Genomic DNA, 113,159 nt, shown 5'->3' on the forward strand with positions numbered 1-113,159 from the left:
TGCGCTACTTCTACGCGCACGACGAGGTCGTACGGGAACTCGGCACCAAGCCGTCCCGGGCGGCCGAGGTCGCCGCGATGGAGAAGGAACTCCTCGCCATGTACGGCGACCCGGCGCTGGACGAGAAGCCCGCGCTGCTCGCCAAGCGCGGCGGCGCCTTCTACTCCGAGGCGGCCGTGGACCTGGCGTCCTCACTGCTCGGCTCCGGCGGCACCCCGGTACAGGTGGTCAACACGTACAACAGGGGGACGCTGCCGTTCCTGCCCGACGACGCGGTGATCGAGGTGCAGGCCCGGGTCGACGCGGCGGGGGCGACACCGCTCGCCGTACCGGAGCTCGACCCGCTGTACGCCGGGCTGATCTCCCACGTCACCGCGTACGAGGACCTCGCCCTGGAGGCGGCGCTTCGTGGGGGAAGGGACCGGGTGTTCAAGGCACTCCTCGCCCACCCACTGATCGGCCAGTTCGAGTACGCCGAGGCGCTCACCGACAAGCTGATCGCGCACAACCGGGAGCACCTGGCGTGGGCGTGAACGCTTCGGTCCTCGCGATCGATGCGGGGAACAGCAAGACCGACGTCGCCATCGTCGCCGCCGACGGCACCGTCCTCGGTGCAGCCCGGGGCGGCGGCTTCCAGCCGCCCCGGGCGGGCGTCGAGGCAGCTGTCGATGTCCTCGCGGAGGCGGCCGAGCGGGCACTGACGGCAGCGGGCGCCACGGCCACCACGCATGTCTCCGCGTGCCTGGCCAACGCCGATCTTCCGGTGGAGGAGAAGCAGTTGGCGGAGGCGATCATGCGCCGCGGCTGGGCTCGCAGTGTCGACGTACGCAACGACACCTTCGCCGTACTGCGCGCCGGCCTACTGGAGGACGCCGAACCACAGGGAGTCGCCGTGGTGTGCGGAGCAGGCATCAACTGCGCGGGCATGCTCCCCGACGGCCGCACCGCCCGCTTCCCCGCGATCGGCCGCATCTCCGGCGACTGGGGCGGCGGCGGAGGCCTGGCCGAGGAGGCCCTGTGGCACGCAGCGCGCGCCGAGGACGGCCGCGGAGAGCCCACCGCCCTGATGCACGCCCTGCCCGAGCACTTCGGACTGTCGTCCATGTACGCACTGATCGAAGCACTGCACCTGAAGCACATCGCGGCGCAGCGAAAGCACGAGCTGACACCGGTACTGTTCGCGACGGCCGCCCAGGGCGATGCGGTCGCCCGCTCCCTGGTGGACCGGATGGCCGACGAAGTCGTGACCATGTCCACCGTCGCCCTGTCCCGTCTCGGCCTCCTGCTCGCAGAAGAGGTGCCCGTGCTGCTGGGCGGCAGCGTGCTGGCTGCCCAGCACCCGCAGCTGGACAGCCGCATTCGCACCCTGTTGGCGCAGAAGGTCCCCAAGGCCGCAGTCCGCGTGGTGGCCGAGCCGCCCGTGCTGGGCTCCGTACTCCTGGGGCTCGACGCGCTGGGAGCAGAACCGCAGGCCCATGCCCGCGCGCGGGCACACTACGAGACCACCATCCGACGCTCTGATCCCTCGCCAGGCTCCAAGAAGCCGCGCAGTCTGCACGGCCGCGGCTGCTCTGCCGAGACGCCGGCGTAGCGGCCCCTTCCCCCCAGCCGCACACAAGCGGCAGCCGCCTCGCGCGCAGGAAAGATCGACGATCATTCGCCTTCCAGCTCGCCAAGACTCTTGGGCCCGTGTCACCGGCATGTGCAGTACGCCGAAAGTGGCTGCAGGGCTTCGATCGCCGGCTACGGTCGCAGCTGCTGTCGCCGTTCGTCAGCGGGAGGTTGGTGCCGCTGTTGTCGCTGGGGAGCGCGGAGAACCTTGACGCCCGGTCTGCTGTGTGAGCGGCCCGACCGGCGTAAATGCTGGGCCCTGGGCCACTGGATGTTATTGCGGCGCACGCATCGTAGTGCCCTCGTACCGGATCGCCGCCTCCATCCGGTACGGACGGATGTGTGGTCGGCCGATCCAGGGGACCATGGAAGCTGAAGCATCCACTGATGGGACAGGCCGCAGGTAAGTGGACAGGCCACGGAACGGGGCGTGGGGGCGCACGCGGCCAGGCAGGTGGAAGGAGTGCCCTGGTGAGCCCGGGCGAAGGGGACATGGCTGACGCAGGTCAGCCGGAGGCACGGTCGTCGCAGCCGAGCGGGCTGATGGACCTCCTCGGTGTCGCCGCGCTGCTGCTGGACGGCGATGGGCGGATCGTCCTGTGGAGCCCGCAGGCCGAGAAACTGTTCGGCTATGCCGCTGATGAGGCGCTCGGGCAGTACGCCGCGCCAATGCTCGTCCATGAACAGCACCAGGAACTGATGATCAAGCTGTTCGCCCACGTCATGGGGACCGGTGAGAGCTGGGCCGGAGCGTTCCCCATCCGGCACAAGAACGGCAGCACCCATCTGGCGGAGTTCCGTAACACGCGGCTGCTGGACGACCGCGGGGACTTCTACGCTCTGGGGCTCGCTACCGACGAGTCGACGTTGCGTGAGGTGGAACGGGACGTCGCATTGTCCACCCGGCTGATCTCCCAGTCCCCCATGGGACTGGCGATCCTCGACACCGAGCTGCGGTACGTGTCCGTCAACCCCGCCTTGGAGCGGATGCACGGCATACCCGCGGAGGACCACCTCGGCCGGCATTACCGCGAGATCATGACCTCCACGAAGTTCGAGGTGGTCGAGGCCGCGATACGGCAGGTCCTGAAGACCGGGATTCCCAGGATCGACCAGTCCACCATCGTCGGCCGCGCCCCCGCCGACCCGGAGCACGAGCATGCCTGGTCGATCTCGTTGTACCGGCTGGAGGACCCCCAGGGGCATGTCCTCGGGGTGGCCGAACTGGTGGTGGATGTCACCGACCGGCATCAGTCAGCCATGGAGGCTGCCAAGGCCCGGCAGCGCCTGGCCCTGATCGCCGCCAGCTCCCTTTCCATCGGCACCACCTTGGAGGTGGAAAAGACCGCCCAGGAGCTGGCCGAGGTCACCGTTCCCGAGCTCGCCGACGTGGTCGCGGTCGACGTCCTCGACTCCGCCCTGGAAGACTGCCACCCCGCAGCCCGCGACGGCCCCGCGCTATTTCGCGCCCTCGCAGTCAAGGCCGCATACCCGACCGAAGCCGCTGAGGCTGCCGACCCACCCGGCCACCTCGCCGAATACGGCACCGACCGGCTGGCCACCCAATGCGTACGCACAGGGCGCCCGATCCTGATCACTCAAGCGGACGACAACGACCTGGCGAGCATCGCCCGCGACGACCACGCCTCTGCCCTGCTGGCCCGCGCCGGCGTGCACTCCTACATCGCGGTGCCGCTCACCGCCCGCGGCCAGATCCTCGGCTTCCTCGGTCTCACCCGTGCGCGCAACCCGCTGCCCTTCGACGAAGACGACCTCGCCCTCGCCGGTGAGCTGGCCTCCCGCACCGCCATGTGCATCGACAACGCCTGCTCGCACCAGAGGATGCGCAACGCCGCCGAGACCTTGCAGCGCAGCCTCCTTCCGGAACATCCGCCCCGCCTTCCCGGCCTGGAGGTTGCCTCCCGGTACCAGCCCGCACAGGCCGCATACGAGGTCGGCGGCGACTGGTACGACGTCCTGCCGCTCGACGGCGACAAGACCGCACTCATCGTGGGCGACGTCATGGGCAGCGGCATTGACGCCGCCGCCACCATGGGCCGCCTGCGTGCCGCCACCAGCGCCTTCGCCGACCTCGACCTCGACCCCGCCGAGGTCCTCCAGCACCTGGACAAGATCACCTCGGGACTGGAGCACCCCATCGCCACCTGCGTGTATGCCGTCTACGACCCACACCGCGCCGAGTGTCGCATCGCCACCGCCGGCCACCTGCCCCCCGTCCTCGTACGCAGCGGCAAGCATCCGGAACTGCTCGCCCTGCCCACCGGTATCCCGTTGGCAGTGGGCGGCGTCGCCTTCGAGACCACCACCTTCGGCCTCGGCCCCGGCGACCAGTTGGTCCTGTATACCGACGGACTGGTCGAAACCCGCCACGACCCCATCGATGAACGCCTCGAGACTCTCCTCCGCGTGCTGGACGCGCCCGACCGCTCCCTGGAGAAAACCTGCGACCGGCTCCTTCAGGAGTTGCGGCGTCCCGGCGACCCCGATGACGTCGCCCTGCTCATCGCGCGGACGCATCCCTTCACGCCCACAGCGTGAAACTCCCGCCCACTGGTCATCGGAACTGCTGGAATCCTCGAAGCGTCGGAGCAGTTCCTGAGTGCGGACATCTCGTCCGCACTCGCTCCTTGGTCTCCATGTTGGTCAGCACGCCGCGACGCTACTCGTCGGGGCCGCTGCCGACGGCGGGACGAAAGTCTCCGTGCACCTGTCGGATCAGGACGGGCAGGCGTGCTCCGAGCAGCCGTCACCAACCACCCTGACCAGGACGGTACGCGATCGAGAACAGCAGCGGCCGCAGCTGTTCGAACTCTTCGGCCCGGGTCACTCCAGCCCCGCCTTGAAGCCCTGCCGCCACGACGGATGGCGCAGCTCCCAGCCGAGCTCCCGCTTGGCCTTGGCGTTGGAGAAGCCGCGCCCCTCGGTCATCATCGTCACCACCACATCCCCGGCCAACCGCCGGGCCAGCCACTTGGGGACCCGCACCGGTGGCTTCGCCCCCGCGCACGCCGCCAAATGGGGCAGCCACTCGCTCTCCGGGGCCGGTTCGTCGTCGACGATGTCGAACACGCCCCTCGCCTTCTGCTCCACGGCCAGGACGGTGGCGCTCGCGGCGTCGTCGAGATGCACCCACGAGGCGTAGCCGGCGCCGTCCCCGACAAGCGGGAACTGCCGCCTGCGTACGAGCACGAGCTGGTCGTCGGTGGCGCCCGGCCCGTAGAACGCGCCGTACCGCATCACCGCGCCGCCGGCCTTGAGGACCACGTCCTCGACGTGGCGGAGCGCCGCCGTCGCCGTGTGCGCAGCCGTCCCCTCGTGCAGGTCCAGCGGGTCCTCCTCGGTCTTCACCCATCCACCCTCGCGGATTCCGTTCCAGTTGGCGCAGCCCTGCGCGACGAAGTGCGATACGCCGGTCGCCCCGGCCGCAGCCAACAGGTGATCCGTCCCCTCAGTGCGCAGCCGGATGGTGGGGACGGACCACCGGTCGAAGTGCTTCAGGTCAGGCTTGCCGACGTGAGCGATACTGATCCCGGTCATCTGGTGCACGATCACGTCCGGCCGGGCCGAGGCCACCGCCTCACCGACGGACGCCGCGTCCAGTCCGTCCATCACGACGCCGTCCGCGCCCAGTTGTTCCACCAGGCCGAGCTTGGCCGTGCTCGTCGTCGTGGCCGTCACCCGGTAGCCCTTGGCCACCAGTTGCGGCACCAGCCGCCGCCCCAACACCCCGGTCCCGCCCGCCACGAACACCCGCATGACCATCACCTTCCTGATCCCGAAGTCCGTCTCCGAGACCTGAGACGAGACAGCCCCGCCGTCTGTGACATCAGGCCTGTGCCCACACCAGGCAGTGGCCGGGGGCGATGACCGGAGCCAGGCGCTGAAGGAGCCGGCGGGCGCGATCTTTGCCCTCCTGACCGTCCTCGCCCTCGCTCGCCGCCGCGTCGACGTGCTCGCCGGCCACCGAGCGGCTGCCCGCCGCGCTGATCCAGGGCCGGCGCGACTTCTTCGGCGCCCATACCTACCGGCGCGTCGACAAGAACGGCACCTTCCACACCCGGTGGCCGGGCGACCCCACCGAGATCGAGGCCGAGGGCTCCGGCCACTGGCGTCGTCTTCCCGATTCCCGAGATCTCGCCCCTGGCGGCGCGGAATGCGGGTGAGCGCCGTTTCGAACCGGCCGGAGCGGCGCCCATGACGATCCGTCGACGCCCTGAGGAGGCCCGGCTTGTGAACATGTCTCCCCCGCCCGGCGCCCGGGGGCGAATGCCGTTGCGTCAGCGGTCACTGCCATCCGTGGTTCAGGGTGATGGTGACTGCCGGTCGGCGGTGGCCGGCGGGTTCGTCTGGGGCCTTGCTGCCGAATGGAGTGATCGACGATTTCAGTTTCCGTGGGCACGGGCGTGACGACGCACGCAGCGGCGCAGAACGGAGCTGTCACAGACAGCTCCGGGCGGAGAAGCTCTTCGGCGCTGCCACCCCGAGCTGCGGCGCGCGGCCACAACGCAGGCCGGCAGGCTCGTCCCGCTTCCCTGGCCCGTAGCTCCAGCGGCCCGGCCGTCTTGCCGCCTGCCGGAAGTGGCTTCTTCGGCATCGCGACCGCCAGCGCCTCCCCCGCATTGTCCGGGCCTTCGCGTCAGCCACCCGGATGCGGTACGAAGTCCGGTGTGAACGAACAGACTCAGCCCGCGACCGTTCGCGTGTTCATCGCCCTCGCCCCGCCCGACCACGCGAAAGAAGAACTAGCCCAGGAGCTGCGCCCCGCCTATGACACACACCCTCACATGCGGTGGAACCGCATCGAGGACTGGCACATCACCCTGGCGTTCCTCGGGGAGCTGCCGGCCGAGACAGTTCCGCTCCTGCGACCGCCTCTCGCCGGCCTCGCAGCGGACCACCAACCATTCTGTTTGGCACTGCGCGGCAGCGGAAACTTCGACGACCGGGTGCTGTGGAGCGGAATCGACGGAGACCTCGATGAGCTGCACATGCTCGCCGCCGATGTGCGTACCGCGGTCAAGAGCTGCGGTGTCGCCTTCGAGGATCGGCCCCTGCGCCCACATCTGACGTTGGCCCGTGCCCGCCGAGGAGATCGATCCTCGGCAGCAGAAATCGCCGAAGGGTTCGCCGGATTCAGCGGCCGCCGGTGGCCTGCCGAACGTCTGCACCTGGTCGGCAGCAACGTCGGCCGTAGCCGTGGACCGATCCACTACCGCGACATCGAGGCCTGGGCCCTCGGCAACGGGAACTCCACTGGATCCTGAACGCACCAACCAGGGCCGGCCGACAGGCAGTACCCGACCCGGCGGGCGATGAAATGGTCGAGTGCGGCGTCGTCTGCGGCTGCGGCCTGGGGCAGAGGTCCACCGTTCCATCACCGCGTCCCAGGGGGCTTATGAGCACCACCGTGTCGGTCGACGACGACGTCCGCACCGAGCTCCCTCACCAGGTCGACCTCGGCCGTACTCGCGGTAGTGGTCACGTGCGCGCTCAACTGCTCGGCCGGCTGGACGGCGATGGTGCCGACGCCGCCGGAGCCCGCGTGGATCAGGACCTTCTGCCCCGGCTGCACCTGTGCCCGCTCGACCAGCGCCTGCCACGACGTCAGGGCGACCAGGGGAAGGGACGCGGCCTCCTCCATGGCGAGCGTGGCCGGTTTGATCGCCACGTCGTCCTGGTGGACGGCGATGAGTTCGGCGAACGTGCCGATGCGGTCCTTGTCGGGCCGCGCGAAGACCTCAACGCCCACCGCGAACCGCGTGACGGCCGATCCCGCCTGGACCACCACCCCGGCGAGGTCGTTGCCCAGGATGAGCGGACACTCTGTGGCGTTTGCTTCGGTCTCCTGGCGCCCGTCGCCGATGCGGAGGGCGGCCATCACCGACGTGGCATCTGCCGCGGGCCTCAAGCGCAGCGCCGCTACCGGGAACCAGCCGCACTGCTTTCGGGTGTCAGTCCACCGGTGCGGCCGGGGCGATGACGCGGCTGGAGTCGCCTCCCCGGATGCTGTCCAGGGATCCGGCGATCGCCTCGTGGGGAACTCCGAGCGGCACCTCGCTGACTTCGGACAGGCGGGCGAACTGCTGCGGCGTCAGGTGGACGTCGAGAGCGCCCAGATAGCTGTCGAGCTGGGTGAGGTTGCGCGGCCCGATGATCGGGATGAGGGAGGTCGCGGACCGGGCGGCACGCTCTCGCACCCAGGCCACCGACACCTGGGCAGGTGTCACGCCGATCTCCTCGGCGATGGCCAGGACGGCGTCGACGACGGCGGTCTTCTGGACGGTGCTCTCCGTGTGGATGACCGCTCCCAGGTCACTCAGTCGACCCTCGGTACTGCGCCGGTACTTTCCGGTGAGCAGTCCGCCGCCGAGCGGGGACCACAGGGCGGCGCCGAGCCCGAGACTCTCGGCCATCGGCAGCAGCTCGCGGTCGGCGGTCCGCTCGACGAGGCTGTACTCGTTCTGGATGCCCACGACGGGCGCCCAGTTCTTGAGGTCCGCGAGCGTCACCGCCCGGGAGACGCGCCAGGCGGGGAAGTTGGACAGGGCGGCGTGGTGGATCTTGCCGGACCTCACGAGGTCGTCGAACCCGCGCAGGATCTCTTCCATGGGGGTGAGCCCGTCGGGGAAGTGCACCCAGAGCAGGTCGATGTAGTCCGTGCCCAGGCGCTTCAGGCTGGCCTCCACCGACGCGACCATGTTCTTGCGGCTGTTGCCCGTCCTGGAGACGCCCGGCTGCGGCGTGGCCCCGAGGGCGAACTTGGTGGCCAGGACGAAGTGGTCCCGGTCGGCGGAGACGAACTTCCCCGTCAGCTCTTCCGACTCGCCGAACTGGTAGGTGTCCGCGGTGTCGAGGAAGGTGCCGCCTGCTTCGGCGAATCGGTCGAAGATTCGGCGCGCCTCATCCGGCTCGGCGCCGGCACCCCAGCCGGTGCCGAAGTTCGCCGTGCCGAGCGCGTACTCGGACACGCGCAGTCCGGTCCGGTGTCCGAAGGTCGTGTATCGCATCAGGTGTCCTTGCTCCAGGAAATCGATAAGAGGGAGGCGGTGCGGCGGGGCGTGCCTCACGCCGCAGGCGGCGAGGCAGCCAAACTCCGCCTGACGTACCGAGTGGTCTCGTCGGCGAGGATCTCGGGCAGTCCCGTCTCGATGCCGTACAGGGCCTGTGCGGCGACATCGGCCGGGGCGGTCTTCTGATCGGCGGGAACAGCCGCGGCCATGTCGGTGTCCATGTATCCGACGTGCAGCGCGGAGACGGTGATGCCACGGGGCGCCAGTTCCTCCCGGGCCGCGTCGGTCAGCGCCCATGCCGCGGCCTTGGCCGCGGCGTAGGACCCGAGGCCGGCCGGGTGCAGCCAGGACAGGACGGACAGGACGTTGAGCACGGCGCCGCCGCCATTGCCCTCGATGACGGGGGTGAAAGCCCGCGTCACGGCGAGCGGACCGAAGAAGTTCGTCTCCATCTCCAGACGCACCGCGTCCAGGCCGCCCGCGATCAGCGGCGTGGCGGTGGAGATGCCCGCATTGTTCACCAGCAGCGTCGCGTCGGACGCGGTGCGGGCCGCGGCCCGGATCGACTCCTCGTCCGTCACGTCCAACCGCAGCGGGGTGACGCCCGGCAGGTCCACCGCCTCGGGGCGGCGGGCCGCCGCGTACACCGTCGCTCCGCGCTCCACGAGCTGGGCGGCCAGATGCCGCCCGAGCCCCCGGTTGGCGCCGGTGACCACCGCGACCGCGTCCTTCAGTTCCATGCCTGCTCCCAGCGTTGCGGGCGCCAAGCAGCCCGCACGAATTAGATTATGATTGCAATCTAAAGCGTGATCTAGGATAGATGTCAATCGACTTCCAATCGGGAGGTGGCTGATGGGCCGCGTATCGCAGGCGCAAGCGGAGGAGAACCGCCGTCGGGTTGTGGAAACCGCGTCCCGGCTGTTCCGGGAGCAGGGCACCCATGTCAGCGTCGCCGACCTCATGAAGGCGTCCGGACTGACCCACGGCGGCTTCTACAAGCAGTTCGCCTCCAAAGAGGCGCTCATCGACGAAGCCACCGCGCACGCGTTCGACGAACTCACCCGGCTCCACAAGGGCGGACTCGAGCAGTACGCCGGACAGCGCGACGCCGCCCAGCAGGCTCTGATCGACACCTACCTCTCGATCGAGCACCGCGACAGCGCGGCAGACGGGTGCCCTGTCGCCGCACTCGCCACCGACATGGCGCGCGAACCCGGAGACCGCCAGGCACGCCGCGTCTACACCGAGGGCGTGGGTGACTTCGCCGAGTGGCTCACGACCGAGGAGCAGGACGGCATCACCCGGCTGTGCACCATGCTCGGCGCACTCGTCCTGGCCCGAGCCACCAAGGGCTCCCCGCTTTCCGAGGAGATCCTCACCGCCGCGCGCGCGGCATTGACGGCAACCAGCTGATCAGGGACACGGTGCTCGGGCAGCACTCCGCAGGAATTCACCGGCCCGTCAGGAGCAATTGCGCACGCGGCCGACGCGTGGCGCCCCCGACCATCGGCATCGTGGGCAGCAAGGGGCTGCGACGCGCAGGTGCTGGTTCGGTCGGCCGGTGAGGGGCCCGGCGAAAACCCAGGATGGCGAAGGAAACACCCCGGCTCGGCCCACCCGGCCCTCGCCCCACAGGTAAAGATCAAGTCAGACCGCCGGTCCGGCCGGCAGCACGGCACGGGCGATTCCGGTGAGGTTGCCCTGCAGGACGAGGATCTCCCTCCGGTTCGATCCGTCGAGATCGGCCGCGTACACGTTCCCGGCCAGGTCGGTCACGTACATGCGGCCGTCGTCCGGATCGAGGGCGAGGCCGATGCCTTCCATGAGGTGCGTCAACAGGATCTCGGGCATCCGCCGCCCGTCCGGCGGGTCCATCGGCGAGCGGTTCACGCTGTTGCCCCGCGGCGGGTCCCCGCGATCCGTCCAGTACAGCATGCGCTCCGCGAGGTCGAGCTCCAGGTCGATCGGCTCCGGCAGCCCCTCGAACAGCACCTCGATGTCGCCGCGTTCGGCCGCTCTCTCCCCGGCGGGCAGGTCGACTCCGGCACGAAGGATCTTCCCGAGCCCCGCGTCGCTCGGGCCCTTCTGCGTCCAGTAGAGGTGTCCGCCGACAGGGTCGACGGCGACTCCCACGCACCATCTGGTCTCGTCGCGACGGTCGTCCTCTCCCTGGCCCGTCTGCACGAGGGTTTCGACGTTCGAGCCGTCGAGGTCGCAGCGCATCACGCGCATGCCCTCGCGGTCACCCCAGTACAGCTTCCGGCCGGCGGCCTCCAGGTGGAGTTGCTTGGGCGTGTGCGTGACGCCGCTGGGGACGATCGTCGTCCGGTTGCCTCCGTCCAGGTCCACGCGTTCGATCGAGCCGTCGTTCTCCGGTGGAAGGCCCATGTTCGTCCAGTAGATGTGCCCGGCCACGACATCGACGGCGACCCCGTCGGGGATCCTGCACCCGGTGACGACGACCTTCTTGTCGGAACCGTCAGAGTTCACGGAGAACAGCCGACCGCCACTGCTGGCCTCTAGCACGAACAGTCTCTCCCGGCTCCCCGTCACGGTCCCTCCTTCGCCGGGTGACCGGCTGCGGCGCCCGGCGGGCCGGACGGGTCGTACTGGTCGCGCACGGCCAGCAGGGCCGAGAGCATCGCGTCGCGCCGAGCGGCCAGTTCATCGACCGAGTGGCCGTCCGCCTCCTCCAGGACGCCGCCCACGATCTTCTCCCTGAGCTCGGGCGTGAACTCGGGCGTGCCCAGTTCCTGCCAGGAAGCCACCATCCGAGGCATGAGGGTGTCCATGAAGTGCTCGATGCCGCCCTCTCCTCCGCCGAGATGCCACAGCAGATGGGGGCCCATGACGCCCCATCTGAGCCCCGGTCCCCAGGACACCGCGTCGTCGGAGTCCGCCACGTCGAGCACCCCCTCCTGGACCAGGTGGACGACCTCGCGGTACAGCGCGGCCTGGATACGGTTGGCGACGTGCCCAGGGAGCTCCTTCTTGAGGTGGATCGGCTTCTTGCCGATCGCGGCGTAGAACGACATGGCGTCCCGGATCGTCTCTGGGGCGGTCTTCGTGCCGCCGACGACCTCGACCAGCGGGACGATGTGCGGGGGGTTGAAGGGATGACCGATGACGGTTCGCTCCGGACGCCGGCACTCGGCCTGGATGACGCTCATCGTGATGCCCGACGAACTCGACGCGATGATCGCGCCCGGCGGCGTGGCGTCGTCGATGTCGGCGAACAGCCGGACCTTGAGCTCCGGGCGCTCCGGCGCGTTCTCCTGGACGAAGTCGGCGTCCGCGACGGCCTGACGCATGTCCGCGGTGAAGCTCAGGCGATCGGGCGAGGCTTCGGGCGCGAGCCCGATCGAGGCCGCCGCGTCCCATGCCGCCTCCACGTACGACCGCAGGGCAGTCTCCGCCGTAGGGGCGGGGTCGGTCGCCGTCACGTCGAAGCCTCGGGCGAGATAGTGCGTCGCCCAGCTCGCTCCGATGGTGCCGGTACCGACGATTGCCACGCGGTGGACGGGTCTGTGCGCATTCATGTTGGTCACTGCTCCTGGGAGTCGTACGCGGGCTGCGGGGGAGGTGGGCGGCCGACCTGGCCGGCTTCATCGGCCGTGCCAGACAGGGGCGCGTTTCTCGGCGAACGCCCGTGCGCCCTCCTGCGCGTCCTCGCTGGAGAACAGCCCGCTCGTGAGCTCGTCCTGGCGTGTGAAGGCGTCGCTCTCGTTCAGGCCCTGCGTTTCACGCAGAACCTCCTTGACGGCCGCCAGCGCCAGCGGTGCGTTCCGCGCGACGCGGCCGGCCAGCTCGCGGGCCGCGTCCAGAGCGGCGCCGGGTGGGGTCAGCTCATTGACGAGGCCGTAGTCCTTGCCTTCGGCTGCGGTCAGCGGCTCGCCCGTGAGCAGTACGCGCGCGGCCACGTGGTGCGGAAGGCGGCGCGGTAGCCTGACCAGTCCGCCCTCAGCCGCCACGAGACCACGCGTGACCTCGGGAAACCCGAAACGGGCGTCCTCCGCGGCGACGATCAGGTCGCAGGCGAGCACCAGCTCGAAGCCGCCGCCGAGCGCCCAGCCCTCGACCGCGGCGATCAACGGCTTGCGCACCACCGCGCGGGTGAGCCCGCCCAGTCCCCGGCCCGGCAGCAGGGGCAACTCGCCCTTGGCGAACGCCTTCAGGTCCATGCCCGCGCTGAACACCCCGCCCGCGCCTGTGAGTACGCCGACCGACAGCTCCGGGTCCGCGTCGAGTAGATCCACGGCCGCGGCGAGCTGTACCGCGACCTCGTGGTCGACGGCGTTCTTCTGCGCCGGGCGATTGATGGTGATGGTCAGAACGCCGCCGTGGCGCTCGTGGAGCACCATGTCGGCCGCTGCGGGCGCCGTGCTCATGGCGACGGCTCCGTTTCCGTCGTGCCGGGGATCGCTCCCTGGGCGCGCAGCTCGGCGATCTCGGCGGGGCCGAATCCCAGCTCTGCGAGGATCTCGTCGTTGTGCTCGCCCAGGTCCGGTGCCCGCTTGGCCGGGACCTTCGCGACGCCTCGCAGGTTGACCGGGCTGTTGATGGTGTACTCCAGCCCGCTGACTCCTTCCAGCGGTACGACGATGTCGTTCGCACGCAGCTGCGGGTCCTGTGCGGTCTCCTCCGGCGTCTGAATGAGGCTGTAGGTGACGCGTTCCCGGTCCAGGGCGTCCTTCCAGTGGGCGAAGGGCCGCGAACGGAACTCGACGTCGAGCAGCTCGGCCAGCGCGGCGGAGTTCTTGACGAAGCCCTCGATGTCCGCGAAACGGGGATCCTCGAGCAGTTCGGGGTGCCCGATGACTCGCGTCAGTCCCGGCCAGTGCGGGGGTGAGGCGACCAGCATGAACCACTCGCCGTCCGCGGTCCGGTAGGGGTTGATCAGCGGGTTCGCCGGCGCCTTCCGGTCGTGCAGCTCGAACGGCGTGCCTCCGGCGAGCGCGCCGGCCACGAGCGTTCCTGTGGCCCAGACGCCTGCGGCGAGCAGCGACGTCCCGACACTGGCCCCTTGTCCCGTCTGTTCGCGGCGGTACAGGGCGGTCACGATCGCCGCGTAGATCGCGATCGCAGACATGTAGTCGCCGCTGCCCCAGACCGGCACCGTCGGCGGGGCTCCCGCGTCCCGGGTGGAGGCCAGCAGTCCGCTGCGCGACCAGGCGGCGGTCAGGTCGAAGCCCGGCTGCCCGGCGTCGGGACCGGCATCCCCGAAGCCCGTGATGTCGGCGTAGACGACCTGCGGGTTCCAGCCCGCGACCTCGTCGTAGCCGAGGTGCAGCTTCTCGCGCGTGCCGTGCGGAAAGTTGGTGATCACCACGTCGGCCCACTCGACGAGGCGCTTGAGGATCCTGGTGCCCGCCGGAGACTTCAGGTCGATCACCATGCCGCGCTTGTTGCGGTTGGCGAGGTGCCAGCTGTAGTTGGCCTGTGCCCGGGGACTGGGCGGCAAGGAGCTCAGCCGCCGCTGGGGGTCGCCCTGTCCCGGCGGCTCGATCTTGATGACGTCCGCTCCGAAGTCGGAGAGCACGGTGGCCGCGGCCGGTCCCGCGATGAAGCTCGACGCGTCGAGGACCTTCAGGCCGGTGAAGACGGATTCGGTGGTCATCGCAGTCACCTCACGAAGGCGCTCAGGCCGCCGGTCACGGCACGTCCGACGATGAGGGTCTGGATCTCCCGCGTGCCCTCGTACGAGTAGATGGCCTCCGCGTCGGCGACGAAGCGGCCGATCTTGTAGTCGAGGACGATGCCGTTGCCGGCCAGCAGTTCCCGCGCCCACCCCACGGTCTCGCGCATCCGCACGGTGCAGTAGGCCTTCGCCAGGGCGGACTGTTCGTCCCGGTAGACCCCTGCGTCCTGCAGCTGGGCCAGGCGCGTCACCATCCCGCACGAGGCCGTGGCGTTGCCGAGCATCTTCACCAGCAGGTCCTGGACGAGCTGAAATCCCCCGATCGGGCGCCCGAACTGCTCGCGCTCCTTCGCGTACTGCAGGGCGATCTCGTAGGCGCCGAACATCACTCCCACCGCCTCCCACGCCACGCCGCTGCGCGTCTGGCGCAGGATCTTGGCCGTGTCCTTGAACGAGTTCGCGTTCTGCAGCCGGTTGGCCTCCGGAACGCGGCAGCCGTCGAGCACGATGTCGGCGTTCTGCACGATCCGCAGCGCCATCTTGTTCTCGATCTTCGTCGCGGTGAACCCGGGGGTGTCCTTCTCCACGACGAAGCCCAGCACGTGCTGCGTCTCGACATCGCGGGCCCAGACGACCACCAGGTCGGCAAACGTCGCGTTACCGATCCACCGCTTCGCGCCGTCGAGGATCCATTCGTCGCCGTCGCGGCGCGCGGTCGTCCGCAGGCCGCCGGCCACGTCGGAGCCGCCGTGCGGCTCGGTCAACGCGAAGGCGCCGATCTTCTCGAAGCGGCTCATCGCCGGCAGCCACCGCCGCTTCTGTTCGTCGGAGCCGCAGGTGAGGATGGTGCCCATGGCCAGACCCGTGTGCACGCCGAAGAACGTCGCCAAGGACGCGTCGGCATGCGCGAACTCCAGCGCGATGAAGCCCGCCAGGAGGTTGCTCGGCCTGGATTCCGGGGAGTCCGGGTCGGCCCAGTCCACAAGACCGAGCCTCCCGAAGCCCTCGACCAGCTGGAAGGGGAACTCGGCCCGGGCCCAGTAGTCGTCGACGATCGGGGCGGCCTGCGTGCGGAGGAACTCACGGACGGACTCGATCTTCTCCCGCTCCCTGTCCGACAGCAGTTCCTCGTATGCGTAGAAGTCGGCGGGCAGCAGCCCTTTGTCCAGGTAGGGACCGGAAGGTGTCGGCAAGGTCGTTGTGCCGCTCATTACAATCTCCCTCAAGCGCCGTGGGGCATGGCCCGGAGATCCGCGCCCGTCAGCGCTCTCCGCGCCCGGCGTTTCGAATCTCGGGCGCGATTAAACGCGGATCCGGGGCCGGTCCCCCGGATCCGCGCCGCCCAGGGGTGCCGTGTCGCCGCGGACCACCCCACTGGCCCGTAGCCGCCTGTGCGGAAGAGGTGAGGCAGGGCCGCGAGGACTGACGGAACGTCATGTACGTGGTGGTGCTGCTGCCGATGGGCCGTTTCTGCTGCGTATGTGAGCCGGACATTCAGGCCGTGCCCACATCCGGCGGCATCTCGCAGGCGATCGCCGGCGCGGGCCGGGCGCGCGCGACGCGGTGACCGACCCGACGGCAGTAACCACCGCCGAGGAGCTGTTGGCCCAAGCCCGGGTCACCCATTTGCCCAGGAACCTCTGGATCGTCCTCGGATCCCGGTCCGTGAAGATCGGCGTTGACCGCTTGCACGCAGAGGATCGCACGGCCGCCGCCTACCGCCGATCCTCTGCTGTCAGTTGATGAAGCGTCCATCCCCGCCCGTTGGGGTCGAGCGGTCTGGTGGCGGTGGTGAAGACCTCTGCGGCACGGCGGTACGAGAGTCGGCCGCGGCTTGTCGTGAACAGCGGTCCGTGGACGCGGCCGAGGGTGAGCAGCGGGAGCAGTCTCGCTGCACCGTCGCCCCAGCACAGCGGAGCGTCTGCTGTTGCCCAGAACAGCTCTGCCGACCGTGCACGCATCGTCGTTCGCGGCGGAACTCCGGAAGGGCTGGGTCGAGTTCCGATCCCGCACCTGGCTGTGGGTGGCCTCGGTGCACTTCTGCCTTTTCAACATTCTGGTGTGGGCACCGTCTCTGGTCCTCGGCCCCGTGATCGCCCAACAGCGACTCGGCGGCGCGACCTCGTGGGGACTGGTCATGGCTCTTTACGGGCTGGGCGCAGTGGACGGCGGCGTCGCGATGCTCGGCCGCAGTCCACACCGGCCATTGATCGTGGCAACCGCCGCCACGCTGGGCTTCTCGCTGCCCTCCGCCGCCCTCGCCACCGGCCGGCCGCTGCCGTGGATCTGCGCCGCCGCATTCGTCGCCGGCATCGGCTCCGCGGTCTGCGGTCTGCGGTCTGCGGTCTGCGGCACTCTCTACACGACCACCAAGCAACGCCAGGTGCCGCAGGAGACGGCCAAGCGGCCAACCCCGAACCCTCAGCACGACACGCCCTCCAGCCCTGCGGCCCGGGTCACTACCGCACCACGCATCTGTGCCCACTCGTTAACGGACCCGTGACCCTGAGGGGCTCACACGCCTGCAGGAGACACTCAACCGGCCAACCCCTGATCCTTGCCCCGCGCGACTTCCGTCGTCTGTTCAACACCGACGCCGTCCGCTCCGGCCTGCCACCTCATATCGCGCAAGTCATCACCGGCCGCGCCAACATCAACACGACGATGGACTGCAACGCCATCTACCCCGCCGAGACCATCGAGGCCCATCGCGCATCTATCGCCCCGCCGCCGTGCCCTGCGGCCCGCCGAGGAGTACCGAACCCCCGGCGAGACCGAATGGGAGGACTTCCTCGGCCACTTCGAGCGCCGCAAGCTCTCCGTCGGAACCTGCGCTCGCGCACACGGCACGGCACGCATCCGCGAGCACGCTCGCTTCCCTGAACTAACGGGATGCCACCGTGGTGTGTGCTGACTCCGTGGAGACTCGCATCAGCCAGTCGGCGATGTCAGTGACGACTGCCGGATCCACGTGTTGCGCCGGTGCGTATTCCGCAGGCGTCGACGGGCCGGTGCCGGGGAAGAACAGGTGGTTGTCGGGGTCGTAGACGCGGATCGCCACGTCCTGGTGACCGGCGAGGCCGGCCTCCCACCGTGCCAGGTCGTCAGCGACGGTGACTTGGTAGTCACGGCCGCCCTGGAGAATGAGCATTGGTTTGTCCAGGGCCGCCGCGCTGGCGACCGGGTCGTAGTCGCGCAGGTCCAGCCAGTACGGGGCAGCTATGCCGAGCGGCAGCTCGCTGGTCGGCGTCGACGAGGAGAGGTCGGGACTGTCCACCATCCTCGCCTGCCTGGTGAGCGCCTCGATGGCGGGCTCGGCCAGGGCGGCCGTCTCGGGATGCGACGCGAGGTAGCGGACCACCCGGACGGCGGCCCAGTGCATCGGCTGTGCTTCGCCGGCCAGAAGGACCAGCCCCGCAACGGACGACTCGGCGGCCGCCACGCGCGGGGCCACGGTGGCGCCCATGCTATGGCCCAGGACGAAGACCATGGCGGGGTCCACAGCCGGGTGCTGCCGGAGCAAGTGGACGGCTGCGATCGCGTGCGGCAGGTACTCATCGGCCATGGTGAAGTCGCGAAGCTCTGCAATCTCGCTCCGATGGGCGTGCGTAACTTTGTCGAACCGCAGTACCGTCACGCCGCGGCTCGCCAGCCCCCAAGCGAGATCCTTGCCCGGCTTGTTCCGCCCCATCGTCATATCGCGGTCGAACGGTCCCCCACCGCCCAGCAGCACGACAGCGGGCCGAGGCCCCGACCGACGCGGCAGGCTCAATGTGCCAGGCACCGCGAGTGGACCCGAGCCGACCGTCACGTCGTGCTCATCGAACTTCTCGGGGTCCGCGTAGTCGGGCGGCTCCCATGGTTCGACGGCAGGCACGACCTGGAGGTTGACGAGCCGGCCCGCGTCGTCGACCGACACCACCACCGTCAGCTCCTGGCGCTCGCATGTCACGGGAATCTTCACTGCGACCACCCCCGCCCCAGCCGGCTCGCTCACGGGTACACCGGTGGAGGAGATCGGGCCGTACTGACCGAACATGGCTGCCCAGCCGACCCGGAGCGCATCCGCCGTGACTTTTGCACGCAGTGGCGGCGCGAACAGGTCGCAGATATCCGCGAAGCGACCCTTCTGCGCCATGTCGAGGACAGCTATGCCTGTCGGCACCGGCTCGGACCGCATCGTCAATTCCCCCCACACCTACTGTTCTTAAGTTTGAGAACGGTATCACATGTGAGATAGTATGGCGGTGGACACGCTGGAACTGCTCGCACATCCCGTACGGCTGCGGATCGTGCACGCCATGCGCGGCGGGCGGACGCTGACGACCTCACAGCTGTGCGCCCGGATGCCCGACGCCTCGAAGGCCACCGTGTACCGGCACGTCGGCCTGCTCGCCGACGGGGGTGTCCTGGAGGTCGAGGGCGAGCAGCGGGTGCGTGGCGCTGTGGAACGCCGGTACCGGCTGTGTCAGGAACGGGCGGTGATCGACGCCGACAAGGTCGCGTCGGTGCCACTGGAGGACCACCGCCGTGTGTTCGCCGTGGCGATGGCCGCCCTGCTTGCCGAGTTCAATGCCTACCTCGACCGGGATCACGCCGACCCGATGGCCGACTCCGTGGGCTATCGGCAGCATGCGCTTTGGCTCAGCCAGGACGAGCTCGCCGAGATGATCAGCGAGTTGCGCAGCGTGATCGTGCCCCGGATGGAAAATGAGCCCGCACCGGACCGTGCGCAGTACCTGCTCAGCCCGATTCTGTTCCCGATCGAGGAAGGCACCGTCTGACGGGACGGCTCACGGGTCGGGCTCCTGGGTGTCGTTGGCGCGGGCAGCCATACGGAGGAAGGCGGGCGGACCGAAGTGGACCACCGTGGACCCGCGTTCCTGCTGGGCGCCGAGTTGGGCGAGCTTTCCCTCTGCGCCGGCGAAGCTGACTTGGAGTCCTTCGGCCCCGCCGAGCCAGCCCTCGCGCGGCTTCTCGGCCTGTGCTTCGCGTCGCCCTGCACGTACCAGGCCCGTGACGACGACTGCGGCGACCAACGCCACCAGCAGCACAGTCCCCATGCTTTCCCCTCCCCTGCCTTCGGCGGTATGCCCGCCTTCTGCCTCCCCGGATCGGAACTGGTCCATCCGGGAGGTTGGTCAGTTGGGAGCGCCGGTGTTCCACGAGGTGAGTTCGACGCTGAACCCGGTGTAGTGGAGGGGGTGGACGAGCCTCCGGCGACGTGCAGGATCTCGCCGGCGCGGAACGCTCCGACGGAGACGCCGGGGCAGGAGCGCAGATGCGTAAGGCGGAGGCCGAGCCGGACAGGCCGTCCACCGGCCCCCGCCCGTCCCTCGCCCGGTCCCCTGGCCGACGGCAACCGGTGCCGGCTCGTACCAGCTCGTCGGGGGGCCGAGCAGTTGCCGTGCGGGCTTCCGGGTTTCCCCCCATGCTGGAAATGAGGGGGTAACGCGACGGAGGAAGTGGTGAGGATGCGGACCGTTGTGGACCTCACGCGCTGCCAGGGCTATGCGCAGTGCGTGTTCCTCGCGCCGGAGGTGTTCCAGCTGCACGGTGAGGAGGGATTGCTGTACGCCCCGGCCGTCCCCGACGACCAGGTCGAGCGCGTGCGCCAGGCCGCGGCGGCCTGCCCGGTCCAGGCGATCCTCCTCGGTGAAGAGGTGAGCGCCGGTGCCCGGTGACCTCAAAGACGGCCGTATCGTCATCGTCGGCGCGTCGCTGGCCGGGTTGAGGGCCGCAGAGACGCTGCGCGACGAGGGCTTCACCGGCTCGCTGACCGTGGTGGGGGATGAGCCCTACCCGCCCTACGACCGGCCACCACTGTCCAAGCAGGTGCTGCTCGGCAATGTGCCGGCGGACACCACGGGGCTGCCGATGCGCCGGGACCCGGACGCCGACTGGCGGCTGGGAGTAGCCGCCACCGGCCTGGACTCTCTCGGGAAACGGGTCATGCTGGCCGACGGCGAGTCGCTGCCGTTCGACCGGCTGCTGATCGCCACCGGGACCCGGGCGCGGCCCTGGCCCAACCCGCAGGAGGCATCCCTGGACGGAGTGTTCACCCTGCGCACCCGCGACGAGGGCGGGAAGCTGGCCGAGCGGCTGGCCGCCGGGCCGGGGCGGGTGCTCGTGATCGGCGCCGGCTTCACCGGCTCGGAGATCGCCTCGGCCTGCCGGGAGCGAGGATTGGACGTCACGGTCGCCGAACGCGGCCCCGCACCCCTGGTGGGTGCGCTCGGCGGGACGCTGTCGAAGCTTGCGGCCGTCATGCAGCGCAACCACGGCGTGGATCTGCGCTGTGGGGTGACGGTCACCGCCCTGTGCGGGGACGGGAACGGCCGGTTCACCGGTGCGGACCTGTCCGACGGCAGCCATGTCGACGCGGATGTGTGCGTCGTGGCGTTGGGGGCCGTTCGCAACGTCGAGTGGCTGGAGGAGTCCGGGCTGGCAGCGGGCCCGCGCGGGGTCGCCTGCGACGCCGGGTGCCGGGCCTTCAACATGTACGGGATAGTCACCGACGACGTCTTCGTGGCCGGTGACGTCTCCCGGTTCCCGCACCCGCTGTTCGGGTACCAGATGCTCTCCCTGGAGCACTGGGGCAACGCCGTCACGCAGGCCGAGGTGGCGGCCCACAACATGGTCAGTCCGGGACCCCTGCGGCGCCCGCACCTCGCCCTCCCGACCTTCTGGTCGACCCAGTTCGGGCTCAACATCAAGTCGGTGGGCGTGCCCACCTTCTCCGACCAGGTGGTCATCGCCCAAGGCTCTCTGGAGGCGCGCCGTCTGGCGATGGTCTACGGCTACCAGGGGCGGGTCACCGCTGCGGTCACCGTCGACATGGCCAAGTCGCTCGACTACTACAAGCACCTGATCGAGACGGCTGCTCCGTTCCCGCCCCCGCCCGGCGCGGCGGACCGTGCGCTCGCGGCCGACATCCCTATTCCGTCCGACGTGCCGGACCCGAAGGGCCTGTCCCACGGCCCTACCGTGGCACTCACCGGTTACCTGCCCGATCGCCGACTGACGGTGGTGCGGCCCACCGGCTGACCCACGTCCCGCCCAACCACGAGGAGCCACCATGGACTCCGACACCTTGCTGGCACGGATCACCGACTACGAGAACCGCCCCAACCCCTACCCGCTGTACGCGGAGCTCCGCGAGGCCGGTCCCGTGGTGCGCCAGGCAGACGGCAGCTATCTGATCGGCACCTACCATGACATCGCCGCTCTGCTCCACGACCCTCGCATGAGTGCCGATCCGCGCTCCCGCACCGCCCCGGCTGCGTCCGAGGAGACGACGAAGCCGCCGTTCCTACGGCTCGACGACCCCGAGCACCACAGGCTGCGCACCCTGGCCATGCGTCCGTTCGGCCCGCCGCACAGCCCGGGCCGGATCGATGCCATGCGCGGCGAGATCGCCCACATCACCGAGGAACTGATCGAGGCGCTCCGGGATCGCAAGCAGATCGACATCGTCGATGACTTCGCCTACCCCCTGCCCATCACAGTCATCTGCCGACTGCTCGGCGTCCCGCGCGAGGACGAGACGCTGTTCCAGACATGGACCGACGTAATCGTCGCGTCCGCCGACATCGGGCCCGAAGAGGACACCACCGAACGGGACCAGGCGGGCATCCGGGCCCGGCAGGAGATGGGCCGGTACCTGGTCAACCTCGCCGAACAGCGCCGCGACCGGCCCACCGCCGACATGCTCTCCGCCTTCATCAACGAGCCGGACCCCGCCCTGCGGCTCACCGACGAGGAACTCGCGGAAACCACCATCCTGTTGTTCATCGCCGGACACGAGACCACGGTCAATCTGATCGCCAACGGCGTCCTCACCCTGCTGCGCCAGCCCGACCAGCTGGACCGGCTGCGCCGCGAGCCCGGCCTGCTGCCGCAAGCGGTGGAGGAACTGCTGCGCTACGAACCGCCGGTCCACATGCGCGAGAGGGTCCCTCTCGCCGACATCGACGTCGCCGGCACCACGATCCCCGAGGGCGCGTCAGTCGTACTGGCGCTGGCCTCAGCCAGCCGCGACCCCAAGCGGTTCCACGAGCCCGACCGGTTCGACCCCACCCGCCGGGACAACGAGCACTTCGGCTTCGGCAGCGGCATCCACCTGTGCTATGGCGCACCCCTCGCCCGCATCGAAGCCGAGACCGCGCTCGGCGCCCTGATCCCCCACCTCGGCACGGCCGGCCTGGTCCAGGACCCGCCCCCCTACCGGCAGAACGCCATGCTCCGCGGACCCCGCCACCTGCCCATCCAACTATGAGGCCGCGTGGCGGCACACAGCACATCAGGCGATCCATCTTGCAGCCGACGGCAGCTGTCGCCCTCTGGCCTTCGTACTGACCGCAGGACAAGCCGGTGACGCGCCCGCCCAATGGATGCGGATGTGGGGACGGTGCGGGAGCGGGCCGACGACCTCGGCCCGCTCCCACGAGGTCAGTCGTCGGCCCGAGTGCCCTTCACCTTCAGGTGGCGGACGCGGCCCGCGTTGTCGAAGGATCCGAAGCCCACCCGGCCCGAGGCGAAGACCGGGTCGGTGGCCGTGATCAGCGGGTTGCGGCTGCCGTCCAGGTAGACGGCGGTCTCACCGGTGTCGGCGCAGTGGGTGAGGCGTACCTTGTGCCATCCGTCGTCCTTGATCGCCGGAGGTGCGCCGTAGGTTCCGTTCCACTGGTCGTCGATGCGCAGCCGGTCGGCGTCGTTGACTGTGAACAGACCGTTGTGCGGGTAGATGGTGTTGTCGCTCGACAAGTGTGCGTACTGGAACCGGGTGTCCGACTGATAGTCCCAGATCAGGATGACGTCACGGTTGGTGATCTCGACGGGGGTGTCGATCCGCACCTCCGCCTCGATGGTGACGGAGGAGTAGCGCGGGCCCGCGGTCAGGACGGCGTACTCGAAGGGGCGGCGCGGTCCCGGGCGGGCGACGCCCGGCTCGGTCATGATCGTCTCCCTTGCGGTGTACGCCCACTTGGCCGGGGTGACCGGCGCCCAGTTGTCGGGCCCGGTGGTGTGGGTGGTGGGGGTGTTGCCGATCCGGCAGTCGGCGAAGGTGCGGGTCCCGGTCACCTTCCAGACCTTGCCGTTGGCCTTCGAGACGATGTACAGGCCGCCGCTGCGGTCGGTGCCGAAGCGCAGGTCGACACGCTGGTCACCGGCGAGGTCGCGCATGGTGACCGTCTTCCCGGTGGACTTGTCGAAGAGCATCAGCTGTTCGAGCGGAGCGAGTTCGCCGCCGCGGTGCATGTCGCGAGTGTCCGCGGCCAGGATCCGACCGTCCACGAGGTCGCCGAAGATGTACTTTCCGCGCAGCGCCGGCGCGTCCTTGCCGCGGTAGACGGAGCCTCCGGCGATGGCGCGGCCCACATCGGACCGGCAGTTCCAGCCGGATCCCGGGTCGTGGTCGTAGGCGGCGACCGGGTAGGTGTAGCCGTACTGGGCGTCGTCGGCGGGCAGGGGAAGGATGCGGGCGCACGGGTCGGTGGCCTTCTTGTCGAATACGAAGGGGCCCTCGCGCTCGCTCCAGCCGAAGTTGTCACCGGCCTTGACCTCGTACACCGACTCGATGGCGTGCTCGCCTATGTGGCCGAGATACATACGGTGGCTGCCGCCCGCGTCCCAGCTGAAGCGGTGCGGGTCCCGCATGCCTATGGCGTAGATCTCGCCGAGCGCACCGGGCTCACCGACGAACGGGTTGGACTTGGGGATGCCGTACCGGCCGTTGGCGCTGTCACGGCCCACGGGGTCGATCCGCAGAAGTTTGCCGTGCGGGAGCGTCAGGTTCTGCGGTTCGCTGTTGCCGACGCCCTGTCCCCCGTCACCCACTGCGAGGTAGAGGAGGCCGTAGTCCTCGTCGTGAGGCTTTGCCGTCGGGTTGAAGTCGATCTGCTGAATGCCGTGGACCTGGCCGGTGAAAGCGATACGCAGCACCTCGCGGTGGGTGCCGTGGAAGACGGCCGCGGAGGGGTCGTCGGCGGTCCACTCAGTGATGATGCCGTGATAGGTGAGCGTGCCGGCCTGCCGGTAGTCGGGAGTCTCGGTGGCCTGTGAGGCGAGCTCGGTATGGATGGTGTAGAAGCGCCCGTTCGTTCCGAACTCCGGGTGGAATGCGGCGTACCCGAGGCCCTGACCGAGGCCCCGGCCTGAGAAGAAGTGCGGGAATGCCGCCTTGACGTCCAGGTAGGGGTGCGGGGTGCCCCCGGAGGTGCGCGTCGCACTGCCGGGATCGGTGAGGTACAGGGTGCCGTTGAGGTCGGGGGTCGCCATCCGGCCGGAGCCGTCGGGGAGTTCGTTGATGGTGTTGATCCGGGCGTGGCGCATCAGGCGCGGGTCCGTCGGCGCCGGGACGGGTTCCGACTTGGGGAACTGTGCGAACTCCTGCAGGACGAGAGCCGTCCTGGACTGGACGGGCTTCTGCGGAATGGGGTCGGTCAGGGCGGCGGTCGCCGCGGCGGGCTCGTCGGCATGGGAGGGCGCGGCGAGACCGCCCAGGGCGAGGGCTGCGCTGACGGCCACGGCCGCCCAGTGCCTTCGATACGTACGTCGTGACGCCATGCGGGTCCCTTCGAGCTGGCGTGACAGGTGAGGAAAGGACGATCCGGGGGCGAGAAGGGTCAGCGGCCCCGCGTCATGCGCCGGTACTCCGCCGCCACCGCTCCGGCCGGCACCGGGCGGTTCAGGAACAGGAGGTCGTCCATGCGGCAGTCGCAGGCGTTGTTCTCCCGGGTGTTCTGGGGGAAGCTGCCACCGATCTTGATGCCGCGCGGATCGGTGGGCGAGGCGCGGTGGGGCGCCGGCGTGGTGGTGAGTTCCCAGGGGTCGCCCGGCGTGACGTAGAAGCCGTCCAGGGGCTTGCCGTCGCGGTAGAGGGCGAGGGTGCCGTCGCGGAAGTCGAACGTCGCGGCCAGGTGGACCCATTCACCACGGGGCAGCAGTTCTTCCCAGGGGGCGCCGGCAGCGAAAGTCTGGGAGGCGCCGCTGTCCAGACGTCTCCCCAGCGCGACCAGCTTCAACTCACCGTTGACCTGGATGAGTTCGAGCAGCGCACGCACCGCGTGACCGTCGGAGGCTCCGGACAGTACGCCGGCCAGCCCAATGGCGTTGTAGCGGTCGCTCGGGTCGGCCGTGTTGGAGTTGAGGGCGGGATTGTCGCCCGTCATCTTGAACCAGCCCATGACGGTGGCGCCCCGGGCACTGCGGAAGGCGTCGAGGGACGACATGCCCTCGGCGTCCCAGGTCCCGGCCTTCCAGTCGTCGTTGCCCGCGGTGGCCGGGTTCTGCTGGCGCACCTGCAGGGCGGGCGAAGCGCCCGGGTACGCCTCGTCGGCGACGCGCATCGCGGAACCGCCGTTGATCAGGCTGAGCGCGGTGCCGGAGCGTCCGATGTCGCGCTCACGAGCGGGGTCGGCGGGGTCCGGGTGCCCGAAGTCGTACGCCGCCACGGCCTGGGCCCGCAGCGGAGTGTGGGCGGTCGAGGGGCGGGCCGCCTGGGCCGGAAGCGTGGCGGCGGCAAGCGAGGCGGTCGCGGCGAGCGCGGCGACGGCGAGTGAGTAGCGTCTGGTGCGTGGCGGAGCCATACAGCCTCCCAGCGGCAGCGAAGGGGCAGCCGACCATGGTCTCCCGGTCGACAGAAAGCGCTTTCGTACGCGGGCAGAGACCATGTAACTCCCTCGCGACGACCCTGACAATGGGCGTGTACTCGCCAATTTTGTGGGCGCCCTTCGACGGCGGCGCGGACTCCTTGCTGACAAGGAGGCAGCCCGCGAGCGGCCCATCAAGGCACAGATGCCAAGCAGCTCACGGCGGTTTACGGGCGGCTCGCCGCGAGTCCGAGGGGTACGGCGGGCGGGTGAAGCGGTCTGGTGCGCAACCTCGCAGGCGCCGGTCCACCCGCTGGACGGCATCGCCCCGCTCGGCGACGGCCCGCGAGTTACTGCCGGGCGCGCACACGACCGGGATGCCGCAGGCGCGTGCCGCGGCCAGGTCGATGGTGTCGGTGCCGACGCCGTGCTTGGCGATGACCTTGAGGCGACCGGCGGCCTCGATGACATCGGCGGCGATGATGTCCATGCCGGAGATCACGGCGTCGGCGTCGCGGACGTGGTCCAGCAACTCGGCGTGCCTCAGAACTTGTTCACCACCGATACGAGGGAGCCCTGCGTCCGCGTGTTCCAGGACAGTCCAGGGGTCTCGGGAGTGGCGGGCGAAGGTGGGGCCGGCAAATGAGGGTGGTGGTACCGAGCGTCATGCCGTGACTTCCCGGGAGGTCCAGTCGGGCGTCAGGCGGATGTGCCGGATGGTCTGACGGTGGTGGGTATAGGCGATGTGCAGGGCGCCGTCGAGTGTCTGGATGATCGACGGGTAGGAAAGTTCACGGTTGAGGCGGTCGCGGGAGTTGTTCGTCAGGCAGTAGCCGTCGCCGGTGACGAGGTCGTGACGGTGCGGCCAGGTGCGGCCGCCGTCCGTGGAGAGCGACAGGGTGAGGGGCGCTCGGGGAGAACCCCAGTGGGCGGCGCCCTCGTCGTGGACCGCACCGCCCGCCTCTCCCCCGGTCCCGTCTCCGGCCCCGGCCGCGTCGTCGATCTCGTCGTAGAGGGACTCCCGGCGCTCCGTGGAATCGGCGGCGCTGGAGTGGTTGTGCACGAGGGCGAGGCGGCCGTCGGCCAGCACCTCGTACTGGATGGAGGAGTTGTTGTTCGGCACCGCGAGGGGTTCCGGGACCGTCCACGTTTCGCCGTCGTCGTACGACACCGACCGGTGCACCGCGTCGGCGGCCCGGCTGCGGAACAGCGCGAGCAGTGAACGGTCCGGCAGGGAACGGATGTTCATGTGAACGCGGCCGGTGGAACCGGGGACGGCGCGCTCGCGCCAGGTGAGGCCGGCGTCATCGCTGATCAGGACGGCACTGGTGTCGGTGCCCCCGTCCCATCGGCGGCCGGGCGCCATCACGCAGCGGAAGACCGGCAACAGCCAGCGGCCGGAGGGCAGCACGGTGGGCGGTTGGCGTACGTAGACACCGCCGCGTTCGTCGGCCGGGAACAAGGTCCGTGGCGCGCCCCAGCTCGTACCGGCGTCCCTGCTCACCCGCAGCCGGACCTCCGCCGTGTCCTGGTGGCCCGAGCGCTGGGCGGTGTGCAGCAGCCACAACTCTCCCTGAGGGGTGGAAAAGAGGAGTGGGTTCTGCTCGGAGCGGTCCGGGTCGTGGGAAAGGCGGACCGGGTCGGTCCAGCGGTCCGCCCCGGGGGCGAGGCGGGAGAAGTACACGGAGATGTCCCCGACGCCTTCCTGCGTTCCGGAGAACCACACGCAGCCGAGGTCCCCGCCGGGCAGCACCGCGAGGTTCGCGGCGTGGCTCTGCACGGCGGGGGCGGGCAGGACGGCCTCGGTGCGGCCGTCCTGGGTGGGGTGGGCGCGCAGAATGCCGTCGGTCATCGGGTGGCCTCGTCGGAGCGGGCGGCGGCGAGGTGACCTCGGGCGGACTGTTCGAGGTGGATGACGTCGCTGGCCACGGTGGCGAAGGTGAATCCTTCGGCGAGGCGCTTGGCGGCGCCGGCGCCGTCGGAGTTGTGGATGCCCGCCGCGATACCCGCGGCTTCGGCGGCCTCTCGGACGGTGACCAGGGCCGCCTCGAACTCGGCGGACACGGACGGGTCGGTGGAGGTGGCGCCGCCGATGGCGATGCGCAGGTCGGATGGGCCGATATAGATGCCATCGAGGCCCGGGGTGGCGCAGATCGCCTCCACATCGGCGAGGCCGTCCGCCGTCTCGATCATGGCGAGGACGACGGTCTCCGCGTGCGCGTCGGCGGGGTTGGGACCGATGTACAGCTGGGAGCGCATGGGCCCGTAGGAGCGGCGGCCCAGCGGCGGGTAACGGACGGCGGCGACCGCGTCGGCGGCGTCCTGAGCGTTGTCGATCAGAGGGACGATGACGCCGGTGGCGCCCGCGTCCAGGGCGCGGCCGATGGACGCGGGGTCGTTGGCCTCGACGCGGACCATGCTGACAGCGGTGGAGCCCTTGGTGTCCACGGCCATGAGGTTGTTCAGCATGCCCTGGTAGCCGAAGAGGCCGTGCTGGGCGTCGAAGGCAAGGTAGTCGTAGCCGAGGCGGGCGAGGCGCTCGGCGGCGACGGGCGAGTCGAGCAGTGACCAGTAGCCGATGAGCCGCTGACGGGAGCGGAGGGCGGCGGCGAAGTCGGCGGGAATCATACGATAACTCCTCATTATGTTTAGGCAGTTGGGCAAATGCGGGTCGGTCAGCGGTTGTAGGCGGGCATCGGTCCACGCAGTTCGGCCCCGACCTCGTCGCAGGCGGCGGTGACGTCGGCGGGCAGCGGGCCCGCCTGGGCGGCGGCGACGTTGGCGCGCAGGTGCTCGGTCTTCGAGCCGCCCAGGAGCAGCGCGCCGGTCGAGGGACGGCCGAGCAGCCAGCGCAGGGCGAGTTCGGTGAGCGGGATGCCCGCGCTCCCGGCGATTCGGGTGAGGTCGGCGACGGCGGAGAAGAGGTGCTCGTTCCAGTACCGCTTCTTGTACATGGCGGCGAGCTTGGAGTCGCCGAAGCGGCCTGAGGACGGGTCCTGCTCGAAGCGGTGGCGGCCGGTGAGCAGGCCGCCGCCGAGCGGGTTGTAGACCATGGTGTGCAGGCCGGTGACGGCCGCGTACTCGACGTACTCCTCCTCGATGCGGCGGGCCAGGAGGTTGTGCAGCTGCTGGGCCACGACGGGGCGCGGGGCGCCCGACTCGTCGGCGGCGCGCACGAATTCGGCGATCTGCCAGGCCGCGAAGTTGGAGACTCCGAGCGCGCGGATCTTACCTTCGGCGACGAACTCCGCGACGGTCTGGAGGGTTTCGGCGATCGGCGTGGCCCGGTCGGGCTGGTGCAGGTAGAAGAGGTCGACGTGGTCGGTGCCGAGCCGCTTGAGGCTGCCTTCGAGCGCGGCACGCAGCCCGGCCGCGGACAGCGGGGCGTGCTCACCCTGGTCGGGGTGCGGGATGCCGGCCTTGGTGGCGAGGACGATGCGGTCGCGGCGGCCGGGCAGCAGCTCGGCGAGGATGCGTTCGCTCTCGCCGCCCGCATAGCCGTTGGCGGTGTCGACGCCGGTGATGCCCGCGTCCAGCGCCGTGTCGAGCATGGCGGCGGCGCCGGAGCGGTCGACGGTGTCGCCGAATGTCATGGTGCCAAGGACGAGGCGCGACAGCGGCAGCGGGACGGCGGGCAGGGCGAGGTCGCCAGGGGTGTCGGCGGCGGTCATGAACGGGTTCCTTCCGGGGTGGTGCTGAGCAGGGCGCGCGGTTTGACGCCCTTGATCGCGGTGGGATCGAGAGCTGCGCGGCGCAGGGCACGCGTGTAGGGCTCGGCGGGCGAGGCAAGGACGGCGGCGGTGCGGCCACTCTCCACTGCGCGGCCCGCACGCATCACGATGACGTCGGTGCTGATCTCCCGCACGACGCCGAGGTTGTGCGCGATGACGAGGTAGGCGATGCCGGTTTCGGCCTGCAACTCATGCAGCAGGTCGAGTACTTGGGCCTGCACGGACACGTCGAGCGCCGAGGTCGCCTCGTCGCACACCAGGAGGTCGGGGCTGGAGGCGAGCGCGCGGGCGATGCCGATGCGCTGGCGCTGGCCGCCGGAGAACTCGGGCGGGCGGCGCTCCAGGGCGCTGGTGGGCAGGCCGACACGGTCGATGAGTTCGGCGACGCGGCGCGCCCGCTCGGCCTTGTCGCGCAGCCCGGTGAGCCGCAGCGGTTCGGCAACGATCTGCCCGACGCTCAGGTGCGGGTCGAGGGAGCCGTAGGGGTCCTGGAACACCATCTGGATGCGGCGGCGCAGCGGGCGCAGGCGGCGTTCGGGCAGGATCGCGATGTCGGTGCCGTCGAGCAGGATGCGCCCCGATACGGGCTTGAGAAGGCGTACGAGCGCGCGGGCCACGGTCGACTTGCCGGAGCCGGACTCCCCCACCACGGCGAGCGAGCCGCCGCGCGGCACCTGGAAGGAGATCTGGTCGACAGCGCGGAACGGGCCGTCGGGGGTGGGGTATTCGACGACGAGATCCTCGACAGCGAGGAGGGGGCGCTCGGGTGAAGCGGTCACGTGGCTGCTCCCTGCACGGCGGACTCGGTATGTGGCGCGCAGTCCTCGTCCCAGGGGCCGAGGCTGGGTACGGCGGCGAGGAGGTTGCGGGTGTAGGGATGTGCGGGCCGGTCGACTATCTGCTGGGCGGGGCCCGACTCGACGAAGCGGCCGCCCTTCATGACGTGGATGCGGTCGGAGGCGATCCGGGCCACCCCCAGATCGTGCGTGATCATCAACATGCCGATGCCGGTGCGTTCCTGAAGCTCCATCAGGAGGTGGAGGATGCCGGCCTGCACGGTCGCGTCGAGGGCCGAGGTCGGCTCGTCCGCGACGAGCAGTTCCGGTTCGGCGGCGAGGGCGGCGGCGATCAGGATGCGTTGCAGCATGCCGCCGGAGAATTGGTGCGGGTAGGACTTCCAGCGGGTCTCCGGCTTCGGTATGCGAACCTGGGCAAGAAGCTCAACCCCCTTGTCACGGGTTTGGGCTCGGTTCAGTTCGGGGTGGCGCAGGCGCAGTGCGTCGCCGAGCTGACGGCCGATGGTGTGGACCGGGCTGAGCGCGGTCATCGGGTCCTGCGGGATGAGCGAGACTGTTCGGCCACGCACCTCGCGGGCGGCGTCCGGCTCGGCGACCAGGTCGCGGCCGGCTATGCGGGCGCTGCCGGAGAGGACTGCGAGTCCCTCGGGCAGCAGCCGCAGCACGCCCATCGCGGTGGTCGACTTGCCCGAGCCCGACTCGCCGATGAGGGTGACGGTCTCGCCACGGCGGACGGTGAAGCTCACACCGTCGACGGCGCGGACGACGCCGCGCGCCGTGATCAACTCGACCTGAAGGTCCTCGACGTCGAGCAGGGGCACATCCGTACCGGGTGCTTCCATGGCTCAGGCTCCCTTCGGTGCGGCGGACTTGCGGGGCGTGCGGGTGCGGTCGCGCAGCCCGTCGCCGAGCAGGTTGACGCCGACGACGAGGAACGCGATGACGAGTCCGGGCAGCGTCACTAGCCACCAGGAGGTGGTGATGTAGTCCTGTCCGTCGGAGATGATCCGACCCCAGGTCGCGAACGGCCGCTGAGGTCCCGCGCCGAGGAAGCTCAGAGCGCTCTCCAGGAGCACGGCCTGGGCGAGCAGGAGAAGAACGACGAGGCTGGCGGGCCGGACGATGTTGGGGATGACGTGCCGTACGAGGACGCTCCAGCCGCGTAGTCCGAGGACCCGGGCGGCGGCGACGTAGGGCTTCTCGCGTTCGACCAGCACGAGGGAGCGGGTGAGGCGGGCCACCTCGGGCCACTGGGCGACGGCGATCACGCAGGTGATGACGGTGATGGACGAGCCGAACAGGGCCACGACCAGGAGCAGCATCATCAGTAGCGGAAGGGCCAGTTGGGCCTCCAGGAGACGCGAGACGACCGTGTCGAGCCGGCCGCCGAAGTAGCCGGCCGCCGAGCCGGCGACGATGCCGATGAGCCCCGATACGACGACGGCGAGGACGCCGACGCCGAGCGAGACCTGGCCGCCGTGCAGGATCCGCGAGAGCAGGTCGCGGCCGAGCTGGTCGGTGCCGAGCAGATGCCCCTCGGTCAGGGGCGGTAGGCGGCGCCGGGAGAGATCCTGGGTGTTGGCGCCGGGCAGCGGGAGCAGGCCGGCGAGGACGACCGGCAGGGCGACGAGCACGGTGCACACGGCGCCCGCCCAGAGTTTGATCCGGGCCGAGCGCTGCTGCCGGGCGGCGTGGGCGCGGGTGAGGTCGCGTGCGGTGACGGCGCTGGGCCGCTTCGCGGCAGGCGTGATGGTGGTGGCGGTGGTCATGGCTCAGGCCGCCTTTCCGAGACGCACCCGCGGGTCGAGCAGCGGGTAGGCGAGGTCGACGAGGAGTTGGACGAGGATCGCGAGGGTCGCGGTGACCAGGACGGTGGCCTGGATCAGTGGGTAGTCGCGGGTCTCCAGGGCGCGTACGACGAGGGAGCCGACGCCCGGCCAGGCGAAGACGACCTCGACCACCACGACACCGTTGAGCAGCGCGGCGAACCGCGTGCCGAGGGCAGTGACGAGCGGAACGGAGGAATTGCCGAGGGCATAGCGCCAGGTGAGGGCGCGCTCGGAGACACCGCGTGAGCGGGCCACTGTGACGTACGGGGAGGCGAGGGCGGTGGACATCTCACGGCGTACGAGCCTTGAGATCAGGGCCAGTTGGAGGATGGCGACGGTTACCGTCGGCAGGACGAGGCCGCTCCACGAGGTGAACCCGGAGGCGGGCAGCACCGGCAGCAGCACGGCGAAGCACGTCAGGAGCATCACACCGGTCCAGAAGTCGGGCATGGACTGCCCGGCGACGGTGAGGATGTTCGCGCCCAGCTCCCGCTTGGTGTCGGCGCGGCGCGCCATCCATACGCCGAGCGGCACGGCGACGACGACGGTGAGGGCGATCGCGGCGACGGCGAGGGTGATCGTGTAGGGGACGCGGTCCATGACGACGCTGAATGCGGACGCGTGGAAGGAGTAGCTGGTGCCGAGGTCGCCGGTGCACAGGTCTCGCAGAAAGACCCCGTACTGGGAGATCAGCGGCTGGTCCAGGCCGAACAGGCCGCGGATGCGGGCGAGGTCGGCGCTGGTCGCGTTGGGGCCCGCGTAGGCGGCGGCCGGGTCACCGGGGGCGAGCCGGACCAGCAGGAAGACGGTGGACACGGTCAGGAAGACCGTGAGGAGGCTCTGCCCGATCCTGCGCACGAGATACGTCGTCACGGCTCATCCCTCCAGCCGCAGCGCGGTCAGGTCGTAGGAGTTGATCGGCTGCAGCCGCAGATCGTGCACGCGGGTACGGCGGGCGAGCAGCGTCTTGGGGGCGAACGCCCACAGGCTGGGCCAGGTGTCCCACACGGCGTGCTGGACGGCGGCCAGTTGACGGGCGCGGCCGGCGGCGTCGACCTCGGTCGCGGCCGCCGTCAGCCTCCGCTCGATGCGCGGGACGACGTATCCCATGAAGGCGTCGCCTGTTCGGTCCTTCTCGGCCGTCCCGCCGTACATGCCCTGGAGCGTGGTGAGGGCCTGCCCGGTGGGGCTTCCGTAGCCGTTGCCGATGACGTCCCAGTCGCCCCCGCGTCCCTGACGCCACTTCAGGATGTCGCCGCCGGGTTCGAACTCCTGGAGCGTGGCGCGCACACCGACGTCCTGGAGCATGCCGAGGACGGCCTCCATGACGGAGGTGTCGGCGGCGAACTCGCCGCTCTCCCAGATGATTCCGAGGCGGAGGCCGTCGGCACCCAGGGACTTCAGCAGGGCGCGCGCCTTGGCCGGGTGGTAGGTGTACGAGCCGGTGCGCACGGCCCCGTCGAGGGCGAGCGGCACGACGCCCTCGGCGGCGTCCGCCGACCCGGTCAGCACGTCGCGTACGAGGGACGTCCCGTCGATGGCGTACGTCAGCGCGTGCCGGACGCGGGCGTCCGCGAGGGGATGCCCCTTGGGTTTACGGAAGTTGAAGAACAGCTGGCACATGCGGACCCCGGAGGTCTCCTGGACCGTGACGCCGGGGAGTTCGGTGAGCTGTTCGGCGGAGTCGGGGGCGAGGGTGTCGATGACATCGAGCTCGCCGCTGCGCAGCGAGACGATGCGGCTGGACTCCTCGGGCACGAACCGCACACGCACCTTGTCGATGCGCGGCCGACGGCCCCAGTAGTGGGGGTTGCGGGCCAGGGTGTACTCGCCCGCACCGCTGTTGGCGCCGATGACGCGGTAGGGGCCCGCGCCGACCCCGGACTGGAGTTCCTCGGGGCGATTGGCCTTGGCGGGCGTGATGTGGATGTTGGCCATGAGACGGTCGAGTACGGGCAACGGCCGCTCGGTGTGCAGCAGGAAGGTGCGCTCGCCGGTGGCCTCGACCGTGGGCAGTTCGGGGAAGAGGCCGAGCAGGAAGGAGCCGTTGACCTTGCCGTACATGGTCAGAGCGGTACCGACGTCCTGGACGGTGACGGGAGTGCCGTCGGAGTAGCGCACGCCCTCGCGCAGCCGCACGCTCCACACCGTCGGCCCGGTCATCTCGAAGCGGTCGGCGAGCACCGGCTGCACCTTCATGCCGGGGCCGATTCGGGTGAGCGCCGGGCGCACAGCACGCTGCACGGTGACGGCCGCGTCGAACTGGTTCAGCTTGTTGTCGAGGCTGACCAGGGAACGGTTCAGGCCGAGACTGAGGGTGCCTGGGCCGGGGGATCCGGTAGGGCCCGCGCACCCGGTCAGCGGGCCGAGGGCCAGGCCGGCGCCGCCTGCCGCGCCCCAGCGCAGCATGGCGCGACGACCGGGCATCGTCACACGCGGGTGAGCGCCTGCTGAGGCGCTCCAGGGGTTACTGGTCATCGTCGACCTTCCCGGGTTTCAGAGGGGCGACAGGCTCGGACCTGACACACTCCACGCGGACCACGCGGGGCTGCGGATGTTGTGGCGGAGAGTGACAGGTGTCGCGGCGAGAAACGTGCCATGGTTGCGCGTTTCGCGCAAGATGTCTCGCGCATTTCGCGCAAGCTGTGTCATCATCAGCCGACGAGGCCGCCCGACCGGGCTGCCCGAGGAGGTACCCGTGTCCCTCACATCCCGCGGTGAGCGGGCCCTGTCCCCCGCCGACACATCGGCGCTGCTGCGTGTACTCGCCCTCGCCGACGACCTGTCGGGCGCGGCCGAGACCGCGGCGGAGCTGCGCGTGCCGTCGCGGATCGTGCTCGATGCCGCCGCCCCGCTGCCGCGGGCCCGGGCCGTGGTCGTCGACCTGCACTCACGCCGGCTGCCCGCGGAGGCGGCGGCCCGCGCGGTCCGGGCCGCGCTCGCCGCGCCGCGGGCTCCCGGCACCGTCCTGTTCAAGAAGGTCGACTCGCTGCTGCGCGGTAACTTCGCCGCGGAAGCCCTCGCCTACGCGGCCGGAGCCCGGGCCGTGGTCATCGCCCCCGCCCTGCCCGTCGCGGGCCGGACCGTCCGCGACCAAGTGGTGCACCTGAACGGCGTCCCACTGCACGTCACCGCGGCCTGGCGCGCCGAGCCCAGGCCCGCACCGCGCTCGGTGACCGAGGCCCTGGCCATCGGGGCACAGGCGACCGGGCACACTCCCGGCGCCCCTGGCGACGGGGACGGACCGGCCGGGACGGAGCGGCAGTGCACCCCGTCCGGGCTGCGGACGCCGCCCGCCGCGAGCAACGACCAGTACGCGAACGACGGGGCGCAAGCGGAGCGGCACAGCGCCGCGGCCGGGTTGCGCACCCTGCCCGTCCCCCTGGCCACGGTGCGCGCCGGCATCGGCATGCTTTCTCAACGCCTGGGTGCCATAGCCGAGTTGGGACGGCATCCGCTGTGCGACGCCGAAACCGATGCCGACCTTGACGCGATCGCTGCGGCGACGCTCCGGCTGGGCAGCGGGTTCCGGCTCCTGGGGACGGGAGGCCTGGCGGGGGCACTCGGCAGGCTGCTGGGCGACGCGAAGGCAAGATCTGCGCACACCCCTGAAACACCATCACTTCCAGCACCCACAGGCACCGCGGCCTCCGGCGCCCGCCCCCTGCTGGTCGTCGTCGGCACCGCGGAACCCACCGCCGCTGCGCAGATCGCGCAACTCGTCGCATTGGGCGCGTGGCACGTGCCGCTCGATCCCGCGGCACTTGAGGACATGACACTGCCGCCGGCCCCGATCCCCCTCTCCCCCGGCGCTGTCACCGTCATCAGCATCGACAACTCCCGCAGTTTCAGATCGAGTTCGGCCCACCACGTCGCCTCAGGACTCGCCCGCACCGTCGCCGCGCAGACCCCCGCCTGCGACCTCGTCCTGACCGGCGGCGAAACCGCCAGGAATGTGCTGGACGCCGTCGGTGTCGCGGAGCTCACGCCTGTCGGCCAGGTCCACCACGGCGCCGTCCGGCTGCGTACCCCCGACGGCAGGTCGGTCGTCACCCGCCCCGGTAGTTACGGGGGCGAGGACTCGCTGCTCAGGATCGCCCGCGCCCTGCGCCCGGACGCCGGATTCTGACCCGGCGCTCGGCATCCGACGCGCGCAGCACAAGCGCGCTCGACCGGGCACAGCCCCACCACCGCACACAGCCCGGCACCACCACTGCCTCCCGCACTCCCGCTCCACTCCCACTCGCTCTGCTCGCAACGCCAGGAGACATCCGTGAACGCCAGCACGATCGCCACCGCCACCCCCTCCGGCCCGGCCGGTGCGGACCGTCGGCTCCCGCTCATCGCTCTCACCATGGGCGACGCCGCCGGTATCGGCCCCGAGGTCATCGTCCCCGCCCTGCTGGACGCCGACACCGCGGCCCGCTGCCGCCCCGTGGTCGTCGGCGACGCCGGACGGCTTCGCGAGGCGGCCAGGATTCTCGGCATCGACTGCACGATCGCCGCCGTACGAACCCCCGCGGAAGCGGAGTTCACGCCCGGCCGCATCAACGTCATCGATCTGGGCCTGATCCCCACCGGCCTCCCCTGGGGCGAACTGTCCCCGGTGGCCGGCCACGCCGCGTACGAGTACATCCGTGTCGCCGCCGAACTGGCCCAGCGCGGCGACGTCCACGGCATCTGCACCGCCCCCCTGAACAAGGAGGCCCTGCATGCCGCGGGCCATGTCTTCCCCGGTCACACCGAGCTCCTCGCCCACCTCACCGGCGTCGACGAGGTGTCGATGATGCTGAGCACTCCGACGGTGAAGGTCATTCACGTCACCACGCACATCGGTCTGATCGACGCCGTGAACCGCATCGAGCCGGGCCTGGTCGAGCGGACCGTGCGCCGCGGCCACGAGGCAATGGTGCGCGCCGGGATCGCCGAGCCCGTCATCGGCGTGTGCGGCATCAACCCGCACGCGGGCGAGAACGGCCTGTTCGGCTACGGCGAGGAGACCGAGAAGATCGTCCCCGCACTCGAGGTGCTGTGCGCCGACGGCATCGACGCGCGCGGCCCGCTCCCCGCCGACACGGCCTTCTTCCTCGCCGCGCGCGGCGACTACGACCTCATCGTCGCCATGTACCACGATCAGGGCCACGGTCCCGTGAAGGTCCTCGGCATCGAGGCCGGAGTGAACCTGACGGTGGGTCTGCCCGTCATCCGTACCTCGGTGGACCACGGGACGGCCTTCGACATCGCCGGCACGGGGCGTGCCGAAGCCGGTAGCATGATCGAGGCCCTCCGCCAGGCCGCCGAGATGTCGGCCATGCCGACCGGCTGATCCCGGCCGGTCCCCGCCGGCCCCGGCCAGGCCCGCCCATCCACCTCACAGCCGTTTCCGTATGCCGCCCGGAGGACTCCCACCTGATGTCTGCTCTCGGTTCCCAGGCCAGACGCGACCGGATCGCGCGCCTCGCCACGACGACGGGCCTGACCAGCGTCGAGGAGCTGTCCCAGCTCTTCGACGTGACCGCGTCCACCATCCGCCGCGATCTCGCGAAACTCACCGCCGACGGGCGTCTGGCCCGCACCTACGGCGGCGCGATGGCGCTCACCGCACACCCGGAGGCTTCGCTGCGCCAGCGCACAGGCGAGGCGTTCGAAGCCAAGCGGGCCATCGCGCGCTGGGCGGCGGCCCAGGTGCGGTCCGGCGAGTCGCTGCTGCTCGACGCGGGCTCGACGGTCGGCGCGCTCGCCCATGAGCTGCGTACGGGGAAGAACGTGACGGTGGCGACGACCGGCCTGACGGCGCTTCAGGAACTGAGCGATGTGGAGACGGTACACGTCGAGTGCCTCGGCGGGACGCTGCGACCGCTCAGCCAGGGCTTCGTCGGGCCGCTCACGGAAGCGGCCCTGGAGCGGCTCACGTTCGACCGGGTCTTCCTCGGCACGGACGGCGTCTCCCCCGAACACGGCATCTGCGAGGCCGACCTGAGGCAGACCAGGCTCAAGGAACTGATGGCCCGCCGCGCCGACCACGTCTATGTCCTGGCGCACGCAGCCAAGTTGGGCCGCAGGCCCTTCCACACGTGGGCAAGGCTGCAACGGGGCTGGACACTGGTGACGGACTCGGCGGCGGACCCGGAGATCGTGGCGGCACTGCGTGCGCAGGACGTCTCCGTGGTCCTCGTTGATGTGACAGAACAAGAGGATTGACGACCGCGGTTGCAGACACAAGGCCCCCGCTCGCGAGCCAAGGCCCGGGCGGCGGGCGACCCGCACCCGCCCGCACGGGGTCCGGCACCTGTTCGCCGCCTTGGACGTGGCCGAGACCCAGCTCCACGGTCACGTCAAGAAGACCAGGAAACCTGTCGAGGTTCCTGGAGTTCTGCCGCTGTCTGCCCACCGACAGCCCACCTGGCGATCGTGTGCGACACCCGCTCCCCCGCACCTGACCACCAAACGATGCCGTCACGTCGCCGACTGGGCCGCAGCGGACAATGTCCGAACTACTGCTCACCTCAGCCAGAGGCGTCGCGACCTCGCTCTCCACGGCATCCGGCAGGGCGTCCAGACATACGTCATTGTCGGCGAAGACGAGATCAACGACCTGAGCCGCTGCACGACGGAGCATCTCCTCAGAGGTCATGAACGGAAGTATCCGCAGGTCCAGGTGTGACGCGCGACCGGTGCCACTCGACCGTGGTCCGGAAAAGTCGGACTAGCCGACCGGTCTAGTAAACATCGGTCGACCAGTCGTACACTCGCGGCATGGGACGGACCAGTGACGCCAAAGAGAAGATCATCAGCGCCGCGCAATCGCTCATCGAGTTGCGCGGTTACTCCTCTTTGGGCGTGGCCGAGATCTGCAAGACGGCCGGTGTGCCCAAGGGCAGCTTCTACTACTTCTTCGAGTCCAAGGAAGTTCTCGCTCTGGCCGTCATCGACGAACACTGGGCCGGCCAGAAGCGGGAATGGACAAGCATCCTGAACAGCGACGCAGAACCACTGCACCGACTGCGGCAGTTGTTCGAGGTGACGGAGTCCGGCCAGCGCGCCGGCCAGCAGAGCTGCGGCACCGTCTCGGGGTGCCTGTTCGGGAACCTCACCCTGGAGATGAGCAACCAGACCGAGACCGTCCGCATCCGACTTCAGGAGATCTTCGACGCACAGGTCGAGATGGTCGACTCGGTCATCACCGAGGCTCTTGAACGCCGAGAGGTCACCGTGACGGATACCCGGGAAGCAGCTCGGTCCGTCGTCGCCCAGCTTGAGGGCCAGGTCCTGTTCGCCAAGCTCTACAACAACACCCACCGCCTCAGCCCTCTGTGGGCGAACTGCCTGGCCCTGCTCGGTGCTCGCGCACCGCAGGCGGCTCCGGCCGGCATCTGATGCCCGCCCGGCGCGGCGGGCAGTAGAAGGGCTGGACGGCGGGCGCCAACGGGGCGTCAGGTCATAGGCGGGCCAGGGCGATCGGTCCGAACCGCAGCGGTTTCTGCCAGTGCGGACTGCCGTCCAGGGACGATACTCCGCATGACGGACATGGGGCGCGGGAAGCCGATCCGCAGGAAGGCGGCGGCAACGGCGGCGGCCAGGATCAGGTCCTGGTGGTAGCCGTGGCGGAGCAGTGGGGCGACGCCCAGGGGGCCGAGGATCTGACCGACGGAGTATCCGGTGGTCAGCAGGGCGACCGAGCGGGGGAACCGCAGGTGGGCTCCGGCAGCCAGGGCGATGGTGCTGACGCCGAGGAACGTCGCACCGAACAGGAACGCGGAGATCAGGGCGGCTGCGACTCCGTCGATCAGGGCGGGCAGGGCGATGCCGACAGCCTGGATGACGAGTGCTGCGCAGAGCAGGCCGGGGCGGGACCGTCGTCGGCCCAGCCAGGCCCACAGCGCCGACGACGGTACGGCAAGCCCGACCAGCACCCAGGCGCCGCTGCCTGCCCAGCCCGGGGAACTCTGCTCGATCGCGGCGACCAGGAACGTGCCGGCGACGATGTAGCCGATGCCCTCGAGGGTGTAGCCGGCGAACAAGGCGGTGAACCAGCGGTTCATGCGCGGACACTGCCGAGTGGGGCCCCCGGTCGCGGAGCCAGTGGTGGATGCGGGCGTGACGTCGGGGCGCAGATTCCACGAGCCGGCGGCGAGGACCGTGGCGAGTCCTGCGGAGGCCCACCAGGCGGCCCGCCAGTCCGCGACGGAACGCAGGATGAGGACGAGCAGACCGGACAGCGCAATGCCGGCGCCGACTCCACCGAACGCCCAGCCGGGCAGGTGGGCGGGGTGTTCACGCAGGTGACCGAGGAGTGAGCTGGCGGCGACGACGAAGATCAGGGCGCTGGTCAGGACGGCCAGCAGCCGCAGCCGCCGCGGTCGGACGGTGGCGGACTCGCCGGCCGCCGGCGGAATCAACCGGTCTGCCGGACCGCGACCGGTGAACGCCTCGCGCAGTCCGTCGGGACCATCGGTGGAGTACTCCCGGTCCGGGGCATGTACCGGGATGACGATGCGGGCCGCGAGGAACCCGGTTCACGGACAGCCTGGTCGCTGGTCAGGCCGGACAGCCGTCCAGCAGCGGAGTACGGTCGCCGCCGCGCACGCCATCGACAGGTGGACGTGAGCGAACCGCTCGTCGACTTGCTCCACGATGTCCGGGGAGGCGTTGTCGCCGCTGACGTAGACCGTCGGGGCGTCTGGACCGCTCCGGGCGAACCCGGTGACCGCGCCGGTGATGTACTCGGTGCCATCCGGGCCCGTGCACGCCGACCAGCCACACCGTGACCGCCCGCCGGAGGCCGGCGGGGACTGCTGCGTCGACGTGCCGTCGGGCTGCCATGCCCTCATCGTCTGCCTGCCACCAGGGCCGACGCCACGACCCGCTTCCTCCCTGCTGGTAGGAGCGGCCTCCCACCGACGCAGCATGGCGGGCGTGGAGCTGCGCCAACTGCGGTACTTCGTCACGGTCGCCGAGGAACTGAACTTCGGCCGGGCCGCCGAGCGGCTCCTGATCGCCGGACCCTCGCTGTCCCAGCAGATCCAGGCACTCGAACGCGACCTCGGCGTCCGCCTTCTCGACCGCGACCGCCGCTCGGTGTCCCTCACTCCAGCCGGTGCGGCACTGCTCCCACACGCTCGCGCCCTGCTGGAGCGGGCCGACGATCTCAAGCGCCGCGCCGGCCGACTGTCCGGATCGGAACCGGTCAGGCTCGGCTACGTAAACTGGCTTCCGGCAGGCCTGGTCGCCCGCACCTCCGCGGTGGCGCGACTGCACATCGACGCGTGGATCGCGCCCTCCCACACACAGGCCGCCCGGGTCGCCGACGGAAGCCTCGACCTCGCAGTGTGCTGGGTGCGTACCGAGGACCTGGAACAGCGCGGCCTCCGGGCCGGGCTGATCGGCGCCGACCGGCTCTACGCCGTCGCCGCCGGCGACGACACCAGCGACGTGCCCGCCCAGGACACCGTCGTCCTCCTTGACGACGACACGACCTCCTGGTCGTCCTGGAACGTGTACGCGGAACAAGTGGCCCGCGACACCGGGGCCCGTGTGGTACGCGTCTCCGACGGCGGCATCACCGGTCCGGCCTTCTTCGACCACGTCCGTCGCAGCAGTCGCCCGGTCATCAACTCGCCCAAGGGCCAATCCACTCCGCTGCCGCCCGACCTGATCCAGCGCCCGGTCGTGGCACCGCAGGTCTACTGGACCTGGTCACTGGTCTGGCGCACCGGCGAAGACCGCGCCACGGTCCTGGCCGTCATCGACGCCCTCTGCGAGGGCGTCGATGACCTCGGCATCCATGCCGCGGGCGCCTGGTTGCCCGACGGCGACCCGCACCAGCGCTAGACAATCCCCGCTCCCCCACCGGACGCGGCCGAGGAATTCACTGCGCCGACGCCTGCTGACGTGGGCTGGGAGGTTACGCCTACCAGCTATGAGTAAACCGGTCCTGGAATCGGCTCTGTCGATCTTTGACTTCATCCCGTCCGGCACGTAGCTTCCAAATAGGCGACCGGTCGGTTAGTGACTCGGTCGAAGAAGCCTCAACCTCATTTCGGAGAAGGTCATCATGAGCTCTCAGGCCAGAAGGTCGCAGTCATCACCGGCGCGTCTCAGGGCATCGGCGCCAGTCTGGTCGATGCCTACCGGCAGCTCGGATACGCCGTCGTCGCCACCTCCCGCACGATCGCCCCCACCGACGACGCCGACATCGTGACCGTGCAGGGCGACATCGCCGACCCCGCCACCGCCGAACACGTGATCGCGGCGGGCGTCGAGCGGTTCGGCCGTATCGACACCCTGGTCAACAACGCGGGGCTCTTCGTCGCCAAGCCCTTCACCGACTACACCCAGGACGAGTTCGCCTCCGTGACCGGCGTGAACCTGACCGGGTTCTTCCGCATCACCCAGCTGGCCATCCGGCACATGCTCGCCCAGGGCGGGGGCCACATCGTCAACATCACCACCAGCCTGGTCGACAACGCCGACTCCAACGTCCCCTCCGTGCTGGCCTCGCTGACCAAGGGCGGCCTGCAGTCCGCCACCAAGTCCCTCGCCATCGAGTACGCCACCCGTGGCATCCGCACCAACGCCGTCTCCCCGGGGACCATCAAGACCCCCATGCACCCCGACGAGACCCACCAGGCCCTCGCCGCTCTGCACCCGGTCGGCCGAATGGGCGAGGTGAGCGACATCGTCGACGCGGTGATCTACCTGGAGAACGCCCCGTTCGTGACCGGCGAGATCCTCCACGTCGACGGTGGTATGAGCGCCGGCCACTGATACCGCAAGCAGCAGAGGGCGGCTGCGCATGGGCCGACGGACTCGTGAGCATCCCCGGCGGCCTGACTGTCATCGAAGCCGCGCCTCTGCAGTGCGCGGGCCTGATGGCTTTCACGCCCTGCATCAGGTGGACACACGAGACGGCTCCCTGGTGGCCATGCGGGGGCATCTGCGGGCTGGGTCACCCGGCCCTGCGATACGCCCACAGACTCGGCCACGCGGTCTCGCCGCCATCGCCCGCGGTCCCGAGAAGGAGCGGCTCGCCGAGGAGACAGGTGCCCCCGAATGCATCGACAGCGCCGGCCAGGACCCGGCCGCGACACTGGGCGGCCTGGTGGCGCATCGGTCATCGTCGACACCGGCTCCTCGATGAGCCCGACCCCACATCCGATGCCGGAGAAGGACCGACCGGCCGGCACACAATGCCGGCACGGGACGGCCGCATCGGCGGCCGCCATCGTGACCCGCCCGGCCCAGCAGTTGTGCACCTCGATCCCACTCGACAGGAGAACCCCTGATGAACAGCACGACAGACAGCGAAGCGATCCTGCACGGCGTGCTCGACCGGTGGAAAGCAGCCGTTGACGGCCACGAGCCGCAGCGGGTCGCCTCCTGCTTCACCGAGGATGCGATTTTCCAGGGACTGCGCCCATACAGCGTCGGGAGGCAGGGCATCGCCGACTACTACGATTCCCAGCCCCTCGGGATGACAGCCGAGTATCGGATTCTCGAAACCAGGCAGCCCGCCGACGACCTCGTGCTCGGTTACCTGAGCGTCGACTTCTCGTTCACCGACCGGCCCACACTGGGTGTCAAGCTCGTTGTACTCGTACAGCGCGCGGAGGACGGCTGGTACATCAGCCACTACCAGGTCTCCCGCCTCGATTAGCCACGTCCGATCTCTCAGGCAAAGGCTCCGCAGATCCTCACGACGAACCGGTAGTGCGCAAGCACATCGTCGGGTGACCCACGCGCCTCGTCGAAATCCTCGGATGACATCGAGCCTGTCCGTCCTACGGCCTCCGCGGACCGGTGGGCGCTTGGGGCGGCAGACCTCGACGACCTGCTCGCCGGCGGTCTCCAGTAAGAGGTCGCGCAGGCAGGCGCGGTGGGGAGCCCAGCGCGAGGCGGACACAGGTCCTGGGCGATCACGTGGTTGTCACGCTCTGTGATTTCCCGGGGTCCACCGCGAAACGGAGTGGCTGTACGCCTGGCAGACAAGCGGTAAAGGTTCCGGGGCCTTCTCAGATCGCCGGAGCGTTCATCGAGGCGCGAGTTGCGGCGGAGATGAGAATTTCACGGGGCACCCGCGCTGCAGCGGCAAGGGCGCGACCCACCGGGTAGGCGTGGGCGCCTGCCGGAAGATTTCCGCGGCGCCCGCTGAGTACCACGTCGATGGAGCCCGTGGTGCTGTGCGATTCTGTGGTTTGGTCCAATCGCCGAAGTGCTTGGCGGGCGACTGCTTCCGCGCTGTCGTACAGGGTGGTTCCGGTGGGCAGGCTCTGCAGAATCTCTGGTGCCACCAGGGGATAGTGCGTGCATCCCAGCACCACGGAGTCGCAATTCCGGGGGGTCCGCTCGGCCGCGTCGGCGATCGCTTCTGCTGCTGCGGCCATGTCTCCGTGGTCGATAGCCTCGGCCAGACCGGGGCATGCGACACGTGCGACAGGCCGACCGCTCGCGAAGTCCGCGATCAGGCGATCCTGGTAGTCACTCGCCGTGGTCCGGACGGTTGCCCACACGGCGATGCGTTGGCCGGCCGCTGCGGCCGACTTCACGGCGGGCACGGTTCCGATCACAGGCACACTGGGTTCAAAGCTCTCACGCAGAGCGTCGATCGCGGTGACGGTGGCGGTGTTGCAGGGGACCACGATGGCCTCCGCACCTCGCTGGACGGCCAATTGGGCGGCACTGAACAGACGGTCCGTGACGAAGGAGGCAGTTCTCGATCCCCAGGGGGCGCCGTCGGGGTCCAGAAGCAGAAGCAGATCGAGTTCCGGGGCGAGGTGCCGAAGCCATCCTGTGGTGGAAAGGAGGCCGAGCCCTGAGTCGATCAATGCCACCATCATGGAGGCCAAGCTACCAGCCGGCCACTGGCGCAGATGACGGCCCGTCACCGGCGGCGGTGGGGGCGGTCCTCCCAGCGGTGAGTGGTCCACGCTCGGCGGATCATGCTGCGCACGGTGATGATGGTGTCGGCGAGGTCGAGGAAGTCGTCGAAGACGGTGGCCCGGCGCTCGTAGCAGCGGGCGAGGCGATGGAAGGCGTTCTGCCAGGCGTGGGTGCGTTCGACGTGCCACCTCTGACTTGCCTGAAGGGGTGCCTTCTCTCCCTTGTGCGCGATGCGGTCGTGCAGGCCGCGTTCGTGGAGCAGGGTGCGGGTCCTGTCCGAGTCGTAGCCGATGTCCGGGTGCACGCTGACGTCTTTGGGCAGCGGTCCCAGGTCCTGCAGGCGGTCCAGGGTCTGGGCGAGTAGCGGGGGTTCCAGCCGGCGCACGGCCGAGGGGATTCCATAACCGTCCGTCATGCCTGAGCCACCATGACGCCGCCCGGGCTACGCACCCCCGCCCCGATACGGCGCCCGGTCGGGTGTCGCGACAGACACCCCGAGGGGGCGGGCCAGACCGATCAACCCTTCGTCCAGGCGCTGCAGATGCCGCAGGACACGGTCCGTGACACGGTCGTGCCGGGGGGAGCCGGGCTTGTCCGTCTCCAGCATGGAGGCCAGGCTCGCACCCGTCTCCACCACGCCGCCGCTGTCGTCGTCCTCGACACGCGCGACGAGGACGTCGATGTTGTGCGCGATGCGCCGGCCTGCTCCCTTCAGGAGCGGGTCCGCGGCGACACTCTTGCTGTTCGGGAGGAGTTCGGCCGTCGCCGCCAGTGAACGTGCGTGGTAGGCGCACGTCTCCAGCAGCGCCACGACGTAGCGAGCGGTCTGGCGGCGGGTCCTCAGCGGGGTGATCGGGTGGGTCAACGGCTGCGTGGAGGACCGCAGATCGTCCAGTGCCGTATCGAGCTCCCTGGCCATGTCCAGCAGATCGAGGGCGGGCCCGCCGCTCAGCTGCTCCACCGCGGCATCGGTGACGTCACCGAGCCGGGTCAGCACCGTGCCGAGGAGTTCGTCGGTACGGCGATCGGTGTGCACCGGCAGGATCACGGCCGCCGCGATCACGCCGCAGGCGGCGCCGAGCGCGGTCTCCTCGATGCGCAGGACGAGCACCGCGGAGCTGTAGGTGTTGAGCAGGGTGTACAGCAGCCCCAGTGCCGCCGTGACGAAGAAGGACATCAGGGCGTACGACAGCGGCGCGGTGAAGAACATGGCGAAGATGAAAAGCAGTACGAGTGCGAACGCCGTCCAGGTGTGGTGGCCCACCAGGCCCGCCAGGCCGACACCGGCGACGACGCCGAGAACCGTGCCCAGCAGCCGACGGTAGCCCTTGACCAGGATCTCCCCGGTGGACGCCGTGTTCAGGAAGACGACCCAGCAGGTCAGCACCGCCCAGTACCAGCGCTGGCTGGAGAGGAACTCCCCGCCTACGATGGCCAGCGCCGAACCCACCGACACCTGGAGCGCGGCACGGGTCGTGGGACGCTCCAGTCCCTTGCGGACATCCTCGACAGGCTCGGTCTCCTCGGCCCGCGCGATGGCTACGTCCTCGGCGTCCAGTTCCTCGCGGGAACGCGTCGTCGCGGGTGTGTCGTCGGACTCGTCCTGGGGCCCGTCGAGGGCCAGCCGCAGGCCCATGACAGCGCGCGCCGCCTCCCCGATGCCGCGGAAGACGTCCTGGACGGGGGCCGAGGCGCGCGGCAGATTTTCCTCGTCCCGATAGCCGAGCAGCCGGTTGCGGAGGTGGGCCACCGCGGCGCCGCGATTGTTCGAGGCTGGGCGGGCGACGAGCAGGCGCAACGCGTTGAGATCACGGCGGAGCGTTGCGGTGATGTCATCCTGTGTCCGCAGTTGGTTGCCGGGCGCGGGCACGGGCGCGTGCGGCAGATGAAGCGTGAGCGTATCGGCGCGTTCGGAGCTGCGCGCGGTGAGGATGAGTACGCCGAGCCGCTCGGCGGCGATCTCGGCGTCGGCAATACGGCGCTGGACGAGCAAGGCGGTGGCGCTGTCGCTGGTGCCCTCCTCCAGCCGTCCCTGGATCATCATCGCGCTCTGGTGGAGGCGCGCGGTGTGCCGGCGTACGTCCTCCAGCGCCTTCTCGACGTGGTCCGGCCCGGCGTCAAGCAACTCGATCTGAGCGGAGACCAATTGGGCGAGGCGGGCGCGGAAGGCCTCGCGCAGTCGCAGCAGAATGCGTTCGGGCGTCTCAACAACCAGGCCGAACCGCACGACCGCGCTGCAGACGAACGCGACGACCAGCGTGCCGCACAACCCCGGCAGCGCGGATACTGAGGCCCTGACGAACAGGGACACAAAGTAGATCTGAAACCCGATGAGTCCCAGGGCCGTACCGCGATCACCGAACCGGCGGCTGTACACCGCGGCGAAGATCAACGCGAGGAAGAAGAGGTCGCCCGCGACGACCTCGGTGCTCAACACCGCTCCCAGTGACATCGCCACGAGCGCCACGGGCAGGCCGAACGCGAGCGTGATGGCCTGTTCGCGCCGCTGCTTCTCCTTGATGGCGAAGGTCGCGACCATGGCCGCGATGGCACCTGCCACCATGTGGCTCACATCGGCCTTGAGCAGCGCCAGGACCGCGAGCGTGAGCGCGATGGCGCCGACTGTCCGCAGGCCGGCCATCAGCCGCAACAGTCCGGGGTCGGAGGCCGAGAACCGGTCCCAGATCCTCGTCCGGCTCGCCCGTGTCACTGTCCTCACCCTGCCGCTTTCCCCGCTCGCCGCCATAAACCGGAAGTTCCAGCATGGCACGCGTCACCGCCCCGCCCTGACCCCACCGTCCCGCGGGAGTGATCAAGCGGTTGTGCGTACATGCCGGACGAGAAGGGCTGGCGACTGCTTCCGTTGTCAGCCGGTCGAGAGCGGGTTCTCGGAAAGGTGCGACTCATGCGTGGCCGCCCAGGAAGCGAGAGGGCTCATTGCTTCCGCGGACGGGGAGCCGGGTTCGGCCGCGTAGACGGTCAGGGTGACGGGGCGGTCGGCCTGCTCGCGGTGCTCGCCGCCAAGCACTTCGGCGCCGAGCGGATCATTGCGATGAGCCGCCACGAGCCGCGCCATAAGCTCGCGCGCGAGTTCGGCGCCACCGACATCGTCACCGAGCGCGGCGACGAAGGCGTCGCCAAGATCAAGGAACTCACCTGCGGTCTTGGCGCCCACTCCGTCATCGAGGCGGTCGGCACCCAGGAGTCGATGCTTCAGGCCATCGGATCGACCCGCCCGGGTGGGTGGGCACGTCGGCTACGTCGGCGTCTCCCACGACGTCGCCCTCGACGGCCAGGAGCTGTTCTTCGCCCACGTACACCTGCCCGGCGGCCCCGCACCGGTCCGCCAGTACCTGCCGCAGCTGATCGACCTGATCTGGAGCCGCCAGATAGACCCCGGCAAGGTCTTCGACCTCGACCTGCCTCTCGACAATGCCGCCGAGGCATACCGGGCCATGGACGAGCGCCGCGCGATCAAGGCGCTCCTGCGCCCCTGGCCCTCCTCCCACCCTCCCCTGCTCGCCTCTGGTCGTTACGGACGGGGCGAGCAGGGCCACCACCGCACCTGCGCCGCTACCGCGGGCGAGTCCCCCTCGTCCGACAGGAGCCCGCGTGAGCACCCCCGCGACAGGACCGTCGCGCGTGAGCGGACCATCGGCCGCGCCCTGGCAGTCGTCCTCGCCCTGCTGACGGTCTTCGGTCCGATCTCGATGGACCTCTACCTGCCGGTGCTGCCCGCCCTGACCGGCGAGCTGCACGCGTCGACCTCGGCCGCGCAGCTGACTGTCACCGCCTGTCTGCTCGGCCTGGCGCTCGGCCAGGTGACCACCGGGCCGCTGTCCGACCGATTCGGGCGGCGCCGCCCCCTTCTGACCGGTGCCGTCGCCTAGCCAGCGCGGCGGTAGCCGTTGCGGTGATCAGCAGCAGCCCATCAGCAAGGCCCCGCTCGCAGGCCAGTTCCCGATCAGCCGACTGTCACCGAAGTCATGACCGAGTACGCCCAGGTCCTGGGAGTCCCGCCAAGGAAACGTGTCGACGCGCAGATGTTGCGCGTCCAGGGAGAGTTCAGCCCGGTCCGCGAGCGGGCGGTGGGTATCGGAGGCGGGGTCGTCCCCACGGCCGGTTCAGTCGAGCAGGTCGTACCTGTCGGCATTCCAGTCGGCGAACAGCGTCATCGCCTTCTCGGTCTCGGTGCGTTCGGGTGTGGTGGAGGTGGCCGGCCACCAGTTCTCAACATGGTGGGCGTCGACGAGGACGGATTCGCGGTAGCCGTCGAAGTTGCCGGGGTCTTCGGCGACACCGATGTGGATGGGTGTGTCATCGGGCAGGTCTTTGATGGCTTCGCGGAGTTGCGCGGCGTTCCATACCTGCGGGGCGTGGTCAAAGGTGTCGGCCATGGGCACAGGATGCAGGACCGGACGGGCAGTCCGGGTGAGGACACGGTTGCACCCCGGGCCGGAGCGCTGATCCGGGGTACAGGCGGCTGGAGTGAAGACCGGAACACCAGAGGCGAACTGAACCCGGCCGGTGGCCACCGTACCGGGCCGGAGCTGCGATACGTACCGGCCGCGGCCACCGACTGGTGGCACTTCCGTCCCGAGCACTTCCCCGAACCGGCGCGACACCTGAACCTCGGATCAAACGCCCCACCGTGCGACCGGACGACCACAGTTCTGTACTTCACGGACGGCTCGCTCACGCAGTTCGTCGGGATACTTCCGGGGTGCAGGCATCAGACGTGTGCTTCCCATCTGCCGAGGCGATCACGCCCGGTTTCAGAGCCGCTACGGAATCCGGTTCGGCTCAGCCCCGTATGGACCTGTCGGATTGTGCAGATGGTGCGGTCGGCATGAGGCTGGAGGCCAAGCCCGTGGGCGGCCGGACCAGGAGCCCGGTGCGGCCGCGCCCAGCCGTCGAGCCGAGGATGACCACGGCTGACCGGCGTAAGAAGCCAGGGGCCACCGTTGTCGGAGTCGACGGCTCGGACTCATCGAAGCAACCATTCGCTGGGCCGTGCGAAGGGCGGAGTTCATCCATGGTGTGGCGAAAGCGGAAACCATTGAGGATTTCCCGCAGCTCCACGGCGCGCTCGACTGGTTGCCCCCACTACCGGCGCTGAAGCGGTCCGCCAGGCGATCCGCCCGCACCGGCTGACCCATCACCAGGTTCTCGCGCCGGGCTTCACCACTGCCCAGCGCCTGCTGTGCCGGACGGCCTCATCCCGGAGGAGCCACGACCGGCAGCATCTCCCATATCCCTCGTCCTCCAGAAAGAACGTGATCAGCGTGGCCCGGAACTGCCGTCTGATCCTGAGCTCGCCGTCCGAGGTATGGGGCCTGCTGTCCGACGGCCACCGTTACGGGGAGTGGGTGACAGGAACCCAGCAGGTCCTCACCGCGGACCCGCATTGGCCAGAAGTAGGCGCCCGCCTGAAAGTCCGAGTCGGTGCCGGCCCCCTGACCCTCGACGACACTTGCGTCGTCCGCATCTGCGAACCGCAACACCGCCTCGAACTGGAAGCGAAGGCAGATCCTTTCGGCGCAGCCCGCATCGCCATGAACTTGATCCCCTGGGGCGAGAACACCCTCTTCGTTCTCGACTGGCACCCCCTCCGGGGCCCCGGCACCCGGATGCACGGACTCCCCGTGGATTACATCGTCGCGGTCCGGAACGGCATGATGCTGACGAAGCTGGCCCGGATCGCGACGCGCGAGCATGGCGGAAGCGCTTGAGGCACCTTGCAGAACACCCGAGGCGGATCAGCTCTCGTCCAAGCTCATCCGCGTCGGGTGACTGGCCGTCCGCCGTCAGCGCCTCGGGATGCGGTGATCGCGCGCCCTGAGATGATCACAGCTCGACTGCCACCCAGAAGACCATCATCCCGCGGCGGTGAGTCGCGCACCTTGGTCGAAGCACATGATCAGACGAAGTCCGCCCCTTCGTCCGGCGAATGCCCAGGTGAGCGACCTGGTTCGACGGATGATTCGAGCGCGGCAACATCACTTGCCCCAGGGGATGCGCTGCGGCATCCCTACGCTTCGGGCACCGGCTCGGCCCTCAGGTACCGACCCCAGATCTGGTCCTTGCGATAGGGACCGTCCCCGCCGCTGTCGTACTGCGGTGTGTCAAAGGCGACCCAGTACAACAGCTCGCCACTGAGCGCCTGGACATGTTCGTTGGGTCGGGTGCCCCCATGGCATCGATCGTTCCAGGAAACTCGACCTGCCAAGGACCGTCCCAGCCCGGGTCACGAACGACCGTGACGCGGCTACCCGGTGCCAATGCACCCGTCGGCCATGTCTGACTCAAAGGGCTGCCGAGGATGTTCTCTGTCGCCTGGCGGTCGCCTACGTTCGCTGCGTCCGCAGGAACAGAGTCGGCGCTGTCTGTCATGCCGCCCACCCTGCCCGCATCACTCCAGAAGCGCCAGAAGGTCGAGTGGCCCGGGGGAATCGTCCCCGGGCTCCCGGAGCTCCCGGGCTCCGACGGAACGGAGCGTGAAAGTCTTCCGTCATTCCGCTCTTGAGGTGATGCGTCCGCAGGGTGGGGGCCTGCGTCGGGCGGGTGACCGTGAGGCCCTGGCCGCAATCGTGTTCGTGGCGACGTCTGGCTGCACGTGGAGGCAACTGCCTCCGGTGTTCGGTCCGTGCCGGCAGACGGTGTACCGACGTTCCACCCAGTAAGCCGGGACCGGGTCTGGCCGACTGCCGACGCCTGCACCGCCGCTACGAACGCAAGCCCGAACACTTCCTCGCTTTCATCGGCATCGCCGCAGCCCTCATCGGCTGCTGCCGACTGACCTGGCACAACAACGTCGAAGGTCATGTGCAGCCGGGGAACGATCCGTGATGCTGGAGCTGCCCCGTGTCAGGCGAGCCAGTAGTAGGGCAGGCGAAGGAGATCGGCGGTACGGGCGGCTACAGCCTCGGCATGCGGCGGGACACCTTCGCCGACAAGGCCTCGAGCCAGGTGCACGTGGAGGGACTGGAGGGTGGCAAACGTGTTGAACACCCAAATCGGGAGGGGCCCGGGACCTCGGCCGTCCAGGGCCTCCGCAACCACGGTCAACCAGCCGGTAGCCTGCTCGCGCTTCAGGCCAGGGGCCTGGAGGATACGCATGAGCGCACGGGCAAGCCGCGCGTCCTCCAATTGCGCGTAACGGTAGTCGACTTGCGTGGCTGTCATCCTGCGGGCACACAGTTCGAGGAGTTCGGTGCGGCGGTCGGGCAGGGCCTTCGCGAACGCAGCAGTAGCGTCGGCGCCGTGTGCGACGGCGTGCAGCCAGCCCAGGGAGTCGTCCCAGCCGCGAGTGTCATGCTCGGCCGGATACCAGGCCGAGAATCCGGCGTACCAGCGCTCCGCAGCCTCCTCCGGCATGAGGCCGGGGACGGCTTGTCCGCGCGCCAGAACGGAGCAGAGAATCAGCGGTGCGAAGGTCCGGGCCTGAACCTCGGGGTGGGTGAAGCGGCTGGCGGCGGTGTCGCCGAGTGCCTCCAGGATTTCATCGAAATGTCCTCCCTTGATCCACCGGGAAACAGCGGTGTAGGCGTAGTCGTCACGGATCTCAGGGTCTGGTGAGACCAGCATGGCCAACAACTCGCCGGCGAGCTGCGAAGCGGGCATGACCTCGGGGAAGGGGAAGTCATCGGCGGCAATCGACGGCCAGTCAATGGGATTAGCATTCATCGGCTCAGACTTTCACACTGCTGGCGGAGACCAGCAATGGCCTCGTCTGTTACCGCAGACTCACCATTTCGCTCGGCGCCCGTAAACGCGATGCCACCCCCTCGGGCGTACAGGCCCAGTAGGCGGGCGGCCTTGGCGTGGAAGGCCGGGTCGCGGATGAAGATCCAGGACCGGTACTGCCAGGGCTTGATCGCGTCGGCCTTGAGCCAGCGGCGCATGGTGGAGTCCGAGACGGCCGGGACATTGGCCCGGGCAACTGCCTCACGTGCCAGTTCCGGACACGACCAATGCGACAGAGGAGCACAGGTCTCGGCGGGCAACTGACAGGACATCGCCTTGACTTCGGCGACCTGCAGCCGGGTGAACGAGGGCGGCCTGCCCGAGCGCTTGCGGTCAGGCAGGCCGCCGACGGCGAACCGGCCCCGCCAGCTGCGCACCGTGTCCACATGCATCCGCGTCAGCGGAGCTATTCGGGCGATGGAACGCCCCCGGGCCGCCAGAAGCACGATGGCGGCCCGTCGCCTCGCCCGATGCGGAGTCTTGTGTCCGCAGGCCATTTTCTTCAGTTGGTGGCGCTCGGACGCGGTCAGCACGATTTGTACGGCAGGGGTGACGAGCACGGGAAGGGACGGCCGATCCTGGGGAGACATGAAGTGACGGAGCCGACATTCATCCCCCGTTTTCCTGCGACAGCACTTCAACGCCTCGCTCACCACCCGGAGTGGGTACGGCGGGTGTAGCCAAACCGGTGGGTCGGACATCGTTTCTATTGGAGGGTGGTAGCTGGCCACTCCTGGTCGGCTTGCTTGTAGACGCCGTTGGGCGGCCTGGTAGAACTCAGGCATGACATACAGGTTCACGGCGCGCGTGGTGGGCACTGAGATTATCCCCGGCGACGACGTCATGCTGGCCGGTGTCGCTGAGGACGAGGAGGAAGGCAGTTTCAGCCTGGTGTTCATGGGCAGCGTCGCCGAGCCCTCCCGGCAGGACCTAGCGCTCGGTTGGGACACGCATTGTGTGGTGACACCTGACCAAAACACGGCCTATGGCTGCGTCCGGAAGACAGCCCTGACGAACAACATGCTCACCGTGTCGCCAGCCCAGGATTCTCTCGATGCCTTGGCGCTGGAGGACGCGGAGATCAAAACAATCCTCGATGCACCGGCAGAGGACGTCACACGGCTGCGTCACATTCTAGCGAAGGTCATGGCGTGCGGGCGTCAAAACGCCCGCCCTGAGCGTGTTGGGCTCTAGTTTCGTTTCGCCTCGTGAGTCGGCGGTGGCAGATGAAAACTTATGCTATGCCCATAAAGGCAAGGAAGTGTTCCGCTTTGCGCTCGTAGCGGCGGTGCACACGTCGGCAGCCTGCTAGCCAGGACACTGTCCTCTCGACCACCCAGCGGTGAGGGCCCAGTCGCTGTGAGGATTCGATGCCCTTGCGGGCGATGCGGTGGGCGATGCCGCGTTTACGGAACCATCGACGCAGGTGGTCGCAGTCGTAGCCCTTGTCGGCATGCAGCTTTGCCCGGCTGTCGGCGGCGCGGGCCGCGGCGGGACCGGATGGGAGGGATACCGCGCACAAGCGGTTCAGTGCCTTCCCGACGGCTGGGCACCTGGCCGCCTACGCCGGTCTGGCACCGGTCACCCGCAGTTCCGGCTCGTCCATTCGCGGCGAACACCCCTTCCGGCGCGGCAACAAACAACTCAAACGCGCCTTCTACCTCGCCGCTTTCGCCTCGCTCTCCCAACCGGAATCACGCTCGTACTACGACAGAAAGCGCCGCGAGGGCAAACACCACGTCGCAGCCCTCATCGCCCTCGCCAGACGGCGCATCGACGTGCTCTTCGCCGTGCTCCGAGACGGCACCTTCTACGAACTCCCGGTCACCGCAGCAGCTTGACGAAGCCCATAGGGGCACCTTTTGCAGCCCGGACACTGACGGAATCGATCGCGCAACGCGACAAGTCCAGCTCAACCCTGGCACCGAGTTCATCGAGAACAACGCGGTGCAGCCGGGCCCACGCCCGCGCTTTCGACCACTGCGCGAATCGCCTGTAGACCGTCGGCCAGGCCGGTCCGAACACCGGCGGCAACTACCGCCACGCGCAGCCCGTGGTCGCCACGAACAAGATTGCCGCCAACATTTCACAATCGCCCGCCCGCCGTCGGCCACCGCCCTGCGGACGCACCACCTCCGTCGGCGGCACCACTCGACGGAACAAGACCCACAACTCGGCCGGCACTCCAGCTGCTCAACGAAACACGTCATGCACGGCACAACGGCCCGCCGAGCCGAAGGAAACGACGTTTAAGTCCCCTATTGTCTGTCCATGTTGCATACGAGATTCACTGAGATGTTCGGGATCACTTATCCGGTGATGGCGGCCCCCATGAGCTTGCACAGCGGCGGGACACTTGCCGCCGCGGTGTCCGCCGCTGGCGGGCTCGGCTGCTTCGGGGGTACGCATCCCTGGAAAGGCCCTGACTGGATCCGTACAGAGATCGCGACCATCCGCGCCAGGACAGACCGGCCGTTCGGAGTCGGCTTCATCACGCCGTTCCTCTCCTTCACCGAGCCGCTGTTCCAGGCAACGCTGCAGGAGCGGCCAGAGGTCGTCGCCCTGTCATTCGCCGGCCCTCAGCCGTGGCTCACTCGGGCCAAGGACGCAGGAGCCCGGGTGATGTGCCAAATCCAGAACTACGAGGACGCGGAGACGGCTGTCGCTGCGGGTGCCGATGTCCTCGTGGTGCAGGGCATCGAGGCCGGCGGCCATACCGGGACGATGGGCCTGCTGCCGTTCCTGGCCGGGGTCGTGAGGCGGTATCCCGATGTCCCGGTGCTGGCCGCAGGCGGCATCGCCGACGGTCGAACCCTCGCGGCCGTCCTCACCGCCGGTGCGGACGGTGCATGGCTGGGCACGGCGCTTCTCGCCACGCCCGAGGCGGTCGAGGTGCACGACATCCACAAGCGTCTGATCGTCGAGAGTGATGGCAGCGACACTGTATGGACGCAGGCCTACGACATCGTGTCAGGAATGCCGTGGCCGGCGGAGATCGGCGCACGCGTCCGCCGCAATCGGTTCACCGATGAGTGGTCGGAGCGTCAGGCAACGCTGCGGGACCGTAAGGAGGAATTCGCACCCACGGAAAACGTCAACCCATTCGAGGCCCCACCCGACCCGGACACGAGCATGATCCTCTACGGTCAGTCAGCGTCCTTGGTCGACGCTGTCCGCCCCGCTGCGGAAGTGATTCGCGCGGTCAGCGACGAAGCCGAGGCGATCCTGGACTCGCGGCCTCGCTCGCTGCTGAACTGACCGACAGTTCCTCACCACCCCGGAGGCTGACGGAGTCGATGGCGCACCGGGACCAGTCCAGTTCGCCGCGGGCGCCCAGTTCGTCGAGGACGACGCGGTGGAGCCTCGCCCAGGCCCGGTCCCGGCTCCACCGGGCGGAACGTCGTACACCGTCTGCCAGCACGGACCGAACACCGGAGGCAGCTGCCTCCACGTGCAGCCAGACGTCGCCACGAACACGATTACGGCCAGGGCCTCACGGTCACCCGCCCGACGCAGGCCCCCACCCTGCGGACGCATCACCTCCGTCGCGGGCACCACCCGCCGAAACAGCGCCCACAACTCGTCCGGCGTCGCGATGCAGAGGCAGCAGCGCAAGCAACTCCTCACGCAGCGGCTCCAGGACGCATGCTGGAACGGCAGGCCCGGCCCCTCCCCGGTCGCAGAGCGTCAACAACTCCACGATGGGGACGCCGTTCCTGTCTGAACTACCACCCGGCCCTGGCCGCACTTACTGGCTGTCAGATATTTGGCATGGCCACCACCGTGCGCAAGAGAGGACAAGAGCCGGGGCGCACCGCACCCGGCCCGCCGCACGGCGACCGCATCGTGAAATTGCCATGGCTGACGGACCGGGGCTTCGTAGGGTGGGCAGACATGACGACCACAGCCGATATCGGCACCACCGCTGTCCCTGCTCTTGCCGCCCGCACCGCCCACGTGGCGGCGTCCCCCGTTCGGGAGATCCTGTCGCTGACCGCCCGCCCCGAGGTCATCTCGTTCGCGGGAGGCCTCCCCGCCCCTGAGCTTTTCGACGCGGAGGGCATCCGCGCGGCCTACGACGCGGTGCTGCGCGAGTCGCCGCGACAGGTGCTGCAGTACTCGACCACCGAGGGCGACCCGTCGCTGCGCGCAGCCGTCGCCGCCCGGCTCACGACGCGCGGCCTGCCGACCGAACCCGAGGACCTGCTGATCACCGGCGGCTCGCAGCAGGGCCTGTCACTGCTGGCCTCAGCTCTGCTGGAGCCCGGCGACACCGTCCTGGTCGAGGACCCGACCTATCTCGCCGCGCTGCAGTGCTTCGGACTCGCAGCCGCGCGGATCATCCCGGTCCCCACCGACAAGGACGGCATCATGCCGGACGCGCTGGACGCGCTCGTCGCGGCGGAACGGCCCAAGCTGCTGTATCTGGTGCCCAACTTCCAGAACCCGACCGGCCGGACGCTGTCACTCGCACGCCGGCGAGCGGTCGCGGAGGTGGCGGCACGGCGCGGACTCTGGGTCGTCGAGGACGACCCGTACGGCGAGCTGCGCTTCAGCGGAGAACCGGTGCAGTGGATCTCGGGCTGCGCCGGGGCAGAGGACCGCACAGTGCTGCTGAGCAGCTTCTCCAAGGTGATGGCCCCCGGTCTGCGGCTCGGCTGGCTGCGCGGCCCGGCCGCGCTCCGGCGTGCCTGCGTCATAGCCAAGCAGGCCGCCGACCTGCACACGTCGACAGTCGACCAGGCCGCCGCAGCCCGCTACCTCGCCGACTCCGACCTGGACGCCCACCTCACCACCGTCCGCAATGCCTACCGCGAGCGCCGCGACGCCCTGCTCGCCGGACTGGCGGACGCGTTGCCCGCCGGGAGCAGCTGGAACCGTCCGGACGGCGGCATGTTCCTCTGGGCCCGCCTCCCCTCCGACCACGATGCGACCGCCCTGCTCCGGCAAGCGGTCGCCCACAACGTGGCCTACGTCCCCGGCGCTCCCTTCTTCGCCGGCCACCCGGACCCGGCGACACTGCGCCTTTCGTTCACCACCCACACCCCCGCCGAGATCGCGGACGGCCTGACACGCCTGGCCAAGGCACTCTGCTGACCCCAGCCCCCACCAGGCACGGCCCGTCCCCGATCCCAGAGCGTCAACAACTCCACGATGGGGACGCCGTGTCTGTGCCCTGGTCCTGCCCTACTGGCGGACGCTCGCAGTGCTGCTGAAGCGGTGGCCCGCCGAATCGGACACCCCCTCGGGCCGGCCCCGCCTGGAGATCCACATGAGGGATTCACGCACAGGCATTCGCCGTTCCCCTTCCTTTTGCGGTGATCTTCGCCACTTGCCTGGATCTCCCGGCATCTACGACTGAGACACGACGCACTGCCTGACCGCGACGCCGGGCAAGGACGCTGCCTCCATGTAAAGCGACACATCGCAGTGGGGCACGGCCTTTGCCGCGACTCCGAGGGGTTGTGAGGCACGTTGGCGACGCACGGCACATCCAGCCGTTCGACGTCATTCGGTTCCGGATTGAGTCGCCGACGACCAACGTGCCCTGGCGCGAAGAGAAGTTGGCCCACCTCGTGCCGAAGAAAGTGAGGTTCCACATCGGGCGGAAGGGTCCCGGAGCAGACAGGAGCGCGCGGCACCGCTCACTCAGCGCCCCTGTTGCTACCAGGATCTCGCGGCCGGACCCGGGGCAATGTCCGAGCCGGCTGATAGCGTGCCGCGTCCGGCCGAAAAGATCATGAGAGGACAACAGCCGTGCAGGAAGTGGCGCGCCACGAGGTCAGCGGACAGCACATAGCCCGGGCACTCGAGGACATCAGCCGACGGACTCGGGGGCGGTGGCACTGGATGCGCTACGACGACGCGTCCCCGGAAAAGCTGCGGGAGATGCATGACGAGCTCCTCGACCACATCGCCGCCCGCACCGTGGAGGATCCCGCGCTCGACGAGGCATCGCACTCGGCACTTCGGACCGCGGCGGAGTGTTCCCTGGGGGTGCTGAGCGTCGGCTGCTTCCCCAACGGCGACCAGGAGATCGTATTTCCGCTCATCGACGAGAGGCTCAGCAGCGATGACATCGCCTTCGGCGACGTCATCGAGCAGGCCCCCACGGCCGGAACGTGGGTCGACACGTTTACGATATGCCTGGTCAGTGGCCTGGTGTGGGAATGGCGGCGGGTGATCGGTCTGCTGCTGCGGGACGACTACGCGCCCGCGATCCGCGACGGGGTGCCGTACTCGGAGCTGAACTCGACGTCGGATCCGGCGGACCTTGCTGCGATGGACGCACTGTGCGGCTACCTGACCCAGGCGCGCGGGCACCTGCCCCGAGACTGGCCCACCATGACCCTGTGCAGGCCGGACGCCGACGAACGCACCGAGGCCGCCCGGAAACTGGACGCAGCCGGCCCCCTGACACCGGACCAGCGCCTCCTTCGCGTACTCCTCGATGACGACCAGCACGCCTTTGAGCAGGCTCTCGTGGCCCGGCTCATCGAGCACCGGGAAAGCGTGGGACCCGATCCCGCCCCCAGGACCCTGCTGCCGCTCGGCACCCTTGGTCTGGCCGCCCTTGCGGTCCAAGTACATGGGTGGGAGTTGGGTGTCCGGTCCGGCTATCTGCCGCAGGGCATGCTGGGTTCTCCGGAGGCGCTGCGGCGAGCGGCGGAGGCCGGCGGGAATGACCTGGGCCATTGGACCGCCAAGTAATCAATTCGGACAGCCCTCAGTCCTCAAGTACTTGCGGAGGGCGCTCTACTGTCTGCTTTTGGTGAGTGGTGCGGCGCTGTCAGTGGGCTTGGCCACGGTGCGAACGCCACGAAGACGACGTGGCAACAGTGGCGACGGTGCTGATCGAGGGGCGGTCTCACGCAGTCAGCGGCAGCGACGGAGAATCGGAGTTGTGACCGCGCTTCCGTGATGCCTACGGCTGGGTGGCCTCGAAGCTGCTCAGGGGGATGCCGAGGGCCCGTGCGTCTTCGGGGCGGGCGGGCCGGCCGCCCACGTTCACCCACTCGTGCCAGGCGCCCATGTTCGGCTTCCAGCCACGGCCTCAACTTCGCGAGATCGTCCAGACCGGGCATGTCCGGCCGTCAAGGCGGTGGACTCACCTGTCGTGCACCCGCGTGCGACGGCGTTGTGGCTTGCTGCGTGCGGTCGCGCAGGGTTGTCATGACGTATCGCGCGAAGCGGCGTACATCCGCGGTGTCGCCCCTGCGCCCCCACAGCAGGCGCAGGGTGATGCTCGGGCCGTCCTCCAGCCGGAGGCTGACCGTGCCGTCGGGCGTGCCAGTCCCGTGCTCCGGCGCGGCCGTGAGGGCGACGGCGTGGCCGAGGCGGACCACGGCCAGCATCTGGAGTCCGTCACTCATACGCGGGCCGTCCCTGCCCAGCAGGCCGTCCGGCCAAAGGGCAGGGGCGCCGAGCGGGGCCTGGGAGCCGGGCCGGTCGACCAACTGCTCACCGCCGAGCTGCGCGGCAGTCGCGGCCACGGCTCTGGCGGTTTGAACAAGTACCCCAACGAACCAGTCAACGCGGACAGTTCGGCATCCCCCGCCCGGCTCTCTGCCCAGCCGTCACACCCGGCATCATGCCCGGTCATCGAACAGCCGGAGACCGCGTCACATGATCTCCGGCTGTAGTACAAGGGACCGACGGTACCGGGCCGTCCCGGCTGCGGTGAGCAGAGCCCGAACGGCGGGCCCTGCCGCATCCAACACCGGATTCCCACACATGCCGCTCGGCGTCGCCTGCATGGTCGTCTTCATCACCGGCATCTGGCTCTTCAGCGCCCAGGCCATGGTGTATTCGTCCACCTCCACCGTGTACGCGCCCGCCCAGCGGGCCACCGGCCTGGGCCGGGTCACCGGCACCGGGCGCACCGGTGCGGCCGTCGGCCCCTGGCTCGGCGGCGCCGTCGTCGAGGGCGGCAACGCCGGCCTCGGATTCACCACCTTCGCCGTCGCCGCCGCGCTGGGCGCGGTCGCGATCTGCCTGGTGCCGATGGCACGTCACACCCGGCGCGGGTCTGCTGCGCAGCAGACCTCGGCACTGTCCGGTGCGATCGACTGACGCCCCGCCCCACCCCACCTCGCGAGGTGACGCGATCGGACGCGCCCGCGGAACCGCGGCCGACGCCGGGCGTTCCGCGGGCGCGTCCGTCAGGTGCGTCGGGTGCGCCTGGAAACCGCGACGTCCCAAGCCGTTGACGAACCGGGTGCCTGGGGAACAAAATGAAGCAACAATATGAACTTAAGTTCACCTGGCGAACACATAATAAAAGGCGGGCGGATGGACAAGGTGGTCGCCTCGGCCGCAGAGGCCGTGGCAGATGTCCACGACGGTGCGTCGTTCGCGGTCGGTGGCTTCGGCCTCAGCGGCGTACCGAACACACTGATCCAGGCGGTGTACGACACCGGGGTCGGCGGACTGGGTGTGGTCTCCAACAACTGCGGCGCGATGGACTCCGGTCTCGCGGTCCTGCTCTCGGCGGGCCGGATCGCCCGGGTCACAGGCAGCTACATCGGCGCGAACAAGGAGTTCGCCCGGCAGTACCTCGCGGGTGAGCTGGAGGTCGAGCTCATCCCCCAGGGCACCCTGGCCGAGCGGCTGCGCGCCGGCGGTTGCGGCATCCCCGCCTTCTTCACACCGGCCGGCGTAGGCACGCAGGTCGCCGACGGCGGACTGCCTTGGCTCTATGACGGCGCAGGCGGGGTCTCGGTGGCATCGCCGCGCAAGGAGACCCGCGAGTTCGACGGCGTCGAGTACGTGCTGGAGCGGGGTATCACCACCGACTTCGCACTGGTCCGGGCCGCCAGGGGGGACCGGCACGGCAACCTGGTCTTCAACAAGTCGTCCCGCAACTTCAATCCGCCGGCAGCCATGGCCGGCCGGATCACGATCGCCGAGGTCGAGGAACTGGTCGAGCCGGGCGAGATCGACCCGGACCAGGTCCATCTGCCGGGCATCTTCGTCCAGCGGGTGGTGGCGCTCACTCCCGAACAGGCCGTGGACAAGAAGATCGAGAAGCGTACGACCAGGAAGGTGTCGGCCTGATGGCCTGGACGCGAGACGAGATGGCCGCCCGCGCGGCCCGCGAGCTGCGCGACGGTGAGTACGTGAACCTCGGCATCGGGCTGCCCACACTGATCCCCAACCACCTTCCCGACGGCGTCCAGGTCGTCCTGGAGTCGGAGAACGGAATCCTCGGCACCGGCCCGTTCCCCCGCGAGGACGAGGTCGACCCGGACCTGATCAACGCCGGCAAGGAGACCGTCACCGTCCTGCCCGGCGCCTCCTTCTTCGACTCTGCGCTCTCCTTCGGGATGATCCGCGGCGGCCACATCGACACCGCCGTGCTGGGCGCCATGCAGGTCTCCGCCCGTGGCGACCTCGCCAACTGGGCCGTTCCCGGCAAGCTGGTCACCGGCATCGGCGGGGCCATGGACCTGGTGCACGGGGCCCGGCGGGTCATCGTGACGATGACTCACACCGCCAAGGACGGCAGCCCGAAGATCGTCGAGGAGTGCACACTGCCGCTCACCGGCCGGACCTGTGTCGACCGCATCATCACCGACCTCGGCGTCCTGGACGTCACCGACGACGGCCTCGTCCTGGTGGAGAGTGCCCCGGGCGTCACCGCCGAGGAGATCCAGCGCCTGACCGCCGCCCCGGTCCGGATCGCCGCGGCGGTCGAAGTGAGCGCGCGATGATCCGTCAGCTGCGCGAGGTCTACATCGTCGACGCCGTCCGCACCCCGGTCGGCAAGTACGGGGGCGCCCTGTCCGGGGTGCGCCCCGACGACCTCGCTGCCGGAGTGCTGCGGTCCCTGCTGACCCGTACACCGGAGCTCGACCCGGCTCGGATCGACGACGTCCTCTTCGGCAATGCCAACGGCGCCGGTGAGGAGAACCGCAACGTCGCCCGGATGGCCGTGCTGCTCGCCGGACTGCCCGTCACCGTCCCCGGCAGCACCGTCAACCGGTTGTGCGCCTCCGGCCTCGAAGCCGTCGTCCAGGCCGCCCGCGCCATCGCGGTCGGCGACGCCTCCGTCGCCGTCGCGGGCGGCGTGGAGTCGATGAGCCGCGCCCCCTGGGTGCTGCCAAAACCCTCGCGTGCCTTCCCGGCCGGCAACCAGGAGCTGTTCTCCACCACGATCGGCTGGCGCATGGTCAACAAGCGCCTGGAGCCGCAGTGGACCGTCCCGCTCGGCGAGGGCGCCGAACTGATCGCCGACCGGTACGGCATCACCCGCGCGCAGCAGGACGCCTTCGCCGTGGCAAGCCATGAGAAGGCCGCCCGCGCCTGGAAGAACGGCCTGTACGACGGCGAGGTCGTGTCCGTCGACGGCGTCGGCCTGACCCGCGACGAGACCATTCGGGACAACACCTCGCCCCAGTCGCTGGCCGGGCTGAAGCCCGTCTTCCGCCCGGACGGCACGGTCACCGCCGGCAATGCCTCGCCGCTCAACGACGGCGCCGCCGCGCTGCTGCTCGTGGACGAGGAGGGCCTGAGGGCCACCGGTCGTGAGCCGCTGGCATGCGTCCGCGCCTCGGCCGTCACCGCCGTCGAGCCGCAGTACTTCGGCCTCGGCCCCGTCGAGGCCGTCAGAAAGGCCCTGACCAGGGCCGGCCGCGGCTTCGGCGACCTGACCACGTTCGAACTCAACGAGGCCTTCGCCGCCCAGTCCCTGGGCTGCCTGGCCGAATGGCCCGGCCTCGACCCCGCGGTCGTCAACCCGCGCGGCGGAGCGATCGCCATCGGCCACCCGCTCGGCGCCTCCGGTGCCCGTATCGCCGGAGCCGTCGCCCACCAGCTCGCCGCCGCGGGCTCCGGAACCGGCCTCGCCGCCCTGTGCATCGGCGTCGGACAGGGCCTCGCCCTGGTCCTGGAAAGGTAGGAAACCCCGTATGACCACCCCTCTGACCCAAGGTCGGATCTCCGAGGAGATAGCCGAGCAGCGCGAGGCCTACGCCAAGGCCGTGGCGGCCGGTGCGCCCGCGAGGAGCCACCCCGACCGCGGTTACGCCCCTTACCGCAGCAGCGTCCTGCGCCACCCCTGCAAGCCGCTGGTCGCCCTGCACGACCCCGAGGCCGTGGAGCTCTCCGGCCCGGTCTTCGGCGTCACCGATGTCACCGCCCTCGACCACGACCTGACCCGTCGGCACCAGGGCGAGCCGCTCGGCGAGCGCATCAAGGTCACCGGCCGGGTGCTGGACCGGGACGGCCGCCCGGTGCGCGGCCAGCTGGTCGAGGTCTGGCAGGCCAACGCCTCGGGCCGCTACGCCCACCAGCGCGACGACCATCCCGCCCCGCTCGATCCCAACTTCACCGGTGTGGGCCGCTGCCTGACCGACGACCAGGGCGCGTACGAGTTCGTCACCGTCAAGCCGGGCGCCTACCCCTGGCGCAACCACGTCAACGCCTGGCGTCCTGCCCACATCCACTTCTCGCTCTTCGGCAGCGCCTTCACTCAGCGGCTGATCACCCAGATGTACTTTCCGGGGGACCCGCTCTTCGCCTACGACCCCATCCTCCAGTCCGTCACCGACGACTCCGCGCGCCGGCGGCTCGTCGCGACGTACGACCACGACCTGTCCACCCCCGAATGGTCGCTCGGCTACCGCTGGGACATCGTCCTCGACGGTCCGGCCGCCACCTGGATCGAGGAGGGCCGCTGATGTCCACCACCCCGTCGCAGACCGTGGGCCCGTTCTACGGTTACGCGCTGCCCTTCGCGAAGGGCGGCGAGATCGCCCCCGCCGGACACCCCGACGCCCTCACCGTCCACGGCTACGTCTACGACGGCGCCGGGGCTCCCGTCCCCGACGCCCTCATCGAGATCTGGCAGCCCGCACCCGACGGCTCGCGCCGCGGCGCGCCCGGCTCGCTGCGCCGCGACCCCGTCACCGGAGCGGTCATCGGCCGGGGCGACGTCGGTTTCACCGGCTTCGGCCGCGTCGGGACCGACGCGGACGGCCACTACGAGCTGCGTACGCTGCCGCCCGGCGGTGTCCCCTACCTCTCGGTGATCGTCTTCGCCCGTGGTCTGCTGCACCATCTGCACACCCGGATCTACCTGCCCGGCCTGACCGACACCGCGGCCGACCCGCTGCTGGCCGGCCTGGAGCCCGAGCGCCGCGCCACGCTCCTCGCCGTCGCCCACGGAGAGCGGCTGCGCCGCTTCGACATCCGGCTGCAGGGTGACGGTGAGCATGAGGAGACGGTCTTCCTTGCCTTCGACTGACTCCGCCGAGGACCACGGCCTGCTCTCCCCGGGGCAGACCGGGTCACCGGTCGAAGCCGCCACCGGCGACGCCGCCTACGTCCGCGCGATGCTGGACGCCGAAGCCGCGCTGACCCGCGCGCAGGCCGCGCTGGGCCTCGCCCCCGCCGCGGCGGCGCAGGCCGTCACAGCGGCGGCCGCCGAGACCGCCCGCTACGACGTCCGGGATCTCGCGCTGCACGCCCGCTCCGGCGGCAACCCCGTCATCCCGCTCGTCGCCGACCTGACCGCGGCCGTCGCCGAGCACGACCGGCAGGCCGCCGCCCATGTGCACCGCGGCGCCACCAGCCAGGACATCCTGGACACGGCCGCCATGCTGGTCGCCGACCGCGCCCTGGAACCCGTCCTCGCAGACCTCGGACGCGCGGCCGGCGCCCTGGCGCGGCTCGCCGCCGAGCACCGCGACACACCGATCGCCGGACGCACGCTCACCCAGCACGCCGTGCCCACCACCTTCGGCCTCAAGGCCGCCGGCTGGCGCTCACTGGTGCTCGACGCCCACGAACGCCTCGCAGCCGTCCGGGCAGCGCTGCCCGCACAACTCGGCGGAGCGGCCGGCACCCTGGCGGCCTTTCACGCCTTCGCCGAGGCCGACGGCTCGACCGCCGACCCGGATTCCGGCCCGGACCTGGGCCTGCGGCTGCTCGCCGGCTACGCCGCCGAGACCGGACTGGCCGAGCCCACGCTGCCCTGGCACACCCTGCGCACCCCCGTCGCCGACCTGGCAGGCGCCCTCGCCTTCACCGCCGGGGCACTCGGCAAACTCGCGGCGGACGTCCTGTCGCTGTCCCGTACGGAGATCGGCGAACTCGGCGAAAGCAGCGGCGGCGGCTCCTCCGCCATGCCGCACAAGGCCAATCCGGTCCGCGCCACACTGATCGCCGCCGCGGCCCGGCAGGTCCCCGCCCTCGCGTCCGTGCTCTACGCCGGGCTCGCCGCCGAGGACGAGCGCCCGGCCGGCGCCTGGCACGCCGAGTGGCAGCCCCTGCGCCAGGCCCTGCGCCTGGTCGGCGGAGCCGCCCGCGACGCCGCCGAACTGGCCGAAGGCCTGCGCGTCCACCCGAACCGGATGCGCGACAACCTCGACGCCACCCACGGCCTGATCATCAGCGAGCGGCTCACCTCGGTGCTGGCGGCCCTGATCGGCCGCAGCGAGGCCAGGCAGGCGCTGACCCGGGCCTCCCGCCGCGCCGTCGAGCAGGGTATGGACCTCGACGAGGCCCTCCGGGAGGAACCCGGCATCGCCGGCGCCCTCCCGCAGGACCGACTGCGTGAACTGACCGACCCCACGCAGTACGCCGGCTCCGCGGGCGCCCTCGTGGACCGCGCCCTGCGCCGCACCGGCACCGCCCAGAACCCGACCTGATGAAGCGTCAGGTTTCGACGGCACCGGACGGCCCCGCACACTCAGCACGAGGAGACCGCATGAGCACTTCTGCCCCCTCGCAGCGTCTGCTGCACCACCGTGTGGACGGCCGGGACTCCGCCCCACCGCTGATCCTGGGCCCTTCGCTCGGCACCTCGCTGGCCGTGTGGGACCCCCAGACCCCGTCGCTGGCCCGGACCCACCGAGTGGTGCGCTGGGACCTGCCCGGCCACGGCGGCTCCCCGGCCTGCCTGCTGCCCGACGGCGGCACCGTCGCCGACCTCGGGAAGCTGGTCCTCGGCCTCGCCGACGCGCTCGGCATCGAGGAGTTCGGCTACGCCGGTATCTCGCTCGGCGGCGCCGTCGGCACCTGGCTCGCCGTGCACCACCCCGAGCGGGTCACCTCGCTCGCGATCCTCTGCTCCTCGGCCCGCTTCGGCCTGCCGGAGGGCTGGTGCGACCGCGCGGCGCTGGTGCGCGCCGAGGGCACCGGCCCGGTCGCGGAGACCGCCCCCGCCCGCTGGTTCACCCCGTCCTTCGCGGCCTCCCCGGCCGCGCGGGCGATGGTCGACGACCTGTCCGCGGCCGATCCCGGGGCCTACGCCGGGCTCTGCGACGCACTCGCCGGCCTCGACCTGCGCGCCGAGCTGTCTCGCATCACCGCGCCGACCCTGGTCGTCGCAGGCCGCGAGGACCTGGCGACGCCTGTCGCACACGCCCGCGAGCTGGCCGACGGCATCCCCGGCGCGGCCCTGACCGAGGTGGCGCACGCCGCGCACCTCGCCAACGTCGAGCGTCCGGTGCCCGTGCTGGCAGCCCTGCTGGGACACTTCGCGACCGATGCCGCCCCGCCCGCCGACGACGTCTCCCGGTACGACGCCGGTATGGCCGTGCGCCGCGCCGTGCTCGGCGACGAGCACGTCGACCGGGCGGTCACCCGCACCACCGACTTCACCGCCGGTTTCCAGGACTTCATCACCCGCTACGCATGGGGCGAGATCTGGACCCGGCCCGGACTGAGCCGCCGGACCCGCAGCTGCATCACCCTCACCGCGCTGGTGGCCCACGGCCACCACGAGGAACTGGCCATGCATGTGCGGGCCGCGCGGCGCAACGGTCTCACCCCCGCGGAGATCGAGGAAGTCCTGCTCCAGTCGGCCGTCTACTGCGGCGTGCCCGCGGCGAACGCCGCTTTCGCCATCGCGAACCGCATTCTCGAAGAGGAGAACTGACCGCCATGGACCACACCACCGTCGGCATCATCGGCGGCGGCCCTGCGGGCCTGCTGCTAGCCCGGCTCCTGCACAACTCCGGCGTCGACTGCGTCGTTCTGGAGAGCCGTGACCGCACCTACGTCGAGCAGCGCCAACGCGCCGGCATCCTCGAACAGAGCACGGTCGACGTGCTGCGGGAGTCCGGCGCGGGCGAACGGCTGGACCGCGAGGGTCTGGTCCACGACGGCATCGAGCTGCGCTGGGACCGCCGGTCACAGCGGATCGACTTCCCGTCGCTCACCGGCGGCCGCAAGGTGTGGGTGTACGCCCAGACCGAGGTCGTCAAGGACCTGATTGCCCTTCAGGTGGTGGACGGCGCACCGCTGTTGTTCCAAGCCCAGGTGAACGCGGTCGCCGGAGCCGACACGGACCGGCCCGTCATCCACTACACCCACCAGGGCCAGGACAGGACGCTCAGCTGCGACTACATCGTGGGCTGCGACGGGTTCCACGGCGTGACCCGCAGGGCGGTCCCGGACAGTGTCATGAGTACCTTCGAGCGGGTCTACCCCTACTCGTGGTTCGGCATCCTGGCCGATGTCCCGCCGTCCTGCGACGAGCTGATCTACGCCCACTCGCCGCGCGGCTTCGCCCTGCACAGCATGCGCTCGACCACGGTCAGCCGGCTGTATCTGCAGGTCCCGAACGGCACCGACCCGGCCGACTGGCCGGACGACCGCATATGGGACGAGCTCGACGCCCGTTTCGCGACGGACGGCGACTGGCAACTCGCACGCGGCCCGATCACCTCCAAGGCCGTGCTGCCGATGCGCAGCTTCGTCACCGAGCCCATGCGCTGGGGCCGGATCCTCCTGGCCGGCGACGCCGCCCACATCGTGCCGCCCACCGGTGCCAAGGGGCTCAACCTCGCTGTCTCCGACGTCGTCGTGCTCGCCCGGGCCTTCGCCCATCTGAAGGACAGCGGCTCCGCCGAGCTGCTCGACGCGTACTCGGACACCTGTTTGCGCCGGGTGTGGCGCGCGGAGCACTTCTCGTACTTCATGACGACGACCTTGCACACCGACCCGGGTCAGAGCGCATTCGAGACCCGGCTCCAGGTCTCCCAGCTGGACCGCGTCTCGTCGTCCCGGCACGCGGCTGCGGAGCTGGCCGAGAACTACGCGGGCCTGCGCATCGGTTGAACTCCTGCTGACGCAGCGGCGGTGCGGGGCCCGAAGAGGGCCACGCACCGCAGGCGTTGCCCGGGGCCGGGCGGCGGTCATCCCGTCGGCACAGGCGAAGCGGGAGCGCAGGGCCCGACCGCCTCGCGCGGCCGAAGGGTCCGGCGGGTACGGTTTCCGCACACCCCGGAGGCTCGACGAGGAGGACCGCATGCCGCATGCCGCGACCGCATCCGAGGCGGACGCCGCAGAACCCGGCGGCGACCCGGTCGGGCCGCTGGAGCGCGGTCTGGCCGTGCTTCGCGCCCTGGCCGCCCACCCCGGACCGCGGATGCGCCCCGGCGATCTGGTCCGCGCCACCGGCCTGGCCCGCTCCACCGTCGACCGCATTGTCACCACCCTCACCCACCTGGGATATCTGCGCATCGAGGACGACCGCGACGTGCTGCTCGCTCCGCGCCTGATGGAGCTGGGCAATGCCTACCTCGCCTGCTCCGGTCTCCCCGACGCCCTGGAACCGCTCGCCGTCGCGTTGGCCGACGAGCTGGACGAGTCGGTCTCCCTCGCGGTACCGGACGGCGCCGGGGTGCGGTTCATCAGCCAGTCCACCCGGCGGCGCACCATGGCGCTGGCCTTCCGGATCGGCGACCTGCTGCCCGCCGAGCGCTGCGCCCCGGGCGCCCTCTTCGCCGCCGACTGGAGCCCCGAGCAGCAAACCGCCTGGCTCACCCGGCTGCGCGAAGACCCCCGTGACGCCGGCTTCCCCGCCGTTCCTCCCCGCTCGGCGCCACCGGCCCCGGACGAGGTGGAGTCGGCCTTCCGGCAGCGGGTGGCGGATGCCCGGGACACCGGCTGGGCCGCCGACGACCAGCTGATCGAGCCCGGTCTGGTAGCCGTCGCGGTCCCCGTCCACGCACCCGACGGCAGCACCGTATGTGCGCTCAGCGTGGTCAGTCACACCAGCAGGCACAGCGCTCGGTCGCTGGCCGAGCACGCCCTGCCCCGGCTGCGGGAGTACGCGGCGCGGATGGAGGCAACACTGGCCTCCCCCGCGCCGGCGCACACACCGCTCGCACCCGGCGGCCCGGACAACTCACGCGCCGCCAAGGCGGAGCTGGGTCCGGAATTCCTGCAGTCGCTGACCCGGGGGCTCGCCGTGCTCACCGCCCTGGGATCGGCACCCGGTGGGCTCACCCTGTCCGGCGCCGCGGAGGCCACCGGTCTGGCCCGCGCCACCGCCCGCAGGGCGCTGCTGTCCCTCCAGCAGCTGGGGTACGCGGCCCCGGCCGGTGAGGGGCGCCAATTCACGCTGCTGCCCACGGTGCTGGAACTGGGCTACGCCCGGCTCTCCCGGCTGACCTTCGCGGAGATCGCGCAGCCCCATCTGGCCCGACTGGTGGAGCAGGTGCACGACTCGGCGTCCGTCGCGGTGCTGGCCGACGACGACATCATGTACGTCGCCCGGGTGCACACCGTACGCATCATGAGCGTCAACATCACGGTCGGCACCCGTTTCCCGGCGTACGCCACCTCCATGGGCCGGGTGCTGCTGGCCGGTCTGCCCGAGCGGGAGGCGGCCGAGCGGCTGGCCCGCGCCCCGGTGCGGCCGCTGACGCGGTTCACCCGGGTCGACGCCGCCGATCTCGCCGAGGCCGTGGCGCAGGCCCGACGGGACGGTCATGCCCTGGTGGACCAGGAGCTGGAGGAGGGTCTGCGGTCGATCGCGGTGCCTGTGCACGACCGCACCGGCCGGGTGGTGGCCGCCGTGAACGTCTCCACCCACGCCAGCCGGGGCACCCTGGACGACGTACGGCGAACAGTGCTGCCCGCGCTCACGGCGGCGGCTGCCGCGATCGAGGAGGACCTGGCGGTCGTGACGGAACGGGCCCGGCTCGCGATCCCTTGACGGCTCCGGCTCGCGATCCCCTTTGTGTCGCCCGGATCAGTGCCGCGTACAGGTCGTCCAGGCCGCGCGCCGACCGGGCCAGGATCTCCGCCGGGTCGGCGATCAGCAGCACGTCGAACCCCAGGCCCTTCGCCCGGCGTACCCCCAGAGCACCTCACGGCCACCAATCATGAAAGACCACGGTCGGCCCTCGGAGTGACGCATCGGCACAACGCCAAGGGAACAGCTCCGTTCGTCCGGGAGAGAGTGCGGGCCGGGGGCAGGCATCGGATCCTGCAGCTGACATGCCCGGCCACAGCAGCTGACCGGTCTTCACATGTGCCGGAGCGTGTATTCCGCGCCGGCATACTCGCCGCCCTGCGGATCGCTCCCGGCCGGGTCTCCGCCCGCCGGAAGACGCGATGCGAAGGCTTCGGCATCGTCCACGGGCATGTATCCCAAATCCGCCCCGGTACCGGTATCCCAGAAACGGCGGGTGTTGGCAGAGACCGCGTACACGGTCTCGAAGCGCACGTCCGGAGCGGTGAGAGCCGCACGGACGAAGCCGAGGCCGTCGCGGGGACTCAACCACGTGGACAGATGCCTTCGCTCGCTCGGCGTGTCCTCGAAACTCCCGATACGCAGGCACACCACCGACAGACCGAACTTGTCCGCATACAGGCGTCCGAGCGCCTCCACCGCAACCTTGCTCACCCCATACAGCCCGTCCGGACGCGCGGGCATCACGGGTGTCACGGTCTCCGCGACCGGATAGAAGCCGCTCACACGGTTGCTGCTGGCAAGCACGACCCGTCGCACCCCCTGCCGGCGTGCGCCCTCCAGCACGTTGTGCGTCCCCCGGACATTCCCGTCCAGCAGATCCGGCAATGGCGCTTCATCGGGGACCCCACCCAGATGCACCACCGCATCCACGTCCTTCAGGACTGCTGTCACCGCTTCAGCATCACGTAGATCAAGCCGGTGAACATCCTCCGTCGGCGACTGCGCAGTGAGCCCGGCACGATCGATGAGCACCAGCCGCGCCACCTCATCACGCAAGCCGGCCCGCATCACCGATCCGATCCGCCCGGCGGCACCCGTGATCGCCACAGTCTCAAGTCTCATTCCCATGACGACCACCCTGCCGCACACCACCGACATCCGGACCTCTGCGAACCTCCCCGCGGGCGACCGGAAGCGACGCACCGGAGCAACTCCGGCCGGCCTGCCCGGACATCACCAACGCCTTGCGACCTGCCGCGCGCCTTCACCGACCTGGTCCGCCACCGCCGCGGCCACCTGCCGGGTGAGTGGATCCGGCAGGCGGAACACTGCGACCTGAGGCCGATCCGCTCCTTGACCAGCTTCCTGCGCCCGGACATCGATGCCGTCGCAACCGGACTCCCCCTGCCCTACCGCTCCTGCGTGGTCGAGGGCCACGTCTGCAGAATCGGACTCCTCAAACGGAGCATGTACGGCCGCGTATCCGTCGCACTCCTCCGAGCTCGGATTCTCACCCCACCGCGATGCCGGCCCTTGCACCGAAACTCAGCTTGGGTAGCGAGGAGATTCGTTGCGCAGCCTCCAGATCTCCTTCCACCGCCGGGCCTGCTCGGCCGCCAACAGCGGGTCGGGCGCATCGGCCCGCTGCACCGCGAGACTGACCCCGCATTCCCTGCACAACTGATGGATCCGGTGGGCTCCGTCGTACCAGACGGCGGTGTTGTCCCGCTTTCCGCATACACGGCACGTCAGCGCAGGAGCTTCATCGGGCGGGACCGATGACCGGAGCACCCGCTCGACCACCGCAGGCAGCGGCTCGTCTGGATGGATCGTCGGCTCGGGACAGTAGGCGATGTTCCCCCACCCACGCTGCCTGCTTCGCCAGGACTCGTCTGCTTTCACCTGCCGAAAGCCGCGCGCTTTGTCCGCTCGGCGACTTTTGGCACAGGCGCGCTCGTCGGCAAGCCAGAGCTGTCGGGCGTGGTGCAACTCCTCGACGGCCCGTATGAGCGAGCTCGGATCCTTCTCCAGATTCTTGGGAATCCCCGCGCTGAGGCAGAGGTGGTGATAGGTGGCTCGGAAGCCGTAGGGCGCGAATTGGACGAGGCAGGACCGCAAATTCGTATGCCGGACGCGTGCGGGCAGGCCCTCGTCGTAGACCCGTCTCCGGTGCGTGTTGAAGCTGCTCATCCCAGGACGCTACGGCCTGCCACGCACGAAACGCACTTCACTTTGGCGGGCCGTGTTCTGCCACGCGATCACTGGCGGTTTCATCAGGTGGACGCGCCCGCGTTGTTTCTGATCCCAGGACCACCCCTCAAGGGAGGTCGGCCGGATCGTCCCGAACTCCCCGCCGCGACGTCTGTCAAAGGCCCTCGCTATCGTGGCGCCCTTGACGCTCTCCTCCCCCAGGGGAGGGGATTCTCACGGTTCGCGCCGTGATCCTTCCTGATAGCCACGGAGGTAATCCGATGACTGACAACGACTTCTGGGAGTGCCCGCCGGAGCAGGGCGTCGCGCAGCACGGGGAGTTCAGGCTAACCCTCGTTGAGCAGCCCTTCCTCACCGGTGGAAGGGTTCTGCCCGCTCATGACCCGGCACGGGCGCGGGAGTTCGCCGCTGCTCTCGGCACCGTCGACACGGTGGTGGAGGAAGTTGACCGGATCGAGGCGACCGAGCGGCTTTCCTTCGCCACCCGCGCCGACCTCGACCTGGTCGGTGTCGGATGCTGGGGAACGGTGACCGAGGTCAACGATCCCGCCCTGGTGTCCACCGGGGGGACCTTCCCCCTCGCGGAGCAGGCGGACGAACTGGCCGAGCGCTTCCCCGGATCGGTCATCATCGGCTCGGCGAGGATCGACCACAACGTGGCCTACGGCACCCACGTGATCTACCACCCGGACGGGGCACGCCTGTTCGCCGCAGGATGGAGCGGAGAAGAGGACTGGGACCGCGAAGGCACCCCGCAAGACATCATTGGCGCCTTCGGTATCGGCCCCGATGCCCTGGAACGACAGGGCATCGACCTCGACGCCGACCCCGGGTCCTTCTCCTGGGAAGGTCTTACGCGGCTCGCCCTCCAGCGCGTCACCCCGCTGCTCCGCAAGGGCCGCACACTGTCCGTGTTCCGCGTCCGGCACACCGAAGGGACCACCGGCGACCTGGAAGACACCTGGATCGGCGAGTTCGACGAGTTCTGACCGTAACGATCCGAAAAAAAATGGCGAGTTGGCGGGGACATGCCGCCTTAACTCCGAAACCCTCGACCGGCTCACCCCTAGTGTGGACAACGGGCGGCGCAACCAGACCAGTTGACCTCGCAACCCACGGCGCCGTGTTCCCAGGGGGAGAAGCCAGTGAACATTCAGATACATCAACCTGCGCGCCGTCGGCGCGTGTGGGCGCGCCTCGCGCTCGCCCTCACCGCCGCGGCAGCCGTGACCCTGACCGGCCTGCCCGGCCTCGACCAGGCGGAGGCCGCGAAGGCGCCCAACGTCAAGCCGGTGCGGTGCGACGAGAAGTTCCTCAAGAACAAGTTCCCCTCCACCCCGGCCAACTCCGGGCCGCCGGACAGTCTTCCGTACGACGCGTGGCAGACCGACGAGAACTACACCTACGACAACCCCGCCAAGGCGTATGACGGGGTGCTGCCGCCGACCGACGCCCAGCGCACGGCCGCGGGAACGAACTACCGCAAGTGGCAGCGCAAGTACAACAAGACGAAGAACCCGGCGGACAAGGTCATGGAGATCTACGCCCGCTACAACAGCCAGTACAACAGCCCCAAGGGCTACCAGGACTTCAAGCGCTACCTCGACGTGCGCTACATCGGGAACCACGGCAACCCGCCCCGGGGTGAAGCGTTCGAGGCCCGCATGGTCAAGAAGTACAACATGGTCGGTCCCGACTGGTGGTGCCAGGACCCGATCGAGTACACCGACCCCGAGACCGGCGAGAAGCGCACCCGCGTCGTGGACGCCCACAACCGGCGCACCGAGCGCAAGGTTGAGATGAAGTCCAACGGCAAGATCGAGAGTGACCAGCTCACAGCCGACCGGCAGATCGCCAAGGAGAGGCCGAAGTCGACGTTCCGGTACCTGACCGGCGCCAAGACCGAGGATTCGACGAAGAAGAAGATCGCGCAGTTCGACGAGGACCTGAGGCGGGACCGGGGCACCAACCGCACCCAGGCCGGGGTCAACGAACGCCGGTCGAACGCCATCGAGCGCACCCAGAAGCCGAACGTCTACACCAACTACGACAAGCGGTTCAACCCCGATCCGCTCAAGGGCGGCCGGGGACCGATCATCGACCAGGCCCTGCGGTCCGGAAAGACGGTCGAGGAAGCGCGCCGGCTTCAGGCGATGTACAACCAGAACAACCGCGGCGGCTACTTCGGCCGCGGGCCGGGCGGCATCGACTTCTCCACCTTGGAGATCAACTACGTCGGTACCCCCGTCAAGGGCAAGGGCCTCGACTATTCGATGAAGGCCGGCTACGTCAAGGACCCGGACGAGAACCCCGGCTACGGCGGTGACGCCAAGCTCCAGCTCGCCTCGGACGCCTTCTTCACCTGGCTCGCCCTGACCCCGGACAAGTTCTGGGTCAACCTCAACCCGATCCGCCCCGACGTGATCATGGACAAGGAGTTCGCCGAGACCGACGCCGGGCGCGTCCTGCTGGAGGCCGACCTGACCCTCAAGCACGACTACGCGGATGCGATGAATCCCGACAAGTACGAGCGCGGGGAACGCTTCTGGCGGGCAGCCCCCCGCACCCCGGAAGGCATGCCGTGCCTGCCCATCATCCGCCAGTGGATCACCCCGAAGCCTGCGAAGATCCGGGAGCAGGACGGCGGCATCTACATCCTGGACGCGCCGCTCAAGGTCAACATGGAGGTCCCGACCGGACCCGATGTGCCGCCCAACGCCTGCAAGCTCACCGAGGCGCAGACCAAACAGGCCGAGACCCTGATCCTCACGACGATCCAGCCGGAGCTCGAGCGCCGCGTCAACGACGACAAGTCGTACGCCGACCTGCGCCGCGTCTACTCCTCGAGGGTGGCTGCCGAGTACATCCGCCGCCAGGACGCGGTCAGCCCCACCGACTTCCGCAAGATCATCAACAGCAATGACGTCAAGCGGTGGCCGCTCAGGGACGAGAACAAGGACTGGGACAAGAAGACCGTCTACGACAAGTACGTCGACTCGTTCAAGAACGGCGACTACAAGTTCGAGCGCGTCTACGACGGCAAGGTGTGGATCCTGTCCATGGGCGGGGTCGACTTCTCCAAGGCGCCGAAGAAGAACATCAGCCGCACCCAGTTCAACACGCAGCACCGCGGCTTGGACAGGACCACCAAGACATCCGTCCGGGCCGAGGTGACCTACCAGGACAGTGAGACCGCCTACCTCGGCGGGTCCACCTCCGACCAGCCCACCAGCCCGGAGGACCCGAAGCCGACGCCGACCGGTTCGGACGGCCCGAAGCCGACCGACACCCCGTCGACCCCGGCACCCGACCCGTCCACGCCCGGCGGTGACAAGACGACTCCGCCGGCGAAGGACCCGCACGGTGACCTCGCCGACACCGGCAACAGCACCCCCGTCGGCCTGATCGCCGCTGTGGCTGCGGGACTCGCAGTCGCAGGCGGGGCGCTGACGTGGTGGATGCGACGCCGCAGGGCCGCGGGCAGCTAGCCCGTCCGACGGCGTCTTCGCACGCACGTTGTCCCCCGCACCCGTGCCCAGGGTGCGGGGGACAGCCATTTCCGTGCTCCGGCAGCACCTCGATCGCCCTGGCCACATGGATCAGATCGTTGTTCTGGCCCAGGTCGATTCGTTGGAACCACTCCCGCTGAGCGAGATTGTCGCCGTCAGTGCTCTGATCTCGGCCTTCAGCGCTCGCCGCCAGATCAAGGCACAGGCCAACCTCCAGGAGGGCCCGCCACACCCTCGCCCGGAAGATCTCTTCCACGGCCGCTCCGGACAGCTCTACCAGGACGGCATGGAGGACCAGATCGGCGCCCTCGGACCGGTCCTCTACGCTGTCGTCCTCTTCAACACCAGGTACATGGACGCCGCCGTGAATCAGCTGCGCACGGACGGCTTCGGCGTCCGCGACGAGGATGTGTCCCGCCTCTCCCCCTTCGTTCAGCATCACATCAACATGCTCGGCCGCTACTCGTTCCAGCTCCCTGGCCTGCCCGACGGGATGCGTCCCCTGGGCGACCCGGACGCACCGGCGCCGGCGCCCGGCTGCGGTGAGCACGGCGAGCCGGCGCTCCAGTTTCTGCCCACCGGTCGAGACCCGGGCGTATCCGATCTCGATTTCGATGCTGAGGCCGATCGCGCTTGATGTCTCACTCCTGCAGGTGGCTCAGCGCCTGCATGGCCTCGCGCTCTATGCGTGAAAGATCGCTGAGGACGGTGCCTGCCTGTGCGAGGCACTGCGTATCGCCTGATTCACCGGCTTTTGTGATCAGTGCTGCGGCTTCGGTCCAGAGGGTGGCTGCCTCGGTGTACAGACTGTGTCCGGTGCGCAGGTGTCTGCTGTCGAGCAGTTGGGTGCATTGGGCGAGGAAGTCGCGGTAGAGGTTGCGGAACAGGGCGCCGCCGGTGCCGGCCTTCTCCATCATGAGGGCGGCTTGCGGCAGGTCCCGCTGCGGGTTGTCGGTGCGCTGGAGCCATGTGCGTACCAGCTTGCCGGCCTTTTCGATGCCTCGGTGGCCGAGGTTGGCGATGGGCGGGTTGAGGAAGGCGTCGGCGCAGGCGGTGATGGCGGGAATGATCTGGCCCTGAGGGGAGGGCAGGTCCCTCGGAGCGGTGAGGGTGAAGGAACGGTGCTTTGCGGTCATCGGGCCGCGTGCGGCTCTGGCCTGGGCGAGGCTCGTCAGGCTGGTGGATACCGCTCCGCCTTGCTGGTCGGTGTCCACCAGGTAGGCATCGTGGTCGTCATAGCCGTACATGGCGACGACATGACCACCGAAGTGCACCTTCGCCCCGAAGTAGTCCAGGTAGTAGCTGTCGAGCTGCAGTCCGACGGGGTGGCCGGCGTCGATGGGGGCCACCATGTTCTGCCATGCCCTGCGGGGCGAGGTGGTCTCCTGGACCTGGAGCTCCAGCTTGAGTCCGGTGGCCAGGTTTCTGGTGAGGTCGAAGGGTTTGACTCGTCCCCCGAGGAAGGGAAAGCCCATGTTCTTGCTGTCCCAGTAGATGAAGGACAGACCGGAGCCGAGGCCGAAGAGCATGGGCTCGGACAGATCGAGTCCTTGGTGCCTCAGCAGCACCCCGAGCGTTGTCGTCTCGCAGTGCTGCGTACTGCGGACATCGATGTCTCCTACCGTAGTCATGCCATGCCCTCCTGGACGGGAATGATCAGCCGGGTCATCAGTTCTTCGTGCGGCGCCTCTGCCGGGCCGACCAGATACGCCTCACGTACGGGCGCTTGCGGCCGCAGTCCGCGTTCGTGGATGGCGGCGAAAAGCGCGTTGTAGGCCAAGGGCAGTTGAGCGTAGGACCCGATGTGCACGGTCTCGGCAACGAGCCCGCCGGGCAGCACCTCGAACTCCAGGCCGGGTGTCCCCTCCCCCTGCGGCGTCTGCGCCCCGACGGCGATTTCCATCCGCTCTTCCGGATCCAACGGGTACAGCCCCCACAGCGGCGGCTCCCATACGATTCTCGCCCTGCCGAGCACGGGCAGCAGCCGGGCTACGCATTCCTCGACCTTCTCCCCGATCTCCGCGGGGGTGCAGACCGCTCGCACCACTGCCAGCCGTCGCTCCGGTTCCCTGCTCATCGTCACCTCATAGCCGGGCAGGCCACCCTCCGCCAGCCGCTCGAGCATCTCCAGCCGTGTCTGGTCCCTGCTGATCCGCTCGGCCAGCCGGTCCCGCTCGGCGCGCAGAATCTGTGCTCTGCGCTCAGGCTCGGCAGCCAGCGCCTGGGCGATCACAGCCAGGGGTAGATCCATCTCGCGCAGCAGGGCAATGGTCAGGGCATCACGCGTTTGTTCAGGTGCGTAATAGCGGTAGCCGGAGCCGGCATCCACGCGGACCGGAGCCAATAGCCCCATCTCGTCGTAGTGCCGTAGCTGCTTGACGCTGAGTCGGCACAGGCGGGCGAAGCGCCCAATGGTGAGAAGTTCGTCTTGCACACCATCATGGTGGACTCTCCCACGGTGGGAGAGTCCAATGCTGTGCCCATTGGCCCCAAGACCGCCCTGCTCCTCTTCGCCTTCGTCATCGCTTGGGGTATCCGGGTCACGCAGCGGGCGCAGTCCGTGACTGGACCCGCTGGCGGCGGTGTTGAATTGGTAGCGGGCCAGGAAGTTGATGTGACGTTCTTTGAGCGGGGAGAGCCGGGCGGCGTCCTCGTCCTTGATCTCTCGCACCCTCGGGAATGGTCCCTGCCAGGGCACGGCCGTTGGCCGATCGGGCTGCCGCTCTGCTCACCCGCAGGGATAGTTCGGCCGGCGTGCCGCAGCCACCGCCGCTCCGAGGTGTGGCCGAGCAGCGCCGACATCACTGCGACGGTGACCAGTTCGGCGTCACTGAGCGTGGCCGCGATCCCGACGGCCGGACGCCACAGAGCCAGAGACGGCGAAGCCTCCAACGCATCGTCGATCCTGACGTACAGTGCCGTTGCGAGGGTGTCCAAGTCCGTCATCACACACCGACATTGGACGCCCTCGCGACATGTCCGCAGGCCACCCCTTGCACTCATTCAGGGATCCGAGGCGGTCTCCACCGCGGTGGCTATGCGTCGCGGTCATTTCGCAGGGCCTGGATGAGCCAGGGGTACAACGGGATCAGGTTCGGTACTACCTGCCAGCCGTTGACGATCCAAACCAGCCGCCAGTACCGGTCCACCCTGGGATCGTGCGCCTCTTCGAACTGGTGGGCCATCCAGTCCCGGAATTCCGTGTCAGGGGTGCGCGCGAACACCTCGGCGAAGCGGTGTACAAGGTCGTCGATGACGGGTGCGACCCTGGTGCTGAGCGGGTCGATGCCCGACTCCATGGCCTCGGTCACCTTCTGACGGGTGAACTGCATCAGTTCCTCGCCGGCCTCGCTCTCGATGTCGAGCGTGCGCCCGGCGGCCTGGAACATGGCCGTCCGGCGCATCCGGGCCCGGAAGTCCTCGTCGCCGACCAGCTCGGCGAGTTCCACCCACGCGGCGACCTGCTCGCTGGACGGATCATCGGGCAGGTCGGGAGTGGCAGCGCGAACCATGGCCACCGCGGCTGGGTCGGCATCCACTGTGCCGAAGGTGCCATCCATGAAATCGTCGATCAGACGTCGGCGTTCCTCGCCGGACAACTGCGTGAGCCTGTGCATGAGCTTGGTCTCCTCGGGATTGGACCCGCGTCTGGCCATGACTCGCAGAACGCTTCGACGCAGTTGCAGCACCCGGATCTGGACGTCCACGGCGTCGGCGTGCGCCGCGGCGACTTCCGCCACCGAGAGCTCGCGGTCCAGTACCCGTTGAATCGTGGCCAGGTCCATGCCCAGCTCGCGCAGTGTGCGGAGGAGTTCCAGACGAAGCAGTGCGTCGCGGTCGTAGAGCCGATAACCGGCGGAACTTCGGGTGGTCGGCGCTACCACCCCCGAATCGGAGTAGAAGCGGATGGTCCTCACGGGCAGGCCGGTCCGCCGGGAAAGCTCCCCGATCGAGTAGAGGGTCGTAACGTCCATGTCCCCAACTCTGCTGTCTCCAGTCACTGGAGACTCAAGGCTATTCCCCAGCTGGGCCCCGACCGAGACGTCCTCCGAGTTGCTGAGCACGCGTCACGTGGTTTCCGCTGACCGCCAGGACGACGGGCACGCCTTGCGCGCACTGGGCGAGCGATGGCAGCGACATGTGCCACCGCTCGCCGGCGGCCCATGGCGCAGATGTTCTGTGTCAGCCGGCGGTCCTGGCCGAGCCGCCTTTCCTGGCACGTTCAGCGACCCAACTGATGGGATCGCTTCTTCGGTTCCTTCTGACTTGCCACGCCCAGCCCGACAGTCATCGATTCCGGGCAACTCGCCAAAGGCCACTCCAGCAGCAACCGTCGCTCAGCGCGTGTGCTCCACGGAAGTTGAGCCAGAACTCGAACACCTGGGAGGCGATTGCTGTTCTTCGGGCTCTGAGAGGTTCACGAACAACGACGTCATTCCCGCACCCGCTGCGTCAGGGAACCGAGCCACTCGCTTGGAAAATCCGGTCCAGGTGGTGGTTCAGCACTACGCCGGCGGATTCTGGGCTGCGCTGGCCGACGAGGACGCTGATGCCGAGTCCCGCAGACATGGCAAGCAGACTCACTGCCTCCAACTGGACGTCCACACCGGGCTGAACAAGATCCGCCTCCTGTGCCTGCCGGAGGAGTTCGGCCAGGGCCTCCTCGGCGGCATCAGGGTTCCGGATGAACGGCTGCGCGGCGAGCGCCTGGTCGGTCACGGCCAGAACCGCGTACGAGGTATAGACGAGGTGGAAGGCGCGGCTCTCCTCGTCGGTCGGCAACGACGCCATCAGAAGCGCCTCGATCACTGCGCGGGGTTGCGGGCCGTCGCCGACGGCCCGGGACCTGGCTGCTACTCGTTCCCCGAATCTCTCCGCCAGATGCTGCAACCCGTAGAGCAGCAACTTTTCCTTGGTCTCGAAGTAGTACTGCACCAGCCGCAGTGACACCCCCGCCTCCGCTGCCACGTCGCGCATCCCCACGGCGTGCAGACCGCGTCGTCCGGCGACTCGGACGAGTGCCTCGGCGATCTCGCTACGCCGTTCTGCGTGGTCCACGCGCTTGGGCATCGGCCGCCTCTCTGCTCATCGGTTGCCCTGGTCCGGGGCCTCCCGAGTCATGATGGTACACCTGTACCACCAACGTGGTACGTTCGTATCACCAAGAATCGATATCCCGGAGGTGGCCGTGCCCGAGACCACGACTCGCACCCAGGCCGATGTCGGCCGCTATGTGAGCGATGCCTTGCGTGACCGCTACTTCGCGGCCTGCGACGCCGTTTATGCACTGGGGGCGCCCACGCTCGCAGAGATGGACGTGGAGACGTCCTTCGGCACCACACACGTCTACCGGTACGGCCCTGTGAACCCCGCCGACCGGTCCCGCACCCCCGTCGTCCTGGTGCACGGGGCGGGCTCTTGCTCCGCCATGTGGTACCCAAACACCCCCGCCCTCAGCATCGACCGCACCGTCTACGCGATCGACACCCCAGGCGATCCAGGGCGCAGCGTGCAGCGCGAACCCATCCATCAACCCGACCGGGCCGCACAGTGGCTGGACGAGACGCTTGCCGGACTCGGGCTTGACCGCGTACACCTTGTCGGCTCCTCCTACGGCGGATGGCTCACCCTCAACCAAGCGCACCGCAGGCCCGGCCGCCTCGCCTCGGTCACGCTGCTCGACCCCGGCGGTCTGGAAAAGGTCGGGCTGCGTTTCTTCGTCTGGATCTTCGCCAGTCTCTTCGCGACCTTCGCCCCCAAGGCACTGCGCCCACGACTGGCAGCCTGGCTGGAGCAACCCGTCCTCATCATCCCGGAGCTGCGCACGATGATCCGATCGGGTGTCCGCGCCTACCGCATTCGCCGCCCAGCTCCACTCCCCTTGTCCGAGGACGAACTGTCCAGCATTCGCACCCCGCTCTATCTGGTGCTTGGCAAGCGAAGCCTCCTCGTGCACCCGCGGCGGCAAGTGGAGCGCATTCCACGCCTGATACCCGGGGCACGCGCCGAAATCGTCTCCGCCACCGGCCACGGACCGCAGATCGACCACGCGGAGGAGATCAATCGCCGGATGCTGAGCTTCATGGACTCCGTCAGCTGACAGCCGGCGAGGCTGACCGGCCGGGGAGGGCGGCCCCGGCCTCATGGCAGGCTCCCGGCCCCCTGGCAAGTCCCCAGTACCGTCAAAACCCAAGGCGACTCCAGGGAACTTCCGGGCCATCCAGGCATCGAGCACGTAACAGAGAAAGAGATTTGCGGACCGGTCCGGTGGCGCTTCGGACACCACGACGAGCCGGCCACGACGGAGACCGCCCATTGAGGTGGACGACGTCTCTCCCAAGGTCTCGCCATCGGGGACACACCTGAAGAAGCCACGCTCTTCGCCGCTCACTCCGGCTCAGAACTCCCGCCCGAGGTAAAAAAAGCTGATCGACCGGTCAATAATGCGGAGCGCGGGGCTCGGTGTGGCTCAGGACTGACGCCGCACCGAGCCCCGCGCACCGTCACCAGGACCATCGGCAGCGGGCTGAGACTGTCCACGAACACACGCCGGAAGCGGAATTTTGCACACCGTGCAAGATTGCATATCATGCACCTTCATGAGTGCCGACGACATGCCCATCGGGCTCCGCGAACGTAAGAAGCGTGCGACGCGTGACGCCCTCGCGGACGTGGCGCTGCGCATGGCCGCGGACTGCGGATTCGAGAACATGACCGTGGAAGCGGTCACCGATGTGGCCGGTGTCTCCGTGCGCACCTTCTTCAACTACTTTCCGTGCCTGGAAGACGCGATCACCCGTCCCGACCAGGACAGCGCAGAACGGGCTCGTCGGGCGGTGCTCAACGCGCCGAAGGAACTCACGGCACTCAATGCTCTGCGCGAGGCGATCGGCCAGGAACTCGCCCATATCGAGGAGGATCACGAACGCTGGGAGCTCCAGATGGCCGTGCTCAGGACGAGTCCTTCGCTGCTGCCCGGATTCCTGGCCGCCCAGGGCGCGGACGAACGCGCACTGGTCGCTGTCGTGGCCGAACGCCTCGGCCAGGATCCCGAGTCCGATCTCTACCCCCGGCTTCTCGCGCACGTGACAATCGCTGCCGTGCGCGCCGCCGTCGAACTCTGGGTGGCCTCCGGCCGTACCCGCACGTTCCAGAGCATCTATCGCGAGGCGTTCTCCTCGCTGGCCGCCGGTCTGAGCGGCTGAAGCACATCCGAAGCCCCCACCGGGGCCTTTCACCAGAGAATGAGGAACGTCAGCCGATGACCGCTGCCGTCACACCCGAAACCGGTACCGCCGGTGCGCCCGAGGGGGACGCACCAGCCATGACACGTCGTCACATACTCCAGGCCATGTCGGGCCTGATGGCCGGCATGTTCGTGGCCATCCTGGCCTCCACCGTGGTCTCCAACGCCCTTCCCAGGATCATTGCCGATCTGCACGGCAGCCAGTCCTCATACACCTGGGTGGTCACCGCCGAGCTTCTGGCGATGACGGCGACCGTCCCGATCTGGGGCAAGCTGTCCGACCTCTACGACAAGAAGCTGCTCATCCAGCTCTCTCTTTCGATGTTCATCGTCGGCTCGCTCGTCGCCGGCTTCTCGCACAGTGTCGGCCTGCTCATCGTGAGCCGTGTCGTGCAGGGCATCGGCGCGGGCGGTCTCACCGCGCTTGCCCAGGTGGTGATGGCTGCGATCATTCCCCCGCGTGAACTCGGCCGCTACTCCGGCATCTTCGGCGCCGTCTTCGCCGTCGGCACCGTCGCAGGACCGCTCATCGGCGGCGTGCTCGTGGACACCTCCTGGCTGGGGTGGCGCTGGTGCTTCTTCATCGGTGTGCCGTTCGCCCTGCTCGCGATCGTGCTGCTCCAGCTGACCCTGAAGCTGCCCACCGTCCGCAGAGAGGTGAAGATCGACTATCTCGGTGCCGTCCTCATCATGAGCGGGGTCAGCGCACTGCTGCTGTGGGTGACCCTCGCAGGCAACCGGTTCGACTGGGCGTCGTGGCAGACCGTCGCCCTGGTCACCGCCGGTGTGGTCCTGCTGGTCGCCGCGGTCCTGGTCGAATCCAGGGTTCAGGAACCGATCATCCCGCTGGACATCTTCCGCAACCGCACCGTGACGCTGACGACGGTGGCGAGCCTGCTGGTCGGCGTGGCCATGTTCGGCGGCACGGTGTTCCTCTCCCAGTACTTCCAGATCTCGCTCGGCAAGTCGCCGACCATCGCAGGCCTGATGAGCCTGCCGATGATCCTCGGTCTGATGCTTTCCACGACCATCGCCGGGCAGATCATCTCCGCCCGGGGCAAGTGGAAGGGCTTTCTGATCGCGGGCGGCATCATCATGACCGCGGGCATGGGCCTGCTGGCCACGATCAGCGCGGACTCCTCGTTCGGGCTGCTCAGCAGCTACATGGTGGTACTCGGCGTCGGCGTCGGCATGCTGATGCAGAACCTGGTGCTGGCAGCTCAGAACGACGTGCCCGCGTCGGAACTGGGCGCCGCGACCTCGGTGCTGTCGTTCTTCCGCAGCCTCGGAGGAGCGATCGGCACGAGCGCTCTGGGCGCCGTGCTCAGCCACCGGGTGGCGAGCGAGATGGAGAAGGGCTTCGGCGGGGCGGCGGACAACGGGGGCGCCGGACACGGCGTCCCCGACCTCACCACTCTTCCCGAACCGGCCCGGCAGGTGGTCGAGCACGCGTACGGGGTCGCGACCGCGGATGTCTTCCTGATCGGAGCCCCCTTCGCGTTTCTCGCCCTGATCGCAGTGCTGTTCATCAAGGAGAAGCCGCTCAAGACGCAGAGCGGCATGGAGCGGCTCGCGGAGGAGAACGCCGCCGCCGCAAAGGCACAGGCTGCCCCGACGCACTGAGCCCACCGAGTTCCAGGAGGAGTACCGTCGTGCCCGGACAGAATCTGCGCACACGCAAAATGCAGCGTACGCGTGAGGACGTGGCGCGCACGGCGGTCAGGCTCTTTCTCGCCCAGGGGTATGAACGGACCACCGTCGGCCAGATCGCGGACGCGGTGGGGGTCTCCCAGCGCACGGTCTTCCGCTATTTCCCCGCCAAGGAGGATCTGGTGCTGGTCCCGCTGACCGCGAGCGGGGACGCTCTGGTCACGGCTCTTCGGTCGCGGCCGGAGGAAGAAAGTCCCATGTGCGCGCGGCGTTCGGAACGGTCCTCCGCACTCTGCAGGAGGGCAGCGCATACGGTGTCGATGCGTCGCTGCTTCGGCTGATCGACCGGACGCCGAGCCTGAGCGCCGAACTGCTGCGCCGCGCCGGCGGACTTGAGACGCGGCTGGCCGAGGTCATCGCCGAACGGGAAGGCATCCACACCGGTGGTTCCGACATGCGCCCCCAGTTGATGGTCGCCGTGTTCGTCGCGGCCGGCAGCGTGGCGATGCGGGGCTGGTGCGGCAAGGAGGACACCACCCTGTCGCACATCGGAGCGCTGCTGGAATCGGCCCTCCACCATATGGGTCCGGAACTTTTCGGAGACTGGCGGAGCGGTCACGACGGTCACGTCACGGCTGGATACCGACAGATGGATGAAGGATCAGCGCGCGGAGATCTCCCGGGGTTCGGTCTGACCAGCGATGACCCGCGCTCGCCGCCCTCCACTGCTGATCCTGCCCCGGCTCGGGGCTGCAATTCTGGCACGGTGTCCGGCTCCGCCTCTGCAACCTTGGGGCCCTGGACGAAGTAGTCGAATTCAAGGACGTGGACAGCGGCGGCGATGTCGGTCACGTCCCAGGCGCGGGGTGGCAATGGGGATCGGTGGGGTGTTCACGTCGGTCGTTGCCTGTACGCCGACCGGAAGGGTGGCAGGGCATCAGGTCTCGTGTTAAGTGGGGTCGAATCCGTGGTGCAGGTAGACAGCGGTGCCCTGGGCCAGGGCACCGGAGCAGGCATGCAGACGCCGGACCATGTGCGGGGCAAGGAGGGTGCCCCACCGGTCGGAGGAGGCCAACTGCCAAGCGGTGAGCTCGTCGTGGTCGAGCTGGATCCGTCTCTGCGCCTCGTGTTCGGTGATCAGGCCGCCGTCGAAAAGGTAGTTGGCCAGCGGCGGGCGCCCGTCGGCCTGCTCCGGTACCCAGTCGACGGCCAGCAGCCGACCCGGTGTGAGATCGATGCCGAGCTCCTCCTTGACCTCGCGCCGGACCGCCTGCCGCGGGTCCTCTCCCCTGTCCAGTCCGCCGCCGGGGATCTCCCAGGTGCCGTCGCCGTAGGACGGTTGAACCAGAAGAATGCGACCAGCTGCATCATGGAAAATTGCTCCAGCACCGGCGATCTGCTTGGGCAGGGAGGCGTAGTACTCAGCGGGCGGGAGATGCGCGGTGCTCATGGGACGGGACGTTAACCGCACCGCCCACGGGATCCACGACGCATCCCCGGTCTGGCGCAGAAGAGTGACGAACCGGTGTGATTCTCACTCCAGAAGCAGAGCCTGATGCTCGGCCAGTTCGCTGCCGCCGCGCCGGTTGGCTTTGTACACAGGTATCGACAGCAGATGCTCATGCTGATGAGCAGCGGCTGATTTTGCCCCGAGCCGATGCAGAGATCGCGAATGTCAAGACCCGCCTCGCGGCACGCGACACCATCATTGCCGAGCTGCCGAGTTCAAGCCCCTCGTTGTCTCCCAACTCGCGGCTCAGCACCAGGAGATCGAGCAACTCCGCCACCAGCAAGCCCCCGGTCGCCCCTCGGCGGTTCATCAACTGCCCGACTACCGCTCCGGCAATATGCCCTCCGTCATAACGAGAGCGACACGGTGACCTCGGTGAAAGAGGCACCGGCCATGCAATTGCCCGAGCGCGCATTTCCCGTCGTCGGCTGTGTCAGTTTCTGAGGGAGTCGTTATGACTCTGCGGCCTTGATCAACAGCGGTGAGCTTTGATGTCGCCCGCTCATTCGGCCGCCAAGGCTCGGTCGTCGCTCCTGAGCTGGTCGCGTTGGATCTGGCAAGCGAGGGTGCGACGCACGGAGGCTGATGCGGTGATGGTGGTGGTGACCTTCGCGGGAATGTCGAGACCTCGGCTGATCTCGTCGTACGCGTCCCGGTAGCTGCCAGGCATTTCAGCCTGGTGCAGCATCAGGTCCTCTTCGAGGAGGCGCCGCAGCTCGTCGACGTTCTGAGGAGTGAATCGCTTCTTCCCCCGGGCGATGGCGTTGACGTAGCGGGTGCAGCGGGCGGTGTCGAAGGTCTCGGAGATTTCCTCGGCAAGACCCCAAAGGCGCCCTTCGAGCCATGGGGCGTCGTGCTGGTCGAGGGAGAGCCCCATCGGGGACGGTGGCTCGCCCGCCTTGCACTTCGTCACCTGCTTGGACACGGCGGGCTGACTCATGTCGGTGAGCTGGGCAATTCTGTCCTGGGTCCAGCCGAAGCCGACGAAGATTCTGATCATTTCGGCACGCAGCTTCCGCATCTCCTCGCCTGCGCGGATGACCTCGTTCATGCCCGCAACCATGCGCTCGGCCTGTTCCTCCGTCAGTACCTCGGGGTTCTGCTGCGTGTCCTCTTCGACTGCCATAGCTCGGTTATATACCCGAGCGCCTCCACCAGCCATAACCAGGTTGTATAACTAGGTTATGACTGCCAGTATCCAGGTCATGCCAACCTTCTCCGCACCTGACGGAACCCAGCTCGCCTACCGCGTGATCGGAGACGGCGACCCAGTCGTCTGCCTCCCGGGAGGCCCCGCGGACTCTCTCTACCTCGGCGACCTCGGCGGCCTGTCCACGCACCGTCAGCTGATCGTTTTGGATCTTCGCGGCACCGGCCGGTCCGCGATCCCCAAGGACACCTCTTCCTACCGCTGCGATCGCCTGGTCGCCGACGTCGAGGCGCTGCGTGAACACCTCGGGCTCCCCCGGATGGACCTGCTCGGCCACTCGGCCGGCACGAATGTTGCGACGCAATACGTGGCCCGGCACCCGGAGAACGTCAGCAAGCTCGCTTTGATCGGTCCCGGTCCCCGAGCTGTTGGTATAGCGATCACTCGGGAGATGCGACGCGAGCACGCGCAGCTTCGGAGGAAAGAACCGTGGTTCCCGGCGGCGTTCGCCGCCCTGGAGGCGATCACCGAGGGCACGGGCGGCGACTGGGAGGCCATCGCGCCCTTCTTCTGGGGTCGTTGGGACGCCGCGGCACAGAAGCACCATGTGGCCAGCCAGCCGAGCAACAAGGAAGCTGTCGCTCTCTTCGCGGCCGAGGGCGCCTTCGACCCGGAGACCACTCGTGCGGCGCTCGCCGACTGCGAGGCACCAGTCCTGCTCCTCGCGGGAGAGTTCGACTTGAACAGCCCCCCTCAGTCGGCGTCCGAGTTCGCGGCACTGTTCCCCGATGCCACACTCGTGGTGCAGCCGGGAGCGGGCCACTACCCCTGGCTCGACGACGCCGACCAGTTCGTGGCGACCACTGCGGCATTCTTGGGGTAGTGAATCCGCTCCCGCCTACCGGCCCGGAGTCGGATACAAAACCGTACCCATCAGGCCCTCAACGGCAGAAGCACCCTCACATGGCCACATCGCCATAGTCACGACGGGACACACGTGTCGGTATGCATGGCCGCCCAATACCAGCGGCGCTCCCGACACGCCGGGGCCCGCTACAGGCCCGGTCGAATGTGGGGGGCCACAAAAAGCAGCCACCAGCAGCGTCGCCGCCGGGATGAACAGGAGCATCCCCAGGACGCACCTCACCATCAACAAAGTTGGCATGCCGGTCCCGAAGATGACGCAGGCCCAGACGAAGCGCTGCGGCTCACGCCGCAAGAAACAGCGGCATGGCGACCGGCAGGGCAGTCAGGACGAAGAATCCAGCGAGCCCGCCGGACAACCCGACTGCAGCGCGGGGCTTCGTAGCCGGGGCTGACGGTGCACTGTTCTTATTTCTGCCCCAGCCCCCTACACGGTTCGGTAAGCCCGTAGGAAGGTCCGTACTCCCTCGACGATGAGTGGCCGGACGCGGGTGTCCTCCGCGGCATTCGCGGAACCGAGCCTGTCCAGCGTGACGCCGAAGGTCAGCGCGATGAACTGGTCGGCCGCGAGTCGGGGGTCGGGGACGTCGAGCAGCCCGGCCGCGGCGAAGGCGGCGAACCGCTCCGCGAGTGCCTCGTCGGGGGTGTCGGCCATGGAGTTGTAGCCCTGGTGCGGCAGGTGGCCGGATTCCGCCCGGACCAGTCGTTGCAGCGTTGCGTACTCCGCCGAGCCGAGCATGTCGGTCGCGATGCGCATCGAGAACGTGACCAGGGCGTCACTGCACGGTGTAGTGCAGCGTCGAGCTCATGGCGGGCCGCTGTGTCCGCCCCGGCCCGGCAATGACGGAAAGGACGTCCATGACCGCAACTCTGGTTTCCCCGGCCCGCATCGATAAGGCCGCTGTCGGGGCCCTCGGCATGCTGACAGTCGCCACCGGTGCCCTGGAGTCGGTGGTGACGCCGACGCTCCCGCTCCCGCAACGCGAGCTGGACATGAGTCCCGCCGAAGGGGCGTTACTCAGCATCATGCTCCTCATCACCGGCGCGCTCGTCACACCGGTCGCGGGCAAGTTAGGCGACCGCTACGGCGGAAAACGGGTCCTGATCCGGCTGATGGCGGTGGTCTGTGCCGGTGGTCTGGTGTCGGCCCTGGCGCCGAACCTGCCGGTGCTGCTGCTCGGTCAGGTACTGCAGGGTGCGATGGTGGGCGCGCTGCCCCTGTCGTTCATCCTGGTGCGCGAGCACCTCCCCGCGGGAGAGTCGAAGGTGGCCATCGGGGTGGTCAGCGGGCTGTTCGTGGGGGGCGGGATGGCCGGAACGCTGTCGGCCGGGCCCGTGGCCGAAGGGCTGTCCCGACACTGGATGTTCGCGCTGCCGACGATCGCGGTCATCGGGGCCACCATCCTGGTGAACAGGCTGATGCCGCATGATCCGCCGAGCCGGTCGGACGGCGCCGGGGTCGACCGGCCCGGCCTGGTCCTCTTGAGCGGGACGCTGGTCACGCTCATGCTCGTGCTCGCGCTTGCGCCCGACATCGGCTCGCAGCCACTCGTGCTCGGCGCCCTCATCGTGGTTCTGGCCGCCTTCGCGAACCGTAAACCACTGATCACAACTGTCCCTTCTCATCCGACCTTGCCGCCGGTCGGGCGACGCCCTGACCTGCGACGAGACGACTTCAGGTGAGACGCCGACTCCGCCAGGTCTCACCTGAAGTCGTCCGTCAGCCGCGCTTCCGTGAGGGCTCGAGCCGCTGTGCGGCCTACCCGCCCACGGCAGAGGTCGACTCGCCGACCGGCGGCTTCTTTGCTGTCTCAGGGTGACGGCGCAAGGCCCCGTCTCACGATCCCGTGGCATTTCCTCGATGCTCCAGCCGATGCCCCCGAACCGGCGGCCGGCTGACCCGTGCAGGCTAGGCGTTCCGTGCGTCGGCGAGCTTGTCCAGCTCGGACATCGCCTCCGCGTGGGCGCTCATCCGCCTGCTCACACTGCCGCTCGTGAAGAGCGCCACACCAGCGACCGACACCGGCACGGAAAGCCCGAGCACAGCCAGGGCTTCGGGCCAGTCGCGTTCGTTCTGACACCAATCCCCCCTTTGCAGACCGTCGTTGGCCGTACCACGCTCGGTCAACAACCTCGACTCGCACTCCGCGGGGTAACGGTCGCCGGGCTCCTCATCGACCTCGTACGGCGTGAGCAGCAGCAGAGCACACCATGTCCACTGGAGCACCGCCACAGCCAACAGACCGATACCCCAGGCTCGTATCCGCCCGGCCCTGTCGCGGAAGTCGAGGTCGTACTCACGTGATCGCATGACGAACGAATCTAGCAGCGTGTCATCGCAGCCAGGCGGGCGCCCGCCAGGCTCATCCCTGAGTCCGCCTCACGTGACGTTGTCTCTGGCGTGCGAACCGAAAAAGGTCAGGTGAGACGGAGGCAAGGTGTCATGAGACGGGACAACAACGAATGACCGCAAGTGACCGGGTTCTGAACGGAGTTGGACTCAGGTTGCGTTCGCGATGCGGTCACTGTACCCACTCGCCGAACGTTTCTTTCCGGCGCCTCCAAGCCCTCACCACACACCGCCGCGAGCAGAAGACGGCGTTCGAGCGCCGATCGACACCGGCCACCCAATGGGCCCCGCGCGCCGGGCACTCCGCCTCACCCGCACCGCCATGCACCGCCGCCAGGCGCCTGCACAACCAACGTTCCGTACGCCACTGCCTGGCACAACACGCCGAAGAACAGACCAAGGCATCAGGCCGCGCCCCCGGCCCGCCGGCGCCCTTGGACACCACGCCAGCGTAGGACCCAAGGCTACTCAGAACCGGGGATCATAATCAGCTTCTCAAGCCGGAAGGGCTCTCCACCGACGCCACGGCCTGGTGGTGGACGTGCGCGCGGACGAGCGGATCCGCAGATGATGCGGCGAAGTTCGCGGTGACCGCGGCATCCTTCCGGACGGTGGGCCGGGACTTCGCACGTGTTGGGGCATCGGACGCGGTGCTGAAGGCAAACGTGCGGTGGCTGGCCCGCCACCGGCAACCGCAGGTGCACCGCCCGGAGGCCGCCGCCCACTTGGTGACGGCGTTCGCCGATGATCGGCGCGGCCCGCACGCTCACGGCGCGGCCGAGCCAGGCGCGGGCGCGGGCGCGGGCGCGGGCCCGGCCGCCGTCACTGCGGCCGGCCGCAGAAAAAGGTCAGCGGCTACGTGCGTCCTGGGTGCGGCGCTTGAGGGTGCGCCGGTAGTCCTGAAAGCGGGCCTTGGCGATCACCGAGCGGTCGCCGCTGCGGAGCACGATGCCCTCGGGGTGGCCGCCCGCGCCCTCGTCCAGGGCCACGCGGGTCGTCGGCAGATGCTCGGCGAGAAACGTCTGCATCTCAGCAATGCCAGTCGGCAGGTCGCCCGCGTCCACCATGGCCAGCCGCGGGACGAGCTCGATGTCCTCGGCCTTGGCGGCCTGGGTCAGTTCGTACTCGGAGAGGAACCGTTGTCCGCCGCCCTCACGCCAGCCGGAGAGCTGGGCCCGCGGCCACTCCAGGACGTCGAGCGGGATGTCGGCCGCATCGAACATGCGGTAGCCGACAGCGCGGCTGCTGGTGTATTCGCGGCTGGCCGCGGTGACCTTGCCGCCGTACACCTCCAGGTACAGGACCCGGATGCCGCTGGTGGGCGGGGTGATGCGGTCGGCGAGGGGACGCAAAGCGTCGGCGATACCGAGGGCGGGGTTCCCGATCAGATCGCCCCGGGCGTAGAGGAGTTCCTCTCTGCTACCGAGGACGTAGTCACCGCCGGGGAAGCTGACGATCCGGCCGTTGGTGCCGTCGACCTTCTCGGTGAGGTACACATCGCCGTTGAACGCGGTCGCCTCCTCGATGAGGCCGCCGTTCTTCGGATCGAGCACATGGTAGGTCGGGATTGACGGATACTTGGTCGCCGTGTTGAGGGCAGCGAGGTCGATGGTGCGGATCATGGTGTGCTGTCCTTCCTGATTCAGGGAGTGCGTGAACGCCGGGGCGGAATGCGGAATAGGGCCGTATTCAGAACTAGCCATACGACAGCAGGAGGCAGCATCGGACGTCCTGCAGCGGGCTCAGGCCAAGGCCGCTCGGGGCGGCAGCGAGCTTGGCATCCCACCCTTCGCTGACAACCCGTTCGGAGAGTTCGGCCATGTCAACAGCCTTGTACGTGGACGCTGGACACGGCGATGACGTGCGCAACAAGCGTGCATTGTGGCCCGGTGTTTGAGCAATGCGTTTTGCTCTCGACAACCACGCGGGCCTCGGCGGTCTTGCGTCGCTCGAAGTGGCCGGCTGATCCGACTCCGCGCGTCCACAGCGACGGTCGCCAGGATGCGCCTCTCGACGGCGACGCCTACTTCATGGATGCGCACGCTGCCCGGTTCGAACGCTGTACCTCGTTACATGCCGTCCCCCTTGGCCGCGCTGCGTCGAGGTGTTCGTCGGCTGCGTCATGGGGCCGGCCCACCCCGCGACACTCAGGCAGCCAACCGGACGAGCCCGTCGTCCGCGACGTCATGGGCGGCGATTGCCGCCGACAGGGGGCAGTGCGTCACTCATCCGAGTGGATGCATGCTCTCCGTCGGCGACGAGCCCCGACGGGTCCACACCGAGGGCTGCGGCGGTCGCGTCGAGTCTCAAAGGTACGCATACGGCTCCGAGGGCTTGAGTTCAGGTGGGGGCCGTCTGGCTGCGTCACTCGTTGACGATTCTGGTCAGGTCCGTGAGCGAAGTGATCGACCAGTCCGCGGTGGCAACGACGTCGGGGTCGTCGGCCCACCAGTGCCCCCACGGCCCGCGGCGAATGTGGGCGGGCCGCAGCCCTGCAGCCTTGGCAGGGAAGACGTCGTTCGCCGGGTGGTCGCCCACGTAGACGGTCTCGTGAGGGGCGGCTCCTGACGCAGCGAGTACGCGCCGGAAGAACTCCGCATCCGGCTTGGCGACACCCCACTCCGCTGAGGTGGCGACGAGGTCGGCAGGAAGGTCGAGCGCGCGGAGCATCTCGCCGGCCTTGCTGGTCTGGTTCCCGGCGACGATCACGCGGATGCCGAGCTTGCGAAGTCCTTCGAGAGCAACGCGTACATCTGGGTAGAGGTCCGTCTCGTCGAGGTGCTCACCCTGGCCGGCTGCTTCGCGGGCAGCGTATTCGGCGGCGATGTCGAAGTCCGGACGAACCATGCGCAACGCCTCTGCGTTGTCACGACCTTGGGTGACGACGGCGCCGACGAGGGCACTGACGGTGTGTCGTGGGACACCGAGCCAGTCGGCCCAGGATGCCCAGTAGCGGTCGTCTCGGGTGAGGGTCTCTCCGATGTCGAACACCACTGCGCGAATCATGGCCGCATCCTATGCGGGCGCCCGACCCCGAGTACTGAATGTTGCGGCAGTCATCAGAGCTCACACGCCGCTACGGGTCACCATTTCAGCCGTCGCCGAGACGTGTCTGCACGTTCCGGCCGGCAGCGCCATCACCGCCGAGTCAGTGCGCAATGCCGTCGATCAGCTCGCGTGCACCTTGACGCAGCAGGCTGACGGCGACAGAGGTACCTAGGGTGGCGGGATCGAGAGGGCCGGCCCATTCGTGGGCGTTGAGGACGGTCTTGCCGTCGGGCGTGAAGACCTTGGCCCGTAGCGACAGCTCGCCGTTTCCTTCAACCTGTGCGTATCCGGCGATGGGGCTGTTGCAGTGGCCTTGCAGTACGTGGAGGAACATCCGCTCGGCGGTGGTCTCACGGTACGTGGCGGGGTGGCCGAGTGGGCTGACGGCGTCGATCAGCGCGGTGTCGCCTTCGCGGCACTGCAGGGCCAGGATCCCGGCTCCGATCGGCGGACACATCACCTCGGGCGACAGGATCTCGGTGATCACGTCGGTACGGTCGATGCGTTCCAGTCCGGAAACGGCCAGGAGCAGGGCGTCGGCCTCGCCCGCGGCGAGTTTCTCCAGGCGGCGGTTGGCATTGCCACGCATCGGCACGCATTCCAGGTGCGGGTGGGATGCGGCCAACTGAGCGATGCGGCGTACGGAGGAGGTCCCGATCCGGGAGCCGGCCGGGAGCTGGTCGAGCTGCAGGCCGTCCGGGTGGATGAGAGCGTCGCGGATGTCGTCGCGTTCGAGGAAGGCGGCGAAGGTGGTCCCGGCGGGCAGGGGTCGGTCGGCGGGGACGTCCTTGACGCAGTGCACCGCGAGGTCCGCCTCCCCGGCGAGCAGGGCCTGGTCGACTTCCTTGGTGAACGCGCCCTTGCCCTCGACCTGGGAGAGGTCACCCATCCATTTGTCGCCGGTCGTCTTGACGGGGACGACTTCGGTGGCAGTGGCGGGGTGGAACACGGCCAGCTCGGCACGGACGCGCTCCACCTGAGCGAGGGCCATGGGTGAGTCGCGGGACACGATACGGATCAGCTCAGGGGCGGACATGCCGCTCACGATAGCCCGTCAGATGCGGGTTCCGATAAGTACCCCGGATGGCCATGTCGCGGGAGTGGCAAGCAAGTTGGCTGATCGGTCAGGTGTGCGAGGAACAAGTCGACGCCGGACTGGCGGGCGCTGGGACATGTGGGTTGTGGCAGCAGGTCGTCGACGACGTGGAGTCTGCCGGGTTCCAGCAGGTCGAGAAGGCCGTCCAGGCGGTGAAACTTCCCGGGTCGACGGTCGACGTAGGCCAGGGCGAGCGGCGGTCCGCTGCAGGTGTCGCCATCGGCCGCCTCGAAGGCTATGCGCGGGTCGGTGCCGAGGTGCGCGGCTGCGACGGCCTGCCGGGCGCTGTCCGTCTCGACACTGGTCAGGCGGGCGTCAGAACTCATGCCGTGGAGCAGCCAGGCGGCTCCCGGTCGTCCACGTCCACCGCCGGGAGTCCTCGGCGCTGGGCTTCGCCCGATCCGAAGTACCGTTTGCCTGAGCCGAAGACCACAGGCACGACGCCCATCGCCACCTCGTCCACCAGGCCGAGGCTGAACGCCTGCCCGCCGACGTCGCCCGCCGCCACGGCAACGGAACGCTCCCCTGCGAGTTCCTTGGCCGGGTCATCCCTGCCCGGGCTCACCGTGGCGGTTTGGTTCGGCCCTGGCCGACCCGCCCACTCGAACTCCCACGGCACACGATCAACCATCCCCGGGACCACCGGATGTGCGGGCCCGTCCAGCGAGGTCGGACAGCGAGGTGAGACGGTGCAGCAAGAGCGGACCAGTGATTGAAGCCCAGTGAGCATCGAGCCGGCTAGAACCTGGCGGATACGGGCCGGTGTGCAGCGTGTGACCCGCTCATCCTCGGACGGCCGGGTCAACCCCGAAGCCGGTTCCCTGCTCCGGTGGGGAGGCCACATGGAAAGCCTGCGGCATAGGCATGGCGAGGCTGTCGGAGTGGTGCTGGGCACCTCCCGGACCGAACACGGTGACCCATACGGCACCCTCCGACCGTCAGGAACCGGCAGCGTGAAAGGCAGTAGCACGGACAGTGCTGCCGCAGAGCGCGAAGTCGCCACCGTCATCCGGCGCCAGCTGCTGCCTCCCGCCCGCGACACCCACCACGATCGAGGGCGCGACGGAAGGCGCGGCGCCGGAGACGCAGTACCCGCCCGCCTCACCAAGAACCGGCGTAAAGGAGAGTTGCGTAGAGGCCCGGCCGCCAACCGCCAGTTGTACTGGCCCCGCCTTGCCCTGCCGGACGACATTGAGAGGTTTGTTCCTGTCCGGCGAGCCTTGACCCGCGAGAGCCACCGTGGGAAAGCCGCTCAGCACGCACGGCTTCGGACCCTGGTTGATGACGGTGATCCGTACCTGGCTGGGCTCCATCCGCTGCGCGCTGTTCGCGACGAGTTGGGTGTTCGTGCATGCGGCAACCTGGGCTCGCCCAAGGGCGGCCCCATCTGCCGTTGCCCCGGAACCGGTACCTGCCAACAAGCATCCAACCAAAGCACCCGCCACGAGCAACACGGACGAGGTCTTGGTCACGCTGCTTCCCGATGCGTATTTCATGGGCTGTCCTCCCACGGTTCACAAGATGCCTCAAAGCCCCGGCCACCAAGTGCTCTCCGACTGGATCGGCAACCGGGCCCTACGGAGCGCTGGACCGGAATCGTCACGAGGCTGAATGACACCGCCCCGCTCCATACCGGCTTCCCCCCTCCCAGCGTCGCACCCGCCCCCGCCATCGGCTCGCTTAGGGCTCTGACCTGGTCGTGACATCGGTTGGTGCATGGTCAGCCACGCAAGAAACAGGCCGTAACCGTGCGCCACCCCGTGAGCACACGACGGGTCCGGAGTCCTACTCGCCGACGGGCCAGACCTACCTGCTCACTGTAAAATCCGGGAACGACGCCAGTGGCTTGCGTACTCTCGCTCTCACGTGTGTGTGGGGGCCGGCTCCGGCAAACCCGATGCCGCGCGGTTTGATCAGCGTGCTTGCAGGTCAGGCCTTGGCCTCAGGACTTTCATCAGCGGAGATCGTGAGAAGACGGGCGACGGTGTCTTCGAGATCGGAACGACGTACCGGCTGGCATTCCAGTGGCGCGCACACTTCGAAGGCGAGGCGCTGCACCCGCGTCTCGCCGGACATCAGTACCTGAAGGAACTCCGGCCCATCGGTTTCTTCACGGCCCATCAGGACTTCGACAGTCAGCCAGGTGCCGTCCGCGATCTGTTGCAATCCGCTCTGTGGCTCGCCATCAATCAGCATGAACTCCTTCTCGTACCGGCCTTCGGGTGGGGTTGCCAGCAGCCACTGGGCGAACGCGGCGGACCGTGGCGCACCGCCACCCAGTGGCACGCGTCCGATGAAGTAGGCGTCGAACCACCAGGTTCCGTCCGGCTCTTTGCCGATGGCCATCCATAGGTCGTCCACCGGCGATCCGGGGTAGTGAGTGCCGCGCCAGCCGAGCCGAAAGACCGGCCCGGTCTCGTCGCGGTCGCCGGACATCATCGAGCCTTCCTTCCACGTCGGGACTTCGAACACTCGCACACTGGAGTGTACGGAGGAGCATCTCCCGAGCCGAAGCACGCAAGCCGAGCAGACTCGGCTCGGAGGAAGAAGAGCGTCAGCACGTCCGCTCTATTGCAGGAGCTGAGCGCTCGCACCGAGCAAGTGCTCGGCCAGAGTGTGTCCGATGGGTCGCGGCGCGGGTGATGAGTCTGAGTCAGTGCAGGTCCGCCTGAAAAGCGTGCCGGTGGTCGGCGGGGCAGGTGAAGATTCGCAGGTCGCCCCATCTGCCGACAACAACCCCTGTCTTGTCGTCGCTGGCCACGGTGAACAGCAGCGTCATGCCCGTGCCGCACTCACCGCATCGAAACACGGTGGGGTGCGACAGGTGCCAGGTCGGCCAGCCGCCCAGTTTCCAGCCCGCGAGGCGGGTAATGACATCGCCGCCGTCGCCGGTCTCGCGGACCAGTTCCTCCAGCCGCGGCCGGAGCTCTGGGGGCAGTTCGTCTCGGAAGGGGAAGTCGGTCAGATACTCAGCGGTGATGGAGCACGCCTGGGGCAGGTATCCGTCCTCGTCGTACCGCGAGGGCGACGGCCGGGTCGTCAACTGGCTTGTCACATCGTCGGCCTGACGCCAGCGCACCTCCAGCACGGGGCTGGCGTCGGCCTGCTGGGCCGGAGGATCCCAGTGTTCATTGGGGCACCAAAGGATCTGCAAAAGGTCGGTGTCGGCGGGCCACCACGGTCCCGGCATGTCACGCCGGTAGATCTGGGCGACCGGCACCATGGGTGTGGCAGGTACGCCTGCAGGGCTTTCTTCGTCGGGCAAGGAGCACTCGGGCCACGCCTCGTCGCTCGGCCAGAGCAGCGGGCCGCCGATCGAGCTGCTGCCGGCCTCTGGCTTCCCGCGCTCGGGGTGCAGCACGACTGCGTCGCGCGCATATGGAGCGAGTTCGGGAAGCGCGGCGAGTATCGCTTCGGGCGACGGTCTGGGGATGCGCTTCATCGTGCCTTCTGGTCAGTTGGTCTCGGATCGTCCGCAGCGTACAGCCCGGCTGTGACAGCGGATCATGAGCGGACCGACAGCCGGATGACAGCAACGGTGACCGTGCCATGAAAGACATACGCCCGTTTCTCGTATCTGGTGGCCGCGGCCCGGATGCCCTTGAGCGCCAGGATGGTTCGCTCCACTTCATCGCGTCGGGCATACCGGCCGCCGGTCGAAGCCGGTGGTGCTCTACGAGTCCGGGTTCGCACCGCGGTGGTACGTGCCGCGTGAGGACATCCAGGAGAAGGAACTGACGCCGGTCGAGGGCCAGACTTTCTGCCCCTACAAGGGGCTGGCCAGCTACTACGACATCGGCGAGTCCAAGCGGGCGGCGTGGTCGTACCGCGAGGCCTACCCCGAGGTCGGGCGGGTCGACGATCTGGTCTCCTTCGAGCCCGACAAGGTCGAGGTCTACCTCGACGGTGAGCGGCTGCGCCTTGAGCCGGGCCAGCAGGTGATGCCCCACGGGATCGACCGAGGCCTGGGGGCCGATGAGGTCCTCTCCCGCTGAAACCGAATCAGGTGCGGGGCCTCGGCCGCTTTCGTCACCGCGGCCATGTCGACGAGAGCTACCTTGCATTCCGGTGCCCGAACAGTAGCCATTCGCAGAATGTGGCCCGGGCCGTTCAACGATTCATATTGCGAGGCGGGGCGCTGATCAGTCTGACCACTAGACTCGATGATCTGGAGATGGAGGCCTCCCCATCGGCCGGGAGAGGTCCGATCGATTCGAGCAGCATGTTTCAGGTGACCAGTTTCATCGTGCGAAGGCGCCGCACCGGGAGGATGAAATGGCGAGGCGACCCTGCTCTCAGTCAATGTGGGACTGCCGAAGGACGTGCGCTGGCGCGGCAGGGCGGTACACACGGGAGCGTGGAAGTATCCCGTCGACGGCCCCCAGATGGTGCGCCGCCTCAACATCGACGGAGACGGCCAGGGCGACCTGCAGGGCCACGGCGGGGAGCAGAGGGCAGTCCTCGTCTACCAGAGGCAGTCCTACGCGTACTGGAGCAAGGTTCTTGAGCGCGACAATCTCGAGTTTGGCCAGTTCGGGGAGAATTTCACCGTCGACGGGCTGGCGGACGACGACGTGTGCATCGGCGACCGGTACCGCATCGGCGAAGCCGAATTCGAGGTCACTCAGCCACGTGTGACCTGTTACCGCGTCGGCATGCGGCTGCACGAGCCGCGCATGGCCTCCCTGCTGGTCGCCCACCACCGGCCCGGCTTTTACCTCCGCGTCATCACCGAGGGCAGGGTCAAGGCGGGAGACCGGATCACACGGACCCGCACCGGCAAGGGGTCACTCACCGTCGCCGATACCGATGCTCTGCTCTATCTCCCGGGTCCCGACCCGGCCAAACTGCGCACTGCCTTGAGTATCGAGGCACTCAGTCCCGGATGGCAGCAGTCCTTCCAGGACATGAGCCGCCGGCTCGACCAGCCGCCCCGTCCCTCACCCGCCGCGCCGGGGTGGAAGGGCTTCAGGCAACTGCGCGTGACCCAGGTCGTCCCCGAGACCCCCACGGTGTCCTCGTTCTACCTGCAGGCCATGGACTCCCAGCCACTGCCCCCGGCCATGGCCGGCCAGTACCTGAGCGTACGAGTCCCCGGAGAGGGCGAGACCAGCCTGGTGCGTTCGTATTCGTTGTCCTCTGCCCCCGGTGCCGCCGAGTACCGGATCAGCGTCAAACGCGAAGACCGCGGCACGGTCAGCACCTACCTCCACACCCGCCTGAACAGAGGCGACGTCATCGAAGTGGCCGCCCCTCGCGGGACGTTCGTGTTGGCCGATGACCACACGCCCGTGGCACTGTTCTCGGCGGGCATCGGCGTCACCCCCGTTCTGGCGATGCTGCACCAGCTGGCCCGCGAGCACAGCTCCCGCGCCGTGTGGTGGGCACACACCGCGCGCAACCACGGGCAGCACGCCTTCGCAGAAGAAGCCCGGCAGCTGCTCGCCCGGCTGCCCAACGCCCGCGCCTTCATCTACTACACCACCCCGAATCTCGAGGTCGCCGGGGAGCCGGGCATCACGCACGGACATATGACCAATGAAGGTATCCGGGAGCTGGGCGTCCCCGCCGATGCGCACGCCTACCTGTGCGGCCCTGCGGGCTTCATGTCGGACGTGACATCTGCTCTCCAGCTGGCGGGGCTGAGCGAGTCGAACATCCATACCGAGATCTTCGGAGCGCCGGCGGCCATCAACCCCGGCATCACCGGCCCAGGTCCCGCGCGTCCTCACCAGCCGCCCGGTCCTCAGGGCACAGGGCCTTTCGTCACCTTCGCCCGCAGCGGACTGTCCACCCGCTGGTCGGACCAGTACGCAACACTGCTGGAGCTGGCGGAGGCATGCGACATCCCCACGCGCTGGTCCTGCCGCACCGGGGTATGCCATACCTGCACCACTCCCCTGCTCACCGGCCAGGTCCAGTACACGACGCACCCCCTGGAGAGTCCCGCCTCAGGTGAAGCCCTGCCATGCTGCAGCATCCCCACCACCGATGTCCTTCTTGACCTATGAGGTGACCGGGCCGCTGAAGCCATAGGCCGCGTCCGCGCTCACCCAACGGAACGGGATCCGGTCTGCGATCGCCTTGCGGACCATCGCCTGACATCACCACGACAGCAAAGTGAGAATCGCTGTGGGCAGCGAGGTGAGAATCAGCACGAGCAGGCAGCGGTGCCGCCCGTCGCCAACACCGGTACGGCTCAGAGCCCGACCACGATCCCGAAGCGGGGGCCCGCTCGCCTGATTGCCATCGTCTTTTCGGGGGATCAATACGCTGCCACAGCACAGGGTGCAGGGCGTATGACCCGATGAGTGATCGGATGTGATCCAGAGTCAGGAATGAGCGAGAGGAATGGTCATGTTGAAGATCTTGGAGAGGCGCGCTCGGCGCATCGCCGTAGGCTCGGGCGCTGCCGCAGTCGTCGTGCTCGGTGCTCCGCTGCTGGCCGCCGCGGCTCCCGCTCAGGCTTCTGTTCCCGTGGAGCCCTACGCCACGGTGATCAGCCAGAATGGGGTGAACGAGCGGCAGTACCCCAGCACCGACTCGTCGGCGGTGGGCATCCTCCAGTACGCCGATCAAGTGGGCCTGCGATGCAAGGTCCGTGCGCAGAACATCGCCGACAACAGCGTCTGGTACCTGCTGCGTGACGAGCAGGCATGGATCTCGGCAAGGTACGTAGTCCAGACCGGGACCGTCCCCTACTGCAAGGACCTCCAGCAGAACCGGATCGCTCACAGCCCCGAGGCGACCGACGCCATGGGCTGAGTGCACCCGTCCCTGAGAACGTTCGACCATGACGGACACGGTCTGAGTCGACAGCTGCGCCCCGAAACGGCCGTGGGCCGACACTGTTGGCGAATCCGAAGCGAAGAGAGGCCCCTGGTCCATTCACTTCGTTGGGTGACTGGACCAGGGGTCGTTTCGCGTGTGGGGGCTCGGTGCCGCTTCGAAGCGGCGTCGTGAGTGAGGTTCCGCGGGCACGGCATTGGTGGCGAAGGCTGCGTTTCCCAAGGGCAGCCTGGCGATCCGTGTGCGTGATGAGCTGGGACAACTGTTCGCGGACGAGCAGTTCTCCAACCTGTTTCCCCGCCCTGGGTGTCCAGGGCCTCCGTCGGCGACGCTCGACCTGGCGCTCGTGTTGCAGTTCGTCGGGGGACTGTCGGACCGGCAGTCGGCTGACCCGGTACGGGGTCGGACCGACTGGAAGTACGCCCTCAACCTGGAGCTGTCCGATCCCGGGTTCGACTGCTCCGTGCTGAGCGAGTTCCGTGATCGCGTTGTCGCCGGAGGGCGCCGAAGTACGCTCATGGAAGTGCTCCTGAACCGCTGCCGCGAACACGGCCTCCCTCGGGCCGGTGGCCGTCAGCGCACGGACTCCACCCACGTCCTCGCCGCAACACGAGAAATCAACCGCATGGAACTCGCCGTCGAGACACTGCGATGCGCTCTCAACGCGCCCGCCGCAGCGGGCCAGGACTGGCTCGCCGAGTGGATCCCCGCTGAGTGAATCGACCGATACGGACGCCGAGCCGAGGACTACCGGCTGTCCAGAGGTGTCCGCCGCAGAGTTCGGTTCGGATGCCATGGAGCTACTCCGGCAGGTTCGTGATCCGCTCGCGCCCTCCTGGCTCCGCGAACTGCCGACCGTGCGGACGCTGCGACAGCTCTGTCGGTCCAGCAGTTCCATGTCGTCGACGGAGCGGTGCGGTGGCGCACAGCCAAGTACCTCCCATCCGGAACCGCCCGCCGGACAAGCCCGTACGACCTCGAAGCGCGCTCACTGCCGCCAAGGGCGCCGTCTTCGCGGTGGCCTGCGCTGACTCCAGCGGGTTTCACCATGGGCCGGGCTCGGATACGCGCTGTTGGCCCACCGCAGAACTCGGGCCAGAACCTCTGCCTGTGGAACAGAGCTTTCCCGCGCAGGGCCGGGCCGGGGAGGGAAAGGACTCGCAGCGGCGCATGGCCCGCCCGGTCGACGTGCGAAGGGCTCCCGGGCGGGCTCCGCCCTCCACATTGCCCGGCTCCCGCTGTTGCCGCATGCGGAGCGGCTGTTGTCTGGGCCGAATGGAACGGCGATCCTCCGAAGTCACCATCCGTCCAGCCTGATGCATGCCGCGCCAAGAAGACCTCCAGGTAGGGAGCGGCGCCCGCTTCCCAGTCGGCCGGTTCACGGGCGCTCAGGTCCCAGTCGAATTCCTACAGCCGGAGGGTGCAGTCGCTGCTTCCGGACAGTGCGAATCGTCCGTCGGTCGTCCACGCAGCCCTCGGCGTCGCATGCGTGCACTCCTTCACAACGACCGCGAGACAACTACCATATGTCATATATCGATTACCTCTGGTGAACGAGGCAGGAAAGGTGTGTGCACCGCCGATAGGTCGTCGTGCCTCGGGCAGGTTGCCCTGGAGCGGTGTACGGGACGACTCTGGAGGGGCATGGCCTGCCGCTCGGAGAACTCGGCAGCAGGCTGTGCATCCGAAAGGCGACGGAGAGGCGCCGACCGTGGACGGTCGGGAACCTGCGGGGAAGCAGCCCGGCGCGAGTGGACACCGGACTGTGCCACACACCGCGGACATGCGGGTGGAGGCATGGTCGCCGACGGCCGAGGGGTGCATCGTCGAGGCGGTGCGCGCGGTGGTGGAGGGCTTCGCCGAAACGGCCGGGGCCGCGGTCGTCGGTGAACGCGCATACGTGGCCACGGCGGAGTCCGACGAGGATCTGCTGGTGTCCGTCCTGGAGGAGGTCGTCTACCGGATGGATGCCGACGGTGAGATCCCGCTCGATGTGGAGGTGGGGTCGATCCGGTCGGCGGGCGGCGGTCGGGGCCTGTCGGTCCGCTTCCGGATGGCCGACGCCGGCACCGCCGTGCCGATCGGTGCGGTGCCGAAGGCCGTTTCGCTGCACGACCTGCAACTGCGTGGCGGCCCTGGCAGCTGGACCTGCCGGGTGACCCTCGACGTCTGAGCGCAGGTCGGGGAAGGGACTCGATCATGACGCTGACGGTGGCACTGGCAGGCGACACCATGCTCGGACGCAGCGTCGCCGAGGAGCTGCGCCACTCGCCGGGGCCGGGGACGCTGGTCTCCGCGGGGGTCAGGAAGGCGCTCGCGGAGGCGGACCTGTTCGTGCTCAACCTGGAGTGCTGTGTCTCCGACCGCGGGCAGCGCTGGCCCGACCCGCGAAAGGCGTTCTTCTTCCGCGCTCCCTCCGCCACCGCGAAGGTGCTCGCCGAACTGGGGGTGAGCTGTGTGACGCTCGCCAACAACCACGCCCTGGACTACGGGTTCGACGCCATGGCCGACACCCGAACCCTGCTGGCCGGGGCGGGCGTCCACGCGGTCGGCGCCGGGGCGAGCGTACGCGCGGCCCGGGAGTTCGCGGTGCTGGAGGCGGGCGGTGTGCGGCTTGCGGTGGTGGGCGTCACGGACCACCCGCGGGAGTACGCGGCCGGGGCGGACAGTCCCGGTGTGGCCTGGGCCGATCTTCACGCGGGGGTGCCCGGCTGGCTGACGGAGTCGGTGGGCCGGGCCGCTGCGGCGGCGGACGTCGTGCTGGTCACTCCGCACTGGGGCCCCAACATGACCTCCCGGCCGCCGCGCCACGTCTCGGCCGCGGCCCCGGAGCTGCTGGCGGCGGGAGCGACGCTGGTCGCCGGGCATTCCGCCCATGTCTTCCACGGCATCGCCGACCGGATCCTGTACGACCTGGGTGACTTCGTCGACGACTATGCCGTCGATCCGGTCCTGCGCAACGACCTGGGGCTCCTCTTTCTGGTGACCTTGGACGGCCCGGATGCCGCACACCTGGTTCCTGTCCGGGTAGAGGCGATGCCGCTGGCCCTGGACTACTGCCACACCCGCCTGGCGCGCGGCGAGGACCGGGAGTGGATCCGCGAGCGGCTCACCACCGCCTGCGCCGAATTCGGCACCGCCGTCGCCGATCGGACCGGACGGCTGACGGTCGACTGGAGGTGAGGGACGTGGACATCGCACTGGTGGAGAAGAGTCCGTACCGCTTCCGTATCGAGCAGCGGGAGCCGATGCGCGTACCCGGTGTGGTGTTCGCCTCGCGGGCACTGCTGCCGCAGGCGGCTGGGGACAAGGCGATGGAGCAGGTGGCGAACGTGGCGACGCTGCCCGGCATCGTCCGTGCTTCCTTCGCCATGCCCGACGTCCACTGGGGCTACGGCTTCCCGATCGGCGGGGTGGCCGCCACCGACGTTTCCCGCGGCGGGGTCATCTCGCCCGGTGGCGTCGGGTTCGACATCTCCTGCGGCGTACGGCTGCTGGCCGCCGATATCGACCGCGAGTCGCTCGACCGTGACCGGATGCGGCGGCTGATGGACATCCTCGACAGCACCATCCCGCGCGGCATGGGGCGTGGCGGACTGTGGAAGCTGTCGGGGGCCGGGGAGATGGACGAGCTGCTGGTCGGCGGCGCTCGGTACGCGGTCGAGCACGGGCACGGTGTGCCGCGCGACCTCGCGCGCTGCGAGGACTACGGCGTCCTGGACGGCGCGGCCCCGGGGCAGGTGAGCACGCGCGCCGTCGAGCGCGGCCTACACCAGGTGGGAAGCCTCGGCTCGGGCAACCACTTCCTGGAGGTCCAGGCGGTCGATCAGATCTACGCCCCGGCCACCGCGGCGGCCTTCGGGCTGCGGGTGGGCCAGGTGTGCGTCATGATCCACTGCGGCTCGCGCGGTCTGGGGCACCAGGTGTGCACCGACCACGTCCGCGTGATGGACCAGGAACTGCACCGGTACGGTATCCAGGTCCCGGACCGGCAGCTGGCCTGCACGCCGGTCGACTCGCCCCGGGGTCACGCCTATCTGGGGGCGATGGCGGCGGCCGCCAACTACGGCCGGGCCAACCGCCAGCTGCTGTCCGAAGCCACCCGCCACGCCTTCACGACGGCTGCGGGAGTCGGTCTGGAGCTGGTCTACGACATCTCGCACAACATGGCCAAACTCGAGACCCATGAAGTGGACGGTGTGGCACGTCAACTGTGCGTCCACCGCAAGGGCGCGACGCGGGCGCTGCCGCCCGGCGACCCGAGCCTGCCGGAGGACCTCGTCCAGGCGGGCCAGCCGGTACTGGTCCCCGGGACGATGGGCACTGCCTCGTACGTGATGGTCGGCCTGCCCGGTAACGACGCCTTCCACTCCGCCTGCCACGGCGCCGGCCGGGTCTGGAGCCGCCACCACGCGCTGCGCATGGTCCGTGGGGAGCAGCTTCGCGGCGAGCTGGAAGCCCGGGGCATCGCCGTGCGCCCCTCCTCGTGGCGTGGTCTCGCCGAGGAGACGCCGGAGGCCTACAAGGACGTCGACGCGGTCGCCGCCGTCACCGAGGGCGCCGGACTTGCCCGGCTGGTCGCACGTCTGGTGCCGCTGGGCGTCGTCAAGGGATGAGCCGGTACGAAGCGGGGAGAGAGGGACGCGGCTTCACGAGGTCTGGCCGGTGAGACGTGCGCGCGGCCGGCCGGGGTCTGTGGGAGTGGCTCCTCCGCGTTCCCGCGCGCTTCGGCGGCAGCACGCGGACTTACCGGACCTTCGCGCATGCTCCGACCAGCTGGGCTCCCGCACCTCGGCGGAACGCGAGTAGCGTGGAGTGCAGGTACAGCGTCGGCGAGAAATCCGGTCGAAAGCCGAGAGCAGGTATGGCAGGTTGCCGGTCCTGCTGCTTTCAGACATCGTCCGACAAAAGGGCCCACCTTCTTGAGGCCACCGAGCAACAGCAGGTGGACGCAGCAACCGCGGGAGGAGCGGCTATGGCGGCCGCGGATCCGGAAGTCGTCGTGCACGCCGGACCGGTCCGGCTCCACGGGCAGCTGTCTGTCCCCGAAGGAGCCACGGGCGTCGTCGTGTTCGCCCACGGCAGCGGCAGCAGCCGACACAGCCCGCGCAACCGCTACGTCTCGACCTCGCTGAACAAGGTCGGCCTGGCCACGCTGCTGTTCGACCTTCTCACGGCGGAGGAGGAACTGGACCGCGCGCACGTCTTCGACACCGCTCTGCTGGCCCGCCGCTTGGCCGACGCCACCCGCTGGCTGCTCGACCGGTCCGAGACCCATGGCCTCGCGGTCGGCTACTTCGGCGCCAGTACCGGTGCAGCCGCCGCGTTGTGGGCGGCCGCGGAACCGGAATCCCCGGCCGCGGCGGTCGTCTCGCGCGGCGGCAGGCCCGATCTGGCCGGGCCCCGCCTGGCGGCGGTGACCGCGCCCACGCTGCTCATCGTCGGAGGCGATGACGGCGTGGTGCTGGACCTCAACCGTCAGGCCCAGGCACTGCTGCGCTGCGAGAGCCGACTGGCCGTGGTCCCCGGCGCCACTCACCTGTTCGAGGAGCCCGGTGCTCTCGGGAAGGTGGCGGACCTGGCCGGAGGGTGGTTCGCCGATCACCTGGGTCGGCGTGGAGGACCAGGAGGCTGAGCGCCGGCGCGCCGCGCGGGCGGGTTCGCCCCCATCGATCGACGCGGAGCGAGGCCCTCGCGGGCCATCTATGCAAGCCGCTTGTCTACGCGCATCATTGGGTTGCTTCGCTCGCACAACCATCCCCGGCCGCAACACGGGCGTCCCCGCCTCACATGTGCCTGTCGACGGTCGGCCAGAACTTGTCATGCACTTGTCATTTTCTAGGAGGGGCAACACGATGGCTTGCGGATCAACCAGCCTGTGGGCCGGTGAAACCAGCTGGTTCTGCTGCGGCAACGCCTGGGGGCCATGCTCCAGTGCCGGCGGCGGCGCCTGCGGCAACTGTCAGTCCAGCGCACACCACGGTGCGTGGCCCAACGCCTCACAGGCGTGCTGGAACATCACCCGGCCCGACCTCTGTGGCGAGAACATCCCCAGACGCGGCTGCGGTGCGGTCATGAACGTCAAGCACCAGTGCTCGAGCGCGACGGTGTGCATCACGATCACCGACTGCGGCCCGCGCACCAAGGACTGGTGCGGCGAGGCGACTTGCTGCAACGGCACCTGTCGCACCAACCGTGTCCTCGACCTGACGCCGGCCGCCTTCTCGGCGATCGGCAACCTGAGCTCGGGCAAGCTGCCGGTCTACATCTACGAGTGAGGAGGACCGACATGACGGTACGACACGACCGGGCCGACGGGATGCGCCGCCGGCGCTTCCTCACCAATGCCGCCCTCGGCGGCGCGACCATCATCGGCGCGAGCGCGCTCGGCGGCCTCGACGCCGAGGCCGCCTTCGCCGCGGAACCCTCGCTCGACCCCGCGATAGCCAAGTCCACCTTCGTGGAGGGCCGCATCACGGGCATCACCGGCAGCATCCTGGAAGTGGCCGGATCCAATGGCGGCCACTCCCGGGTGCAGATGACCAACGTCACCAGTGTGTGGAAAGTGCGCGCCACCACAGCCGAAGTGATCGAGGTCGGCGACGGGCTCTACGCACGCGGCGTCAAGATGCCCGACGGCACCGTGGCCGCCGACGCGGTGTGGGTGAACATCGTGAATCTGGACACGCAGATCCGCGGCATCGCGAAGAACCGACTGCACCTCGCCCACGGGCAGCACGAACTGGTCGGCCATGTCGCCCCGGACGCCAGCGCCTCCTACGCGGGTCGCGCGCTCACGTCCGACCTGTCCCGGCTGCGCATCGGGCAGAGCGCCCAGGTGCTCGGTGCCTGGCGTCCGTCCGACAACTCCGTGGACGTCGTCCGCATCTCCGTCGGGCACTGATGCAGGCCCAAGGACGCAGAGAGAGGAAGAGATGCTGTCACTGACAACGAGCCTCGCCCCGCTGGTCCTCGCGGGCCTGCTCGGGTGGACCGGAGCAGTCAAGGTGTTCAGCCGGGGCACGGCACAGCAGGCGCCGAAGACGGCACTGGCCCGCATGCTGCGCAGCAGCGAGCGGGCCACGACGGTGCTGCGTGCGACCGGCGCAGGTGAGCTCCTCATCGCCGCAGGTCTGCTGGTGGTCCCGGCGAACCCGGTGCCGGGGGCCGCCGCCGCGGTCCTCGGGGCGGGATTCGTCGGCTACCTCGGCTACGGCCGGGCCGTGGCACCGGAATCCTCCTGCGGCTGCTCGGCAAGTGAGGACACCCGCATCACCTGGCGGGCGTTCGCACGGGCGGCGGTCGTGCTCATCGGCGGGACCACGGTGGCGGTGACACAGGGCGCCTGGTGGCCGGCGATCTCCGAGCGGCCTGCCGGAGCCCTGGTCTTCCTGGCCGGGGCAGCGGCGGTTCTGGTCGCCCTCTCGGCCGACCTCGACCAGTGGTGGCTGCTGCCACTGCGCCGGACGAGGCTGCGCGTCCTCGGGCACCCGCTCCTCGGCACCGCCGCCGGGAACCAGGTGCCGGTCGCGGCGAGCGTCGAACTCCTGGAGAACTCCCTGGCCTGGCAGGCCGCCGCACCAGTGGTCCGGTCCGCCCTGCTGGACCACTGGGAGGACAACGGCTGGCGCATTCTCCAGTACTCGGGTGTGCACGGGGACCGGGAGAACGCGCGCCCGGTCGCGGTGGTGTTCGCACTCGACGCCACGGCCGGCCGCGACACCGGTGGCGACCCGGTCGTCCGTGTCAGTTATGTCGACGCGGACAGCGGGGAGGCGGTCGCCATGGACGAACTCAACGCGGTGCCGTCACGGAAGATCTTGCCGATGGCAGGCTGACGCCGCGGACGGATACCTCGGCCCGCCACGAGCCGAGGAACACAACTGGGCCGGGCCCGCGACAGCCGCGGGCCCGGCCCAACTGACAAGGCGACCCCAAAACAACAGCCGACCCGCCCCCCACCCGCCCCCAGTTTCCGCGAACAAACACCGCCAAAAGCAGCACCAGACGGGTCGCACGGAGGAAGCCGAAGCCGTCCGGCGCCAAGCCACCAACAACGGATGCACAGACGTCATGTACAACCTCGGCATCCTGCTGCACAGACGGGTCGCACCGAGGAAGGCGAAACCGTCTGGCGACGCGCCACCGACACCGGACACCCATGCCGCCACGAAGCTCGTGCTGAAACACAGGCGAGTAATGTCCAGCGTCCCGGTCAAACCGCCAACAGCCTGGCCGCGCTCAGGTCCATCCGCGCCGCCCACGCCGACGGCGCCCCGATCCACGTGATCATGGACAACGTCTCCGCCTGCAAGAGCGCCGAGATCCGTCGGTGGGCGCGGAAGAACAACGTCGTGCTGTCCTTCACCCCGACGAGCGCCTCCTGGGCCAATCCGATCGATGCGCACTTCGGACCGCTGCGGCAGTTCACCCTGGCCAACTCGAGCCACCTCAACCACACCGTTCAGACCCGAGAGCTGCACCGCCATCTGCGCCGTGCAATGCCAACGCCCGCCACTGCGACCTGCTGGCTGTCCACCGCCGGGCGTTGCGGCTCCGGCCCCTCGGCGAGAGCGCCCAACCCCGGAAGCCCGCCAACCGGGCGTGCTTGCGGGCCGGTCCGGCATGGCGCCGTGCCGAGGCGCGATGTGCCCGGATGCTGATGGCCTCCGAACCATGCAGGAGAGACCATGGACGACCTCAGCCGTCGAGAAGCCCGGCAAGCATCATCCACTGGCGCGAGCCATGATCCTCCCGGTCAGCCGGGGGTCATCGGCATTGCGCTCGCCGCCGTGCTGACCGCCGCACTCGCGCAGGGTTCCTGGCAATGGTTCTCCACCTACATCGGAGTGACGCTTCTTGCGTTGATTTTCTCCTTTTACCGACTGCCTACGTGGATCCCTGGCCTCGGATCCACGTACATGCGGAATCTGGCCGCGTATTCGCTGGTTGTCGGCCTGTGTGTAGCGATCACACTGGCCCCCGCGCTGCAGCGCTGGGCATGGCTGTTCCCGATGCCCGGCACTCGTAGCGGGTGCCCTGAGCTCGGCAGGTACGAAGGCATCCGCACGGAGGCCGCGCTGGCGAACCTGGTTGGTCGCGACAGCGCCGCCGTGGCTCACGCACAGCAGGCCCAGGCCCATGATGCTGTTGCCGACTGTCTGTCAGCCACTACGACCCTGTGGCTGCCGGTGTACGGAGCCGGGGCGGCCGTACTGGTGGGTCTCGGCGCGTGGTCCCTTGACCGAACTCGAGTGAGGAGAGAGGCGGCCGTGGCCAGCCGAATTCCCCGCAAGGACTGAACAGGAGTGCGAACGCGACGGGACGGCAAGGAGTGGCTGTCAGAGCCACCGCCGGCCTCTGACCGATTTCGACAAGCGGTGTGTTTCGATTCCCCCGCTGTCCTCGCCGAAGCGGAGCCTTCGCGATCGCGCAAACTGCCGTAAACCCTGTTCCCAGCAGCGCTGAGCAGTGGGCCGGGAACACCCGGCATCACATGCGCGCATGGTGCTCGATGTCTTCTCTGAACTTGGTGAGAGCCTGGTCGGTGAGTGTGGGGCGGGTGTCGGCGATGGCATCGAGGTAGTCCTCGGTGCTGGCCGGCGCACCTTTGCGGTCGGTGACTTCGCGTTCGAATGCGGCGTGGGAGCCTTTACGAGCGGCGAACTCGATGTCGGCGGGCGTGAACATCTCACTGGCTGACACCAGTCGATGCAGCTTGATGTCGTTGGCGGTGGGGCCGAGGTAGCGCTGCCAGATCGCCGCCCGTGCTTTTGGATCGGGAGGGCCGACCGGAATGACGTAGTCGAACCGGCCGGGACGCAGGAACGCCGGATCAAGGGAGCGGACGGAGTTGGTGGCGCAGATCAGCAGGCGGTTGTCGTGGTCGCGGAAACCGGGGATCAGCTTGAGCAGTTCATTGGTGACTCCGTGGCCGGGATCGACAGCCTGACCGGACCGGACGCCGGCGATCTCCTCGACCTCGTCGATGAACAGAAGAACTGATTCCAGCTCCGCCAGATCGGCGAACGTGTCCCGCAGTGAGGCGGCCAGGCCGCCGGTGGCACCCTCCGTGAGCCGGGAGGGAAAGAGTTCCACAAACGGCCAGGCCAGCCGGGAGGCGACCGCCTTGGCGAAACTGGTCTTTCCCGTGCCCGGCGGGCCGAAGAGGATGACGGCTTTCGGCGGCGTCACTCCGTACCGGTCGGCCAACACGGGCTCGGCCAGCGGCAGCACGATCCGCCGCTCGATGGCTTCTCTCTCGCGTTCCATGCCCGCGAGGGCAGCCCAGAGCCCCTGCGGTAGCACCCTTCCGCCGAGCTCCGCGAGCAGACCTGCATCACTCGCCCCCAGATGCTCGACCTTCTCGTAGAAGGTCAACCCGTCGCGAGTACGGTAGCCGGAGTTTTCCAGCGCCGTGGTTCCCGTGGCCCCTGGGGCGAGCAACGCACCGATACGGCGCACCCCCTGTATGCGCAGACGCCTCTCGATTTCCGCGATCAGGGCGCTCCCGAGTCCGCGGTTGCGCCACACCCTTGCGAGCGCCACCAGAGTGATCCAGGCCCGCTCGCCCTGGGCCTGCGCCACTGCCATGCCCACCAGGTCCTCGTCGACCACTGCAACAACTACGGTCCCGCCGGTCCGGGCCGAGGCCATGACCTCAGAGACGGGGAACACGGGAGGCATATCGTCGTCCTGCCGGTCCTGATCCCATATCTGGATTGCACGGTCCAGATCGTCGTCACGGAAGTCCCGCAATCGCCACGTCGGCATCATCGCCACCTTGTCGGCATGTCGCCACCGCCACGCCGACACCCTGACGCGGGCTGCCCAGCGACTGCCCCGCTCTACTCCTACTTCATTCTCCGCGCCGATCAGATGCCCG

The 113,159-nt window shown here is 69.0% G+C and carries 99 protein-coding genes and 17 pseudogenes; 61 read left to right on the forward strand and 55 right to left on the reverse strand.

Translation table 11 applies throughout. The features are described 5' to 3' along the window. The 3 genes and pseudogenes from ACFVYE_RS24950 to ACFVYE_RS24960 form a co-directional block, all read left to right on the forward strand. Window positions 1-533, forward strand: a pseudogene (locus ACFVYE_RS24950) (6-phospho-beta-glucosidase); the annotation flags it as partial. After that, entirely contained in the window at window positions 524-1,591 is a 1,068-nt protein-coding gene (locus ACFVYE_RS24955; protein WP_389607416.1) for an N-acetylglucosamine kinase, read from the forward strand. The pseudogene ACFVYE_RS24950 and the gene ACFVYE_RS24955, both read left to right, overlap by 10 nt. 512 nt (window positions 1,592-2,103) lie before the next feature. Beyond that, window positions 2,104-4,170: a SpoIIE family protein phosphatase gene (locus ACFVYE_RS24960; protein WP_389607417.1), complete on the forward strand. Its 2,067-nt coding sequence runs from the start codon at window positions 2,104-2,106 to the stop codon at window positions 4,168-4,170. A 285-nt stretch (window positions 4,171-4,455) separates the two neighbouring features. Here ACFVYE_RS24960 and ACFVYE_RS24965 read toward each other — a convergent pair whose 3' ends face one another. Both ACFVYE_RS24965 and ACFVYE_RS24970 read right to left on the reverse strand, forming a co-directional pair. Beyond that, window positions 4,456-5,394: an NAD-dependent epimerase/dehydratase family protein gene (locus tag ACFVYE_RS24965; RefSeq protein ID WP_389607418.1), complete on the reverse strand. Its 939-nt coding sequence runs from the start codon at window positions 5,392-5,394 to the stop codon at window positions 4,456-4,458. A gap of 64 nt (window positions 5,395-5,458) precedes the next feature. Continuing rightward, window positions 5,459-5,596: a hypothetical protein gene (locus ACFVYE_RS24970; RefSeq protein ID WP_383975657.1), complete on the reverse strand. Its 138-nt coding sequence runs from the start codon at window positions 5,594-5,596 to the stop codon at window positions 5,459-5,461. Between ACFVYE_RS24970 and ACFVYE_RS24975 the strand changes: the two are divergent. Then, a pseudogene (locus ACFVYE_RS24975) lies at window positions 5,556-5,723 on the forward strand (NADP-dependent phosphogluconate dehydrogenase); the annotation flags it as partial. The gene ACFVYE_RS24970 and the pseudogene ACFVYE_RS24975 overlap by 41 nt on opposite strands. A 576-nt stretch (window positions 5,724-6,299) precedes the next feature. Further along, a complete protein-coding gene (thpR, locus tag ACFVYE_RS24980) occupies window positions 6,300-6,896 on the forward strand; it encodes an RNA 2',3'-cyclic phosphodiesterase (RefSeq protein ID WP_383975659.1) in 597 nt (198 codons plus the stop codon). Window positions 6,897-7,045: 149 nt separating this feature from the next. Here thpR and ACFVYE_RS24985 read toward each other — a convergent pair. The 3 genes and pseudogenes from ACFVYE_RS24985 to ACFVYE_RS24995 all read right to left on the reverse strand — a co-directional run. Then, window positions 7,046-7,510: pseudogene (locus ACFVYE_RS24985) on the reverse strand (NADP-dependent oxidoreductase); the annotation flags it as partial. Window positions 7,511-7,583: 73 nt separating this feature from the next. Further along, entirely contained in the window at window positions 7,584-8,639 is a 1,056-nt protein-coding gene (locus tag ACFVYE_RS24990; RefSeq protein WP_383975661.1) for an aldo/keto reductase, read from the reverse strand. 56 nt (window positions 8,640-8,695) lie between these two features. Continuing rightward, a complete protein-coding gene (locus tag ACFVYE_RS24995) occupies window positions 8,696-9,382 on the reverse strand; it encodes an SDR family oxidoreductase (RefSeq protein ID WP_383975664.1) in 687 nt (228 codons plus the stop codon). Window positions 9,383-9,494: 112 nt separating this feature from the next. Here ACFVYE_RS24995 and ACFVYE_RS25000 point away from each other — a divergent pair, with 112 nt between their 5' ends. Then, the gene (locus ACFVYE_RS25000; RefSeq protein WP_383975667.1) at window positions 9,495-10,055 is read left to right on the forward strand and encodes a TetR/AcrR family transcriptional regulator; all 561 of its coding nucleotides are present in this window, start codon (window positions 9,495-9,497) and stop codon (window positions 10,053-10,055) included. A gap of 234 nt (window positions 10,056-10,289) precedes the next feature. On the opposite strand, the gene ACFVYE_RS25005 is transcribed toward ACFVYE_RS25000, so the two are convergent. From ACFVYE_RS25005 to ACFVYE_RS25025, 5 genes are all read right to left on the reverse strand, one after another. Next, window positions 10,290-11,132 carry a 3-hydroxyacyl-CoA dehydrogenase gene (locus ACFVYE_RS25005; RefSeq protein WP_383975670.1) on the reverse strand — a complete coding sequence of 281 codons (843 nt, stop codon included), beginning with the start codon at window positions 11,130-11,132 and terminating at the stop codon, window positions 10,290-10,292. 59 nt (window positions 11,133-11,191) lie between these two features. Then, window positions 11,192-12,181 carry a 3-hydroxyacyl-CoA dehydrogenase NAD-binding domain-containing protein gene (locus tag ACFVYE_RS25010; protein ID WP_383975673.1) on the reverse strand — a complete coding sequence of 330 codons (990 nt, stop codon included), beginning with the start codon at window positions 12,179-12,181 and terminating at the stop codon, window positions 11,192-11,194. A 66-nt stretch (window positions 12,182-12,247) separates the two neighbouring features. Then, window positions 12,248-13,030, reverse strand: coding sequence for a crotonase/enoyl-CoA hydratase family protein (locus ACFVYE_RS25015; RefSeq protein WP_383975676.1), 783 nt, complete (start codon window positions 13,028-13,030; stop codon window positions 12,248-12,250). Next, window positions 13,027-14,259 (reverse strand): CaiB/BaiF CoA transferase family protein, encoded by a 1,233-nt coding sequence (locus ACFVYE_RS25020; RefSeq protein WP_389607419.1) that lies wholly within the window; start codon window positions 14,257-14,259, stop codon window positions 13,027-13,029. Before ACFVYE_RS25020 ends, ACFVYE_RS25015 begins: the two co-directional genes overlap by 4 nt. A 5-nt stretch (window positions 14,260-14,264) precedes the next feature. Further along, window positions 14,265-15,491: an acyl-CoA dehydrogenase family protein gene (locus ACFVYE_RS25025; RefSeq protein WP_383975681.1), complete on the reverse strand. Its 1,227-nt coding sequence runs from the start codon at window positions 15,489-15,491 to the stop codon at window positions 14,265-14,267. A gap of 224 nt (window positions 15,492-15,715) precedes the next feature. Here ACFVYE_RS25025 and ACFVYE_RS25030 point away from each other — a divergent pair, with 224 nt between their 5' ends. Together ACFVYE_RS25030 and ACFVYE_RS25035 are read left to right on the forward strand one after the other, a co-directional pair. Then, window positions 15,716-15,847: a hypothetical protein gene (locus tag ACFVYE_RS25030; RefSeq protein WP_383971093.1), complete on the forward strand. Its 132-nt coding sequence runs from the start codon at window positions 15,716-15,718 to the stop codon at window positions 15,845-15,847. A gap of 360 nt (window positions 15,848-16,207) precedes the next feature. Continuing rightward, entirely contained in the window at window positions 16,208-16,783 is a 576-nt protein-coding gene (locus tag ACFVYE_RS25035) for a hypothetical protein (protein ID WP_389607420.1), read from the forward strand. 381 nt (window positions 16,784-17,164) lie between these two features. Here the strand turns inward: ACFVYE_RS25035 and ACFVYE_RS25040 are convergent, their stop codons facing one another. Beyond that, a complete protein-coding gene (locus ACFVYE_RS25040; RefSeq protein WP_383971099.1) occupies window positions 17,165-18,460 on the reverse strand; it encodes an alpha/beta hydrolase family protein in 1,296 nt (431 codons plus the stop codon). Window positions 18,461-18,527: 67 nt separating this feature from the next. On the opposite strand from ACFVYE_RS25040, the gene ACFVYE_RS25045 reads away from it, so the two are divergent. Continuing rightward, complete coding sequence (locus ACFVYE_RS25045; RefSeq protein WP_383971101.1) at window positions 18,528-19,064, forward strand: helix-turn-helix domain-containing protein; 537 nt, start codon at window positions 18,528-18,530, stop codon at window positions 19,062-19,064. Window positions 19,065-19,073: 9 nt separating this feature from the next. Here the strand turns inward: ACFVYE_RS25045 and ACFVYE_RS25050 are convergent, their stop codons facing one another. After that, window positions 19,074-19,343 (reverse strand): hypothetical protein, encoded by a 270-nt coding sequence (locus ACFVYE_RS25050; protein ID WP_383971104.1) that lies wholly within the window; start codon window positions 19,341-19,343, stop codon window positions 19,074-19,076. A 411-nt stretch (window positions 19,344-19,754) separates the two neighbouring features. Here ACFVYE_RS25050 and ACFVYE_RS25055 point away from each other — a divergent pair, with 411 nt between their 5' ends. From ACFVYE_RS25055 to ACFVYE_RS25065, 3 genes are read left to right on the forward strand one after another with little or no spacing between them, the layout of a single operon-like run. Continuing rightward, window positions 19,755-19,964 (forward strand): ferredoxin, encoded by a 210-nt coding sequence (locus ACFVYE_RS25055; protein ID WP_128511110.1) that lies wholly within the window; start codon window positions 19,755-19,757, stop codon window positions 19,962-19,964. Then, window positions 19,954-21,327: an NAD(P)/FAD-dependent oxidoreductase gene (locus ACFVYE_RS25060; protein ID WP_383971108.1), complete on the forward strand. Its 1,374-nt coding sequence runs from the start codon at window positions 19,954-19,956 to the stop codon at window positions 21,325-21,327. The genes ACFVYE_RS25055 and ACFVYE_RS25060 overlap by 11 nt, the downstream gene beginning before the upstream one ends. Before the next feature lie 31 nt (window positions 21,328-21,358). Beyond that, window positions 21,359-22,558 (forward strand): cytochrome P450, encoded by a 1,200-nt coding sequence (locus tag ACFVYE_RS25065; RefSeq protein WP_383971110.1) that lies wholly within the window; start codon window positions 21,359-21,361, stop codon window positions 22,556-22,558. 173 nt (window positions 22,559-22,731) lie between these two features. On the opposite strand, the gene ACFVYE_RS25070 is transcribed toward ACFVYE_RS25065, so the two are convergent. From ACFVYE_RS25070 to ACFVYE_RS25120, 11 genes are all read right to left on the reverse strand, one after another. After that, the gene (locus ACFVYE_RS25070) at window positions 22,732-24,849 is read right to left on the reverse strand and encodes a PQQ-dependent sugar dehydrogenase (RefSeq protein ID WP_389607421.1); all 2,118 of its coding nucleotides are present in this window, start codon (window positions 24,847-24,849) and stop codon (window positions 22,732-22,734) included. A 59-nt stretch (window positions 24,850-24,908) separates the two neighbouring features. Continuing rightward, a complete protein-coding gene (locus ACFVYE_RS25075) occupies window positions 24,909-25,871 on the reverse strand; it encodes a hypothetical protein (RefSeq protein WP_389607422.1) in 963 nt (320 codons plus the stop codon). A gap of 220 nt (window positions 25,872-26,091) precedes the next feature. Further along, window positions 26,092-26,406 (reverse strand): hypothetical protein, encoded by a 315-nt coding sequence (locus ACFVYE_RS25080; protein WP_389607423.1) that lies wholly within the window; start codon window positions 26,404-26,406, stop codon window positions 26,092-26,094. A 132-nt stretch (window positions 26,407-26,538) separates the two neighbouring features. Beyond that, window positions 26,539-27,726, reverse strand: a complete 1,188-nt coding sequence (locus ACFVYE_RS25085) for an exo-alpha-sialidase (RefSeq protein ID WP_389607424.1) — start codon at window positions 27,724-27,726, stop codon at window positions 26,539-26,541. Next, complete coding sequence (locus tag ACFVYE_RS25090) at window positions 27,723-28,502, reverse strand: HpcH/HpaI aldolase/citrate lyase family protein (RefSeq protein ID WP_383971125.1); 780 nt, start codon at window positions 28,500-28,502, stop codon at window positions 27,723-27,725. The genes ACFVYE_RS25085 and ACFVYE_RS25090 overlap by 4 nt, the downstream gene beginning before the upstream one ends. 47 nt (window positions 28,503-28,549) lie before the next feature. Next, window positions 28,550-29,545, reverse strand: coding sequence for an aldo/keto reductase (locus ACFVYE_RS25095; RefSeq protein ID WP_383971127.1), 996 nt, complete (start codon window positions 29,543-29,545; stop codon window positions 28,550-28,552). Next, window positions 29,542-30,384 (reverse strand): ATP-binding cassette domain-containing protein, encoded by an 843-nt coding sequence (locus ACFVYE_RS25100; RefSeq protein ID WP_383971130.1) that lies wholly within the window; start codon window positions 30,382-30,384, stop codon window positions 29,542-29,544. Before ACFVYE_RS25100 ends, ACFVYE_RS25095 begins: the two co-directional genes overlap by 4 nt. After that, entirely contained in the window at window positions 30,381-31,244 is an 864-nt protein-coding gene (locus ACFVYE_RS25105) for an ABC transporter ATP-binding protein (RefSeq protein WP_383971133.1), read from the reverse strand. Before ACFVYE_RS25105 ends, ACFVYE_RS25100 begins: the two co-directional genes overlap by 4 nt. 3 nt (window positions 31,245-31,247) lie before the next feature. Continuing rightward, window positions 31,248-32,171: an ABC transporter permease gene (locus tag ACFVYE_RS25110; protein WP_383971136.1), complete on the reverse strand. Its 924-nt coding sequence runs from the start codon at window positions 32,169-32,171 to the stop codon at window positions 31,248-31,250. A 3-nt stretch (window positions 32,172-32,174) separates the two neighbouring features. Then, window positions 32,175-33,104 (reverse strand): ABC transporter permease, encoded by a 930-nt coding sequence (locus ACFVYE_RS25115; protein WP_383971138.1) that lies wholly within the window; start codon window positions 33,102-33,104, stop codon window positions 32,175-32,177. 3 nt (window positions 33,105-33,107) lie between these two features. Beyond that, window positions 33,108-34,709, reverse strand: a complete 1,602-nt coding sequence (locus ACFVYE_RS25120; RefSeq protein WP_389607425.1) for an ABC transporter substrate-binding protein — start codon at window positions 34,707-34,709, stop codon at window positions 33,108-33,110. Between the two features lie 220 nt (window positions 34,710-34,929). On the opposite strand from ACFVYE_RS25120, the gene ACFVYE_RS25125 reads away from it, so the two are divergent. From ACFVYE_RS25125 to ACFVYE_RS25140, 4 genes are all read left to right on the forward strand, one after another. Then, window positions 34,930-36,360 (forward strand): four-carbon acid sugar kinase family protein, encoded by a 1,431-nt coding sequence (locus ACFVYE_RS25125; protein ID WP_389607426.1) that lies wholly within the window; start codon window positions 34,930-34,932, stop codon window positions 36,358-36,360. A gap of 144 nt (window positions 36,361-36,504) precedes the next feature. Then, window positions 36,505-37,557 carry a 4-hydroxythreonine-4-phosphate dehydrogenase PdxA gene (pdxA, locus tag ACFVYE_RS25130; RefSeq protein WP_383971147.1) on the forward strand — a complete coding sequence of 351 codons (1,053 nt, stop codon included), beginning with the start codon at window positions 36,505-36,507 and terminating at the stop codon, window positions 37,555-37,557. An 86-nt stretch (window positions 37,558-37,643) separates the two neighbouring features. Beyond that, window positions 37,644-38,432 carry a DeoR/GlpR family DNA-binding transcription regulator gene (locus ACFVYE_RS25135; RefSeq protein WP_383971150.1) on the forward strand — a complete coding sequence of 263 codons (789 nt, stop codon included), beginning with the start codon at window positions 37,644-37,646 and terminating at the stop codon, window positions 38,430-38,432. Between the two features lie 555 nt (window positions 38,433-38,987). Next, a complete protein-coding gene (locus ACFVYE_RS25140) occupies window positions 38,988-39,608 on the forward strand; it encodes a TetR/AcrR family transcriptional regulator (protein WP_383971153.1) in 621 nt (206 codons plus the stop codon). A gap of 56 nt (window positions 39,609-39,664) precedes the next feature. Here the strand turns inward: ACFVYE_RS25140 and ACFVYE_RS25145 are convergent, their stop codons facing one another. After that, window positions 39,665-40,630 (reverse strand): YbfB/YjiJ family MFS transporter, encoded by a 966-nt coding sequence (locus ACFVYE_RS25145; RefSeq protein ID WP_389607427.1) that lies wholly within the window; start codon window positions 40,628-40,630, stop codon window positions 39,665-39,667. A 508-nt stretch (window positions 40,631-41,138) separates the two neighbouring features. Between ACFVYE_RS25145 and ACFVYE_RS25150 the strand changes: the two genes are divergently transcribed. The 3 genes from ACFVYE_RS25150 to ACFVYE_RS25160 all read left to right on the forward strand — a co-directional run bounded on the left by ACFVYE_RS25150 (window position 41,139) and on the right by ACFVYE_RS25160 (window position 43,887). Further along, a complete protein-coding gene (locus tag ACFVYE_RS25150) occupies window positions 41,139-42,062 on the forward strand; it encodes a LysR family transcriptional regulator (protein ID WP_389607428.1) in 924 nt (307 codons plus the stop codon). A gap of 177 nt (window positions 42,063-42,239) precedes the next feature. Then, the gene (locus tag ACFVYE_RS25155) at window positions 42,240-42,998 is read left to right on the forward strand and encodes an SDR family NAD(P)-dependent oxidoreductase (protein ID WP_383976570.1); all 759 of its coding nucleotides are present in this window, start codon (window positions 42,240-42,242) and stop codon (window positions 42,996-42,998) included. Window positions 42,999-43,515: 517 nt separating this feature from the next. Continuing rightward, window positions 43,516-43,887, forward strand: a complete 372-nt coding sequence (locus tag ACFVYE_RS25160) for a YybH family protein (protein ID WP_383976571.1) — start codon at window positions 43,516-43,518, stop codon at window positions 43,885-43,887. A gap of 355 nt (window positions 43,888-44,242) precedes the next feature. Here the strand turns inward: ACFVYE_RS25160 and ACFVYE_RS25165 are convergent, their stop codons facing one another. From ACFVYE_RS25165 to ACFVYE_RS25175, 3 genes and pseudogenes are all read right to left on the reverse strand, one after another. Beyond that, a complete protein-coding gene (locus tag ACFVYE_RS25165) occupies window positions 44,243-45,067 on the reverse strand; it encodes a glutamate racemase (RefSeq protein WP_389607429.1) in 825 nt (274 codons plus the stop codon). A 44-nt stretch (window positions 45,068-45,111) separates the two neighbouring features. Next, a pseudogene (locus ACFVYE_RS25170) lies at window positions 45,112-45,531 on the reverse strand (transposase); the annotation flags it as partial. Window positions 45,532-45,552: 21 nt separating this feature from the next. Next, window positions 45,553-47,856 carry an FUSC family protein gene (locus tag ACFVYE_RS25175; protein ID WP_383976575.1) on the reverse strand — a complete coding sequence of 768 codons (2,304 nt, stop codon included), beginning with the start codon at window positions 47,854-47,856 and terminating at the stop codon, window positions 45,553-45,555. Between the two features lie 237 nt (window positions 47,857-48,093). On the opposite strand from ACFVYE_RS25175, the pseudogene ACFVYE_RS25180 reads away from it, so the two are divergent. After that, window positions 48,094-48,604 (forward strand): annotated as a pseudogene (locus tag ACFVYE_RS25180) (zinc-binding dehydrogenase); the annotation flags it as partial. Window positions 48,605-48,796: 192 nt separating this feature from the next. After that, complete coding sequence (locus ACFVYE_RS25185) at window positions 48,797-49,000, forward strand: MFS transporter (RefSeq protein WP_383976582.1); 204 nt, start codon at window positions 48,797-48,799, stop codon at window positions 48,998-49,000. A gap of 234 nt (window positions 49,001-49,234) precedes the next feature. Here ACFVYE_RS25185 and ACFVYE_RS25190 read toward each other — a convergent pair whose 3' ends face one another. Next, the gene (locus ACFVYE_RS25190) at window positions 49,235-49,507 is read right to left on the reverse strand and encodes a DUF6225 family protein (RefSeq protein ID WP_383976577.1); all 273 of its coding nucleotides are present in this window, start codon (window positions 49,505-49,507) and stop codon (window positions 49,235-49,237) included. Between the two features lie 888 nt (window positions 49,508-50,395). On the opposite strand from ACFVYE_RS25190, the gene ACFVYE_RS25195 reads away from it, so the two are divergent. Next, the gene (locus ACFVYE_RS25195) at window positions 50,396-50,842 is read left to right on the forward strand and encodes an SRPBCC family protein (protein ID WP_383976584.1); all 447 of its coding nucleotides are present in this window, start codon (window positions 50,396-50,398) and stop codon (window positions 50,840-50,842) included. A 798-nt stretch (window positions 50,843-51,640) separates the two neighbouring features. Further along, window positions 51,641-51,790, forward strand: a pseudogene (locus tag ACFVYE_RS25200) (transposase); the annotation flags it as partial. A 187-nt stretch (window positions 51,791-51,977) separates the two neighbouring features. Here ACFVYE_RS25200 and ACFVYE_RS25205 read toward each other — a convergent pair. Further along, on the reverse strand, window positions 51,978-52,733 hold the full coding sequence (locus ACFVYE_RS25205; protein WP_389607430.1) for a DUF2785 domain-containing protein: 756 nt from the start codon (window positions 52,731-52,733) through the stop codon (window positions 51,978-51,980). A 59-nt stretch (window positions 52,734-52,792) separates the two neighbouring features. After that, window positions 52,793-53,389: a helix-turn-helix domain-containing protein gene (locus tag ACFVYE_RS25210; protein ID WP_389607431.1), complete on the reverse strand. Its 597-nt coding sequence runs from the start codon at window positions 53,387-53,389 to the stop codon at window positions 52,793-52,795. Window positions 53,390-53,639: 250 nt separating this feature from the next. Here ACFVYE_RS25210 and ACFVYE_RS25215 point away from each other — a divergent pair, with 250 nt between their 5' ends. Next, the gene (locus tag ACFVYE_RS25215) at window positions 53,640-54,050 is read left to right on the forward strand and encodes an Imm10 family immunity protein (RefSeq protein ID WP_383978044.1); all 411 of its coding nucleotides are present in this window, start codon (window positions 53,640-53,642) and stop codon (window positions 54,048-54,050) included. Between the two features lie 40 nt (window positions 54,051-54,090). Here ACFVYE_RS25215 and ACFVYE_RS25220 read toward each other — a convergent pair. Then, window positions 54,091-54,385: pseudogene (locus ACFVYE_RS25220) on the reverse strand (transposase); the annotation flags it as partial. Here ACFVYE_RS25220 and ACFVYE_RS25225 point away from each other — a divergent pair. Beyond that, window positions 54,386-54,697 (forward strand): annotated as a pseudogene (locus ACFVYE_RS25225) (transposase); the annotation flags it as partial. Window positions 54,698-54,705: 8 nt separating this feature from the next. Here the strand turns inward: ACFVYE_RS25225 and ACFVYE_RS25230 are convergent. Continuing rightward, window positions 54,706-54,860 (reverse strand): annotated as a pseudogene (locus tag ACFVYE_RS25230) (IS5/IS1182 family transposase); the annotation flags it as partial. Between the two features lie 267 nt (window positions 54,861-55,127). On the opposite strand from ACFVYE_RS25230, the gene ACFVYE_RS25235 reads away from it, so the two are divergent. Beyond that, window positions 55,128-56,114 carry an NAD(P)H-dependent flavin oxidoreductase gene (locus ACFVYE_RS25235; RefSeq protein ID WP_383978047.1) on the forward strand — a complete coding sequence of 329 codons (987 nt, stop codon included), beginning with the start codon at window positions 55,128-55,130 and terminating at the stop codon, window positions 56,112-56,114. A gap of 19 nt (window positions 56,115-56,133) precedes the next feature. Here the strand turns inward: ACFVYE_RS25235 and ACFVYE_RS25240 are convergent. Further along, window positions 56,134-56,471, reverse strand: a pseudogene (locus ACFVYE_RS25240) (transposase); the annotation flags it as partial. 279 nt (window positions 56,472-56,750) lie between these two features. Between ACFVYE_RS25240 and ACFVYE_RS25245 the strand changes: the two are divergent. Beyond that, the gene (locus ACFVYE_RS25245; RefSeq protein ID WP_389607432.1) at window positions 56,751-57,953 is read left to right on the forward strand and encodes a PLP-dependent aminotransferase family protein; all 1,203 of its coding nucleotides are present in this window, start codon (window positions 56,751-56,753) and stop codon (window positions 57,951-57,953) included. Between the two features lie 660 nt (window positions 57,954-58,613). Continuing rightward, a complete protein-coding gene (locus tag ACFVYE_RS25250; RefSeq protein WP_383978052.1) occupies window positions 58,614-59,567 on the forward strand; it encodes an immunity 49 family protein in 954 nt (317 codons plus the stop codon). Window positions 59,568-59,950: 383 nt separating this feature from the next. Here the strand turns inward: ACFVYE_RS25250 and ACFVYE_RS25255 are convergent, their stop codons facing one another. Further along, entirely contained in the window at window positions 59,951-60,349 is a 399-nt protein-coding gene (locus tag ACFVYE_RS25255; RefSeq protein ID WP_389607433.1) for a hypothetical protein, read from the reverse strand. Between the two features lie 241 nt (window positions 60,350-60,590). On the opposite strand from ACFVYE_RS25255, the gene ACFVYE_RS25260 reads away from it, so the two are divergent. The 10 genes from ACFVYE_RS25260 to ACFVYE_RS25305 all read left to right on the forward strand — a co-directional run bounded on the left by ACFVYE_RS25260 (window position 60,591) and on the right by ACFVYE_RS25305 (window position 70,809). Beyond that, complete coding sequence (locus ACFVYE_RS25260) at window positions 60,591-60,929, forward strand: hypothetical protein (protein WP_383978058.1); 339 nt, start codon at window positions 60,591-60,593, stop codon at window positions 60,927-60,929. Window positions 60,930-61,148: 219 nt separating this feature from the next. Next, window positions 61,149-61,913, forward strand: a complete 765-nt coding sequence (locus ACFVYE_RS25265) for a CoA transferase subunit A (RefSeq protein WP_383973129.1) — start codon at window positions 61,149-61,151, stop codon at window positions 61,911-61,913. Then, window positions 61,913-62,569, forward strand: a complete 657-nt coding sequence (locus ACFVYE_RS25270) for a CoA transferase subunit B (protein WP_383973127.1) — start codon at window positions 61,913-61,915, stop codon at window positions 62,567-62,569. The genes ACFVYE_RS25265 and ACFVYE_RS25270 overlap by 1 nt, the downstream gene beginning before the upstream one ends. Then, complete coding sequence (locus tag ACFVYE_RS25275) at window positions 62,566-63,756, forward strand: thiolase family protein (protein ID WP_389607434.1); 1,191 nt, start codon at window positions 62,566-62,568, stop codon at window positions 63,754-63,756. Before ACFVYE_RS25270 ends, ACFVYE_RS25275 begins: the two co-directional genes overlap by 4 nt. A gap of 10 nt (window positions 63,757-63,766) precedes the next feature. Beyond that, entirely contained in the window at window positions 63,767-64,537 is a 771-nt protein-coding gene (pcaH, locus tag ACFVYE_RS25280) for a protocatechuate 3,4-dioxygenase subunit beta (RefSeq protein WP_383973123.1), read from the forward strand. After that, window positions 64,537-65,103 carry a protocatechuate 3,4-dioxygenase subunit alpha gene (pcaG, locus tag ACFVYE_RS25285; protein WP_383973120.1) on the forward strand — a complete coding sequence of 189 codons (567 nt, stop codon included), beginning with the start codon at window positions 64,537-64,539 and terminating at the stop codon, window positions 65,101-65,103. The genes pcaH and pcaG overlap by 1 nt, the downstream gene beginning before the upstream one ends. Beyond that, window positions 65,072-66,508: a 3-carboxy-cis,cis-muconate cycloisomerase gene (pcaB, locus tag ACFVYE_RS25290; protein WP_389607435.1), complete on the forward strand. Its 1,437-nt coding sequence runs from the start codon at window positions 65,072-65,074 to the stop codon at window positions 66,506-66,508. Before pcaG ends, pcaB begins: the two co-directional genes overlap by 32 nt. A gap of 59 nt (window positions 66,509-66,567) precedes the next feature. Next, complete coding sequence (gene pcaD, locus ACFVYE_RS25295) at window positions 66,568-67,740, forward strand: 3-oxoadipate enol-lactonase (protein ID WP_389607436.1); 1,173 nt, start codon at window positions 66,568-66,570, stop codon at window positions 67,738-67,740. Between the two features lie 5 nt (window positions 67,741-67,745). Continuing rightward, on the forward strand, window positions 67,746-68,924 hold the full coding sequence (locus ACFVYE_RS25300; RefSeq protein ID WP_389607437.1) for a 4-hydroxybenzoate 3-monooxygenase: 1,179 nt from the start codon (window positions 67,746-67,748) through the stop codon (window positions 68,922-68,924). A gap of 190 nt (window positions 68,925-69,114) precedes the next feature. Then, window positions 69,115-70,809, forward strand: coding sequence for an IclR family transcriptional regulator C-terminal domain-containing protein (locus ACFVYE_RS25305; protein WP_383973112.1), 1,695 nt, complete (start codon window positions 69,115-69,117; stop codon window positions 70,807-70,809). 312 nt (window positions 70,810-71,121) lie between these two features. Here ACFVYE_RS25305 and ACFVYE_RS25310 read toward each other — a convergent pair whose 3' ends face one another. Together ACFVYE_RS25310 and ACFVYE_RS25315 are read right to left on the reverse strand one after the other, a co-directional pair. Continuing rightward, the gene (locus tag ACFVYE_RS25310) at window positions 71,122-71,898 is read right to left on the reverse strand and encodes an NAD-dependent epimerase/dehydratase family protein (protein WP_389607438.1); all 777 of its coding nucleotides are present in this window, start codon (window positions 71,896-71,898) and stop codon (window positions 71,122-71,124) included. 438 nt (window positions 71,899-72,336) lie between these two features. Further along, window positions 72,337-72,981, reverse strand: a complete 645-nt coding sequence (locus ACFVYE_RS25315; protein WP_389607439.1) for a hypothetical protein — start codon at window positions 72,979-72,981, stop codon at window positions 72,337-72,339. A 281-nt stretch (window positions 72,982-73,262) separates the two neighbouring features. Here ACFVYE_RS25315 and ACFVYE_RS25320 point away from each other — a divergent pair, with 281 nt between their 5' ends. From ACFVYE_RS25320 to ACFVYE_RS25330, 3 genes and pseudogenes are all read left to right on the forward strand, one after another. Then, on the forward strand, window positions 73,263-73,991 hold the full coding sequence (locus ACFVYE_RS25320; RefSeq protein WP_383973106.1) for a DUF6333 family protein: 729 nt from the start codon (window positions 73,263-73,265) through the stop codon (window positions 73,989-73,991). 156 nt (window positions 73,992-74,147) lie between these two features. Continuing rightward, on the forward strand, window positions 74,148-76,490 hold the full coding sequence (locus ACFVYE_RS25325; protein ID WP_389607440.1) for a hypothetical protein: 2,343 nt from the start codon (window positions 74,148-74,150) through the stop codon (window positions 76,488-76,490). A 205-nt stretch (window positions 76,491-76,695) separates the two neighbouring features. Beyond that, a pseudogene (locus ACFVYE_RS25330) lies at window positions 76,696-77,031 on the forward strand (Tn3 family transposase); the annotation flags it as partial. A 121-nt stretch (window positions 77,032-77,152) separates the two neighbouring features. Here the strand turns inward: ACFVYE_RS25330 and ACFVYE_RS25335 are convergent. The 5 genes and pseudogenes from ACFVYE_RS25335 to ACFVYE_RS25355 all read right to left on the reverse strand — a co-directional run bounded on the left by ACFVYE_RS25335 (window position 77,153) and on the right by ACFVYE_RS25355 (window position 81,581). Then, window positions 77,153-78,142, reverse strand: a complete 990-nt coding sequence (locus ACFVYE_RS25335) for a BtrH N-terminal domain-containing protein (protein WP_383973102.1) — start codon at window positions 78,140-78,142, stop codon at window positions 77,153-77,155. Beyond that, window positions 78,139-79,182 carry a GyrI-like domain-containing protein gene (locus tag ACFVYE_RS25340; protein WP_383973100.1) on the reverse strand — a complete coding sequence of 348 codons (1,044 nt, stop codon included), beginning with the start codon at window positions 79,180-79,182 and terminating at the stop codon, window positions 78,139-78,141. Before ACFVYE_RS25340 ends, ACFVYE_RS25335 begins: the two co-directional genes overlap by 4 nt. A gap of 77 nt (window positions 79,183-79,259) precedes the next feature. After that, window positions 79,260-79,460, reverse strand: a pseudogene (locus ACFVYE_RS25345) (IS982 family transposase); the annotation flags it as partial. Window positions 79,461-79,546: 86 nt separating this feature from the next. Continuing rightward, window positions 79,547-80,485 carry a MerR family transcriptional regulator gene (locus ACFVYE_RS25350; protein ID WP_383973098.1) on the reverse strand — a complete coding sequence of 313 codons (939 nt, stop codon included), beginning with the start codon at window positions 80,483-80,485 and terminating at the stop codon, window positions 79,547-79,549. A 478-nt stretch (window positions 80,486-80,963) separates the two neighbouring features. Then, complete coding sequence (locus ACFVYE_RS25355; protein ID WP_383973096.1) at window positions 80,964-81,581, reverse strand: TetR/AcrR family transcriptional regulator; 618 nt, start codon at window positions 81,579-81,581, stop codon at window positions 80,964-80,966. A gap of 118 nt (window positions 81,582-81,699) precedes the next feature. Here ACFVYE_RS25355 and ACFVYE_RS25360 point away from each other — a divergent pair, with 118 nt between their 5' ends. The 5 genes from ACFVYE_RS25360 (at window position 81,700) to ACFVYE_RS25380 (ending at window position 86,218) form a co-directional block, all read left to right on the forward strand. Continuing rightward, on the forward strand, window positions 81,700-82,611 hold the full coding sequence (locus ACFVYE_RS25360) for an alpha/beta fold hydrolase (protein WP_383973095.1): 912 nt from the start codon (window positions 81,700-81,702) through the stop codon (window positions 82,609-82,611). Window positions 82,612-83,110: 499 nt separating this feature from the next. Then, a complete protein-coding gene (locus ACFVYE_RS25365; protein WP_389607441.1) occupies window positions 83,111-83,716 on the forward strand; it encodes a TetR family transcriptional regulator in 606 nt (201 codons plus the stop codon). Between the two features lie 56 nt (window positions 83,717-83,772). After that, window positions 83,773-85,380, forward strand: coding sequence for an MDR family MFS transporter (locus tag ACFVYE_RS25370; RefSeq protein ID WP_389607442.1), 1,608 nt, complete (start codon window positions 83,773-83,775; stop codon window positions 85,378-85,380). 29 nt (window positions 85,381-85,409) lie between these two features. After that, window positions 85,410-85,748 carry a TetR/AcrR family transcriptional regulator gene (locus ACFVYE_RS25375; RefSeq protein ID WP_389607443.1) on the forward strand — a complete coding sequence of 113 codons (339 nt, stop codon included), beginning with the start codon at window positions 85,410-85,412 and terminating at the stop codon, window positions 85,746-85,748. Further along, on the forward strand, window positions 85,667-86,218 hold the full coding sequence (locus ACFVYE_RS25380; protein ID WP_383971700.1) for a hypothetical protein: 552 nt from the start codon (window positions 85,667-85,669) through the stop codon (window positions 86,216-86,218). Before ACFVYE_RS25375 ends, ACFVYE_RS25380 begins: the two co-directional genes overlap by 82 nt. Window positions 86,219-86,356: 138 nt before the next feature. Here the strand turns inward: ACFVYE_RS25380 and ACFVYE_RS25385 are convergent, their stop codons facing one another. Together ACFVYE_RS25385 and ACFVYE_RS25390 are read right to left on the reverse strand one after the other, a co-directional pair. Next, window positions 86,357-86,857, reverse strand: a complete 501-nt coding sequence (locus tag ACFVYE_RS25385) for an NUDIX domain-containing protein (RefSeq protein ID WP_389607444.1) — start codon at window positions 86,855-86,857, stop codon at window positions 86,357-86,359. Window positions 86,858-87,419: 562 nt separating this feature from the next. Further along, the gene (locus ACFVYE_RS25390) at window positions 87,420-88,043 is read right to left on the reverse strand and encodes a sigma-70 family RNA polymerase sigma factor (protein ID WP_383971694.1); all 624 of its coding nucleotides are present in this window, start codon (window positions 88,041-88,043) and stop codon (window positions 87,420-87,422) included. A gap of 79 nt (window positions 88,044-88,122) precedes the next feature. Here ACFVYE_RS25390 and ACFVYE_RS25395 point away from each other — a divergent pair, with 79 nt between their 5' ends. Then, the gene (locus ACFVYE_RS25395; RefSeq protein WP_383971713.1) at window positions 88,123-88,950 is read left to right on the forward strand and encodes an alpha/beta fold hydrolase; all 828 of its coding nucleotides are present in this window, start codon (window positions 88,123-88,125) and stop codon (window positions 88,948-88,950) included. A 468-nt stretch (window positions 88,951-89,418) separates the two neighbouring features. Here the strand turns inward: ACFVYE_RS25395 and ACFVYE_RS25400 are convergent, their stop codons facing one another. Further along, window positions 89,419-89,748, reverse strand: coding sequence for a TetR/AcrR family transcriptional regulator C-terminal domain-containing protein (locus ACFVYE_RS25400; protein ID WP_383971691.1), 330 nt, complete (start codon window positions 89,746-89,748; stop codon window positions 89,419-89,421). A 101-nt stretch (window positions 89,749-89,849) separates the two neighbouring features. Here ACFVYE_RS25400 and ACFVYE_RS25405 point away from each other — a divergent pair. After that, a pseudogene (locus tag ACFVYE_RS25405) lies at window positions 89,850-90,644 on the forward strand (MFS transporter); the annotation flags it as partial. 256 nt (window positions 90,645-90,900) lie between these two features. Here the strand turns inward: ACFVYE_RS25405 and ACFVYE_RS25410 are convergent. The 10 genes and pseudogenes from ACFVYE_RS25410 to ACFVYE_RS25455 form a co-directional block, all read right to left on the reverse strand. Continuing rightward, window positions 90,901-91,302, reverse strand: a complete 402-nt coding sequence (locus tag ACFVYE_RS25410) for a hypothetical protein (RefSeq protein ID WP_389607445.1) — start codon at window positions 91,300-91,302, stop codon at window positions 90,901-90,903. Window positions 91,303-92,189: 887 nt separating this feature from the next. Beyond that, window positions 92,190-92,963 (reverse strand): RNA ligase family protein, encoded by a 774-nt coding sequence (locus ACFVYE_RS25415; protein ID WP_383971682.1) that lies wholly within the window; start codon window positions 92,961-92,963, stop codon window positions 92,190-92,192. Window positions 92,964-93,705: 742 nt separating this feature from the next. Next, the gene (locus ACFVYE_RS25420) at window positions 93,706-94,347 is read right to left on the reverse strand and encodes an HAD family hydrolase (protein ID WP_383971679.1); all 642 of its coding nucleotides are present in this window, start codon (window positions 94,345-94,347) and stop codon (window positions 93,706-93,708) included. Between the two features lie 142 nt (window positions 94,348-94,489). Further along, the gene (gene hemC / locus ACFVYE_RS25425; RefSeq protein WP_383971676.1) at window positions 94,490-95,425 is read right to left on the reverse strand and encodes a hydroxymethylbilane synthase; all 936 of its coding nucleotides are present in this window, start codon (window positions 95,423-95,425) and stop codon (window positions 94,490-94,492) included. A gap of 5 nt (window positions 95,426-95,430) precedes the next feature. Further along, window positions 95,431-95,811, reverse strand: a complete 381-nt coding sequence (locus ACFVYE_RS25430; protein ID WP_389607446.1) for a hypothetical protein — start codon at window positions 95,809-95,811, stop codon at window positions 95,431-95,433. 59 nt (window positions 95,812-95,870) lie between these two features. Further along, a pseudogene (locus ACFVYE_RS25435) lies at window positions 95,871-96,026 on the reverse strand (dihydrofolate reductase); the annotation flags it as partial. 397 nt (window positions 96,027-96,423) lie between these two features. Continuing rightward, window positions 96,424-96,981 (reverse strand): DUF4232 domain-containing protein, encoded by a 558-nt coding sequence (locus ACFVYE_RS25440; RefSeq protein ID WP_389607447.1) that lies wholly within the window; start codon window positions 96,979-96,981, stop codon window positions 96,424-96,426. 433 nt (window positions 96,982-97,414) lie between these two features. Further along, window positions 97,415-97,957 carry a hypothetical protein gene (locus ACFVYE_RS25445; RefSeq protein ID WP_389607448.1) on the reverse strand — a complete coding sequence of 181 codons (543 nt, stop codon included), beginning with the start codon at window positions 97,955-97,957 and terminating at the stop codon, window positions 97,415-97,417. 181 nt (window positions 97,958-98,138) lie between these two features. Further along, window positions 98,139-98,927 (reverse strand): hypothetical protein, encoded by a 789-nt coding sequence (locus ACFVYE_RS25450; protein ID WP_389607449.1) that lies wholly within the window; start codon window positions 98,925-98,927, stop codon window positions 98,139-98,141. Between the two features lie 62 nt (window positions 98,928-98,989). Continuing rightward, window positions 98,990-99,124 (reverse strand): annotated as a pseudogene (locus ACFVYE_RS25455) (IS5/IS1182 family transposase); the annotation flags it as partial. Between the two features lie 26 nt (window positions 99,125-99,150). On the opposite strand from ACFVYE_RS25455, the gene ACFVYE_RS25460 reads away from it, so the two are divergent. From ACFVYE_RS25460 to ACFVYE_RS25520, 13 genes and pseudogenes are all read left to right on the forward strand, one after another. Then, window positions 99,151-99,480 carry a DUF427 domain-containing protein gene (locus ACFVYE_RS25460; RefSeq protein WP_383971665.1) on the forward strand — a complete coding sequence of 110 codons (330 nt, stop codon included), beginning with the start codon at window positions 99,151-99,153 and terminating at the stop codon, window positions 99,478-99,480. A gap of 309 nt (window positions 99,481-99,789) precedes the next feature. Next, entirely contained in the window at window positions 99,790-101,496 is a 1,707-nt protein-coding gene (locus tag ACFVYE_RS25465; protein ID WP_389607450.1) for an MOSC domain-containing protein, read from the forward strand. Window positions 101,497-101,842: 346 nt separating this feature from the next. Continuing rightward, window positions 101,843-102,250, forward strand: a complete 408-nt coding sequence (locus tag ACFVYE_RS25470; protein ID WP_383971659.1) for an SH3 domain-containing protein — start codon at window positions 101,843-101,845, stop codon at window positions 102,248-102,250. Window positions 102,251-102,515: 265 nt separating this feature from the next. Further along, the gene (locus ACFVYE_RS25475; protein ID WP_383971656.1) at window positions 102,516-102,992 is read left to right on the forward strand and encodes a transposase; all 477 of its coding nucleotides are present in this window, start codon (window positions 102,516-102,518) and stop codon (window positions 102,990-102,992) included. A gap of 1,047 nt (window positions 102,993-104,039) precedes the next feature. After that, entirely contained in the window at window positions 104,040-104,447 is a 408-nt protein-coding gene (locus tag ACFVYE_RS25480; protein WP_383971653.1) for an archease, read from the forward strand. A 26-nt stretch (window positions 104,448-104,473) separates the two neighbouring features. Further along, window positions 104,474-105,457, forward strand: a complete 984-nt coding sequence (locus ACFVYE_RS25485) for a CapA family protein (protein ID WP_383971650.1) — start codon at window positions 104,474-104,476, stop codon at window positions 105,455-105,457. Window positions 105,458-105,462: 5 nt separating this feature from the next. Further along, window positions 105,463-106,890 (forward strand): RtcB family protein, encoded by a 1,428-nt coding sequence (locus ACFVYE_RS25490; RefSeq protein ID WP_383971647.1) that lies wholly within the window; start codon window positions 105,463-105,465, stop codon window positions 106,888-106,890. A 314-nt stretch (window positions 106,891-107,204) separates the two neighbouring features. After that, window positions 107,205-107,909, forward strand: a pseudogene (locus tag ACFVYE_RS25495) (dienelactone hydrolase family protein); the annotation flags it as partial. Window positions 107,910-108,348: 439 nt separating this feature from the next. Beyond that, the gene (locus ACFVYE_RS25500) at window positions 108,349-108,552 is read left to right on the forward strand and encodes an RlpA-like double-psi beta-barrel domain-containing protein (protein WP_389607451.1); all 204 of its coding nucleotides are present in this window, start codon (window positions 108,349-108,351) and stop codon (window positions 108,550-108,552) included. 11 nt (window positions 108,553-108,563) lie between these two features. Then, a complete protein-coding gene (locus ACFVYE_RS25505; protein ID WP_389607452.1) occupies window positions 108,564-109,178 on the forward strand; it encodes a cell wall protein in 615 nt (204 codons plus the stop codon). A gap of 31 nt (window positions 109,179-109,209) precedes the next feature. Then, window positions 109,210-110,112 carry a MauE/DoxX family redox-associated membrane protein gene (locus ACFVYE_RS25510; protein ID WP_389607453.1) on the forward strand — a complete coding sequence of 301 codons (903 nt, stop codon included), beginning with the start codon at window positions 109,210-109,212 and terminating at the stop codon, window positions 110,110-110,112. Window positions 110,113-110,496: 384 nt separating this feature from the next. Next, window positions 110,497-110,819 (forward strand): annotated as a pseudogene (locus tag ACFVYE_RS25515) (transposase); the annotation flags it as partial. Between the two features lie 145 nt (window positions 110,820-110,964). Further along, window positions 110,965-111,576 (forward strand): hypothetical protein, encoded by a 612-nt coding sequence (locus ACFVYE_RS25520; RefSeq protein WP_383977155.1) that lies wholly within the window; start codon window positions 110,965-110,967, stop codon window positions 111,574-111,576. 190 nt (window positions 111,577-111,766) lie between these two features. Here the strand turns inward: ACFVYE_RS25520 and ACFVYE_RS25525 are convergent, their stop codons facing one another. Next, a complete protein-coding gene (locus ACFVYE_RS25525; RefSeq protein WP_383977178.1) occupies window positions 111,767-113,047 on the reverse strand; it encodes an ATP-binding protein in 1,281 nt (426 codons plus the stop codon). Window positions 113,048-113,159: the final 112 nt, after the last annotated feature.

Origin of the sequence: Streptomyces sp. NPDC058239, from assembly GCF_042882185.1 — a bacterium.
GTDB lineage: Bacteria > Actinomycetota > Actinomycetes > Streptomycetales > Streptomycetaceae > Streptomyces.

Bases quoted from the DNA above. Each gene is read 5' to 3' on its own strand.
- ACFVYE_RS24960 (WP_389607417.1), top strand. From the start codon at position 2,104: ATGGCTGACGCAGGTCAGCCGGAGGCACGGTCGTCGCAGCCGAGCGGG.
- ACFVYE_RS24965 (WP_389607418.1), bottom strand. From the start codon at position 5,394: ATGGTCATGCGGGTGTTCGTGGCGGGCGGGACCGGGGTGTTGGGGCGG.
- ACFVYE_RS24990 (WP_383975661.1), bottom strand. From the start codon at position 8,639: ATGCGATACACGACCTTCGGACACCGGACCGGACTGCGCGTGTCCGAG.
- ACFVYE_RS24995 (WP_383975664.1), bottom strand. From the start codon at position 9,382: ATGGAACTGAAGGACGCGGTCGCGGTGGTCACCGGCGCCAACCGGGGG.
- ACFVYE_RS25000 (WP_383975667.1), top strand. From the start codon at position 9,495: ATGGGCCGCGTATCGCAGGCGCAAGCGGAGGAGAACCGCCGTCGGGTT.
- ACFVYE_RS25010 (WP_383975673.1), bottom strand. From the start codon at position 12,181: ATGAATGCGCACAGACCCGTCCACCGCGTGGCAATCGTCGGTACCGGC.
- ACFVYE_RS25015 (WP_383975676.1), bottom strand. From the start codon at position 13,030: ATGAGCACGGCGCCCGCAGCGGCCGACATGGTGCTCCACGAGCGCCAC.
- ACFVYE_RS25020 (WP_389607419.1), bottom strand. From the start codon at position 14,259: ATGACCACCGAATCCGTCTTCACCGGCCTGAAGGTCCTCGACGCGTCG.
- ACFVYE_RS25025 (WP_383975681.1), bottom strand. From the start codon at position 15,491: ATGAGCGGCACAACGACCTTGCCGACACCTTCCGGTCCCTACCTGGAC.
- ACFVYE_RS25030 (WP_383971093.1), top strand. From the start codon at position 15,716: ATGTACGTGGTGGTGCTGCTGCCGATGGGCCGTTTCTGCTGCGTATGT.
- ACFVYE_RS25040 (WP_383971099.1), bottom strand. From the start codon at position 18,460: ATGCGGTCCGAGCCGGTGCCGACAGGCATAGCTGTCCTCGACATGGCG.
- ACFVYE_RS25050 (WP_383971104.1), bottom strand. From the start codon at position 19,343: ATGGGGACTGTGCTGCTGGTGGCGTTGGTCGCCGCAGTCGTCGTCACG.
- ACFVYE_RS25055 (WP_128511110.1), top strand. From the start codon at position 19,755: ATGCGGACCGTTGTGGACCTCACGCGCTGCCAGGGCTATGCGCAGTGC.
- ACFVYE_RS25065 (WP_383971110.1), top strand. From the start codon at position 21,359: ATGGACTCCGACACCTTGCTGGCACGGATCACCGACTACGAGAACCGC.
- ACFVYE_RS25070 (WP_389607421.1), bottom strand. From the start codon at position 24,849: ATGGCGTCACGACGTACGTATCGAAGGCACTGGGCGGCCGTGGCCGTC.
- ACFVYE_RS25075 (WP_389607422.1), bottom strand. From the start codon at position 25,871: ATGGCTCCGCCACGCACCAGACGCTACTCACTCGCCGTCGCCGCGCTC.
- ACFVYE_RS25085 (WP_389607424.1), bottom strand. From the start codon at position 27,726: ATGACCGACGGCATTCTGCGCGCCCACCCCACCCAGGACGGCCGCACC.
- ACFVYE_RS25090 (WP_383971125.1), bottom strand. From the start codon at position 28,502: ATGATTCCCGCCGACTTCGCCGCCGCCCTCCGCTCCCGTCAGCGGCTC.
- ACFVYE_RS25095 (WP_383971127.1), bottom strand. From the start codon at position 29,545: ATGACCGCCGCCGACACCCCTGGCGACCTCGCCCTGCCCGCCGTCCCG.
- ACFVYE_RS25105 (WP_383971133.1), bottom strand. From the start codon at position 31,244: ATGGAAGCACCCGGTACGGATGTGCCCCTGCTCGACGTCGAGGACCTT.
- ACFVYE_RS25110 (WP_383971136.1), bottom strand. From the start codon at position 32,171: ATGACCACCGCCACCACCATCACGCCTGCCGCGAAGCGGCCCAGCGCC.
- ACFVYE_RS25120 (WP_389607425.1), bottom strand. From the start codon at position 34,709: ATGACCAGTAACCCCTGGAGCGCCTCAGCAGGCGCTCACCCGCGTGTG.
- ACFVYE_RS25135 (WP_383971150.1), top strand. From the start codon at position 37,644: ATGTCTGCTCTCGGTTCCCAGGCCAGACGCGACCGGATCGCGCGCCTC.
- ACFVYE_RS25140 (WP_383971153.1), top strand. From the start codon at position 38,988: ATGGGACGGACCAGTGACGCCAAAGAGAAGATCATCAGCGCCGCGCAA.
- ACFVYE_RS25150 (WP_389607428.1), top strand. From the start codon at position 41,139: ATGGCGGGCGTGGAGCTGCGCCAACTGCGGTACTTCGTCACGGTCGCC.
- ACFVYE_RS25160 (WP_383976571.1), top strand. From the start codon at position 43,516: ATGAACAGCACGACAGACAGCGAAGCGATCCTGCACGGCGTGCTCGAC.
- ACFVYE_RS25165 (WP_389607429.1), bottom strand. From the start codon at position 45,067: ATGATGGTGGCATTGATCGACTCAGGGCTCGGCCTCCTTTCCACCACA.
- ACFVYE_RS25175 (WP_383976575.1), bottom strand. From the start codon at position 47,856: ATGGCGGCGAGCGGGGAAAGCGGCAGGGTGAGGACAGTGACACGGGCG.
- ACFVYE_RS25190 (WP_383976577.1), bottom strand. From the start codon at position 49,507: ATGGCCGACACCTTTGACCACGCCCCGCAGGTATGGAACGCCGCGCAA.
- ACFVYE_RS25205 (WP_389607430.1), bottom strand. From the start codon at position 52,733: ATGCCCGCTTCGCAGCTCGCCGGCGAGTTGTTGGCCATGCTGGTCTCA.
- ACFVYE_RS25215 (WP_383978044.1), top strand. From the start codon at position 53,640: ATGACATACAGGTTCACGGCGCGCGTGGTGGGCACTGAGATTATCCCC.
- ACFVYE_RS25235 (WP_383978047.1), top strand. From the start codon at position 55,128: ATGTTGCATACGAGATTCACTGAGATGTTCGGGATCACTTATCCGGTG.
- ACFVYE_RS25245 (WP_389607432.1), top strand. From the start codon at position 56,751: ATGACGACCACAGCCGATATCGGCACCACCGCTGTCCCTGCTCTTGCC.
- ACFVYE_RS25260 (WP_383978058.1), top strand. From the start codon at position 60,591: ATGCCGCTCGGCGTCGCCTGCATGGTCGTCTTCATCACCGGCATCTGG.
- ACFVYE_RS25265 (WP_383973129.1), top strand. From the start codon at position 61,149: ATGGACAAGGTGGTCGCCTCGGCCGCAGAGGCCGTGGCAGATGTCCAC.
- ACFVYE_RS25270 (WP_383973127.1), top strand. From the start codon at position 61,913: ATGGCCTGGACGCGAGACGAGATGGCCGCCCGCGCGGCCCGCGAGCTG.
- ACFVYE_RS25275 (WP_389607434.1), top strand. From the start codon at position 62,566: ATGATCCGTCAGCTGCGCGAGGTCTACATCGTCGACGCCGTCCGCACC.
- pcaH (WP_383973123.1), top strand. From the start codon at position 63,767: ATGACCACCCCTCTGACCCAAGGTCGGATCTCCGAGGAGATAGCCGAG.
- pcaG (WP_383973120.1), top strand. From the start codon at position 64,537: ATGTCCACCACCCCGTCGCAGACCGTGGGCCCGTTCTACGGTTACGCG.
- pcaB (WP_389607435.1), top strand. From the start codon at position 65,072: ATGAGGAGACGGTCTTCCTTGCCTTCGACTGACTCCGCCGAGGACCAC.
- pcaD (WP_389607436.1), top strand. From the start codon at position 66,568: ATGAGCACTTCTGCCCCCTCGCAGCGTCTGCTGCACCACCGTGTGGAC.
- ACFVYE_RS25300 (WP_389607437.1), top strand. From the start codon at position 67,746: ATGGACCACACCACCGTCGGCATCATCGGCGGCGGCCCTGCGGGCCTG.
- ACFVYE_RS25305 (WP_383973112.1), top strand. From the start codon at position 69,115: ATGCCGCATGCCGCGACCGCATCCGAGGCGGACGCCGCAGAACCCGGC.
- ACFVYE_RS25315 (WP_389607439.1), bottom strand. From the start codon at position 72,981: ATGAGCAGCTTCAACACGCACCGGAGACGGGTCTACGACGAGGGCCTG.
- ACFVYE_RS25320 (WP_383973106.1), top strand. From the start codon at position 73,263: ATGACTGACAACGACTTCTGGGAGTGCCCGCCGGAGCAGGGCGTCGCG.
- ACFVYE_RS25335 (WP_383973102.1), bottom strand. From the start codon at position 78,142: ATGACTACGGTAGGAGACATCGATGTCCGCAGTACGCAGCACTGCGAG.
- ACFVYE_RS25350 (WP_383973098.1), bottom strand. From the start codon at position 80,485: ATGGACGTTACGACCCTCTACTCGATCGGGGAGCTTTCCCGGCGGACC.
- ACFVYE_RS25355 (WP_383973096.1), bottom strand. From the start codon at position 81,581: ATGCCCAAGCGCGTGGACCACGCAGAACGGCGTAGCGAGATCGCCGAG.
- ACFVYE_RS25365 (WP_389607441.1), top strand. From the start codon at position 83,111: ATGAGTGCCGACGACATGCCCATCGGGCTCCGCGAACGTAAGAAGCGT.
- ACFVYE_RS25370 (WP_389607442.1), top strand. From the start codon at position 83,773: ATGACCGCTGCCGTCACACCCGAAACCGGTACCGCCGGTGCGCCCGAG.
- ACFVYE_RS25385 (WP_389607444.1), bottom strand. From the start codon at position 86,857: ATGAGCACCGCGCATCTCCCGCCCGCTGAGTACTACGCCTCCCTGCCC.
- ACFVYE_RS25390 (WP_383971694.1), bottom strand. From the start codon at position 88,043: ATGGCAGTCGAAGAGGACACGCAGCAGAACCCCGAGGTACTGACGGAG.
- ACFVYE_RS25395 (WP_383971713.1), top strand. From the start codon at position 88,123: ATGCCAACCTTCTCCGCACCTGACGGAACCCAGCTCGCCTACCGCGTG.
- ACFVYE_RS25400 (WP_383971691.1), bottom strand. From the start codon at position 89,748: ATGCGCATCGCGACCGACATGCTCGGCTCGGCGGAGTACGCAACGCTG.
- ACFVYE_RS25410 (WP_389607445.1), bottom strand. From the start codon at position 91,302: ATGCGATCACGTGAGTACGACCTCGACTTCCGCGACAGGGCCGGGCGG.
- ACFVYE_RS25415 (WP_383971682.1), bottom strand. From the start codon at position 92,963: ATGATCCGCACCATCGACCTCGCTGCCCTCAACACGGCGACCAAGTAT.
- ACFVYE_RS25420 (WP_383971679.1), bottom strand. From the start codon at position 94,347: ATGATTCGCGCAGTGGTGTTCGACATCGGAGAGACCCTCACCCGAGAC.
- hemC (WP_383971676.1), bottom strand. From the start codon at position 95,425: ATGTCCGCCCCTGAGCTGATCCGTATCGTGTCCCGCGACTCACCCATG.
- ACFVYE_RS25430 (WP_389607446.1), bottom strand. From the start codon at position 95,811: ATGAGTTCTGACGCCCGCCTGACCAGTGTCGAGACGGACAGCGCCCGG.
- ACFVYE_RS25440 (WP_389607447.1), bottom strand. From the start codon at position 96,981: ATGAAATACGCATCGGGAAGCAGCGTGACCAAGACCTCGTCCGTGTTG.
- ACFVYE_RS25450 (WP_389607449.1), bottom strand. From the start codon at position 98,927: ATGAAGCGCATCCCCAGACCGTCGCCCGAAGCGATACTCGCCGCGCTT.
- ACFVYE_RS25470 (WP_383971659.1), top strand. From the start codon at position 101,843: ATGTTGAAGATCTTGGAGAGGCGCGCTCGGCGCATCGCCGTAGGCTCG.
- ACFVYE_RS25485 (WP_383971650.1), top strand. From the start codon at position 104,474: ATGACGCTGACGGTGGCACTGGCAGGCGACACCATGCTCGGACGCAGC.
- ACFVYE_RS25500 (WP_389607451.1), top strand. From the start codon at position 108,349: ATGAACGTCAAGCACCAGTGCTCGAGCGCGACGGTGTGCATCACGATC.
- ACFVYE_RS25505 (WP_389607452.1), top strand. From the start codon at position 108,564: ATGACGGTACGACACGACCGGGCCGACGGGATGCGCCGCCGGCGCTTC.
- ACFVYE_RS25510 (WP_389607453.1), top strand. From the start codon at position 109,210: ATGCTGTCACTGACAACGAGCCTCGCCCCGCTGGTCCTCGCGGGCCTG.
- ACFVYE_RS25520 (WP_383977155.1), top strand. From the start codon at position 110,965: ATGGACGACCTCAGCCGTCGAGAAGCCCGGCAAGCATCATCCACTGGC.
- ACFVYE_RS25525 (WP_383977178.1), bottom strand. From the start codon at position 113,047: ATGCCGACGTGGCGATTGCGGGACTTCCGTGACGACGATCTGGACCGT.